This window comes from Erythrobacter litoralis, assembly GCF_029760855.1.
In the GTDB taxonomy this organism is placed as follows: Bacteria; Pseudomonadota; Alphaproteobacteria; order Sphingomonadales; family Sphingomonadaceae; genus Qipengyuania; species Qipengyuania litoralis_A.
Window position 1 is genome coordinate 172,004 of sequence record NZ_SOSI01000004.1, and the last position, 114,334, is coordinate 286,337.

The window sequence follows — 114,334 nt, forward strand, 5'->3', positions numbered from 1 at the left end:
ACATGACACCCGACAGCGCGTTCGGGTTCGACGGCAACTGGAAGGACTTCGCGAAGATCGCGTTGCCCAACCTGCTGCTGACGATCGTCACATTGGGCATTTACCGCTTTTGGGCCACGGCTCGCGAGAGGCGCTATCTGTGGGCGCACAGCCGTTTCGTGGACGAGCGGCTTGAATGGTCGGGCACCGGGCTGGAACTGTTCATCGGCTTCGTCCTGGTCGCGGTGACGATCCTGCTGCCCTTGTTGGGCCTGAACTTCCTCATCCAGAGCCTTACGCTACGCGGCGAGACGGTAGCCGCCGGCATTCTCACCTTGGTCCTGTTCGTCGGCCTGTATTACCTGACCGGCCTCGCCCGGTTTCGCGGACTGCGTTACCGCCTGTCGCGCACCCATTGGCGCGGCATTCGCGGCGGCAGCGACAATCAGGGCTTCGGCTACGGCTTGTCTTACGTCTGGAAGAATTTCGTCGGCTTCGTTCCGATCGGCTTACTGATTCCATGGTCGATGACGAGCCTATGGAACGAGCGCATGAACAAGATGAGCTTCGGACCCAACCGGTTCGAAGCCCATGCCGAAAGCGGCAACATCTTCGCCCGTTTCCTGCTGTTCTATCTTGCGCCCTTCGTGTTCTTCATCGGAGCTATGGCACTCGCATTCACAGGAGCGCTCGCCGGATACGGACTGGGCGATGAAACCGGGGCGGCGGCGGGCGGCATCGCCGCCATTGTCGGCGCGGTGCTGTTTTTCTATCTTGGTCTCGGGCTCATCGCAGTCGCTTTCTACGCGAAATACTATCGCGAAGTCGTCGGCGCAACCTCGTGGGGCAACATCAATTTCGCGTTCGAGGCATCGACGATGCAGTGGTTCAAGCTGCTACTCGGCGATGTCGCCTTGGTCATAGTCACTCTCGGCATCGGTTTCGTCTTCCTGAAGTACCGTCACTGGAAATTCTTCATGACGCATATGGAAGCCGGCGGCGAAATCCTGCTCGACGACCTTAGCCAATCGACCACCCGCGTCGCCGGACACGGCGAAGGGCTGCTCGACGCGTTCGATATCGGCGCGGTCTGATCCGGTGCGCGAACCCGTTCTGATCGAGGCCAGCTGGTATGACGGGCTAAGCGCTGTGCGCCACGAAGGCGAGGCGCTGTGGCAGGGCGGCGATAGGCTTACCCTGCGCACCGAATACACGGCGTTCGACGTGCCCTTGTCCGATCTCGCCTATGGTGAGCGGCGCGGCACGGCCGATGTTTACCGCCGAACGAGCAATGCGGGCTTCCGCCTGTCGCTTCCCCACACTCTGCCGCCCGATCTTGCCGCGCACATGCCGGCGAAGAGCGATTACGGTGCGTGGGTCGACAAGCTCGGCCTCGGCAAGGCGGCGGCGATCTTCGCAGTCGTCAGCGCCTCGCTGGCGGCGATCTTCCTCACCGCGCCGACCTGGCTCGGCCCGCGCATCCCGATGAGCTGGGAGCGCAATTTGGGCGAGGCGATGGTCGGCGATTTCGGCGGGCGGCTGTGCCATACGCCCGAAGGCGATGCCGCGCTCGCCAAGTTGCTCGGCAAGGTCGATCCTGCGGGCGAGAAGGTGCGCGCCGGTGTCGCCAATATCGGCATGGTCAACGCGGTTGCACTGCCCGGCGGCCAGGTGCTTCTGTTCGACGGCCTGATCCAGCAGGCGGAAAGCCCGGAGGAACTGGCCGGCGTTCTCGGCCACGAGGTCGGCCATGTGCGCGAGCGGCACGTGATGAGCGCGCTGCTCCGCCAGTTCGGCCTTTCGATCCTGCTTTCGGGCGCCAATTCCGGCGTCGGCGATACGGTCTTCGGCCTCGCCTCGATGAACTATTCGCGCGATGCCGAGCGTGAGGCAGACGAATATGCCCGCGCCCGCATGGCGGAAAGCGATGTGTCGCCCATCGGCGCGGCAAGCTTCTTCGAGCGGATTGGCGGCGGCAGCAAAGAGGATTCCGAAGAAGCGGCGGAAAACGAAGGTTCGGTGTTCGATTGGGTCGCCAGCCACCCCGCACCCGGCGAACGCGCCCGCGCCTACCGCAATGCCGTGGATGAGGATGTCCAATACCGCCCGGCGCTCAGCAAGGCGGAGTTCGATGCGCTCAAATCAATGTGCGAAAACGATCCGGACGTCGAGGAGTTCGAATTCTTCTGACCGCTTGCAATGACCGCCAAGCGCTTCCAGCTTGGGTGGCATGAGCGATATCCAGTACCATGCGATGCCGGACGGTCGCCGGATCGCCTTCCGGCTCACCGAAGGCAGCGGCCCCGCGCTGGTGTTCCTGCCCGGCTACATGTCCGACATGGCGGGCAGCAAGGCGACCGCCCTGTTCGACCGGGCAAAGGCACAGGGGCGGTCCTGCCTCCTGCTCGATTATTCGGGGTGCGGCAAAAGCGATGGCGATTTCGTCGACGGCACCCTCTCGCGCTGGCGCAACGAGGTTCTGGCGCTGATCGAGGCGCAGCTGCGCGGGCCGGTTGTGCTGGTCGGCTCGTCCATGGGTGGCTGGCTGATGCTGCTCGTCGCCGAGGAGCTGGGCGATCGGCTCGCAGGAATGGTCGGCATCGCCGCCGCGCCGGACTTCGCCGATTGGGGTACGTCCGAGGCGCATAAGGCGGCGCTGAAAGCGGGCGAAACGGTGTTCGAGGACAACCCCTACGGTCCCGATCCCACGCCGACGCATCCGGGCTTCTACGCCGATGCAATGACGCTGGAACGGCTCGGGTCCGAAATTGCCATCGATGCCCCGGTGCGCCTCCTTCAAGGCCAGCGCGATGCCGACGTGCCGTGGGATGTCTCGATGCGCCTCGCCCGGAGGCTGCGTTCGGACGATGTTCAAGTCGCGCTGGTCAAGGATGGCGATCACCGCCTCTCGCGCCCGCAGGATATCGCCCTGCTGATGCGCATGGTGGACGCGCTTCTCGAACCCGGACACGACCCATGATCGCCACCTTCGCTCAGATTGCCGTGCTCGCCCTAGCGCAGGTCGGCCCCAATCCCACGGTCGGCGGGATGCCCGGCGTGCCGGATGAACTCGCCAACCGACCGCCCCGCGAACAAGCGGCTCGGCAACCGCAGGATGCGCCGCTCGGGCAATGCCTGCGGATGGCGAGCGACAATCCGGATGCTGCGCTCGATTATGCGCAGTCGTGGCGAGAGAGATCGGACGGCGCGCTCGATCTCGCGCAATCCGCGCATTGCTTGGGGCTCGCAATGGTCCAGCTCGGCCGGCTGGAAGAAGCGCAGCAGGTGTTCGACCTTGCGGCCGGCGAAGTGCCAGAGAACAATCTGACTTATGCCGCTCGGCTTTCGGCGATGGCCGGCAACGCTGCGATGGCCCGTCAGCGACCCGACGAGGCGCTCCCCCTGATCGACCGCGCCGGCGGCATGGCCCTGGCGGCGCAGGACCAACCGCTCGCCGCGCAGCTTCGCGTCGACCTTGCGCGCACGCTCGTCGCCCTTGGCAACGATGCCGATGCGGAAAGGGCGCTGGCCGAGGCGCGCGATGCCGATGCGACCAATGGCGAAGCTTGGCTGCTCTCGGCCACCCTTTCGCGCCGCATGAAACGCTATGGCGAGGCGCAGCAGCAGATCGAACGCGCGGGCGATCTTGCGCCGCGCGATCCGGCGGTCGGCCTCGAAGCCGGCGTTATCGCAGCTTTGTCTGGCCGCGAGCAGGACGCCATCCGCAGCTTCCAGTCCGTCGTCGAAGTCGCGCCCGATAGCTACGAGGCGAACCGTGCCAAGGGCTATCTCGAACAGCTCGGCGGCGATGATCCGCAAACAGAAAGCCCCCCTTCCCGATGACCGATTTCTCCATCCTCGATCTTGTCCCGGTTCGCGAAGGCGAAAGCCTGACGAGCGCGTTCGATGCGGCACGCGATCTTGCCATCGCCGCCGAACGGGCCGGCTGCAAGCGGTTCTGGGTCGCCGAGCATCATGCGATGGAAGGCATTGCCGGAGGGGCTACCTCCGTCGTCCTTGCGCATATCGGCAATGCCACCAGCCGCATCCGCATCGGTTCGGGTGGCATCATGCTACCCAACCATTCGCCATTCCAGATCGCCGAGCAATTCGGAACGCTCGATGCGCTGTTTCCCGGCCGGATCGATCTCGGTCTCGGGCGGGCGCCGGGCGCGGGCCCCGAATTGCAGCGCGCCTTGCGCAAGGACCTGCACCGCGCCGCCGAGATGTTCCCGCAGGATGTCGTCGAACTCCGCGCGTTGTTCGCGGGCGAGGCCGAAGTGCGCGCAACGCCGGGTGCGGGCGCGAACCTTCAAATGTGGATCCTCGGCTCCAGCCTGTTCGGTGCGCAGCTCGCGGCGCGGCTCGGCCTTCCCTATGCTTTTGCCAGCCACTTCGCGCCCGATCATCTCGACAATGCCCTGATGATCTATCGCCGCGATTTCCAGCCGTCCGAAGCCTGCGAAAAACCGCACGTCATGGCAGCGATGAACCTCTTCGCTGCCGACACGGAAGAAGCCGCACACACCCTAGCCAGTTCGCAATTGCAGGCGTTCGTCGCCTTGCGCACCGGTCGTCCGCGCAAGCTGCAGCCGCCGATCAAGGGCTACCGTGAAAGCTTGCCCGCGCAAGCGCAGGCCATGCTGGCGCATATCGGGCAAGCGAGTGCGATCGGAACACCGCGCCAGGTCGCGGAAGACATCCGCGCATTCAAAGCGCGCACGCAGGCCGACGAGATCGTGCTGGCCGGGCCCACTTTCGACCCGGCAGCGCGGATACGCTCGCTCGAACTGACGATGGACGCTCTCGCCGATGCCGTAGCGGCCTGACGGGTTTTCCCTGCGGCGCGGCGGCTTGCCGCATACGATTTCAAGGCCTAGGCGAAGGGCAACAGCGTCGCGTCCAGTGCGACTCGTTAATTGCCCGGCGCGGTAATTTTCATGCGCCGCCAGACATGAGAGATCGATGGCCACCGAAGCTCCCGCCGTTTCCAAAGCACTCGCCGATGCCCTAGCCACTCGGATGAAGGATTCGCTCCTTCCCACCGATACGCCGCTGGACGAGACACGGCTCGATCAGGCCGCGCGGTTCGTTCTGGAAACAGGTCTCACGCGCGAATTCGGGCAGGCGGCCATCGCGGTGGAATCGGTTAGCGAGGAACGCCGGATGACGCGCCTCGCCGTCATCAACGACGACATGCCGTTCCTCGTGGATTCGATCGCGGCCGCGATCGCCGCGCAAGGTATCTCGATCGACCGGCTGGTCCATCCCGTCGTCCCGGTGGAGCGGGACGCGAAGTGCCGCCTCACGGCCATCCGCAAGGGCGAAAAGGGCAAGACCTATTACGAATCGATGATCTACATCGAGACCGAACGCGTGGAAGCGCGGCAGCGACGGGCGATCGAACAAGCCGTAGTCGAAGCCGTCGACGACGTGCGCGCTGCCGTGGCAGATTGGCCCAAACTGCAGGACCGCATGAAGACGGATGCCTCCGCAGTGCAGGACGAGGAAGGCCGCGAGTTGCTCGGATGGCTTAACGACGGAATGCTCACGCAGCTCGGCCATGTGACACGCCGCCGCGACGGCAAGCAATCGGGCGCGCTCGGCATCTGCCGTACCAGCGCCAGAGACTTGATGGCGGACGCCTCGTGGGAACGGGCCTTCGCCTGGTTCGACGATGCGGACCACACCCGCGAACCGCTGATTGTCAAGGCCAACCTCGTCAGCCGGGTGCATCGCCGCGTTCCGCTCGACCTGTTCATTGTCCCGCAGCGCGAAAACGGGAAACTCGCCGCCCTGTCGGCCCATGCCGGGGTGTGGACCAGTGCGGCGCTCGCCTCTCCGCCGCGCAGTGTGCCGATCCTGCGCCAGCGGCTCGACATCATTCGCGACCGGCTGGATTTCGACGAGGGCGGGCATGCCGGCAAGGCGCTGGTCCATGCGCTTACCACCCTGCCGCACGATCTGATGATCGGGTTCGCTCTGCAGGATGTGGAACGGGTCGCATCGACCATGATGAGCCTGGTCGACCGGCCGCGCCCACGCCTCGCGCTGGTAGAAGCCGCGCTCGCCCGGCACTTGTTCGCCTTCGTATGGATGCCGCGGGACATGCTGGCAACGCAAGTCCGCCTGCGCATTCAGGATATGCTCGAAGAGGGATCGGGCGGTCGCCTGCTCGACTGGAGCCTCGAGGTGGAAGGTGGCAATCTCGCCATGCTGCGTTTCGTGCTCGACATTCGCGAAGGCCGGACCGAGTTCGACGAAAGCGCGCTCGAAAACGAATTGCAGACCATGCTGCGCGGCTGGTCCGAAGCGGTCGAGACGGAGCTTGCCGAATACGAGGAACCGGGCCGGGCCGCCGCCGTCGCCCTGCGCTTCGCCGAAGCCTTTCCGGCAGACTATCGCGCGAAGTTCGGCGCCAAACAGGCGGCGATGGACATTGCGCGGCTGCGCCGGTTGCGCGCCCATGCAGACGACGGGGAGCGTGCGCTGCGCCGCCGCGATGCGCGCCTGTTCCGCACCGATCGCGACGGTCCTTCCGCGCTGCATCTGAAGCTCTACCAGGAAGAGGGCTCGCTGCCTCTGTCCGATGCCGTGCCGGTGCTGGAGAATTTCGGCTTCCACGTGCAATCGGAAATTCCTACCGTGCTCGACGACGGACAGCTCGGCACGATCCATGATTTCGTGCTGCAACTTGCGCCCGGCATCGATGCGGAAGACCTCGTCGCGCGTGCCGATGCGATCGAGGAGGCAGTTGCCCGGGTCATCAACGGCGCCTCGGAGAACGACACCTTCAACCGGCTGGTCTCCGAAGCGCAATTGAGCGAACGCGAGGCGAACTGGTTGCGCGCGTTCTATCGCTATCTGCGCCAGACCGGCATGGGCTTCACGATCTACACGGTGGTGGATGCGCTGGCGAAGGCCCCCGAAATCACCCGCGCCCTGTGCGCCTTGTTCACCGCCCGCCACGATCCCGATTTCGGATCGCAGAGCGTGCGCGAAGCCGCGATGGACGAGGCGCGCGAGACGATCCGCCGCGGCCTCGCCAATGTGAAGGCGATCAACGATGACCGCCTGCTGCGGCTCTACAATTCGCTGATCGATGCGATTTTGCGCACGAACGCCTTCGCCCCGGCGGCGAACGAAGCGGTCGCATTCAAGATCGACAGCAAGCTGGTGCCGAACCTGCCCAAGCCGATCCCGTGGCGCGAGATCTTCGTCTACTCCCGCCAGGTGGAAGGCATACACCTGCGCGCCGGGCCCGTGGCGCGCGGCGGCCTTCGCTGGTCTGACCGGAGGGACGACTTCCGTACCGAAATACTCGGCCTGATGAAGGCGCAGAGGGTGAAGAACGCCGTGATCGTGCCGACCGGCGCGAAAGGCGGCTTCTATCCCAAGCAGCTTCCCGACCCCGCCCTCGATCGCGAAGGATGGGCCGCAGAAGGGCAGGCAAGCTATGAAGCCTTCATCCGCACGCTGCTGTCGGTCACGGATAATATCGCCGACGACGAGGTGGTGCATCCCGAAGGGGTCGTGATCACCGACGGCGAAGATCCCTATTTCGTAGTCGCCGCGGACAAGGGCACGGCGCGCTTCTCCGATGTCGCCAACGCCATCGCCGAAAACCAGGACTTCTGGCTCGACGATGCCTTCGCGTCCGGCGGCTCCAAGGGATACGACCACAAGGCGATGGGCATCACCGCGAAAGGTGCCTGGGTAAGCGTGCAGCGCCATTTCCGCGAAATGGGTGTCGACGTGCAGACCGACCCGATCCGTGTGGTCGGCTGCGGCGACATGTCGGGCGATGTGTTCGGCAACGGCATGCTCCTGTCGAAAACGATCAAACTGGTCGCCGCCTTCGATCACCGGCACATCTTCATCGATCCCGATCCCGATCCGGCGAAAAGCTGGAAAGAGCGCAAGCGCATGTTCGACCTGCCGCGTTCGAGCTGGGAGGATTACGACGCCAGCCTGATCTCGCGCGGCGGCGGCGTGTTCCCGCGCGATGCGAAGAGCATCAAGATCTCCAAGACCGCGCAGAAGGCCTTGGGTGTCGAGAAAGGCGAGTTCGAGCCCGAGGAACTGATCTCTGCCATCCTGAAGGCGCCGGTGGACCTGATCTGGTTCGGCGGTATCGGCACCTACATCAAGGCGAGTGCTGAGAATAACGTGCAGGTCGGCGATCCCACCAACGATCCCCTGCGTGTCGATGCGAACGAGCTGCGGGCGAAAGCGATCGGAGAAGGTGCCAATCTCGGCGTGACGCAGGCCGGGCGCATCGAGTTCGCGCTCGACGGCGGGCGCATCAACACCGACTTCATCGACAACTCCGCCGGCGTCGATTGTTCGGACAACGAGGTCAACATCAAGATTGCGCTCGCCGCGGCGAAACGCGCGGGCAAGCTTTCCGAACCCAAGCGGGTCGAACTGCTCGAGGCGATGACCGACGAGGTGGCAGCGCTGGTTTTGGAGGACAACCGCTTGCAGGCGCTCGCTCTGTCCATCGCCGAGATCGGCGGCGCATCCGCGATGGCCTCGCAATTGCAGCTGATCGACACGCTGGAGGCGGGCGGTAATCTGGACCGCCGGACCGAAGGGCTCGCCGAAAGCCAGGCGTTGCAACGCCGTGCGACGGACGGTGCAGGCCTCACGCGGCCGGAACTCGCCGTCCTGCTTTCCTCAACCAAACTCGTTTTGCAGGATGCCATCGAGCGTAGCACCTTGCCTGACGATGCGCTGCTCGAAGCGACGCTTATGCGCAGCTTCCCCGAACCGATGCGGGAAAAGTTCAAGCAGCAGATCGAAAACCACCGCCTACGCCGCGAAATTATCGCGACAAAGCTGGCGAACCTGATGGTCAACCGACTCGGCATGGTGCACCCGTTCGAACTGGCGGAGGAAGAAGGTGTCGAACTGGCGGAAGTCGCCTCGGCTTTCGTCGCCGTGGCGCACTTGTTCGATCTTGGCGCACTATGGCACGATCTCGATACCGCGAAGATCGATGAGAAGGCCCGGCTCCTCATGTTCGACCGATTGGCGGCAGCGATCGGCAATTTGATGTCCGACGTGCTACGCAGCGCCGGCGGACGTGTCGATCCGAGTGCGCTGGTCGGCGATCTTGGAAAGAACGTTGCCCTGCTGGGCCAGTCGACCGGCGAACTGCTCAGCAGCGAGATCAAGGCGCAATCCGGCCGTCTGCGCGAAAGCTTCGTCGATGCAGGCGCGACAGACGCGCTGGCCGGCAAGGTCGCGCATCTGTTCGATCTCGATGGTTCGGTCGGCCTCGCCCGGCTGGCCAGCGATACTGGAATCGATGCGGAAGCGCTGACTTGCGCCTTCTCCCTTATCGGCGGCGAACTCGGCATCGACTGGGCGCAGAGCACGGCGGCGCTGATGAACCCGTCCGACGTGTGGGAGCGCTTGCTCGTGTCGGGTCTTGCGCGCGATTTCCAGCAGATGCGCCTCGAATTGCTGCGCCGCTTGGCACGCCGGAAGAACGCGAAAAGCGATATAAACGGTGTTATCGTCCACTGGCTCGACGATCACGAACTGGCTGTGAAGCAGTTCCGTCAGATAGTCGGCAGGGCTCAAGCGCAGACGCCGATCGCGCCCGCCATGCTTGCGCAGGTGGCCAGCATGGCGCGCAACCTCCTGATGCGGTGAGACAGTCTGTGCGGCTTGACGCACAAGCCCATAACCGTCAGCCGTGGCGTCCATGAAGCACTATGATGTCGTCATCGTGGGTTCGGGCCATGGCGGTGCGCAGGCGGCCATCGCCTTGCGCCAGGCGGGTCATGCCGAACCCATCCTGATGGTCAGCCGCGATCGCAATCCGCCCTACGAGCGCCCGCCGCTGTCGAAAGAATATCTCGCAGGCGAGAAGCCGTTCGAGCGCATCATGCTACGGCCCGAAGCATTCTGGGCCGAGCGCGACGTCGAATTGCGGCTCGGCTGCAACGCGAACGAGGTCGATGCCGAGGCGCATTCGATCCGGCTGAGCGACGGGGAGAGTATCAGCTATCGCAAACTGATCTGGGCCGCGGGCGGCGATCCGCGCCGCCTGTCATGTAGTGGGGCGGATTATGCCGGCATCCACACCATCCGCAGCCGCCGGGACGTCGACGCTCTACGCACCGAAATCGAAGGAGGCGCGCGCCGCGCGGTAATCGTCGGCGCGGGTTATATCGGGCTCGAAGCTGCCGCATCGCTGCGCACGCTCGGCTGCGAGGTCACGGTCGTGGAGATGCTCGACCGGGTGATGGCGCGCGTGGCGGGAGAGGAACTCTCCGCCTTCTACGCCGCCGAACACAGGGCGCACGGAGTCGATCTCAGGTTCGAAACCGCCGTCGAGAAGATCGAGGGCGAGAACGACCGGATCGCAGGCGCCGTCCTTTCCACCGGAGAGACGCTGCCGTGCGACGTTGCCATCGTCGGCATCGGAATCGTACCCTCGGTCGGCCCGCTGATCGCGGCAGGCGCGGCGGGCAGCAACGGGGTGGACGTCGACGAATACTGCCGCACCTCGCTCGACGATATTTACGCCATCGGTGACTGCGCCGCGCACGCCAACCCCTATGCCGAGAAGTCGGTGATCCGCCTGGAATCGGTGCAGAACGCCAACGACATGGCGAATAACGCCGCCCGCGCGATCATGGGCGACAAGCGGGAATACGACGCGGTGCCGTGGTTCTGGTCGAACCAGTACGACCTGCGCCTGCAGACGGTCGGCATATCCACCGGGCACGACGACGCCGTGCTGCGCGGCAATCCCGCAGCACGAAAATTCAGCGTGATGTATTTACGCGAAGGGCGGGTCATCGCGCTCGATTGCGTGAACAACACCCGCGATTATGCGCAAGGGCGCAAATTGGTCGAGGCGCGCGCGGTAATCGGTCGCGAGCGATTGGCCGATCTGGGTACGCCGCTCAAAGAGATGGTCTGAGCCGGCCGGCAGCCCAATCCGCCGCCTCCGCCACCACTGCATCGGGATCCCCTCGCAGACGCTCGACCGCGCCGACCAACTCCGTCGAACGGCTGTTCCCCGCCGCATACAGGCAATTGCGTACGAACCGGTCGCGCCCGATCCGCTTGATCGGCGAACCGGAGAAGAATTGCCGGAACCCCGCATCGTCGAAAGCGAGGAACTGCGCGAGACGCGGTGCGGTCAATTCTTTGCGCGGAGCCAGCTTCATGTTCCGGTGCGCCGTATCGGCGAACTTGTTCCACGGACATACCGCGAGGCAATCGTCGCAACCATAAATGCGATTGCCGAGCGCAGCGCGAAATTCCTCCGGCACCGGGCCCTTGTGCTCGATGGTCAGGTACGAAATGCAGCGCCGCGCATCGAGCTTATAGGGCGTGGGAAAGGCATCGGTGGGGCACGCATCCTGGCACTTGTGGCACGATCCGCACCGGTCGGCATGCGGCGCGTCGGGCGCGAATTCTAGCGTGGTGTAGATCGCGCCGAGGAACAGCCAGCTGCCATGCACCGTGCTGACGAGATTGGTATGCTTGCCCTGCCAGCCGATCCCTGCCGCCTCACCCAAAGGCTTCTCCATCACCGGCGCGGTGTCGACGAATACCTTGAGCTCGCTCTCCGGTTCGCGCGCGATCAGCCAGCGGGCGAGCGCCTTCAGCGCCTTTTTCACGACATCGTGATAATCGCGGCCCTGCGCATAGACCGAAATGCGTGCAGCCTCCGGATCGCCTTCCAGCGCCAGCGGATCGACATCCGGTGCATAGCTCATGCCGAGCGCGATCACACTGCGGGCCTCCGGCCACAGGCCTTGCGGCGAGACGCGCTGGCTTTTGCGCGCTTCCATCCATTCCATCGACCCGTGCGCGCCTTCGCCGAGCCATTGCTCCAGCCGCTCCGCGCGCACGGGATCGCCGCGAGCATCGGTGAAGCCGCACGCCGCGAAGCGCAGCGCCGCCGCCTCTTCGCGCAGCGCCTCCTGCAAATCCGGTGAAGCCGGCTTAACCAATTCTGCTGTTGCTCCTCTTCATCCTCACGGCGTATCGCGCGCACCATGCTTACCGAGGCCCACGCCATCCCGCCAGCATCGCGCACCAGCCAAGGGCCGCTGGCGATCGAAGCGCGCGGCCTCGTGAAACGGTTCGACGAGACACTGGCCGTGGACGGGGTGGATATTTCCGTCCCCGAAGGTGCGATCTACGGCATTCTCGGCCCAAATGGCGCGGGCAAGACGACGACGCTGCGCATGCTGCTCGGCATTATCGACCCGGACGAAGGGTTGCGCCGAGTGTTCGGCCACGACCGGCCGCAGGAGATTGCCCGTCTGATCGGCTATCTGCCCGAAGAGCGCGGCCTCTATCCCTCGATGCGATGCGACGAGGCGATCGCTTTCATGGGTGCACTGCGCGGCGTGCCAATCGGGGAAGGTAAGCGCAGAGGGCGCGAACTGCTCGAAGAACACGGCCTTGGCCATGCGGTGGAGAAGAAGATCCGCGCATTGTCCAAGGGCATGGCGCAGACGGTGCAGTTGCTCGGCACGCTGGTCCATCGCCCCAAGTTGGTCGTGTTCGACGAGCCGTTCAGCGGTCTCGACGCGCTCAACCAGGGCAAGCTCGAACGCATGATCCGGCGGTTGGCGGAGGACGGGACCACGGTGATCTTCTCGACCCACGTGATCCACCATGCCGAACGCCTGTGCAACGACGTCGCCATCATCGCGAGCGGAAAGGTGCCTTATGCCGGATCGGTCGATGCGGCGCGCGACCGGATACCGGCGCAGGTCCGGCTGGAAACGCGGCGCGGCGACGGCGAATGGCTGCGCGCCCTGCCGCCCAGCACCGAGCGCGAGAGCAAAGCCGGGGGCGGGCATTTCTGGTATTTCCCTCTCCCCGAGACCGGGATCGAAGCGTTGATGCGCGACCTGATCGAAGGCGAGGCGGGCGTGCTGTCCTTCTCGGTCGAGCGGGCGGGGCTGCACGATGCCTTCGTCGAAATCGCCGGCGAGGCGGCGGCGCGCGCACTTGAGGCGGATGCGCAGGGAGCGGCAGCATGATGCATGAAACCGCCCGCCTCGGTCTGTGGCATGCCGCCTATGTCATGGCGCGGCGCGATTTTCGCGCGATCCTGTTTTCCAAGGCCTTCGTACTGTTCCTCTTGGGCCCGCTTTTCTTCATCGGGATCAGCCTCGTCGCCGGAACGCTCGGCGCCCGGGCAGCGGAGAGTGCCGCCCCCGCCCGCCTCGCCGTTGCCTTGCCGCAAGCCGAAGCTGCTGCATTCGAGCGCGCCTATGCCTATCTCGATCGGGCGGTAAACCTGCCGCCCATGCGCGCCGTGCCCGTCGATAGCGCGCATGACAGCACCCGGCTGCTTGCCGATCCCGCGGCCAATTTTGGCGCCGTGGTGACAGGATCGCTTGCCGCCCCACGGCTGATCGGAACCGAAGAACGGCTCGAAAGCTGGCGCGGCGAGGTCGCATTGATCGTCGCCGAGGCGCAAGGCGGCGGCAGCGGCGCGATCCCCGACATCGCGCTCGAACCGACCAAAACCAGCGTCGCCACCCAGCGCAGCGCGCGCGTCGCCACCGCGACCGGGGCGATCACACTCCTGTTCCTCCTGACCATGCTGCTCGCAGGGATGGTCCTCTCCAACCTGGTCGAGGAAAAGGCGAACAAGATCATCGAGATCCTGGCCGCGGCCATTCCGATGGATGCTGTGTTTTTGGGGAAGCTCCTCGCCATGCTGGCGCTGAGTTTCGTGGGCATCGCGGTATGGGGATCGCTTGTTCTGGTGGGCGTTGCCGTCGGCGGCGCCGCGCTCCCGGCCCTGCCCGTTCCGGCGGTCGGCTGGCCGCTATTCGTGCTGGTATTCGTGCTCTATTTCTCGATGGCCTACCTCTTGATCGGCTCGGTCTTCCTGACGATCGGCTCGATGGCGCCGACGGTGCGGGACGTGCAGACCATCTCCATGCCGGCCACGATCATGCAGCTCGCCGTGTTCTTCCTCGCCACATTCGCGATGAACTCGCCCGGCTCGCCGGTCGAGCTGTTCGCGGCGATCTTTCCGCTGTCCTCGCCTTACGCGATGGTTGCCCGGGCTGCGCAATCTATGGCGATGTGGCCGCATCTTGCCGCGCTCGTATGGCAGGCGATCTGGGTCGCGCTGTTCGTGAGGAGCGGTGCGACGCTGTTCCGCCGCAAGGTCATGAAGTCCGGCCCGTCGAAGCGAGCTACTAAAGCGGCTTGAGCATCCGATCGGTTCGGATTTGCAACCGGACCTTGACTCGCGCGGCGCATCGCGCAGGATGCGTTCCAAAGGCCCGCGAGAGACGGGCTTCTCAAGGAGAGACACGATGGCCACCCTCGCCCAGCGTCCCGAATGCCGGACCGAGCCGACCGCATACGATGCACTGAAACGCCATTTCGCGGAACATCCCGAATCGCATCTGGTGCATCCGAACAAGTGGGACGTCAGCCGGTCCGACATCTATGCGGAAGATAGATGGCAGCCGATCTTCCGCGAAATGCGCGAGGCGGGGCCGCTCCATTATATCGAGGAAAGCCCGTTCGGCCCTTATTGGGCGGTGGTGCAGCACAAGGCGATCCAGCATATCGAGGCGTTGCCCGAACTGTTCTCCTCGAGCTGGGAGCATGGTGGAATTACTATCCTCGACCGGCGGGACGACGTGCCGGAAGAAGAACGGCTCGAACTGCCGATGTTCATCGCCATGGACAGACCCAAACATACCGGCCAGCGCCGCACCGTCGCGCCGAAATTCACGCCCTCGGCGATGACCGACATGGAAAGCGAAATTCGCGCGCGGACCGGCGAGGTACTCGACCGTCTGCCGCGCGGCGAGACCTTCGACTGGGTCGATACCGTTTCGATCGAGTTGACCACGGGCATGCTCGCCATCCTGTTCGGCTTTCCCTGGGAAGACCGCCGCCTGCTTACCTTCTGGTCCGATTGGGCGGGCGATACCGAACTCGCCAGCGTGCGCGATCTCGACGATACGCGGCGCGGAATGCTGCACGAGATGGCTGGCTATTTCATGTCGCTCTGGGGCGAGCGCGCGCAGCAGGACCCGACCGGCGATCTCATTTCGATGATGATCCATTCCGACGCGATGAACCAGCAGAGCCCGCAGGAATTCATGGGCAATCTCGTCCTCCTGATCGTCGGAGGGAACGACACGACCCGCAATACGATGAGCGGCATCGTCCACGCGTTCGACAGATTCCCCGATCAGCGCAAGCTGTTCGAGACGCGGCCCGATCTGATCCCGAACGCGGTGCAGGAATGTATCCGCTACCAGACCCCACTCGCCCATATGCGGCGCACTTGTACCGAGGATACGGAGCAGTTCGGGCAGCAGATCAAGGCAGGCGACAAGGTCGTGCTGTGGTACCTTTCGGCCAATCGCGACGAGCAGGTGTTCGACAATCCCGACAAACTCGATATCGAGCGCGAAAATGCGCGTCGCCACCTCGCCTTCGGTTACGGTATCCATCGCTGCGTCGGGGCACGGCTGGCGGAACTGCAGTTGAAGATCCTGCTGGAGGAAATGCATTCCCGGCGCATGCGCGTACACGTCGCCGGCGATGTCGAACGGGTGCGCGCGAATTTCGTCCACGGGTTCCGCAAGCTCGAAGTCGAGGTGACCGAATTCTAAGCGGCGGTTCAGGCAGAATGCGCTAAGGTTTTATCATGACCGACATCAAACCGTCTCGCCGCTCGCTTCTCACCTGGCTCGGTGCCGGAACCGGCTTCGCCGTTCTGGCGGGCTGCGGTTCGAACAAGGCCGAGGCCAAGAGCTTCCCCGTCTCGATGAGCGAGGCGCAATGGAAGCAGAAACTGACCGCGGCCGAGTTTCGCGTACTGCGCAAGGAGGGCACGGAACGCCCTTACACTTCACCGCTCAACAAGGAGAACCGGGCGGGTACGTTCACCTGTGCCGGCTGCGCCAACCCGGTCTATTCGTCCAAGACGAAGTACGATTCCGGAACCGGCTGGCCGAGCTTCTGGCAAGCCATTTCGGGCGGCGTCGGCACGAGCACGGATTACAAGCTGGCCTACCCACGCACCGAAGTGCACTGCGCCCGCTGCGGCGGCCATCTCGGACATATCTTCGATGATGGCCCGAAGCCGACCGGGAAGCGCCACTGCATCAACGGCATCGCGATGGATTTCAAACCCGCCTAGGTCGAATTGATTGGCCTACTTGCTCAGCATCGCAGGGCATTGAAGGGCCGCGGCGGTGAGGGCAAACTCCCGTAGCGAGTACGTATTCTCGAAAACGAGCCCGTAATTCTCATCGCGGCGCCAGCGGACTTTCGCCCGGACATCCGCGATGCCGGCGCCTTCGATCCGCACCGTCTGATCGATGGAGAAGATCTGGTCACACTCGATGCGTGCACCTTGCTGCGACAGGTTGAGCGTCACGGCCTTAGCCCGCTGCGTAAGCGTCGTGATGACTAGCGGAACCGTAATATTGAGCCGCAATTGCCGCTTCGGATAGTTCCAGGTTTCGTGGATCAACCTGTCGACTTCGATGGGCTTGCGAAACTGATAGCTTGCATCGAACCCCTCGCGCCGAACCTCCTCCAGTTCGAATTGCTCGCCATTCTGCAACTCCAGTGCAAGTTGGGGATCGGTCGGGAGGTTGTGGAATGTCCGAAGACCGATCCCGTTGGCCGAAACGTCGCGAATCACGCAGAGGAATTCGCCTTGGCCGCAAACCAGCTTCGCGGCACGGATCAGCGAGAGGAATCGCGGTGCCGACCGCTGATCGGTGACGGGATCGACAGTTTCGTGCCTAAAGCCCCCGTATTCCATTCTCTTCCAACCCCCAATCCAGTGAACCAATCGACTTTCACTCAATTGGCGTGAACCGCTTACAAAAGGGGGAATGCCGCCATAGGGGTTAATACGGGGATAAGGGGGTTAAGAGGCATGGTGCGGGTGGCGGGACTCGAACCCGCACGATCAGAGATCAGGGGATTTTAAGTCCCCGGCGTCTACCATTCCGCCACACCCGCTAGTGCAATGGCGTCGTAAGCAAGCGGCGGACCAACCGCAATCGACTTAAGCCATCATTCGCCGTTGAGGCGTTCGCGGATTTCCTTGCCTGGCTTGAAATAAGGCACACGCTTGGCGGCCACTTCGACCGCTTCCCCGGTGCGCGGGTTGCGACCGGTGCGGGCCTGTCGCTCGCGGGTCGAAAAGGCACCGAAGCCACGCAGCTCGACCCGGCCGCCCTCCGCGAGCCGCTCGGCGATCTCGTCAAAGAAGATATCGACGACCTGTTCGATCTCTTCGGCCCGCAAACCGGGATTTTCCTCCGCGATCGCGGTCAGCAACTCGGATCGTATCATGGCATCGCTCTCCCTGATGCGTTGGTTGCGGCCCGCGGTTTCCCTGACCGCAAAGCGCAGGAATTACAAGGTTTCATAACAAATCTTGTATCGGCAGGCCAATCGGCATTGCGACTATCCCGAACCGAGACATTCAGACGAGATCTGCGTCGAACAGCGATGTCGGCTCGATACCCAGACGCTCGATCCGCGCCCGGATCTCCGGCCATTCCTCAGCTAAGAAGGTCTGGCGCTCGCTCTGCCGAAGCTTGGCCGCAGCGCCAACCGCGACATACATGCCAACGCCACGCTGCACTTCGACGAGACCATCGAGCTGGAATTGCTGATAGGCCTTGGCGACCGTGAGCGGGTTCGCCCCCTGCTCTGCCGCCAGCGCGCGAACCGACGGCAGCATTTCCCCCTCCGCATAGGTTCCTTCGATGATGGCAGCGGCGATGAGGTCGCGCAGCTTGAGGTAAACGGGTTTGGCCGAGTTCGCCATCAACCGAGAAGCTTGGTCTGCGTCATACTGCTTCAGTGCCATAATACAGCGCGTCGCGCAAGGCTATCAGATGTTCGTATCTTGAATGCCTTATCCGGTCGCAAACGTAACAAACACTTCACATGAACGGCGAAGGCGCTACTGTGCGCGCCGATAGGGAGGGCCTGGGAGGACGGGCCACGTGGATAGGGATATTTACATCCAATGATCGAAGGTCTTTTCTTCACATTCGGCTCGACGTTCGAAATGTGGGCGTTCCGGGTTGCGGTAATTGCGCTGTCCGCCTTTCTGCTTGGCGGAATTATCATCATCACCCGCCCCCAGCCCGAAGTGGTCGGCCACCCCAAGGGGCTGTTTCTGCTGTTCCTGGCGGAAATGTGGGAGCGCTTTTCTTATTACGGGATGCGCGCCCTCCTGATTTTCTATCTGGTGCAGCACTGGCTGTTCACCGATAGCGAAGCCTCGATCATTTACGGTGCCTACACCGCGCTCGTTTACATCACCCCGGTCGTCGGTGGCTATTTGGCCGATCAGTTCATCGGGCAGCGCAAGGCGGTGCTGTTCGGCGCGGTTCTGCTGACATTCGGCCACTTCTTCATGGCGTTCGAAGGCAATGGCGGACAGGGCGATGCGACGATAAATGTCTTCTGGCTCGCCCTGGCGCTCATCATCGTGGGCTCGGGCTTCCTGAAAGCGAACATCTCGGTGATCGTCGGCCAGCTTTACACCCGCACAGACGTGCGCCGCGATCCGGCCTATACGATCTTCTACATGGGCATCAATGTCGGCGCGGCGACCGCATCGATCATTTGCGGCTATCTCGGCCAGACCTATGGTTGGCAGTACGGCTTCGGCCTTGCCGGCATCGGAATGCTGCTCGGCCTTGTCATCTTCATCCTCGGAAAGCCGCTGCTGCTGGGCAAGGGCGAACCCAAGGATCCTTCCAAGATCGCCGGCGGCAAGGAGTGGGGCATTTACGGCGCCGGTCTCGCGATGGTCGCACTGTGCTGGCTCGCCATCCAGTATCAGGAATTGGTCGGCGTCGTACTTGGCGCATTCGGTGGCGCTCTGGTATCGTACGTCCTCGGAATCGTGACATTTAAAATGGCATACGGATCGTGGAACCAAGCGCCAAAAGTGCCTTTGATAGTCTTCTTCGCCAGTGCTTTCGTGATGGTGCTATCGATTATTCTGGCGGCGCTCGGAAACGAGTCGATGATCGTGGTCGCCGGCGTAGCTTTCTTGGTCCTGCTCGCGGTTTTGATACAGCAAGCGATGGTTAAGGCCTTTGACGAGCGCGACCGTATCTTCGCCGCGATGTTCCTCATCCTGACGTCCATCGTCTTCTGGGCATTGTTCGAGCAGGCGGGATCGAGCCTCAACCTTTTCACCGACCGGCATGTGGATACGCAGGGCGTCAACGCCTCGATGTTCCAGTCGATCAACGCGATCTACATCGTGCTGCTCGCTCCGGTTTTTGCGATCATCTGGCAGACGCTTGCACGCAAGGGGCTGGAGCCGTCGGCACCGCTGAAGTTCGGTCTCGGGATTATCCAGGTCGGCCTCGGCTTCCTCGTCCTCGTCTGGGGGGCGGAATCGGTCGGCGTGAATGTCGCCGTGCCGGTGGTCTTCATCTTCCTCATCTACCTGCTGCACACGACCGGCGAACTGTGCCTCAGCCCGGTCGGCCTCTCGGCCATGAACCGCCTCAGCCCGGCGCACATGGCCAGCCTCATCATGGGCACATGGTTCTTCGCGTCCGCCACCGGCAACTTCGCCGCCGGTCTGATCGCTGCGGCGACCGGTGCGGAAGGGGTTGGCGAGGAAGCAGGCAAGCAAGTCGTGCTCGACGTCTATACGACGGTCGGCTGGTATGCGGTCGCCATTGGTGTCGGCGTGATGGTCATCAGCCCGCTCATAAAAAAGCTGATGCATCTCGACACTTTGGCTGACGATACGGTCGGCGACGATCTCGAGGGGCAGGCGCAGGCTGGCGTAGAATCGCAGGAGGCGGGGATGCATCCCGCCACCAGCCCGCAGGCACCCGGTGTCCACGAAGAAAACCGCCGCTGACAGCGATAGGGAAAGGCCGGCGATGGATCTCCGGCCTTTCCGCTTTCACAGGGAAGAGACGATATGAAATTGGGATCCTTGATCGCCGGGCTTTCTGCACTGGCGCTCACCGCATGCGCGTCGACCGGGGATGAGCCCCGTCCGCGCACCAACGCCGCGATGACCGCGGATGGCCACGCGCCTTATGCCTCGACCTACGAACGCTATCCCGGCAGACCCACCGCCCTCGTCGGCGCGACCGTTTACGATGGGCGCGGCGGCCAGATCGAGAACGGCACTGTTCTTTTCCGCGACGGTGAGATCGTCCAGATCGGCGACGCCTCGCTCTCGACCGACGGGTACGACCGGATCGACGGTACCGGCAAGTTCGTCACGCCCGGTGTGATCGATATCCATTCGCATCTGGGCGATTATCCGACGCCCAGCGTCGACGCCCATGCCGACGGAAACGAAGCTACGAGTCCGATGACACCGGAAGTGTGGGCCGAACATTCGGTCTGGCCGCAGGACCCCGGTTTCACTCGGGCACTCGCCAACGGGGGAATCACTGCACTGCAAATCCTCCCCGGATCTGCGAACCTCACGGGTGGGCGCTCGGTTACACTCAAAAACGTATCCGCGCGGACCGTACAGGGCATGAAGTTTCCCGGTGCACCTTACGGCATGAAGATGGCGTGCGGAGAAAACCCGAAGCGCGTTTATGGCGGTCGCGGCCGCATGCCTTCCACTCGGATGGGCAATTTCGCGGTGAACCGGCAGATGTGGCTCGATGCGCAAGCCTATGACGGCGAGAAACGCGATCTGGGCAAGGAAACGCTGAAGGGTGTGCTCGATGGCGAGATTCTAATCCACAACCACTGTTACCGCGCCGATGAAATGGCCCTCGTCATGGATATGGCGAAGGAGATGGGTTACAAGGTCACGGCCTTCCATCACGCGGTCGAAGCCTACAAGATCGGCGATCTGCTGCGCGAAAACGACGTATGCAGCGCGATCTGGGCGGATTGGTACGGCTTCAAGATGGAAGCCTATGACGGTATTCTCGAAAACGCCGCCTTCCTCCGCGAAGCGGGGGCCTGCGTGATCATCCACTCGGACGATGCGAACGGCATCCAGCGCCTTAATCAGGAAGCCGCCAAAGCGCAGGCTGCCGGACGCCGCGTGGGAATCGACGTTCCCGATGCCGAGGTTGTCGGCTGGTTTACCTACAACGCAGCGAAAGCGATGGGCATTGCCGAAATGACTGGCAGCCTTGAGCCCGGCAAGATGGCCGACGTGGTGTTGTGGAACGGCGATCCGCTGAGCGTCTATACCCGCCCCGAAAAGGTCTGGATCGATGGCGCGCTGATGTACGACGCGCTCGACCGCAAGCGCCGCCCGGTGAGCGATTTCGAGCTCGGTCAGCCCGGCGAAGGAGACGTGAAATGAGCCGCCCCGCGAACAATAAGCGCCTCACGCCGCTGGGCGCCCTGGGCGTGTTCTGCGGTCTCGCTGGAGCCGCCATCGGCTACCAGGCGAATGCGCAGGACTTCACGATCGAGAATGCGACTGTCGCGATGGGCGATGGCAGCGAACCGATGGAAGGCGCGACCGTGATCGTACGCGGCGGCAAGATCGTCTCGGTCGGCACCGGCGCAGCATCCACCGGCGGCGAACGGATCGACGGCACCGGAATGTGGGTCACGCCCGGCCTCGTTGCCAGCGTTACGTCGCTCGGTCTGTGGGATGTCGGTGCGGTCAGCGAATCGAACGACACGGCGGCGCGGGAATCGCCGTTCAGCGCTGCGCTAGATGCCGCGCCGATCGTCAATCCGAACTCACAGCATATCCTCGTCCACCGGGCCGCCGGTATCACCCGCGCAGCCACCGTAACGATGCCCTCGGCCTCGATCTTCGGGGGGCAGGGCGCGATCATTGATCTGGGGGCGGATGCCAATCCCGTCACCCGTTCGCGTGCGTTCCAGATCGTCACACTGGGCGAAATCGGCGCGCGGCTTTCGGGCGGGAGCCGAGCGTCGGCGCACGTGCTGTTCCGCAACGCGCTGCGTGAAGCGACGAAGCTCGGCGAAGATTCGCGCATTCCCGGCATGTCTTCCCGCCCACCCGAGCAGGGTCTTGGCGACGACGTGCCGATCGATCCGCGTCTTGCGGGCGAGGACAACGAGCGCGCCGGCGATGTGCTGCTTTCGCGTTTTGACGCCGCCGCCCTCGTGCCGGTCGTGCGTGGGGAGCAGCCGCTCTATGTAATGGTCGAACGCGCCTCCGACATCCGCAGCGTGCTCGCCCTGAAGCGCGAATTCGCCGATCTCGATCTTGTCCTCGTCGGTGCGAGCGAAGGCTGGCTGGTCGCGCAGGACATTGCCGCTGCCGGTGTGCCGGTGATCGCCGACGGGCTCGACGACCTGCCGCAGAATTTCGAGGAACTTGCTGCTACGCAAAGCAACATCGGCCGCATGGTGAAGGCGGGCGTAAAGGTTGCCATCAATGCTTCGGCAATGGAGAATCCGCGCAATCTCAACCAATATGCCGGCAATCTCGTAGCATTGAGCCGCATTCCCGGGGCGGATGGGCTGACCTGGGGTCAGGCTTTCGCAACGATCACTTCAGTTCCCGCCGAGATCAGCGGCCTGACGGGCCGCGCAGGAACCCTCGGCACAGGCGCGAGCGGCGATGTGGTGATGTGGGACGGCGATCCGCTCGAAGTCGGCTCAATGCCAGTACGCGTCTTCATCGACGGGATAGAGCAACCGCTCGACAATCACCAGAGCCGCCTCAAGGAACGCTATCGGGATCTCGACGAAAGCGACCTGCCGAAGGGCTATGACTGGTGAGCATCCCGAAGGAAATGCGCGGCACCGTACTGGCCGTGGTGGCGGCCTTCGGCGCGGTGGGGCTCTTCGCCGCCACCGCGCAGGATGCCCCGCCAGATCGTTCGCAGGACATCGCATGGATGAGCGCGCAGCAATCCTATCTTGCTGGACTGAAGGCGGAAGACGGCTGGCAGGCCCTGCCCGATGGATTGTACTGGCGGCGCCTCGAAGGCGATGGTTCGGGCGAGCATCCTAGCGTGGAAGACACTGTCACCGTCCATTACGCCGGCACCTTCATCGATGGAGAAACGTTCGACAGTTCGTTCAACCGCGGGGAGCCGGCGACCTTTCCGCTCGGACGGCTGGTCGAAGCATGGCAGCGTGCAATTCCGCGGATGGGCGTTGGCGACACCATCGAAATCGCCTCGCCTGCCGCTCTCGCTTACGGCCCGCGCGGCAAGGGGCCGATCCCCGGCGGTGCGACTCTTCTGTTCAAGGTGCAACTGATCGATATCGGCGCATAGGCAGGGTTTTCGGCGCACCCTAAAAACCCTGAAGCATCGCAGGCTCGGAACCTATGCTTGAAACCGGCGAGGCGTTCCTAAGGCGAAAATGCTAAACACGTCGAAATGCCCTATGCATTTGGCAGATCGTAAAAAGCCCTACAGGTAGGGCTCTTGCTAAATAAGGGTCGCCGACGTAGACGTCGAGGCGACGTTGGGGGTCGCAGCTTCCAAATTAATATCTGGACGGCTTGCCGGGAGCGATCGGCAATGGTGCGAAAGCAGGCTGCTTGCGCTAGCCGAGGACGAGGGAATACTGGTTTCTTACGATGAAAGCTGTAATTTTAGCAGGTGGGCTCGGAACTCGTCTGGGTGAAGAGACATCGGTACGCCCGAAACCTATGGTCGAAATCGGCGGAATGCCGATAATTTGGCATATTATGAAAATTTACTCGGCGCACGGAGTAAAAGATTTCGTGATCTGTCTCGGCTATAAAGGCTACATTATCAAAGAATATTTCGCGAACTACTTTCTCCATCTCGCAGACGTCACGATCGATCTTTCGAGCAACACAACAAAGGTTCATCGTAATCGGAACGAGGGCTGGAAAATAACTTTAGTCGATACCGGTCCGAATACGATGACCGGGGGCCGGCTGAAAGCCATTCGGCCTTACATCGATGACGAGGAAGGCCCGTTCTTTTTCACCTATGGTGATGGCGTTGCAGATATCGATCTTGGCGCGCTGCTCGAATTTCACAGACAAGGCGGCGCAAAGGCAACTGTCACTGCCGTAGCGCCTCCGGGCCGGTTCGGTGCTCTCGATTTCGACGGCGATCGCGTTGCGGGCTTTATGGAAAAGCCTGCTGGCGACGGCGGTTTGATCAATGGCGGGTTTTTCGTAGCCGAGCCTAGCGTCCTTGATGACTATGTCGACGGGCCCGACACCATTTGGGAGCAGGAGCCGATGCAGCGACTTGCGGCAGACGGCGAACTTCGCGGCTTTCGGCACCGGGGTTTCTGGCAACCGATGGACACGCTGCGCGACAAATTGCATCTCGAAGAGCTCTGGGAAAAAGGCGCTCCTTGGAAATGCTGGTAGATCCCTCCCACTGGAGCGGCCGCAGGGTTCTGGTCACGGGCGACACTGGCTTCAAAGGCGCTTGGCTATCGCTTTGGTTGCAGGAGCTAGGTGCCGAGGTAACCGGTTTGGCGCTGCCAGCCGAAGACCATAGCCTCTATACGCAGCTCGGCCTTAAAGAGCTTATCACGCATACAGACGTCGACATACGCGATCAGGATGCGGTCGACCATGCAATCCTCAGTGCCGCCCCGCAAACCGTCTTTCATCTCGCTGCGCAACCGATCGTCCGCCTCTCCTACGACGAGCCAAGAGAAACGTTTGCCACGAATGTGCAGGGTACCGTCAACGTTCTCGATGCCTGCCGAAGAGTGCAGGGGCTGAAAGCAATCGTCGCGATAACAAGCGACAAATGTTATGAAAATCGCGAATGGATTTGGCCCTACCGTGAGAACGACCCAGTAGGCGGTCACGATCCCTACAGCGCGAGCAAGGGCGCCGCGGAACTGGTCGTCGCCTCGTATCAATCGTCGTTTTTTCATACTGAAGAAGCGCCGCTTCTTGCCTCCGTTCGTGCCGGGAACGTCATCGGCGGCGGTGACTGGGCCAGCGACAGATTAGTGCCCGATATTATTCGGGCCCTTGCCGCCGAAGAAACTGTGGTAATTCGCTCGCCGCAGGCCGTGCGCCCCTGGCAACATGTGCTGGAAGCGTTGGGGGGGTACCTCCTAATTGCGCAAGGTCTTGCCGAGGGCGACCGCAAGTTTGCTTCACCTTGGAATTTCGGTCCTTCATCCCAGGATTCGAGCCCGGTTCTGCATATCGTAGAGCGGCTGCTGTCTTTATGGGGCGGAGGAAATTTCGAGATTAAGGGCGATCAAACAAAGCACGAGGCGCATACACTCAAGCTGGACTGTTCTAAAGCACATAGCCAGTTAGGCTGGCGGCCCGCCTTCACGCTCTCCGACACCCTGGAATGGATCGTCGATTGGCATAAGGCATACGCTAAAGGCGACGACATGCGTGCGGTTTCACGTCGTCAGTTGCAGCAATATCGCGCTCTCATGGACAAAGCGCTTACCGAAGGTACCGAATTATGAATTGGCCTCTACCTCAGTCGCAAAAGGAACTCGGGCAGCTCGATGAGCCTGAATTCCGTAATCTAATCGTCGATCTGGTCGGCCAATACGCCCGTGCGCATCATAACCCCAAACCATTCGTCAAAGGCGAAAGCCCGGTACCGGTTTCCGGCAAGGTTTACGGCGCGCACGAAATGCAGATGCTTGCGCAAAGCTGTCTCGATTTCTGGCTGACCACCGGACGGTTCAACGCAGAGTTCGAACAGCGACTGGCGCATTTTATCGGGGTAAAGCACGCTCTCACGGTCAATTCGGGCTCGTCTGCCAATCTGGTCGCTTTTTCAACCCTCTGCAGCCACTATCTGCGCGGAGAAGCCTTGAAGCCGGGCGATGAGATGATCACCGTCGCGACGGGCTTTCCGACTACCGTCAATCCTGCGCTTCAATACGGCATTACGCCGGTTTTCGTCGATGTCGACATACCGACGTACAATATCAAATCCGAGATGATCGAAGCGGCGGTTACGGATAAAACCCGCGCGATCATGATTGCGCATACGTTAGGCAATCCGTTCGATCTTGCGGAAGTCATGCGCGTAGCCGAGAAGTACGATCTGTTCGTGGTTGAAGACAGCTGCGATGCACTCGGCGCAAAGTACAACGGTCAAAACGTCGGCACGTTCGGACATATGGGAACACTGAGTTTCTATCCCGCGCACCACATAACCATGGGCGAAGGCGGCGCTGTATTCACCGACAAACCCCGCCTGAAACGTGTCATGGAATCCATGCGCGACTGGGGTCGCGATTGCTGGTGTGCACCGGGCGAAGACAACACTTGCGGTAAGCGCTTCGGACGTAAGCTGGGCGACCTGCCTTTCGGATACGATCACAAATATACCTATAGCCATTGCGGCTATAATTTGAAGATCACCGATATGCAGGCTGCGGTTGGATTGGCGCAAATCGATCGTATTGGCGAATTTGTCGCCGCACGTCAGCGCAACTTCGATAAGCTGACCGAGCTTCTTAAGCCGCTCGAAAATCTCCTGATCCTGCCGGAGCCGACGCCGAACAGCGAACCGAGCTGGTTCGGATACCCGATCACGCTTCGGGAAGATGCGCCGTTCACACGAGACGATCTTGTCAAGCATCTGAACGAAAAGAATGTCGGCACGCGGCTTCTATTCGGCGGCAATCTTATCCGTCAGCCCTATATGCGGGATCGATCCTATCGTGTCGTAGGCGAGCTTACCAATGCCGACATCGTGACCGAGCGTTGCTTCTGGGTCGGTATCTATCCGGGCCTCGACGAAGATCACCTGGAATACACGGCCGAGTGCATTTCGAAATTCGTTCATAAGAACTAAAGGTCGCAAAACGTGACAGATTTCTCTCGTATTTCGCGGCTCAAAGGTGAATTCGAAGCCGAAGGTTTATCGCGCGATATCCTGGCGTCCGAAGTTGCCTATGCCGCACGGAACAAACTTTCTTACCTGTGCAAGATCGGTGGATGCGAAGCAAAGTCGGATATGCGCTTCCTTCGGCAGATCGGGGTGAGAGATATCGTCGCGCCCATGATCGAGAGTGGGTTTGCGATGTCGAAATATATGGACATGCTACCTTCCGGGGCGTTCGACCATGTCGGCGTCACGATCGAAACCCATGGGGCGGTGGAGAGGATTGAAGAGATCCTCGAAGCTGGAACGCAGCTCACCGAAGTAACGGTGGGTCGCACCGACCTTACCGCAAGCTTTGGCGGCGAAGGCGTGGATAAACCCGAGACCATCAGCATGGTGAAGACCGTAGCAAGGGCTGCCAAAGCGCGTGGCCTCGTGACGACCATGGGCGGATCCGTCGGAACCGGTACGCGTGCCTTGCTAAACGAGGATGATGAACTCAGATCTCTCCTGACCGCAGTCGAAACGCGCAAATGTGTAATTGCCGTCGATACCTTCCTCGAACCGCAAGCGTTGCAGGACGCATTTGCCGTAGAAACCGAATTGCTACGCATGCAGGCGTCCTACTCTGGCGAAATTGCATCCGCTGCGGAAAGCCGGATCGCGCAAATCACCTCACGGCTCTGAAGCGATGGACGTCCTGTTCATTCTCGATTTCGATGGCGTACTCTTCAACAGTGCCTATGAGGCGTTTCAGGTTTCGCGTCGGGCTATTGCCGGGGAAGGCGACGCTTTTCGCCAAGACGTCGATTATCAGGAATTCCTAAGCTATCGTGCTGTCGTTACGGACGCGTGGCAATATAATCGTCTGTTCGGAAGCCATTGCCAGGTTCCTCGCGAAGCCTTGCGGTTAGTGGAACCGAACGCAGAGGATTGGGCTTTCGCGAAAAAGTTTTTCGCAGCCCGGGCGGAAATGATGAAGGAAAGCGACTGGGCAAAATCAATGCCCCCGTACGATTTCTTCCTTCGATTGAAGCCCCTTCTGCTCGAACATCCCGATCGTTTCGCAATCCTTTCGACCCGCAACAAACAGTCTATCGAGCAGACCATGCAGTTCCACGATGCCGATATTCTGCCCATATTCGGGCAGGAAAGCATTCGCGAGCATGGCAGCAAACTGGAAGTTGCCAAAGCGCAAGGATGGCTCGAGAAGGGCAAGTATCTGACTGTTTACCTCGATGATATGAACAGTCATCTCGAACCCTTCGAAGGAGTGGTGCATCTGCCACTTCATGCCGATTGGGGTTACGATAGAAACACGGTCGGGAGTCTTTCCGACCATCAGGTGATGACAATATTTCGATCCTTGCTGGCGCTATCCGCACGCGAGGATTGAGCGGGAATTATCATGAAATACAGCGATCAGATCGGCGCTTGGCTGCAGCAGGCAGGCTATACGCACTATTTCTACGTCGGTGGCGGCAACATCATGCATCTCACCGAAAGTCTCGACCGATATCTGACGGGCGTTCCGGTCGTACATGAAGTCGCAGCAGGTATAGCGGCCGAATATTTCAACGAAATTTCGGATGGAGAAAAGGCCCTCGCTCTGGTCACCGCAGGACCGGGACAGACCAATATCGTTACGGCGATAAGCGGGGCATGGCTGGAAAGCCGCGAGCTTCTTGTTCTGGGCGGTCAGGTCAAAACCGCCGACCTCGCACGAGGTGAGGTCCGATCGAGAGGCATTCAGGAGATCGACGGTGTCGAACTGATGCGTTCGACGACGAAACTCTCGACCCGGTTGGAGAAACCGGTTTCGGCAGCCGAATTCTACGAACTGATCGAGACGAGTTGGACGCCGCGGAAGGGGCCTGTCTTCCTCGAAATTCCGTTGGACGTTCAAGCGGCGCAGCGCGATGAGGAGCCTTTGGTCCAGCGTAAGCATCCCGATCTTCCGATTGTGGATAATGCTCGGCTGAAGGAAGTTATCGAAGCGTGGCACACATCCGAACGACCAATACTGCTCATCGGTGGAGGGGTGAACCGGGAAACGGTGGATGCCGTTCGCGACAGGCTGGAAGCTTTCGCCATGCCTGTCATGACGACATATAACGGGTCCGATCGCATGGATGGCGATGCGGCGAATTATTTCGGACGGCCTAACACGTGGGGTCAACGCAGCGCGAATATCATTATTCAACAATCCGACCTGATCGTCGCGCTCGGCACTCGCCTTGGGCTTCAGCAGACAGGCTTCAACTGGCAAGAGTTCGGTCGACATGCGCGGATCGTCCAGGTGGACGTAGACGGCGCTGAATTGTCGAAAGGTCACCCAAAGGTTGACGATGCGGTTTGCGCGGACGCCAACGATTTTCTTAAGCGCTTCGTATCGGACGGATTCGAGCCGAAGGCAGAATGGGTCGACAAGGCACGAGCCATAAGGAACGCTGTACCGCGCATCGAAGAAGTGAACCAGACCGGGGAAGGCTATCTTTCGCCTTACGAGTTCATCCTGCAATTGGAAGAACTGACGGCTGCCGATGATCTTATCGTACCGTGTTCGAGCGGAAGCGCATTCACATTGACGATGCAGCTCTTCAAACAGAAGCTCGGTCAGCGGCTCGTCACGAACAAGTCGCTCGCTTCGATGGGTTATGGCCTGTCAGGCGCCATCGGAGCCGCGATCGCAGGCGGGGGTAAGCGCACCTTTCTCATCGAAGGCGATGGCGGTTTCGCCCAAAACATGCAGGAATTGGGCACCGCACAGATCAACGGCCTCAATCTGAAAATGTTCATTTTCGATGATCAGGGACACGCGTCTATTCGGATGACGCAACAGAATTATTTCGATGGCAAATATCTCGGATGCGATCCCAAATCCGGGCTAGGACTTCCGCAGTGGGAAAAGCTGTTTCCGGCCTGGGACATTCCAGTCATGCGGCTTCCCGTCCATTTTCGCGACGACGACGAAGTTCGGCGGAGGTTGGAGCAGCCCGGAGTTTCGGCATTTATCGTGCCGATCGATCCCAAACAGACTTATTTCCCGAAAATCAGCAGCCGCGTCACCGAAAGTGGATCGATGGAATCCAATCCGATCGACCGAATGACACCCGAGATCGACTATATCGGCAGCTTGGCGAACTCCTAACTCCAGTGAGCACGGCGGAGAAACTTGCTCGAGCTACGACATTGGAACCGGCAGTCGCCGAACAGTTGCGCGCCGATGATCGAAGGATCGTTATTGTCGGCGCCGGTGGCTGGATCGGACGCGTGCTTCTCTCCGGTCTCTATTATGCGTTGGGTAAAGAGCAATTTTCGCAGCGGGTAAGATGCTTCGGAAGCGTCGCGCGTCCAATCTCTTTCGGAACTGGATTAGCGGTTTCGCAAGCACCGCTGTCCGACGCTCGATCTCTAGCTCCTGAAGCGACGATATTATTTCATCTTGCCTTTCTTACGAAGGATAAGGTCGCGCGGATGGATGAGGACGCTTATGTGTCCGCCAACCGAAAACTGTCCGAAGATGTGCTCGATGTTATGTCGACCATCGGGGTAGATCGTTTGTTCTACGCCTCTTCTGGAGCGGCGGCGTTTGCCGAAGACGAGGGCGCTGCGAGCGATCTGTGCCTGTACGGAAAACTGAAACGCGCCGACGAGGTGCGATTTGCGAACTGGGCGGAAGAGGATGCGCGAAGCCGACGAGCCGTAATAACTCGGATCTACAGCGTATCGGGTCCTTTCATCAACAAGCATGATACCTACGCGCTCGCCGACTTTATCCGATCATCGCTCTCGGGAGAGGAAATTTCGGTTACGGCACCGATGCCGGTTTACCGCAGCTTCGTTGCCATCCGCGAACTCCTTTCGTTGATTTTGGCCCAACTCCTGCGCGACGATGGACCTTCGACATGGGCGTACGACAGCGGCGGAGACCCGGTCGAGCTAGCCGGTGTCGCCAAGGAGGTCGTTTGGGTTTTGGGTGGTAGCGTCAGGAAGCGGCATATCACCCGACAGGACAGCAACCTTTACTACGGAGATGATGGGGAGTATCAAAAATTGCTATCAAAATTCGCCATAACATCTGTTCCCCTGCGGCAACAGGTCGCTGAAACGGCAATAGGCTTTGGCGAGGAATGGTCTTAATGGTTCACAAAGAGTTGTGATCGCGATATGCGGCGCTGGATCGTCGGGTGGGCTATGTCGATCTCTTTTGTCGAGCGTTCGACGAACTTAGCTGTTTTTGGATCGTACTAGGTCGCGTCTCATGAAATATCCGCTTTTTCCGGCCTGCCTCGCAGTCGCGATAGGCCTTGCACCGGTTTCGACCTCGGCGCAGTTTCGACAACAGGGCTCGAGCGATCAGTCCGACGATTCCGATCGGGACAGCGGATCGTCGCGTACTGAATCGCGCGCAGCGGAAAACGATACCTATGAGCCGACCTTGATCGGGCCGACGATTATTCGGGATGATCAGCGGGGACGCTCGAACCGGTTTATTTCCGCTGAGGATGCGCTGGATGCTCGAGAGAGTTTGCTAGAAAGGTCGCGTCGTGCATTGGAGCCGGCTAAACCCAATGAATTCGAGCGTTATGTCGAGCGGATGACCGGTAAAACGCTGACCCGTTTCGGATCGGATCTCATCCTGCCGGAAGGTCGGGATTTTTCGGTACCCGCAGATGCAACGATACCCCCCGATTATCGGATCAACATCGGTGATACGATCTCGATCTCGCTCACCGGGTCGGCCGAAGGTAGTGTTGAGCGAACCGTTGATACGGACGGCAACATTTTCCTCCAATCGGTCGGCTCCATCCGCGTCGCCGGCGTGCGCTATGGCGATTTGAAAGAGTATCTTGCGGGAGCGATCGGCACCCAATTCCGCAATTTCCGGGTCGGCGTTCGTGCAGTCGAATTGCGCGGCTTAAGGGTCTTCGTAACAGGTTACGCGCAGAACCCCGGCTCCTTCACGATCAATAGCCTTTCGACCTCGCTTAACGCGATACTGCAAGCCGGAGGCCCATCGTCGGGCGGAAGCTTCCGGAATGTCCGCCTGATCCGCGGGGGCGGGGAAATAGCCAATATCGATCTCTACGACATTTTGCTCGAAGGCGATCGCTCGAACGACCGAACGCTGGAAAGCGAAGATGTCCTGCTGATCGAACCGGCCGATACGCAGATCGCAGTATTCGGCAGCGTAAACAACGAAGCCATTTTCGAGTTGCGTCCGGGTGAAACGATCCTCGATGCTCTTCAGTTCGCAGGCGGATCGAACGAACTTGCCGAGATTGATCGCGTCGTTCTTTACCGCGCCGACCCCGAGTCGCAGCCGGGCCCGATCGTAATCGAAGCCGCCGCATTTGCGTCGACGCCGCTTCGGCCCGCAGACCTTATCCAGGTATTGCCATCGAAAAGCCTGGTGCAGCCTGTCTCGCGCCAATCGGTCATCGTTCGGATCGAAGGGGAAGTTGTTCGTCCCGGCAACTATTACGTTGCTCCGAATACGCCGTTGGATTCGATCGTAGCCCTCGCCGGCGGCTTGACCGAACGCGCCTATCCGTTCGGAACCGAATTCAATCGTCAGTCCATCGTGGCTCAACAGCGTAAGAACTTCGACGAGGCACTCGATCAGTTCGAACTGACGTTGGCCACCGCCCCCTTGGTCGCGGACTCCAGTATCGATGCAGGTCGGCAGCAACTTCAGCTTACGGCTGCAAGAGATACGCTCGACGAATTGCGAGAAGCCGAGCCTGATGGCCGATTAGTGCTCGATATCGCGTCCAACGCTGTAAGTTTGCCGGGCGACCTTTTGCTCGAGAATGGGGATCGCATTTATGTACCCCCGCAGCCTACGAGTATTGGGGTGTTCGGGGCGGTGTACCGGCCTGCGTCCTTTCAACTTTCGCGTGAAGGTCACCGCATAAAGGACTATATCGAGCAAGCCGGCGGACCGGTGCGTGCGGCGGACAAGGGCGACATATTCGTCGTTCGGGCAAATGGCAGCGTCCTTACACGCGACAATGGCGCTTTACGCGCTACCGCCCTTCCTGGCGACGTCGTCTTCGTCCCCATCAAGACCCAATCCCGCGATCTGCTGGCAAAGATCGCGCAGGTTAGCTCCATTTTGTTCCAGTTCGGCCTTTCCGCCGCGACCGTGGCGGCAATCGATTGATGACGCCTCGCCTATCCCTTACCGGAAAAGCAGCACGTTTTCCTGTGTTCGACAAGGGCTGGAAACGCGCGGCTATCTTTTTGCCGCTCATCATCCTCCTGTTGGTGTTTTCGGCCTTCCCCGAACGCTTTCGCGCGGAAGCGACGCTGACCCCCGCCGACCCTTCCACCCTCGGCCTATCCGATACTCTAGGTCAGCTGGGTGCGTTGAATTCGGTTTTCGGCAAACAGGCGGAAGTCGAGGTCGCGCTGCGGATCGGAACGAGCAAATACACCCGTGAAACGGTGATGCAGGATCTCGATCTCGAAAATCGCCTCGAAGATTACGACATCGTCGATCTGCACCGCTGGTTGGACCGCGAGGTCGAGGTGCGGTCGCTCCGCGGCGGCATTATTTTGATCCAGATGGATTCGCAAGACTATGATCTAGCGTCCGACATCGTGGGGGCTTACACAAAAGCCATCCGCACCAGATTGGCTGACATAACGGAACGGCAAACCGAATATAAACGAGAGGTGCTCGAGCGCCTCGTATCGGATGCAGGAGATCGGCTAAGCCAGGCTCAGGCGACGTTTGACGAATTCCGTTTGCGAAACGGCTACGCTGATCCTTTCACTTACGTCGATAATTTGGGGAGCAAGGTTCCGGCGCTACGTGCGCAGCTTGATACGCTCGACAGAGAACTCGCGACGGCGCGCAGTCTGTATACGGACTCGAATATTATCGTAACCGAATTGGCAAGCCGGCGTAATGAACTTGCGGAGCAGATTGAACAGACGCTGTCGACCCGCCCGACCGCACAGGGTGATACGGTTGGCGAAGCCGTAACGGTTTCTACGCGCCTCTTCGAGCTGGAACGTGAACTTAATCTCGCCAAGACTTTGTACACCAATTATCTTCGATATCTCGAAGGTACGACTGTCGAAGATTTGACATCGACGGCCAATATCAGGATCCTTGAAGAACCGTATGTCGCCACGGAGCGGCAATTTCGGTGGACGCTAGTTGCCGCAGCGGCTGCGCTGTTTTTGATCTGGATGGCTCTCGAATTCTATCGGTTGCGCCCCCCTGTCGGAGCCGCTGTAACGAAAGATCGAGAACTAAGCCCGCATCGTGATGATGGACATCGAAACGAACCGCTTTGGGCCGATGGGGACAACGAGCAAGTTGAACCATTCGAGACGAATGATGGTAAATTTGGCCGGTCCCATGAAGCAAATATCTGAGACTTTCATTTCTCAACCGGAGATAAGCGTTTGCATCGCATGCCGGAACGAGGAGGCTAACGCCCCCGCCATCGCTGCGGCCGTTATTGCCGAAATGGAGAGGGTCGATGCGGTTTTCGATATCATCTTTATCGACAACGATTCCAGCGACCGAACCGTAGCGACCATAAAAGACATGTGTTCGCGCGACCCGCGAATAAAATTGATCGTCAATACCCGCAACTTTGGTCAGATGCGTTCGCCGACACACGCAATTTACGAGGCGGGTGGCAGCGCCGTAATTTCTATGTGCGCGGACTTCCAGGACTCCCCGGCTCTCTTGCCAGAGTTTGTCCGCAGATGGAGGTCCGGGGTTCCTCTAGTTCTCGGGGTCCGTAAGAACGAAAAGAACGGCCCCATTCTGCGGTTCTTCCGCAATCTGTCCTACAGCCTTCACAGACGGTTCGGCGAGTATCCGGTCATTCCGAACGCGACGGGTTTTGGTATCTATGATCGCAAAGTTGTCGAAGCGTTGCGGCGGCTTAACGAGCCGGAACCGTTTGTCCGCGGAATGCTCGTGGAAACCGGGTACAAACTCGAAACAATCCCTTTCGACCGTCCTGTCCGTAAAAAAGGGAAGTCTAACAATAACTTCTTCACCCTTCTCGACTTCGCCCTGAATGGTCTAGCCGGCTCATCGAAAGGGCTGCTTCGCGCGCCCCTCTATGTGGCGTTCTTCCTTGGATTGCTGACGTTTTTCTCCCTGATCGGTGCGGCGCTGTCTCCCCTCTGGGACGGGTCGTGGCAATTTTGGCTCTTCGCGGCGGTTCTCGAGGGTCAGTTCACCCTCATGTTTCTATTTTTCGGCCTGCTGGGTGTTCAAGTCGCTCTGGTTTCCGAAAGAACGAGAAACCAACCACTTGTGATCGAGAGGGAGCGCGTTAATTTTCCAAAAGACTATCGCTCCCATCTGGCCCAGCAGTAAGTAATGTTTGATTGGCGCGACCGCCACGAATGGCTTCTGCTATGGCGGTATTACCAAGCGGGTATAGTCAACACCCTTTTCGGCTACGGATTTTTTGCCGTTCTCGTCTGGACAGGACTCAATATATATGTCGCTCAAGTCATTGCCCACGTGGGCGGGACGGTCTTCAATTATGTCACCTATAGTCGCTATACTTTTCGCAGCCGCAATACGCCAGTAGGTCGGTTTGTTGTCAGCTATGCGTTGAACTATCTTTTGAGCGTCGTTTTCCTTTTCGGTTTCGAACAGGTGTTCCGGTCACCCTATCTTTCCGGGCTTGGCGCGGTGTTAGTAGTATCCGCCCTAAACTTTTTGGTGCTAAAACGTTTCGTATTCAATGAGAAGGAAGCCGGTTGATGACTGGCTTTCTCATTCGCAACCTGCGCAATGGGCTTCTCATCGAATGGGCTCTTGCATCCCTGATAACTGTCTCGGCCTTATACTCGCTATGGCATCTTTGGTACTATAGCTACCTACCTCAGCCGTTCTTCTATGAGCCGAGTGACCTATTCGCTGATTGGTTCAACACCTCATACTGGGCACGGGACGAAGGATCATACGATGTCTGGGCGACGCTCTACCCGCCCCTTTCATTTGTTTTTCTCGATATTTTCGGCATCGATGCCTGTTATCCTCGCGTAAGAGCCTACGATCCAAGCGCAGGTTTAGCAGCCAGGGGATGCGACTGGCTTGGAACGGTGACCCTATTCGGCTCGTTTTTCCTGAGCGGATACGTCGCGTGGCGTATCATCCGCAAACTGAATACCAATATCTATCGCGCCATTCCACGAACTATCTGCGTGGCGATAGGGTGGCCGATGCTCGACGCGCTAGAGCGCGGCAATCTGATGCTCGTTGCTTTCGTGTGCTTTGCATTGGCCTTCGGACCTATTCTGAAGTCCGCGAGGCTCCGTTGGCTTTTCGCCGGCCTTGCGGTCAATTTCAAAGTCTACCTCATCGCTTCAATCATGCCATTGCTATTCAAGCGGAAATGGTTGTGGGTCGAGGGTGCGTTAATAGCGACAATTCTCGTCTATCTCGTGAGCTTCGCCATATTGGGCCGAGGCACGCCGATAGAAATCGTCACCAATCTTACGTCCTGGTCGCAATTGGGGACGGCCTCTCCGCTCGATATGTGGTTCTCTACCACCTACAAGGCGTTCCTGGCGTTGTTGGACGGTGAGGTGTTCCCGGCGACCCTCATACTGGGGTCCCAAACTGTCGATCGGCTGCAATGGATATTGCCAACCCTTCTTTACAGCGTTCAGGCAACCATTCTCATCGCTTTTGCATTCGCTTGGTATCGACCCGAAGTCATATCGCATTATCGGCTGGTCAATCTTGGAACGATGCTTGCCTTGATTACGTCGGAAGCCGGTGGCTACACACCTGCCTTTTTCACGCTGCTCATAATGCTCGAAAAATGGAAAGGGTTCGGTCGAATTTATTGTATCGTGATGTGCTACCTCCTTGCTGTGTCCTTCGACATTCCTATCGATCAGGCACAGCCCGTCGTGCGCGACACAGCGATCCGAAATTCGACTGTCATAGTTACATTTTACGTCACGATCGGCCCGTTCATCCGACCGGCACTGATCCTATCGATCCCCTTTGCGTTGGCCCTAACCACTATTCGCGCAGTTTGGCTGGATATCCGACAACAAGGTTGGTCTGAGCGCTGGCGGTTTCGCAATGATGCGGCGCTATTGCCCTGGATCCGCCGGCCCGAGCCGCCAAAAAGCGCTTAGGCTATGCAAATCCGAACGCCCGAATCGTTTCGGCGCCTACTGCCTCGCTTGGCCTTGATTTGTGTGCTGCTGACGGCGTTCGCTTTGCGCTTGTACGGCATTCGCTTCGGCCTTCCCGCCATGCTCGATCCGGATGAGCTCATATTCGAATTGGGCGCTATCCGAATGCTGGAAAGTGGCAACGGCAACCCCGGCTGGTTCGGCCACCCGGCAACCATCACGATGTATGTCCTGGCACTCATTAACGTTGGCGCATTCGTATCGGGTTATCTCAGGGGGACTTACCAATCACCCGATGGGTTCGCGCAATCGGTGTTCTTGGATCCGGCGATCGTCATGCTTCCGGGCCGTATTGCAATGGTCTGCTTTGCAGTCCTCGGTGTCTGGTTACTCTATCGCCTCGGATTGAGGATATCGGGCAAAGTTTGCGGGCTCGTCGCAGCAGCGGTGCTTGCGATAAGTCCGCTTCATGTCGTTTGGTCTCAAGTGGTGAGATCTGATATCTTGGCGACAACCTTTCTCGTCGCGACGATGCTTTTCTCTTGGCGCTACTATGAGAACAACCGTCGTAGCGATTTTGTTTGGGCCTGCCTCTGTATCGCATTGGCCATAACATCCAAATGGCCTTTTGCCGTCGCAATCTTCAGCATTTTAAGCGCAATCCTACTCGCAGACCGACGAACCGAATCTCGGCTCAGGACTGTTAGCGCGATGGTTCTGGCGTTGGCGCTTTGTGTCCTCTTTACGCTGGTCTTGTCTCCGTTTCTGATTCTCGATTACGGTACGGTCCTTTCAAACCTTCAGGGTGAAGCGCAAACCCGACATGTTGGGAGCACCGGTGGCTTGCCACCGGAAAACCTCGTTTTCTATGCACGTACTCTCTCAGCATCAGGCATCGGATTGCTGGGCAGCGTGCTTGCCGTAACCGGCTTGGTCACGGTCAGAAAAAACAGGCCCTTTCTACTGATCATCGCTGCCCCAACGATATTAATGGTCGCCATCCTTGCGAGTCAGAACCTTGTGTGGGAGCGGTGGATTATTGCGGCTCTGCCTTTATGCGCCCTGCTCATCGGTATTGCTGTCGCTGCACTCGCTCGAACCGGCTTTGGCATCCCACGAACCGCACGATTGGCCGCCATTTTCTTGTCGGCGTTCGGGATTGCCCTGCCTTTGCTAATGCAAATTCATGCAAATGCGCAGGAACGGCTTCACGATAATCGCCGGATCGCAACCAACTGGGCTAGCGCCAATCTCCCCGCAGGTTCTCGTATTATGGTTGAACATTTCGCATTCGACCTGTTGAACAGTTCTCTCGATTCGATTTTTCCTGTCGGTACGGCTGGTTGTCTGAATGCCCGTGCCACCCTCCAGAACGGTTTCGATTACGGACAGATCGATGCCGTTCGCGGGGGGAATTCCAACCTCGATTATGGCGCCATACCGCCCTCGGCACGAAAGACGTGCGCGGCTGATTTCGCCATTCTAACCGAGCATGGCAGATATCGCGCCGAGAAAGAGACCTTTCCTCGACAAAACCGCGCTTATGAAAAACTCGTCGCAAAAGGACAGGTAATTGCGCGCTTCAAAATGGCGGAAGGGAAAGTTGGCGGTCGCCCCGAAGTGGTAGTTGTGGATTTTCGGTCACAATCCAGACAGTTCGCAGGGGAACGAAAGGTCCTGTCGGGTTTTTGACGGATGCATCGGAGCCAAGATTTAGGTCTCGGCACGCGCTGCGAGGCACCGGCAAACCGATCCGGGTTTTAAAATACGAGGGTATTATATGAAAAATGCGAAACTGCTTGTTGGGGTGTCGGCACTCGCCGCCCTTGCAGCAAGCCCTGTCAATGCTCGAGACGGGCAACCGTATGTCGGTATCCAGGGTGGCTATGTGCATCCGAACGACATTCAGTTCGATGTAAACGATGGCGACGGCGGCGAAACGCTGGTCAACAACGAAGACAGCTGGGAAGTCGGCGCGGTAATCGGTTACGATTTCGGCGCGTTCCGCTTGGAAGGTGAAGGCTCCTACACCGAATTCGATGTCGACACCGTCGTATCGAATACGACCCCAATACCTTTGGGAACCGCCCTCGGCAACACCGGCACTTATGGCGATATCAGCGGCGGCATCGACGTGGCGACGTTCATGCTGAATGCGCTCATCGATCTCGGTTCAGATGACGGTTTGAGCTTCAGCGCCGGTGGCGGTGCGGGTTATGCCATTTTCGATGCCGATATTTCCGCCGATACGAGCGGCCCCGGCGTAGTTGTCGATAAGGATGGGGCATTTGCCTATCAGGGTATCGCGCAGTTGCGTTATCCGCTTACATCCTCGCTGGATGCGGGTCTGAAGTACAAGTACATGTCGATCCCGAACCTGGAACTGACCAGCACGCAGGGCTTGCAGTACGACGATGACTATGAATCGCATTCGGTGCTGGCGACGTTGAGCTACAATTTCGGTGGTCGTGCTGCTGCGCCGCCGCCGCCGCCGCCGCCGCCGCCGCCGCCCCCTCCGCCGCCGCCCCCACCGCCGCCGCCGCCTCCTCCGGCGCAAAGCTGCAACACCGGGCCGTACATCGTCTTCTTCGAATTCGACCGTTCGGACATTACGCCAGAAGCATCGTCGATCCTCGACAATGCAGTGAGCGCGTATAGCAACTGTGGTAGCGCTTCGGTTATGCTCGCAGGGCACACCGACACTGCGGGTTCCGCGCAGTACAATCTCGGCCTTGCAAGTCGGCGTAACGCATCGGTGCGGGATTACTTGACCGCCCGGGGTGTTCCGAGTGGCCAGATCGCCGCTGAAAGTTTCGGCGAAACGCGGCTTCGCGTCCCGACGGCAGATGGCGTTCGCGAACTCCAAAACCGTCGTGTCGAAGTCACCTATGGTCCGGGATCCGGAATGTAATTCCGGCTACCTTGCCTAGCGAATATTGTAGTAAGAACGGCCCGCCATGTGCGGGCCGTTTTTTGTAAGTCACCTTCCAAAGACACGACAGATGCAATCTTCGGAAAGCTAGCTCCTTTTTTAGAAAAGGGTTTTCGCATATAACACGCGTTCAACTCACCGATCGATGCTGAAAGGTACGGTTCATGAGTTTAGCGCTAATATCGCTTACTGCTGGTTCGATCGCTTTCGTCGGCACGCATTTCGCGATGTCCCATCCACTTCGGCAACCGCTCGTGCGCATGTTCGGCGAGGGCGGCTTTATGGGCTTCTACAGCCTCGTGGCCGTTGCCTGCATGGTGTGGATGTATTTCGCTTTCATGTCATCGCCCGCTTTCGATCTACCTGGTTCCGGTGAGATCGGTTGGATTGCCGCGACCTTAATCACATTGCCGGCCTTGGTTCTCTTCTTTGGCTCGTTGCGCGGAAACCCTGCTCTCCCTGCACCCGGCGTCGGCAAACTGGCACGACGCGAGCCGGAAGGAGTCTTCCGCGTAACTCGCCACCCCATGATGTGGGGCTTCGCCCTATGGGCACTGTCGCATCTGATACTGCTGTGGAGCTGGCGAACCACAATCGTCGCGTCAGCGGTCCTTATTCTCGCGCTGGTCGGCGCGCGCTTGCAGGACCGCAAGAAGGAATTGCATAGGGGTGCGGACTGGGCAGCTTGGGAAGCGAAGACATGCTACTGGCCGCGCTGGGGCAGGATGCTGTCGGCAGGGTGGCTGCTGTGGTCTATCGGCCTTGTGGGATGGCTGGCGATTACCTGGTGGCACATTCAAGCCGATGGCATCCCCGCCGGGATCTGGCGTTGGATTAGATAAAAGGGCACCCCGGGTTCGGTCGGGATGCCCTGTCAAGCTTCGCCTTATGCCGCGAAACGAACCGAGACTTCGCGGTTGCGGTTACGCATTGCCAACCCGGTCAGACCGAAGCCAAGGATCATGAGCGCCCATGCAGCAGGTTCGGGCACGGCACCGCCCATCGGTGCTTGCGAAATCGTGAGCACGCCGCCGCCCGTACCGGGGCCGGTATTGACCTGGCTCAGATTGAACGTTCCAAGATTGAACATGGGATTGGTGGCCGAACCGTTGAACAAGTCAGGTCCGCCGAAGTTGCTAAAACCGAAGCCTTGCGCAGTAAAACTGATCGGCGCGAAAGGACCCGTCCCGAAACTGATCGTCGATGCCAAGTCCGACGATCCGTTCACGCCGACAAAACTGCCGGAAACGTTGTTATAGAAAATCCGCGTTCCAAGGAATGTATCCGTGCGGTCAGGTGCCTGGGTATCGTCGAGCGTGAAGCTGAAGCTGCGATCGCCCCCTTCGAAGTCGAACAGCAGGGTAGCGGCGCTTGCTGCGCCGGGAAGGCTTGCCGCGGCAAGAGCGGCGAGACCGACGGTAATATGACGTATCTTCATTATAAGGTCCTTTCGGCGGGACCCTCGAAGCGTCGAATGGATCTCTTGTCGTGTTAGTCAGACGACGCTGCCGTTCCCGCAGTGAACAACCGGGCACCCGTATAGTTACCCGCAACTTAACTACCCCGTATTTCGCCTAGCAGATGCAGTTCCGGGAAGATTTTCCGATCTTTGGGACTGGATCAGGCCCGTGCTTCCTCCACGCCTGCGCTATTATGGCGCAGCGCATTCAGCACCGCGTCTACGATCTGCGGCGCATTGAGGCCGGCTTCGTCGTACTGCTTCGCGGGATCGTCCTGATCTTGGAACACGTCGGGCAGGCGCATGGTGCGCACCTTCAATCCGTTGTCGGTTAGGCCTTCATCGCTGGCGAAGGTGAGGACGTGAGCGCCGAGCCCGCCGACCGCGCCTTCTTCTAACGTGACTACCACTTCGTGCGTGCGCATCAGCCGTTCGATCAGCGCGGTGTCGAGTGGCTTGGCGAAGCGCATGTCGGCCACCGTGGTCGATAGACCCTTTGCCTCCAGCTGGTCCGCCGCCTTCTTCGCTTCCTCGAGCCGCGCGCCGAGTGACAGGATTGCGACCTTGCTGCCTTCGCGTACGATACGGCCCTTTCCGATCTCCAGCTTCTCGGGCGTGTCGGGTAGGGCGACTCCGGTGCCGTTGCCGCGCGGATAGCGGAAGGCGATCGGGCCGCTGTCGTGCTCGGCGGCGGTATAAGTCATGTGGACCAGTTCGGCCTCGTCCGCCGCGGCCATCACCACCATATTCGGCAGCGTCGCGAGATAGGTGATGTCGAAGCTGCCCGCATGGGTCGCCCCGTCTGCACCGACCAGCCCGGCCCGGTCGATCGCGAAGCGAACCGGCAGGTTCTGGATCGCGACGTCGTGCACCACTTGGTCGTAGGCGCGCTGAAGGAAGGTGGAATAGATCGCCGCAAACGGTCGCATGCCCTGCGCGGCGAGGCCGGCGGCAAAAGTAACACCGTGCTGCTCGGCAATGCCGACATCGAAAGCGCGCTTGGGATGCGCCTTGGCAAACCGGTCGACGCCCGTTCCGCTCGGCATGGCGGCGGTGATGGCACAAATGCGATTGTCGGTTTCGGCAAGCTTGGCCAAGGTATCACCGAACACGTTCTGGTAAGCGGGCGGTCCGCCCTTCGATTTCTTCTGCTCGCCGGTGACGACATCGAACTTGGCGACGCCGTGATACTTGTCGGCGCTCGCTTCGGCGGGGGCATAGCCCTTGCCCTTCTTGGTCACGACATGGACCAGCACCGGCCCCTGACCGCTATCGCGCACGTTCTCCAGCACCGGAACGAGGTGATCGAGATTGTGGCCGTCGATCGGGCCGACATAGTAAAAGCCGAGTTCCTCGAACATGGTCCCGCCGGTGACCATGCCGCGGGCGTATTCTTCCGCCTTTTCGAGCCCGCCCCAGACACGGCGACCCATCTTGCGGGCAAGTTTCGAAGCCATGGAGCGCAGGCCGAGATATTCGCTGCTCGAAACCATGCGGGCGAGATAGGCCGAAAGGCCACCCACAGGCGGAGCAATCGACATGTCGTTGTCGTTGAGGATGACGACGAGGCGGTTGCCCGCCTGCTCGGCATTATTCATCGCCTCATAGGCCATGCCGGCGCTCATCGCGCCATCGCCGATTACGGCGATACCGCGGCCGGGCTTCTTCTGCAGCTTGTTCGCCATTGCGAAGCCCAGTGCCGCACTGATCGAGGTGGAACTGTGCGCCGCGCCGAACGGATCGTATTCGCTTTCGCTGCGCTTGGTGAAGCCGCTGAGACCACCGCCCTGACGCAGGGTACGGATGCGATCGCGACGGCCGGTCACGATCTTGTGCGGATAGCATTGGTGGCCGACATCCCACACCAGCTTGTCGTTCGGCGTATCGAAGACGTAGTGGATGGCGGTGGTCAGTTCGACCACGCCGAGCCCGGATCCGAGATGCCCGCCGGTGGTACCAACGGCATCGATCACTTCGGCGCGGAGCTCGTCGGAAAACTGGCGCAGCTGGCTCTTGTCGAGCTTACGAAGGTCGGCGGGATATTCCACGGTATCGAGAAGCGGTGTGTCGGGTCGCGAAGTCATAGCGGTCATCCCTACACCCCTTGGTGGCAACTGTCGATTAACGGTTTGTCTATGCTGGTGGGCAGTTGAGCGGCGAGATCAGGCCGCGCTGTCATTATCCCGTGCCGACCTCAGGCCGCACAATCGTCACACAGCCCGCGCATTTCCACGACTGGCCGCACATCGGTGAATCCCGCATCCTTGCCTGCCTCGCGCAAGGCGCCGGTCACCCGCTCATCGTCGAGATGGGTGGCCTTGCCGCAATCGTCGCAGATCAGGAAAATGCAGTCGTGACGGCAGCCCGGATGGGTATTGACCAGATAGGCGTTCGCGCTTTCGATGCGATTGGCAAGGTTGGTACGCACGAACAGATCGAGAATGCGATAGACACTGTTCGGCGCGACACGCTTGCCGCGTGATTGCGAAAGATTATCGGCAATGTCGTAGGCCGATGCCGGCTTGTCGTGGCGCGCGAGTTCCTCGAACACGGATTGGCGCATATTCGTCCACTGCTCGCCGGAATCGGTCAAAGTGTGACGTGCAGCGTCGATCAGGTCGTCGCCGGAATGCTCGTAATGGGAATGCGCATGTGTTGCCATAGGCGCCAAGATAAGCCCCCCCTGGGGTCGGCGCAAGCCGATGTCAGTTGCGCTGGAAACTGGCGCTGTAAACCCCCGGATACATCCGCTTCAGGGCCGCGACCTTCGGGGCGTCCCAGCGCACGATGTAGCCATGGTTGGGATTCTTCTGCGCAAAGTCCTGGTGATAGGTCTCGGCCGGGTAGAACGCCTGCGCGCGTTCGATCCTCGTGACGATCGGCTTGTCCCAAACCTTCGCTGCCTTCAGCTGCGCGATGTAGGCTTTTGCAACCTCGTTCTGCTCTGCCGACATCGGAACGAGGGCGGAGCGGTAGTGCGCGCCGCGATCGGGACCCTGACGATTGAGCTGCGTCGGGTCCGTGATTACCGAGAAATAGATGCGCAGGAGCTGGTCGTAACGGATCACCGACGGATCGTAGGTAACCTTCACCGCTTCGGCATGGTCGGTCACACCAGACGAGACGATATCGTACTTCGCGGACCGTTCGGTGTCGCCATGATAGCCCGAAACCGCGCTGGTGACGCCCTTGGTATGGCTGAACACGGCTTCGACGCCCCAGAAGCAGCCACCTGCGAAGATCGCGGTCTTCAGGCCGTTGCCTTCGTCTGCCGTACGCTGTGCCATCGGCGCCTGGACCACGCTTTCCGCAGCCAGCGCCGGTTGCATGCACGCCGCGGCGCCGAGCGCGAGCGATCCTGCCATGACAAGCGCGGACTTACGCATCAAAACAGCGTCGCGAGGAATTGCGGAACGGCGTCGAAGACAACCTTGCCGCTGGTGAAGGCGACAAGGAGAGTGCCGGCAGCGAAGCCGACGCCAAAATTGCGGGCGAGGTCGGAAGTGAATAGCGTCATCGTGCGGTCTTTCTTTCGATTGACCAGATGGGTAGCCGATTCGGAATTGCAACGGGCTGAATAGCGCGGTTGCCTTGCGTTCAGCCCGATAGTTCGGATCAGTGCCGGAAGTGGCGCATCCCGGTGAAGACCATTGCCAGATTGTGCTCGTTCGCTGCTGCGATCACTTCTTCGTCGCGGATCGAGCCGCCCGGCTGGATGATCGCCGTCGCGCCGGCTTCCGCCGCTGCCAGCAATCCATCGGCGAAGGGGAAGAAGGCATCGGAGGCGACGGCGCTGCCGACCGTATGGGGCGCGCTCCAGCCGTACTTCTCGGCGGCTTCGGCCGCCTTCATCGCGGCGATGCGCGAACTGTCGCGGCGATTCATCTGGCCCGCACCGATCCCCGCGGTCGCCCCGTCCTTGGCGTAGACGATAGCGTTGGACTTTACGTGGCGGGCGATCGTCCATGCGAACAGGCAGTCCTTCAGTTCCTGCTCGCTCGGCTGGCGCTCGGTCACGATCTTCAAGTCGTCCGCCAAGATCGCGCCATTGTCGCGCGTCTGCACCAGGAGACCGCCCGCGATGACGACCTGCGTCACGCCCGGCCGGCGCGGATCGGGCAAGCCGTCGGTAATCAGCAGGCGCAGGTTTTTCTTTTTGGCGAAGGAAGCGCGGGCCGCATCGTCCGCACCCGGCGCGACGACGACTTCGGTGAAGATCTCGCAGATCGCGTCCGCCGTCGGGCCGTCGAGCGGGACGTTGGTGGCGACGATGCCGCCGAACGCGGAGACGCTATCGCATTCGAGCGCCGCATTCCATGCCTCCAGCAAAGTGCCGCGCTGCGCCACGCCGCACGGATTGGCGTGCTTGACGATCACCACCGCCGGCGCGCCTCCCGCGAATTCACCCGCCAGTTCGAGCGCTGCATTGGCATCGTTGTAATTGTTGTAGCTCAGCTCTTTGCCTTGCACCTGCTCGGCTTGCGGCAGGCCAGGGGCCATGACTCGCTGCGGTACGTACAGCGCCGCCTGCTGGTGCGGGTTCTCGCCATAACGCAGGGTCGAATGCAGGCGCGAGGCCACCGCGCGGCGTTCAGGAAAGGTCTCCCCTTGGTCGGCATAGGCGAACCACTGGCTGATCGCCGCGTCGTAGGCAGCCGTCGCAGCAAAGGCTTTCGCAGCCATCCGCTTCCGAAAATCTTCACTCGTTGCCCCGTCTCCGGCGTCGAGTTCGGCCAGCAGCGTATCGTAATCCGCCGGATCGGTGAGGATGGTGACGTAGCGGTGGTTCTTCGCCGCGCTGCGGACCATGCTGGGCCCGCCGATGTCGATATTCTCGATCACCTCGTCGCGTTCGGCACCCTGGGCCACCGTCTGCTCGAACGGGTACAGATTGACGACGACCAAATCGATCGCGCCGATCCCGTGCTCTTCCATCGCTGCGGCATGGTCCGCATCGTCGCGCACTGCGAGAAGTCCGCCATGTACCATCGGATGCAGCGTCTTTACCCGGCCGTCCATCATTTCGGGAAAGCCGGTGAGGTCCGACACGTCGCGCACGTCGAGGCCCGCTTCGCGCAAAGCCTTCGCCGTGCCGCCGGTCGATACCAGTTCCACCCCGCGCGCCGCCAGTGCCTTGCCCAATTCGGCCAGCCCGCTCTTGTCGGAGACGGACAGCAGCGCCCGCCGGATTGCAGTGTCGGTCACGTGAAAATCATCCCATTCGTTTGAGCAGCCATGGGAAGCTTCCCCCGCCGCGCGCCGCCAGTCCTTCGGCGACGAGTTGCTTGGTGCCATGTGGCCTGCCGCTGCCATCGACCCACAGGCTGTCTTCCACCGACAGCGTGGCGGCATCTTCTTCGCCGCCGAGCCGGAATTGCCAGCGCGTGCCGTCCGGCAAAGTCAGCGCTGCACCGCGCCTGTCGTCCGACAGAACAGCCTCCACGCCGCGGCCCAGATGGAAGCGCATCGCAAAGCCGATCTTGCCCCTTTTGCCGCTGCGCCCCGTGGGCTCGAGCACATCTTCGCCCAGCAGTTCGAGGCCGTCTTCTGCCAGTACTAGCCGCCGCCGATGCGACAGACCGAAGCGCGAGACATAGCCATTATGCGCCGCGTCCAACCGGATCGCCTTGCGCCCCCGGCCCTCGATCCGGCTGCGTGCGATATCGACCTCTTCCACACCCTTGCCGATCTGGCCCTTGATCAGGACGGCGGTAGAGTTCGTGTCGTCCAGAACCAGCGTCGAATGCGCTGCCGTTCCGCGCAGGCCCTGTTCGATTCGCGCGGGAACGAGCGCTCCTGCATATTCCGCGCCCCCGCAATTGACGATAATGCGCTGGCCCTCATGGCTGAATTCGAACGCGAGAGTGGAAGCGCAACCATGGCGCGCGTGTTTGTTGCGCGGCGGAGGTGCGGCATCCAGCACGACGATGCCTTTCTGCGCCCGCGCCCTCTGATAGCCCCATTGCTCGCCGGCGTTGAGCGCGCGCGCGCGCACGCCGGTCGCGGCGACCAGATCGTCCATCCGCTCGGCGGAAATGGCACCGGAACCTTGCCAGCACCCCAGGCCCCGATCGCCCATCCTGAGGGCCAGCAATGCCGGGATCATCAGGCCGAGCAAGGTCTCGATCGCGGAAAGCGGCTCGCGCCCGACCGCCTCGTAACACGCGCGCAGGTCGATCAGCACCTCGATCGCGGCGATCTGCGCCGAAGGACTGCGCGACAGTACGCCGCCATCGTCGCACACCAGTTCGCCGAGCGCGCGCAGCAGCCCGGCCTCGGCATAGAGACGCCGCGGCTTGCCGTCCGGCAGCAAGAGGCCGGCGGCGACCAGCGCGGCCCAGCTGGTCACCTTGGCAAGCCGGTCATCCTCGCTTGAAACCTTGCGATCCAGCCAGCGCGCATTGGTTTCCAGCGCCGCGAGATAGGTCGGTTTGATCCGCCCGCCCTCACCCGACAGCACGAGAGGCGCATGGACCAGCCATGCCATGACCCGCAATCCCGCATGCTCGACAGTCCATGCCGGCCCTTTCCCGGTTTCACGGTTCTGCGCATTCCACGCCGCGAAGATCCGGCCCGCCGTGGCAGCACATTGGGTGCGCGGGGCACAAGCGGCGAGATCGCGCATCCAAGTAAAGCCATGAACAGCGTGGAGGAAAGGCGGGGTCAGCGCCGCGACCGCCCGATAGTCGAGCTTCTTGATCGGCACCTTCATGCCGGCGACCAGCAATTGTCCTGCGCGCAAAGCCATGCCCGCCGCGCGGTCGCCCACCAGTGGACTGTCCACCGTGCCCAGCAGCTTCGGCTTCGCAGGCTTGCGCAGGGGCGCGCACAGGACCGCGCCTGGCACACCCATCCGGTACGCCCAGCGGATCGCCGCATCGATCGGCCCGGTATCGCGCGGCTTGAGGTCCGACAGGACGAGCGAGTGCGAAGGGTCCAACGGCGCGCCTTCGGAGAGGATCGGCTTGGCCGCGCGCTCGACCACCAGCGGCTCAGCGTTTTCTCCCAGCGGCAGCGCCCGCTTTTCGGCCGCCGCTCTACCGGAGCCGCGCTGCGACAGGAGGTCGCCCACCGCCTTGTTCATGCCGCACCCTTCAGCGCGGCGATATTCGCCGCGTAGCGATCCGGCCCACCCTTGAACGATGCGGAACCCGCGACCAGCACATCCGCACCCGCCTCGACACACAAGGGCGCCGTCGCCGAATCGACACCGCCATCGACCTCGAGCCGGATATCCTTGCCGGCCTTCTCGATCATCTTGCGGATCGCTTCGATCTTACGGAGCTGCGAATGGATGAAGCTCTGCCCGCCGAAACCGGGATTGACGCTCATCACCAGAACGAGATCGATCTCTTCGATCAGGTAATCGAGCATTTTGGCCGGCGTGCCCGGATTGAGCACGACGCCCGCCTTCTTACCGAGCGCCTTGATTGCCTGAACCGTGCGGTGGATATGTGGCCCGGCTTCGGGATGGACGGTAATGATATCCGCGCCCGCTTCGGCGAACGCTTCCAGATACGGATCGACCGGGGCGATCATCAGGTGGACGTCGAACGGCTTGTCGCTATGCGGACGCAGCGCCTTTATCACGGCTGGACCAATGGTGATATTGGGCGCGAAATGCCCGTCCATCACGTCGATATGAATCCAGTCCGCACCCGCCTCGTCGATCGCGCGCACTTCTTCGCCGAGCCGTGCGAAATCGGCCGAAAGGATAGAGGGAGAGATGAGCGGTGCGGACATCGGCAATACCGGAGACGGGAAGGTCCGCCTGCCCTACTCGCGCAGCAGTGCGGAGAACAATGCAAAAGGAAGCCTTTTCCACCGCCTCCTCGCATATACGTCTCGACGCATCGATTGTGCAGCCGTTCGAGTAGTTCTACATACAGTCTCATGGGTCCTCGCGTAATTCAGGGCCAATTAAGCGCGAAAAGGCCAAACCCCTAGGCAACCGGGCGGCGTAGTCCGCCGACAAGCTTTTGGGGCCATTCATGAATTACGTAACACTCGCAGCAACCACTGCTGCTCTAGCGCTGACGGGGCTCGCGGCTCCGGCAAACGCGCAGTACCGCCAAGAGATCCGCAATAACCCGGCGAAGTGTGCTGGCGACAAGTCCGCCGTCTGGGTCACGCTGACCGGCATAAAGGAAAGCAAAGGCACCATTCGCGTCCAGTCCTATCGCGGCACCAAGGAAGACTGGCTTGAAAGCGGGCGCTGGATCTATCGCATGGAAGCGCCGGCAAAGGCGGGGACGATGCGGTTCTGCATGCCGCTACCGGGCGCCGGAACCTATGGCATTGCGGTACGCCACGACGTCAACGGCAACGGCGATACCGACATCTTCACCGATGGCGGCGCAATGTCGAACAATCCCAGCCTGAACATCTTCAATCTCGGCAAGCCGAGCTACAAGAAGACGCGCTTCGATGTCGGCAACCGTGCGGAAAGCATTACCCTGCAGATGCGTTATCGCTGATTGCTGCGGCGCTTGCGGTGCCATAGCTCCAGGCCTGCGCCGGGCATCGCCAGCAAGGGATGCTCGCGCCTGAAACGCGTCACTTCCAGCGCGAAGCCGGTATGGCGCTCGAGCTTCCACGCCGCATAATCGGCCGCGCCGTCGAAGGTAAGCGCGGCTTTGGCGAGACGCATGATGTTGAGCGGCTTTCCCAGCCGGCGCCGGGCGCTCCAGTACGAAGCAATTTGAGCTTTCTCGCCCGATGTCAGAATCGGCGTCATGAGGCGGTCCGCACGTCGGAATGGCAGCGATTGCGCGTCCCAAGCGGCTGCCAACAGTCCGTCAAAGTGGTCCGCATTCAGTTCGAGTATTGCATTTTCACGACCGGGTTTCTCGATGCGAAATTCCGACCGATAGGTTTCGCGAAACAGCGCCCGCCAGAATGCCTGTTCCGTGCCCGTATGTGGCCCCAGCGCTGCCGCCATCCGGCTAGCTGTCATCGCCGCTGCCGCAATGGCATGCGCAGTCGCCAATTCAGCCTTCATATCCTTCCGATAGACGAGTGTCGCCGGCTGCACGAACCGTGTCCAGATCGTCGTATCGCGCGTTTCCCCGGCGGCTGCGGCGTGAAACTTTTCGAGTGACATGACGGCGATCTTCGCACGCAAGACCGCGCCGCCAATCGCGTATTCGCGATAGCCGATCCGAGGCCAGATCCTTTCGATCTGCGCGCCCGGCAGGAGAATGTAGAAATCCAGTACGCCGTCGAGCGATCCGGTGCGAAGGTTCGAGCCGTAGAACAAAACGCTTTGTGCCGAATGTTCGATGCCCAGCTTTTCTGCGAACTGTTCCACCTCCGGTGCCACCTCGCGATCGAGCGACTGCCACACGCGGTCTGCAAGATCGTCGGTCACGGGGCTACGAAACTTAGATGCGGCCCCTGCATGACCACATACGAGCCCGCCTCGAACGTTTCGCCGTCGAGAACGAACTTGTCGCCGATCTCCATCTCAAATCCTTCGACGGAAAGGTGGTGCAGCCCCCCTCTGTCAAGCCATCGCGGATGCCATCCGGCGAGCATGGCCGGCACGAAGCCCATGATGCGGCGCCGCGGCGCATCGAGAACCGCGAGCCTGATACCCTTTTGCCCTTTTCCGAACAGCTTTATGCCGAGCGGCATCCGGTTTAGCGTGGACGCAAGGAGGATGCTCCGCCGCCCCTGCTCTCCGTATCGCGAATGCGGGAGTTCCACACCGGTTTGCGCATCGGTCAAACGCATAACCGTGCCGCGGCGCCAGCTGCTTTTGCTGGAGCCAAAGATGGTTTGTCCGATGCCCCAGAGTGACGTGAGGCCGACCGCGAGAGAATCGAAAAAGCCCATGCGGTGCGCATCCTGACCGCTATTGACTCCGAGCGTGAAAATGCCTGCGCCGAGGATAAATCCGAACATCGTTCGGCTTTCACTCTCCATTCGAGAGCGAATTTCCAGCGGACGGCGCTTGAGCCGCCGACCGTTCACGAATGCTTCGACTGCCTCGTTCAAAGACCAGTCCGCCGGCGCACCCAGATCGGCATTGAGTGCGTTCGTCTTTCCACGCGGCAGAACCGCGATTGCAGGCCAGCCGTCGGTAAAGATATCCCTGCCCAGAGACAGCACATCGCGTACGGTCCCATCACCGCCGCTGATAACCAGGCAATCGATGCCGTTCGCAGCGAACCTGCGCAACGCTTCGGGAATATCGGCCTTGGTTCGCGGTTCGGCCAAATCGATCGCGGCGCTCGGCGTTTTACCTGGTGTGCGTCCCTTATTGCGGTGACTACGGGCGTTGTAGATAACGCCGACAGACGGCTGCGGCGACATCGCCCCAGAGCTTACTTGCCTATCTGCATTCCACGGATCGGGTATCCTCGCCATCGCGGCGCGTCTGTAGCCGCCGCTTGTGCGCGGCGGCTAGACTATTTTGCATGCGATACCTGCCAGCTTACGTGCGAACATGAGGGCATCTTCGATCTGCTGATTACGATGCGCGCGTCGAAAGCTCTAAATCGTACCCACTTAGGATCACACTTTCGCGAGATAACAGGCCCAAATCTCGGTCTGCCCGCAAGAGCGTATCGGCCGGTACTAGCCCGGTTATCGGGTCGGCGAGCAGGATCGATAGCCCGATCAATTGTATCGAAGCAGTACCCAGAAATAAGCCGATAGCGGCAAACGTCCGTCGTTCGCCCAACCGCTCAGGTCTTCGAAAATATGGCGCACCCGACAGGATTCGAACCTGTGGCCTCTGCCTTCGGAGGGCAGCGCTCTATCCAGCTGAGCTACGGGTGCGTTGCCGGGGTCGCTTAGCAAGGGCGGCGGGGCTCTGCCAGCGCAAAGTGTTTGCGGGGCGTTAGCGGTTTCGCAACCTGCCGTCCGGTATCGTGGTCCCTTATGAACGCACTGAGCCATTCTTTCGACCGGGATACCGCGGCAACGTTGCCGAGCTACGGTCCCGTCGCCATCGAAGACCTTGATGCCCTGCGCAAGCAATGGTCCGCCCTGCACGAGGCGGCGGCTGCGGTGTGCGACATCGCCAGGATCGCGCGGTTTGAACCAGTCGAATCCGTACTGAGCTTGCCGGAACGAGCGGAGGCCGTGGGCGGCGAACGCTACCGGATGGTGCGGGAAGGTGTGGGCGATCTCGTCGCCATCATGCAGCCGGGCATGCGCGCGCTTCTTGCCGTTTCTGCTGAGGATAAAGAGACGAGAGCGCCTGCGGTCGTCTTAATCGAGGAATTTCACGCGGCGCGTGATGCGATCCTTTCGCTGGTCGACGTCGACGACGAATGACCGCCGATTTTCGCCTCTAGCAGGCTTGACCGTGTTCTCGTCATGTTCCAACGTTCGGACATGACAGACGCAGCCCGGATCGAATCGCAGCCCATCGAAGACATGGCACTCGGTGCTACTGAAGTGGCCCGGGGTATTCGCCGCCTGTTCGCTCGAAACGACGTGTGGTGCCTCGCCGAAATGCCGCTGCGCAACGGGCGGCGGGCCGATCTCATGGGGGTCGATAGCAAGGGTCGGATCATCATCGTCGAGATCAAGGTGCAGCGGGGCGATCTGCTCGGCGACGGGAAGTGGCCCGACTATCTCGATTTCTGCGACCGGTTCTATTGGGGCGTTCCCCCCGGGCTCGATCGCTCGCCACTGGAGGGGGACGGCTATCGCCCCGATTGTTGCGGGATCATCGTCGCTGATGGTTACGATGGGGAAATCGTGCGTCCTGCCCCGCTCCATCCGCTTGCTGCGGCCCGGCGCAAGACCGAGGTCGAGCGGCTGTCGCGCGCAGCACTGCGCCGATTGACGGTCGCCGCCGACGCGCATTGCGCGCCGTGGGGCACGGCGGAATGATTTTGTACCGCCACCCCATGCGCTGACCCTATCGACTCCTTCCGAAATCGGGCAAGAGGCGGTCTGCAATGGACCTTGCCATCATCCTTTCGGCTGCAAGCATGACTCTCGTCGTCGCCCTGCGCTATCTCGCTGCCAGCGGGGCGTTCGCCTGGCTGACTGGACGGCGCAAACCGGGCTATCATGGTGCGCTCGGCCCGCAGATCCGGCGCGAGATCGGGTGGTCGCTGCTGTCTGCCGCGATTTACGGCATCCCGGCGGGGCTGGTCTACTGGGCGTGGCAGGAGAGGGGCGCGACCCTGCTCTATACGAATTGGCGCGCCTATCCTCTTTGGTATCTGCCGCTGGCGCCCATCCTGTACTTGCTGATTCACGATACGTGGTTCTACTGGACCCATCGCCTGATGCATCGGCCGAGCTGGTTCCGAAGAATGCATGCGGTCCACCATGCGAGCCGACCGCCGACGGCATGGGCGGCGATGAGTTTTCATCCGTGGGAAGCGATTACCGGCGCGATCGTCATTCCCCTGCTGGTGTTCGTCGTTCCGATTCATGTCGCAATACTCGGCCTCGTTCTCCTGCTTATGACGATCATGGGGGTCACCAATCACATGGGCTGGGAGATGTTTCCGCGCCGGCTGGTTCACTCCGCGTTAGGAGGATGGGTGATAACGGCAAGCCATCACCAGCGGCACCATGAAAAGTATCGCTGCAATTACGGTCTGTATTTCCGCCATTGGGACAGGCTGTGCGGAACCGACGAGGGGCTGAGCGAAGCGATATGACGATTGGACGATTGGGACTGGTCCTGCTTCCGGTAATCGCGGCGAGCGCAGGCGGCGCCGCGCCGCAAAGTCCGGGCTTCTCCGGTCATACCGTTTCGGTAACGATTACCGATCTTCGTAATTCGGACGGCGTCGTGCGCGCTTGCATGACCAGCCGCGAGGATAAGTTTCCGAAATGCCGCGGCGTGGCAACGGCCTATTCCGCTGTAATCCGGCCGCGAACGAACCAAGTCGTCGTCACCTTCGATGACGTGGCACCCGGGCGTTATGCGATCGCGCTGCTTCATGACGAGAACGGCAATGGCAAAGCCGATCGCGCGTTGGGCATGATGCCGAAGGAAGGTTTCGGCTTTTCCCGCGACGCACCGGTGCGGATGGGACCGCCGAAATTCGGCGACGCGGCGTTCGATCTCGACCGCACCGATAAGGCGATGCAGATCCGCATGCGCTACATGATGTAGCTTCCGCCCCATCCCCTTCAGCTCCGCACGTTAACCTTAACCCTATTTTTACTACGCGGCGGGCATACGCCAACTTCGATAGTTTCTCGAAGGGGCAGACATTCAGATGGACAGGCTAGGCGGCGCATTCGGATCGCTCGAACCGGTAGGCGACGGTCACGAATTCGAAGACGGCTACACCGATGACGACCCGCCCTCGCCCGTTGGGCAGGACGAGCGACGTATGCAGGTGCGTGCCTATAATCACTGGGCCAGCCTGCTGGGCGACGGTACCCTTCCCGATATCGAGGATCTGGAGCCCGAGCGGCTCGACGATTTCGGCCCCTATTCCGTCCTGCTCGATTTCTCGACGGGGATCGAAAACCCCGCTGTCCGCTTCATCGGCAGCGAACTGCGCAAGGAATGCGATGCGACCGGGATCATAGACCGATTGTCGGATGTCCCGGCACGCTCGCTCCTCAGCCGGATTACCGATCATTACATGCAGATCCTTGCCAATCAGGCGCCGATCGGCTTCGAGGCGGAATACGAGAACCAGCGCGGATGCAGCGTGATGTATCGCGGCATACTGCTGCCCTATTCCAGCGACGACGAAACGATCGACTTTATATTCGGTGTCATAAACTGGAGAGAGGCCGCGGACGCGAAAACGGCGGACGAACTCCTGCTCGAGATCGACCAATCGCTCGGCGAAGAGACCGATACAAGTTTCGACGGTCCGAACGATGTGTCGATGATTACGCTCGATCCGTCCGATATTTTGCCCGCCGATCCGGCGAGCGAGCCGCTGCCGGAAACCGGCGGCTCCTATGACGAGGTCCTAGACCTGTCGGCCGGGAACGTCGTCTCGATGCACGGTCCGGGCGCGTTACCGACGCCGCAATTCGGCGGCGCCTCGGCGGAATTCCGGTATGCGGACGCCGCGGAGCATGAAACGCCCCTCGCGCGCCGCGCACGCGGGTTCGATGCGCTTGGCAATCCTATCGGTGAAGCGCTGAGTGACGAACCCGGCGCCAACGACCACTTTGCCGTCGAAGATCACTCTGCCGACGGGGATGGCTACGATAGCGGCATGAAAACCGCCGCCGATTACGGCCTGCCCGAATGGGACGACGAAGGGGAGGATGAAGACGTCGACGGCCTGATCGATCCGCTGGCCGACGAGGAGCAACAAAGCAGCCTCATGTCGCTGGTCAGCCGCGGCGAGAAGATGAAGAAGGCGGTCGATCTCGGCGCGTTTGAAATGTTGTCTTCGGATACGTCCGACGACGAAGAATCTTCCATTCCGCAGAACACCGAAGAGCACGATCCGTGGGCGGAAGCCCGGGCGAATTTCGATGCATTCGAAGAGGACCATTCCGAATCCGCCGAAGCGGACGACGACATCGCGGCAGACACGTCCGCCCAGTCGGACGCCGATCACGAAAGCAGAGCGTCGGCCGGACTTCACGATTGTCTCGCGCAGGCTCGCGAACTCGCGCAGGCTGCGCAGACGACCGAGGATCGCAGCCGCAAGACGCTGTATGCCGCCGTGGGCCGGGCCTACGATTTCAGCCTCGAAGCTGTAGAGGATGCTGAGGGCTTCCAGGAAATCATGGCCGATAACGGTCTGACGATGCAGGACCGCGCGCCGATGACGCCGGTGGTCAAGCTCGTCTTCGGATCGGACTACGACAAGACGCGGCTTACCGAATATGCCGCCGTGCTTAGCCATGCCCACCGCGTCGGCGTGGCACGCGGCGCGCTCGGTTCCTTCCTGCGCGATGCCGAGGGGGGTCTCAAGGGCATCGTTCAGGCTGAACGGCGGGCTCGCAAGGAAGAGCAGGGCAAACCGATTGAGGAAACGGGCGAGACGATCCGCGAGAAGCTGGCGCGCAAATTGCGCAAGCTAGGCGGATTCGACTTCTCGGCGCTTGGAACGACCGGGCCGGAATTCGCACTGGTGATGGTGCGCCGAACCGACGATGGCCGCCTGATCGTGATCGGCGAGCTTCCGGAGGACCGGGCCGCTCTCGAAAAGGCGGGGCGCGCGCTTCTGGCGAAATAGGAAAAGCCGGGCTTGCCGCCACCCGTCTTCGCTCGCTAGCGCGGGGGACATGCCGTTCTTCCCGACCGCCCCCGTCCGCGTGCAGCCCTATTTCGGCTATCGCAATCGCGACCGCCTCTATCTGACCGCGCGTGCCTTAAGGTCGCGTTCCTCGGCCTTCGCCAAGCAAGGCCGGTGGCGCGCGGTCCGCACGATGATGGCGCAGTTCGCTAGCCACGAAGTGCCTCATCTGTCGGTCGATCTCGAAATCGTTTCACCCGGAAGCACCTCCTATCGACACAACGGGAGGACCGATGACGAGGGGTATGTGCATTTCGACATCCCGCTCGAAGGCGAGTGGCCTTACGAGGCGGAGCCTGCTTGGGAAACCGTAACGCTGTCGTGGCGCAATTCGGAGGGCGCTCGATCGGTCGATGCCCATGTTCTAACGCCCGGCACGGATACCGCGCTCGGCGTTATTTCCGACATCGACGATACGATCATCGAGACGGGGATCACCGGTAATTTGCGGGCGGTAATGCGCAATTGGCGGCGGGTCGTGATGCAGATGCCCGAAGAGCGCATCCTCGTGCCCGGTGCCGACGTATTCTATTCCGCACTCGGCGGCGGGGAGCCGCAGGCCGCGGGCGAAGGCCATGCGGGGGCACACCAGCGCGCGTCGCACCGGCCGTTCTTCTACGTTTCGTCCAGCCCCTGGAACCTGTTCTCCTATCTGGTCACCTACATGAAGGGTCGCGGCATACCGCTCGGCCCGATCATGCTGCGCGACTGGGGGCTCAACCGGGATACGTTCGGATCCGGCAGTCATGGTGCGCATAAGCGCGCGGCGATCGATCGCATCCTCGCAACCTATCCCGAGATGAAGTTCGCCTTGATCGGAGACGATTCGCAAGGCGACCTGACGGCATTCGGCGAGGTCGCCCTCGCCCATCCCGGGCGGGTACGCGCAATTTTCATCCGCAAGGTGGGCGAGGCGATGTCGGCGGGCGAACGAGCCGCCGAGGCCGCCATCGAAAGCGCGGACATCCCGCTCTGGATCGGGGAGGGCTATGCTGAAACGCGCGACTTCCTCGGATCGATCGGACTGCTCGGCGACGGGGAAGCGGAAAAGATACTCGACAGCGCAGATGCGAAGGACTCGACGGTCGACGAGGTTTCAGTTCCGGTTCAGGGCCAGAACGGCTAGAGCTACGCCCCGCCATGCGCATCTTTGCCCATCTGCTCGCCTTTATTGCCGCCCTGTCGCTCGGCATCACGCCGGCGATGGCGCAATCGGTGTTGCGCGATGCGGAAACCGAGGCATTCCTCAACGATATTTCGGCCCCGCTCGCCGAGGCGGCAGGGCTGGAAGCCGGCAATCTCGATGTCATCCTGATCAACGATCCGTCGATCAATGCCTTCGTCGCCGGCGGCCAGGCGGTCTACATCCATAGCGGCCTGATCGATGCAGCGGACAGCGCGAACGAGGTTCAGGGCGTCATCGCGCACGAAATCGGACACATCACCGGCGGGCACGTGATCCGCTCGGGCGAAGGGTATGCGCAGGCGAGCAAGATTTCGCTGCTGTCCCTGCTTGCGGGTGTCGGAGCCGCCTTGGCTGGCGCAGGCGAAGCGGCGATGGGCGTGATCATGGCCGGGCAAAGCACGGCGATGAGCCGACTGCTCGCCTTCAGCCGTACGCAGGAAGCCTCTGCCGATGCGGCCGGGGCCAAATACCTTTCGGATGCCGGAATTTCAGGACGCGGATCGCTCGCGTTCTTCGGCAAGCTGCTGAACCAGGAATTCCGCCTCGGCATTTCGCAGGACGATGAAGCCGGGTTCTGGCGCACTCACCCCCTTTCGGGTGACCGTATCTCCACGCTTCGCGAGACATACGAGGCCGATCCTGCATGGGATACGCCCAGCGATCCCGCGATCGAAGCACGTTTCCTGCGCGTGAAAGCAAAGCTGCAGGGCTATGTCGCCAAGCCCGCCCACACGCTGCGCGATTATCCCGAAACGGTGAAGACCGTGCCGGCCCTCTATGCGCGCGCCTATGCTTATCACAAGAATGCGGAGATGGACCGCGCGCTCGCGGCAGCCGACGCGTTGCTCGCGAAGGATCCGGACGATCCCTATTTCCTCGAGCTCAAAGGTCAGGTCCTCTTGGAATCGGGACGTGCGACCGAAGCGCTTGAGCCATTGCGCGAAGCGACACGCCTTTCACGCGCCGAGCCCCTAATCGCGGCCCTATTTGGCCATGCCCTGATCGCAACGGAAGACAAGGCACATTATGAAGAGGCCGAGCAGGTCCTGCGTGCCGCTGTCGGACGGGACCGGTACAATCCCTTCGCATGGTATCAGCTCGGCGTCGTATATGCGGCGCGCGGTGATACGCCGCGGGCGCGGTTGGCGAGTGCAGAGCAGCAGGTCATGAGCGGGGATTATTTCACGGCCATGCGCAGTGCGCAGGCGGCGGAAGCCGGTCTGCCGACCGGTTCGGTCGACTGGCTGCGCGCGCAAGACGTCTCGCTTCAGGCTCGTGCCTTGCTGGCGCGCAAATGCCAGGCGGAGCGCAACGAACGCGAATGCCGCGGCATCTGACGAAGGATTGGACGATAGTTAGGTATCTTCTGACAGCGATCGTCGCGCTCGTTGCCGGCTTTGGCGGCGCGGCACTCTGGTCGATGACCGGGATGGCCAACGCCGGAACCCGCGAATATCTCGTCGCCAATCCCGACATACTCCCGGAAATGGCGGAGGCCTATCAACGCGGTCAGGCTCAGGAGCGGCTCGCCGCGATCGGTCCTGAGGCCGAGGCGGCCTTCCCGGGTGCGGTTCTGGGGAATCCCAACGGTTCGAAAACCTTGGTCAAATTTTCCGATTATGCCTGCTCCTATTGCCGACTGAGCGTGGCCGAGGTGGAAAAACTGATCGCGGAAAATCCCGACCTCAAAGTCGTGCTACGCGAATGGCCGATTTTTCAGGGCAGCGAAGAAGCCGCCCGCATGGGCCTCGCCGCGGCGCAACAGGGCAAGTATGACGCGTTCTATCACGCGATGTTCGAACTCGGTCCGCCAAATGCTCAGTCGATCGCCGCCGCGGCGCAGCGCGCTGGACTGGACATGGAAGCCGCAACGGCATTCGCAGCGTCCGAACAGGTGACCGCCGAACTGGCGAAGAACCAGGCGCTTGCTGGCCAACTCGGCTTCAGCGGTACGCCGAGCTGGATCGTCGAAGGCGAGGTCGTGGAAGGCTATGTCGATCACGACCGGCTCGCACGATTGCTCGAAGGCGAGGCAACTTGAAGAAGCTGGCCCCGGCTTTCCTTCTACTAAGCATTGCACTTCCCGAAGCTGCCGCAGCGCAGGACGCGGCGCATGAATTCCAGGCTCTCGAACAAACGCTTTTCACCGCGGGTACAAGGCTGGCGACCGCAAACGCCCCCTTCTGCGACGATGTACAGCAGACGGCGGGCTTCATGCTTCACGACGCCGCAGCTTACGGCGAGCCGGCCGCCATCCGCGCATCGCTCGGCCTCACCGGCGATATCGCAATTCAGGCGGTAGCGCCCGGCTCTCTCGCCGATGCGGCCGGAATTGCGCAGAACGACACCGTAGTTACCTTGGACGGTCGCAAGGTCGCCGAAACCTGGCCAGCTACCGATCCCGGATGGCAGCGTGCGGAAGCGCTCCGGTCCTATGTCGCCGCTGCGCTCGCGGCGGGATCACTTGCGGTCGAGGTAACCAAGCCCGACGGAACGCCCCTCGAAACGATGCTCGAAGGCATGCCGGCCTGTGCTTCCCGGTACGAAGTGCTCGACGGATCGGACGACGCGTGGGCCGATGGCGAGCGGGTGGCATTCGGCCGCAAGTGGGCCGCCTTCGGGTATGACGAACATGCGTTCGCCGCCTCGGTCGCACACGAACTGGCGCATAATATCCTATCCCATGTCCCGCGGCTCGAGACGGTGGACCGTAAGCGCAAGCTCGTCCGTATTTCGGAGCGGGATGCGGATCGCATGATGCCGTGGCTGCTATGGAATGCGGGGTACGATCCCGCCGGAGCCGTCCGCTGGATGTCGCAATGGGGGCCGCGCTTCGGCTTTTTGACGCGCAAGCGCACCCACGATGCCTGGGACGAACGCGTCGCTGCTATCGAAGCAGAAATAGCCACCATGAACGCGCTGATTGCGCAGGAGGGTTGGCAGCCAGGCGAAGCCGATTGGAAATCCAACTTCGCCTTCGAACTGGATGCCGCGCTCGAAGCGGAGCACGGCGGCTAAGCTACGCCGCTTCGTCCTCGGTCGCTTTCGCATACATGGACGCAAGCGGCTTCGCCATCACCCGGCGCACCATCGGCTCGAAGAACTCCAGGCTCTCGCTTTCGTAATCCGGATCGAACGCCGCCTGATCGTATTTCTCGCAAAACTCGCGGCAGGCTTCGAAATGCGGGTGACCTTCGAACTTGTCGCGAACGTGCCGGTCCATTCCAAGGTGGTGAAAATAATAATAGCCCTGGAAGGCGCCGTGGTTCTGGCAGATCCAGTGAATCTCTTCGGTGACGAACGGCTTGATGATCGATGCGGCCACTTCGGGATGGTTGTAGCTGCCCAGCGTATCGCCGATATCGTGCAGCAGCGCCATGACGACATATTGTTCGTCCCGCCCGTCGCGATGGGCGCGGGTCGCGGTCTGGAGCGAGTGTTCCAGCCGGCAGACAGGGAAGCCGCCGAAATCGCCATCAAGCAGCTTGAGGTGATCGAGAACGCGGTCCGGCAGGCCTTTTGCAAAAGCCCGGTATTCGCCGCCGATGATGGCCCAGTCTTCGGCTGTGCCTTCCTTCATTTCGCGAAATTTGGCGCGTTCCAGTGCGGAATGTTCGATGTTTTCCTGAATGCCCATGGGACTCTCTCCTTGCCGCGCATTCTAGCCGCTGGCGCGCGGCCACGCAAATGCGCTAGGGGCGACTTGTCATGGCGATGCTGAACCTGCGCCCCACGCCGTTCTTCGCGAACAAGAACCAGGCGTTCTGGAACCTGCAACTCGCCGGATGGGGCGGCACGGCGATCCTGCGCGCGATGTCGGCCTTTGCCAACGGCCAGTCGCTAGAGGCGCTGATCATCATCGTGATCGCCACCATTACCGGGCTGTCCCTCAGTCTCATTCTTTCGGTCATATATGCCTATCTGATCCGCCAGCGGCCGATCGTTACGTGGAGTAGCACGCTCGTCGTCCTTGCGCTGGCGGTCGGTGCTTTCGCCTTCATCGATAGCTGGGTGCTGCAACTGATCCGTCCGGCGGGGGATGGCGAGTTCATCCGCCTGTTTCTCGGCCTCTACAGCTACGATCTAACCCTGCTCGGCGCATGGTCCGCACTGTATTACGCGATAAATTACTTCCTGAAGGTCGAGCAGCAGGCCGACCGGCTTGAGCGGCTGGAAGCGCAGGCGACCAGCGCACAGCTCGCCATGCTGCGTTACCAGCTCAATCCGCACTTCCTTTTCAATACGCTAAACTCGATCAGCACGCTCGTGCTGCTCAAGCAAACCGAGGCGGCGAACGCGATGTTGACCCGGCTTTCGAGCTTTCTGCGCCATACGCTGGTCACGCAGCCGGGCGGCAAGGTCACGGTCGCGCAGGAAATCGAGACGCTGAAGCTCTATCTCGGGATAGAGAAGATGCGGTTCGAGGAACGGTTGCAGAGCGAATTTCGGGTCGATCCCGATGCCGCCGGGTCGTGCGTGCCATCGATGCTTCTCCAGCCTCTTATCGAGAACGCGATCAAATACGGGGTCAGCCCCCAAGAAGACGGAGCGACGATCAGCCTGGTCGCACAATTGGTCGGCCCGAGACTCCGCATCACGGTGACGGATACCGGGCCGGGCGTGAGCGTGGGCGGTTCGGAAGGCGACCTACCTGCCGTGATGGCCACGCACAAGCGGCGCGATTCGACCGGTGTCGGCCTCGCCAATATTCGCGACAGGTTGGCGCAAGCCTATGGCGACGATCACCGGTTCGAAATTCGCTCGCCCGAAAGCGGCGGGTTCAGCGTGTTGATCGAACTCCCGCATGAGGCCGCCGACAATCCGGACCCGCTCGTCGCAGCAGAGGCGACGCAGCGCGTGAAACAGTCCAGCCCGCCGAGCGTTTCAAGCCAGAACTCCCCTCGGAAGGTAAATCAGACGTCATGACAATCCGCACGATCCTCGTCGACGACGAGAAGCTCGCGATCCAGGGCTTGCAACTTCGCCTCGAACCCTATGACGATGTCGAGATCATCGAAACTTGCCAGAACGGCCGCGAAGCGATCCGCGCGATCAAGACGCAGAAGCCCGATCTCGTCTTCCTCGACATTCAGATGCCTGGTTTCGACGGCTTTTCGGTGGTGCAAGGCGTCATGGAAATCGATCCGCCACTCTTCGTGTTCGTTACTGCGTTCCAAGAACATGCGATCCGCGCCTTCGAGGCCAATGCGGTGAACTATCTCATGAAGCCGGTAGATGAGGACAAGCTCGCCGACACGATCGAACGGGTGCGCCAGCGCCTGTCCGAGAAGAAATCGAGCGACGAGGCCGAGCGCCTGAAGAACGTATTGTCGGAAGTCGCACCGCAGGCGGTCGAAGATTTCGAGGCCGACGAAAGCGATGCCGCGGGCCGCTATGAAAAGCTTATCAATGTAAAGGATCGCGGACAGATCTTCCGCGTCGAAGTCGGCACGATCGAACATATCGAGGCGGCTGGCGATTACATGTGCATCTATACCGGCGACAATTCTCTGATCCTTCGCGAAACCATGAAGGATCTCGAGCGTCGGCTCGATCCGCGCAAGTTCCAACGGGTGCATCGTTCCACCATCGTCAATCTCGACCAGGTGCGGCAGGTCAAACCCCATACCAATGGCGAATGCTTTCTCGTGCTCGACAGCGGCGCGGAGGTGAAGGTTTCGCGCAGCTATCGCGATGTAGTCGCGCGCTTCGTACATTGACACGAAACTTCCAAGATTTCACCGACTCGTAATAATCGAACAGACGTGCTATATGCTTCGTCACTCGCGGTGGTTTGCTCCTGCGAGACGTACGTGTTGAAAGGGCAGGCCTACTCACACACGCTTTGATCGGAAGACCGCGCGTCGGCGGACGCTACCGGATTCCGCGATTACGGGGCCGGGCCACCCGGACGAAAGGATTTATTGCATGGCAACCCAGCCAGACGCCTTCGATGTCGGCGACTACGTTGTTTACCCCAAGCACGGCGTCGGCCGTGTTATCGAACTGCAGAGCGAGGAAATCGCCGGAATGCAGCTCGATCTTTATGTCCTCCGGTTCGAAAAGGAGCGCATGACGCTGCGCGTTCCGGTGAACAAGGTGGAATCCATCGGCATGCGCAAACTTTCCAGCGACAAGACGCTGAAGGAAGCAATGGAGACCCTCAAGGGCAAGCCCAAGGTCAAGCGCACCATGTGGAGCCGCCGCGCGCAGGAATACGAAGCCAAGATCAATTCGGGCGAAATCGTCCTGATCGCGGAAGTCACGCGCGACCTGTTCCGCCCGGACGATCAGCCGGAACAGAGCTATTCGGAACGGCAGATTTTCGAGGCCGCCTCCAGCCGTCTCGCACGCGAACTGGCCGCGATGGAAAAGACCGACGAGCCGACCGCGCTGGAGAAGATTCTCGATGTGCTGCGCGAACACGCGCCCCAGTATTACGAGAACACCGAAGAGGCGTAATTCGCAGCGCATCTTCGATCGTCTTTCAAGAAAGGCCGCTCCGACTAACGGGGCGGCCTTTTTTGTCGGCTTGCGGGGATCGACCGGCTGTATTATGACGCTACGACACATTCGGGGAGTTGGACGATGGTCGGTGTACGCGGTTTGCGCTTTTCGGTTCTCGCAGGGGCGGCGCTGCTCTGCGCATGCGGAGTCAATTCCCATAATTACGGCGGGTCCAGCGGTGTCCCCTTGGCGGAACTCGATCTTGGCGGTCCGGCACCAAGCACGATCAAGCTCGGCGGATCGGACCGGGTCATCGTCACCACGGGCGAGCCTTTCGATATCGAGGTTTCCGGCGACGACGAAGCAGTCGAGGCGCTTCGGTTCGATCTCGACGATGGCTCGCTCGGTATCGGGCGCCGGCCAGGCACATCCGTCGGGACCGCTATCGTTCGCATTAAGACACCTGTAATCGAGCGGCTTGCGCTGGGTGGCTCGGGTCTGCTCGAAGCCGATCGGATGGCAGGCGATACGGCGGTCGACATCGCCGGATCGGGCACGGTTCGCATCGCGCGTATTGAGGGCGAGAAATTTGCGGTGTCCATCGCCGGCAGCGGAGATCTCGACACTGCCGGACAAGTGCGCGAGCTTTCTTTGAAGATCGCCGGATCGGGCGATGCCGCGATGGTGGGTCTCCATGCGGATCGGGCCAACATCTCCATTTCTGGCTCGGGCGATGCGGTATTTGCTTCCGACGGCGAAGTGTCCGCCAGCATTGCAGGTTCGGGAGATGTGCGCGTCGTCGGCAATGCGCGCTGTTCGGTAAGCCGTGCGGGCTCCGGTGATCTGGTGTGTGAACCCGCAGGTAATTAATCGACCGCTCACGATCCTGCGCTACAAGCGCAGATCGGGGAGAGTCGCCATGCGCCGCCGTTCCATCCTGTTAATACCCATCGCCAGCCTGATGCTTTCAGGCTGCCTTGCCAGAACCGTGGTCGATGTCGCCACCCTGCCCGTCCGCGCGGCGAGCAAGGGGGTCGACATGATGACCACCAGTCAATCGGAACGCGACGAGAAGCGTGGGCGCGAATTGCGCGAGCAGGAAGAGCGGCTCGGCAAGCTGGAACGCCAATACGACAACGCGATGGACGATTGCGAGGACGGCAGCCGCCGTGCCTGCAACCGGGCCCAGAACCTCTATGCCGAGATGCAGCAGATCATTCCGACGCTGCCGCGAACGCCGCACACCTACTGATCGGGTGGTGTCGCGGCCCGGCGCAGACGATCGTTGATCGCAATTCCTATCCCTTCGTTCGGGACCGGCGCGACGGCGATGCGTGGTTTCTCTGATGCCGCACCTTCGTGAAGGCAGGCGTAGAGCCGGGCGGCCGCTTCGCTCAGATCTCCGCGGCCGGACAGGGTGCAATCACCGGAGACATCGCCGAAGCCGATCATGAAGTCGTCTGACGCGACTTCGGTGGCGTTCAGGCGGACGGGTTTGCCCGGAGCGTAGTGGCTCGCGAGTTGGCCGGGCGCTTCGATCCGGCCGGAAGGCGGCGCGTTGTCTATCGGACCGTCCCAATAATGACGGTGAAGCGCATCGAGATCGACCGGACCCGGCCGCAGTTGCTCCCAGCTATTGTCACGCCTGACAGCAAGGATCGTCGACTCCAGACCGTTCCTGCATGGTCGCCCATCATCCAGGATAAGCTCAATTCGGCCGGATAGGGTCATCGCGACATGCGCTGCGCTGGTCGGGCTGACAAAACCGCTCCGGTTCGCGGAAGGCGCCGCGAGCGGGAATTCACAGGCCGCCAGCAACGCCTGCATCACCGGATGATCGGGGCAGCGCAGTGCCACAGTGTCCAATCCTGCTGTAACTGCCGCAGTCAAACCTGCTTGCGCCTTGCGCGGCACGACGAGTGTCAAAGGTGCTGGCCAAAAAAGATCCGCCAGCACGTCTGCCGTATGGGGAAGATCGGCAAGCTCCCGAGCCTGTTCCACATCGCGCACATGCACGATCAAAGGATTGAAGCTCGGTCGGTCCTTCGCCTCGTAAATCCGCGCGACCGCCTCATCGCTGTCGGCGCGGGCGGCGAGGCCGTAGACGGTCTCGGTCGGCACTGCGACCAAGCCGCCGTCGCGCAGGATCCGCGCGGCGCGCGCGATGCCATCCGTATCGGCTAAGACAGTTTCCGTAGCGTAGTTGCCGCTCATGCCTTCGCGCTATATCTGCAAGGACGTAAAGCCAAGAGGATTGCCCCGTGACCTACACCCCCGCCACGCAAGACCAACTGCTCGCCATCCGCGTGAATGCCGGCATCGCCGAACTTGCGCAGTCCGAGAAATTCGCTGCCGCAGAGCCCGATATGGTCGAGGCGATCGTGGAAGGGGTCGGCCAGTTTGCCGCAGGGGAGTTCGCCCCGCTCAATCGCGTCGGTGATCTAGAAGGCGCGAAACTGGAAAATGGTGTCGTGCGCCTGCCAGACGGGTTCGAGGAAGCCTATGCCCATTATGTCGAACAGGGCTGGAACGCGATCGCCTCGCCGGGCGAGTTCGGCGGCCAGGACCTGCCCTTCACCCTCGCGTGCAATGTGCTCGAAAACCTCGGCACGGCAAACATGGCGTTCAATCTCCTCCCGATGCTCAGCGTCGGCGCGATCGAGGCGCTCGAACATCATGGCAGCGACGCGCAGCAGCAGACCTATCTGCCCAAGCTGGTAAGCGGCGAATGGTCGGGCACGATGAACCTCACCGAACCGCAAGCGGGGTCCGACGTCGGCGCGCTGCGCACCACCGCCACGCCGATCGAGGACGGCGAGCATGCTGGCAAGTACCGGATCAACGGTCAGAAGATATACATTACCTGGGGCGATCACGAACTGGCGAAGAACATAATCCATCTCGTGCTTGCCCGCCTGCCGGATGCGCCGGAAGGGAGCCGTGGCATCTCGCTCTTCATCGTGCCGAAGTTTCACGTGAAACCGGATGGCGAAGTAGGTGCGCGCAACGATGTGCGTTGCGTCAGCCTTGAGCATAAGCTTGGTATCAATGCCTCGCCCACCTGCGTCATGAGCTATGGCGACAACGACGATTGCATTGGCGAGATTGTCGGCGACCCGCATCGCGGGTTGATGGCGATGTTCACGATGATGAACAACGCGCGAATCAATGTCGGCAATCAGGGCGTGCAGATCGGCGAACGGGCGACCCAGCAGGCAACCGATTACGCGAAGGAGCGCATTCAGTCTGCTCGCGCCGGGTCGAACGACAAGAACCCGGTCGCCATCCTCGAGCATCCCGACGTGCGGCGGATGTTGCTGCGCATGAAGGCGCTTACGCAGGGTGCGCGGGCGCTGCTTTACTACACCGCCGGCCAGACCGATCGCGGTGTACTGGGCGATGCTGCGGCAAAGGCGCGGGGCGAGGTGCTGACGCCGCTGATCAAAGCGTGGGGTACGGATATCGGCATCGAGGTCGCCAGCCTCGGTATTCAGATTCACGGTGGCATGGGCTTCGTCGAGGAAACCGGCGCGGCGCAGCACTGGCGTGATTCGCGCATCGCGCCGATCTATGAAGGCACCAACGGCATCCAGGCGGCCGATCTCGTCACCCGCAAGCTCGGCATGGACAACGGCCAGGCGATCATCGCTTTGATCGAAGACACTGCCCGTGCGGCCGGTGAGGAAGAACCCGAACTGTTCCGCCTCGCTGGCGATTGTGCCGCCGTAGCGCACTGGATGCGCGAACAGGCGAGCCTCGACGACCGGCTGGCGGGATCGGTGCCGTTCTGCACGATGCTGGCCGTCGCAGTGGCGGGCTGGCAATTGCTCGAACAGAAGCGGGCGGTCGAAAGCGGAGATTACCCCGCCGCCGCGAAGAGCAAGCCTGCTATCGTGCGCTTCTTCCTCGACCGCATCGTTCCCGAAGCCTCGGGCCTGAAACATTCGGCAGTCGCCGGCGCGGACGATCTGTACGCGCTGGAAGCGGAGCAACTCATCGCCTGAGCGTTACGGCGCCGTCACCTCGCGCGCATAATCGTCCTCTCCGAATGCCGCTTCCTGGCCGCGCAGTTCACGGCGCGGCGGGAGCCGGTTGCCGGAATTGCGAACGATTGCAGCCGTAGGTTGCGCGCCCGGGGCGATCGCCCGCCAGATGATGCCCGCCGTATCGTCGCTCACCAGCAAGGCACCGTCCCGAGCCCAATCGACCCAGGTCGGACGGCCACGGGTCGTACCATCCCCTGTCAGGAAGCCGGATAGCACAGGAACGGGCCGCCCCGTCGGATTGCCACGCTCGTCGAATGCGACGTATACGACGTCATAGCCCGATGGCGGCTTGCGGTTCCATGAGCCGTGCCGCGCGACGAAAGCGCCGTTGCCGAACCGCTCTCCCATGCGCGCACCCTCGCGGGTGAAGACAAAGCCGAGCGCGGCGACATGAGGGCCGAGCGCATATTCGGGCGTACGGACATAACTGATGTAATCGGGGATAGGATACTCGACGCGGCGGTCGTAATTGTCGCCCCAGTAGACCCACGGCCAGCCATACTGCGCGCCGAGCGGTACATTGGTGAGATAATCGGGTACGAGATCGGAACCGAGCATGTCGCGCTCGTTCACCGTCGTCCACAGCTCGCCCGACCACGGGCTGAAATCGAGGCCGTTGGGATTGCGTAAGCCACCGGCGAACTGACGACGTGTGCCCGTTTCCAAATCGATTTCCCAGATCAGCGCGCGGCCTGCCTCCGCATCCAGGCCGTTATCGCCGATATTGGTATCGGAACCGACCGCCACAAACAGGGAGGCGCCATCGGGCGAAAGTTCTAGATTGCGCATCCAATGGCCGCCCCCGCCGGCAAGGTCGGTGATCTTGCGCGCCGGCCCGCCGACCCGGTTCGCCCCGAGCGCATAGGGAAACGCCAGTACCGCATCGTGGTTCGCAACATAGAGCGTACCGTCCTGCCAGGCGAGGCCGGAAGGAGATGCCAGTCCATGCGCAATAACCTGCCGAATGTCGGCGACCCCGTCTCCGTCGGTGTCGCGCAGCAAGACGACCTGATCAAGCGACGTGCCGGTTGCCCCTGCTTTCCCCATTAGCAGGCCCGCGATCCAGCCGCGAATGCCGCCATCCTCATCGCTTGCCGGAGCGCGAGTCAGCGAGACAAGCACATCGCCATTGGGCAGGGTGTAGATGGTGCGCGGATGCTCCAGCCCCTCGGCAAAGCGGGACACCGTGATGCCCGTGGCGGCCTCGGGGACTTCGCCCGCCGCCCATCCGACCGGCTCCGCGATCTTGACCGTGGGGAAGAGTTCCGCGTCCGGTTCATCGAGCTGGGGGTCGGTGCCCGTCACCTCGTCGATCGGGATCGATGCCGTGTCCCCGCGGGTAAAGAAATATCCGCCTATAGCGACGATCAGGAGGATGACGAGAAGCCAGATGCCAAGCTTTTTCATGGTGCTCATGCCAGACTGGTAAGCGAGGGCGCGTTCGCCCGCAACGTCTCTTGCAACACTGGCGCGGCGCGCTACATCGCCGCCGATGTACGATTTTCGCCCCGCCGATGATACGCCCAAGCCCGAAGCCTACCGCCAGCTCGTCGACGCCGCTTCGGCACTGACGGCGGGCGAACATGACAGCATAGCGAATATGGCGAATGTCGCGGCGTTGCTCTGGGAGTTTTTGCCCGATCTCAACTGGGCGGGCTTCTATCGCATGGTGGACGGCGAACTGGTCCTCGGCCCGTTCCACGGTCGCCCGGCCTGTATCCGCATCCCGCTCGGGCAAGGAGTATGCGGCGCCGCTGCACAGAGCGGCGAGAGCCAGCTGGTTAAAGACGTCCACGCCTTTCCCGGGCATATCGCCTGCGATTCCGCGAGCGCTTCCGAACTCGTCGTCCCGGTGCTTCGCGGTAGCGCGGTCGTCGCGGTCATCGATCTCGACAGCCCGTCGAAGGCGCGCTTCGATAGCGAGGACCGGGCGGGGATCGAGGCATTGGCGAAGGCGATCGCCGACAGGATCTAATCCGACGCAGATTGGCGCTTAGCACCGCTTAGCGCGATCTTAACCGTGCCAGCCCTAGGGCTTCGGGCAATGTCGGCTCAGGCGCCTTTGAAAGTCGAATCGTATACCCCGCCAGCGGGTGGCATCGGCGTGCACAGCCGACTGCTGCTGGCCGAAGATAACGCAATTGCAAGCGAGCTGATCACGATGATGGTCCGCCGGCTCGGGCACATGGTCGATAGAGCCTCGAACGGGCTCGATGCGGTCGAGGCGGTGGAACGCGCGGCGGCTATGGGCGCACCATACGGCCTCGTTCTCATGGATGCGATGATGCCGATCCTGACCGGCGTCGAGGCGGCACGGCGCATTCGTCGCGCGGGCATTTCGGCGGACAATCTTCCGATCATAGCCGTCAGCGCCGCGACCGACCCGGTGGAAGTGCGGGAATACCTGAAGGCGGGGATGCAGGGATATCTTGCGAAGCCCGTGTCGCTCGTGGACCTTTCCGCCTGCATCGATGCTTGGGCACCAGGTATCGCACGCAGCCGGTCGCGCGGGCGCGACAATCCCGGGCAGTCGCTTCGTCGTCGCTACGAACTGCGCAAAACCGAAGTGCTGGAGCGGTTCGCTGCCGCCTGTGCCGATGCAGACTTCTCCACCTCGCTGGCCGAGGAGTTGCGCGATCATCTGCACAAACTTGCCGGAACCGCCGGCTCGTTCGGCGAGAAGCGCCTGAGCGAAGCCGCCTCGCAAGGTGAAACCCTTTTGATCGGAGCGCCACCCCAGGGTCTGCGCTTGGCCATCGAACGGAGCTACGAGCTTCTGCGAGCCGTCGCATGAATCAGGTTGGTCGTTTTCTTGCAGCGATTTTCGCGATCGGCGCCCTATCGGCGACGCCCGCTCTCGCCGCCGACGAAACCGACGTTTGGCTCGAAGCCGAAGCCCGCGCGGCTTATAGCGACCGGGCGGTGGTCGATGGCGACAGCATCGAAGCGAGCGGTGGCGGGGTAGGTATCGATGCCGGGTTCGAATGGAAGAACGGCCGGACCGCCGTGCAGTTCGATCTCGGCGCTGCGGTGTTCGAATTTACCGATGAGGATCGCGATATGCGAACCAGCACGCGTGCGGTCGCTTCCCTCGCTCACCAAGTAGCAGACGATATCGCTATATCGGTAAGCGCAGGTCATTGGGACGATATCACGACGCTGGAAGCGCGCCGCACCGATCAGGATGCAATCGCGGTCGAGGTCGGTTATGAGAAACGTCCACACCGCGTCCGCGCGTCCGCTCAATATCGCGAGCGGGAATACGAAAGCGTCACGCCGTCCAGAGGGAACGGAATGCGCTATGATGCCGATTACACGTACCGCTTCGGTTCGTGGTATTGGGCGAGAGTGGACCTGCGCGCCGAAGACATCGACAGCGACCACACACGACGCGGGTATGAGCGACATACCATTCGTGCGAGTTTCAGCGCGCCGGTGGACGAGGCCAGGCTATGGCGGGTTCGCCCGCAAATCGAGTGGCGGCAATGGGAGTACGACGACCGCCGCGTGCTGGAGAATGAAAGCGGCGCGCTGCGCAAAGATGCCTATTTGGCGCCCGAAATTGGCTTCTCCTACGGAAAGCTGAGCGGCCTGAAAGCCCGGTTACGTGCCGCGTACCAGTTCCGGACCTCCAACGATCCGCGGTATCGCGCGGATGCGCCCTATCTCGATTTCCGCATCGGCTATCGCTTCTGACTATCGCTTACGCGGAAGAACGCGCGCGATTTGGTCGCCGATAGCATTAGCCAGCCAGCCGCCCTTCTGGCGCGACGTCAGCTTCTTCAGTTCGAGTACAGCGCGCGGATTGCTGATTTGTTCGGCAATCAAGGCTTCGTAGATCCTGTCCGCCTTGCGACGGCGCCGCACGGCATCGCCGCCGTCCAGCACGCCTTCCAGCAAAGCAAGTGCGTAAATCCTCGCCCGTGCACCAAACCCCTTCGCTCCATCGTCGGCGTCCGCTGCGCCGAGTGACAGATCGGAAATAGCCGCGATCTGCTCATCGACCCGCGCGGGGATAGCCTCGACCTGCGCGGGCGCGATACCGGGCGGAAGATTGCCGCGCGCAAGCAACTCCGCCACCGTCGTCTTGACCCGCGCCTCGCTCAACCGCCCATATTCCTGGAAGCCCGATAGCAGTGCGATGCCCTTTGCGGCCGTCGCCTCATCCGCATCGAGCGCCTGGTCGCACGCCTTGCTCACTGCTTCCCATGCCTGCCAGCGATAGACGAAATCAAGGCCAGTGCCCTTGATGTTCTGCATCCCCATGATGCGGTTGACGAGGCCAGGCGGGGTCGCCTTGGCCACCAGCCGCACGATCTGCTCGCCCTTGATGTAATAATCGCGCACCGGGACGAGTTTCGCCATGAACACCCGACGCAGGAAGGCGCGGACCTCGCCGTCATGGGATGCGGGGTTGGCGGAGAAAGAAATTGCGCCGCGCAACTTTTCGTATTCGGCATGGTATCCGACTAGGTCGCGGTAATGCGCCAGTATCTCATCGGCGCGATCGGGTGCAAGGCGTTTGCACAAAACGTCCTCTTGGCCCTGTTCGATCGCGCGCGCGACCTCGGCCTCATCCACTTGACCCGTTACGCCTTCGATCATCGCGACGAGCAACCCGCGCAGCTCAGTTTTCTGTAACGGTACGCGCTGGCGCTTGGCCCACGCGGCCAGCAGATCGAGCGGCTCCTTACCCTCTTCGCCCAAGGTCAGCGCGCGTTCGTACTCGGCCCATTCCTCGTCGATGAAACCCATCAGTCCTTCGATGTTCGATCCGATGAGGAAGTGCTTGTCCGCCGCGATATCGGTCACGAGAATGCGCGCGAATACACGGCTGCGCGGCACCCGGTCGGCCCGGTTGTTGACCACGGTGGATACGTAAATGTCGGGATCGCGTGAGAAATCGTGCTCCTCGAACCCCATGCGCACCCAATTACCCATTGCCCCGAAGCGTTCGTTGGCGGAATTGCCCATGACGTATTCGACCGTCCGATCTTCGATCCGCGAGCGGGGGTAGGTTTTCAGCACGCCGAGATCGGCTACCACCCGATCGGACATCTCCTTGACGCAGAAATCGGGTTCGAGACCGAGCTCGTCGCCCATCGCTGTGACGAGTGCGATATTGTAAGGATGCTCTTCATAAGGAAACCGCGCGAGCAGGTCCTTGTGGATCAGCCCCGCCTGCCGCCAATTGACCGCCCGCATCCGCGTATTCACCTTGCGTGCGCCCTGCTGGAGGATCGGCAGCATTTCCTCTTCGGTCGTCAGGCAAATCGAATTCTCGGGAATGAATTCGGTCATCACGATGGGGATGTCGCGCCCTGCCGGGCCCTGCACGTCCTCGTGATCGGGATAGGTATTGGTAAGCGTTCCGATATCGTCGCGCATCCAGTCGCGCTGCAGCACGCGGACATAGGACGGATTGAGCCCCATGCATTCCCATAAGAAAACCCGCCCGCCTAGCCGCCGGGTAATCTTGATGAGGTTGTACTGCTCCCAGATCGTCGCTTTGTCGTAGGGGCGGAAGAGGAACATCTCGGTCAGTTCGCCGAACGCCTCGCCATTCAGGAACATTGCCTCGCAGCCGGTCGTCTTGGAGACGAGCGGCGGCCCGAGCGCATTGATCAGTCCCGCTTTTAGCCGCTCGGTCCCCGATTTACCGCGCGTTCCCCATCCGCCGAGGCTAAGCGCGATCCCGTTACGCACCCGCCGCGCATGCTGGCCGAGGACGACATGGCGCCCGAAGAACCACAGGCAGACCAGCACGAGGAACAGCGCGAGCTGTGTCAACGTGTTCGCGAAAACGGTGGCGGCGTAGCCGACGATCTCGTTCCACATGATCGGCAGCATGGCGAGCGGTGCGCCGATGGAGAAGAAGCGCGTCACGCTCGGATCGGGCGGAACTCCGCCGCTTTCGGTATCGTCGGCGGTCCTTGCATGCGGCGCGAACGACAATTCTACGCCGTATTTTCGCAAGGCATTCACATAGTCGTGGCCGACACGATTGCGCAGTTCCGCGATTGAGGCGAAATCGCGCGAGAGGCGCCAGTAGCTGCGTCCTCGTGCAACCAGACCGTCCGGCGGCGTAATGTGCGTCACGCCTTCGCTTGTGAACAGGCGGACCGTTTTCCCAAGATCGATCGCGGAGAGAACATGGTCGACCAACGGCAGCCAGTTGCGCCAGTTGCCATCTTCGGCTTGGAAGAGCGGTTCGCCGGGCACCTTGGTCGGCGCAAGTTCGGCCATCCTTGCCGAGGGAGCGGAGATGGTGCCGCGATACGTACGGCCGATCGTATGCAAGAAAGCCTGGCGCTTGTCGGTCGCCGCGTGCCGACCCTCGAACAGCAGGCGCCAAAGTCGCCGTGCAAACCGGTCTCCGCGCTGCAGGACCGGGCGCCTGACTTCTGTGAGATCGAGCCCGAAGTCGCCTTGCGCCAATACCGCCATAACCCGCCCGACGCGCGCTGGATCGGCGATAATCGTGTCGTTCAGGATAGCGACCGAACGGGACTGTCCCTCGCGCAAGCCGTCGCTCGCTTCGCGTATCTCCTGCGCCAAGGCCAGCGCCTCGTCGTCGGCGGCCAACCAGATGCGCTCATGCGCTTCGGAAGCCCAGCGACGCCACTTCGGTTTCTCAACCCGTTCACGAAATTTTATCAGGGCCTGGCGAAACTGAAGCGCCGTTTCAGGCAGCAGGGGATCACTCGTAATCCGAAGATGGTCGCACAGCCGCGCTGCAGCATCCATCGCCATGCGCAGCACGAACTCGTCCGAGTCACGCGAAAGCACGCGAAGGATATGCGCTCGATAGGCTAAGATGCCGCATGCCGTCGCCATTTCCGCGGGCTGAGCGAACAGGGTGGCCCTTACTTGCGGATCGGCATCGACACGAGCGCGTACGGCGAAGGCCCCTGCAAGGTCGGCGGGAAGCGATGGGATGGCCTCTGCTACTGCTTGCCTCACGCACCCTTCAGGATCGAGCGACAGACGCTCGAGCAGGTCGGAGAGTTGCCGATCCTCCCTCAGTTTGGCGGCGGTCAACCGTGCAAGATGCCGACGGACGAACAGTCCCGCGTCGCGCCGCTGCGGCGCCCCGCTGCGATCGTCGTTCAGCCTTCGCGCAACGGTCGCGCGGAAGCTCTCTTCGGAAAGTTCGGCCAGGATATCGAATGCGCAGCATTGGGACCATACGGTTTCACGCCAATCGAGAGCGGTGCGACGTAGGTCTCGCAAGGCCGCCTCGATCCAGAATACCTGACCGGTGATAGCGTCTGCTCGTGCGACATGGCGCAAGCTGGCGTAAGCAGCTTCCCGAACGCGCGGTTCTCCACGATAGCGCCGTATGTCGGCGAGCAGACCTGCATATTCATTCGCGATACGAGGATCGGCTGCTGACAAATCGCGACCAGACAATGCATGTGCCGCCATTAATCCTGCGCGCTCAACCGCATGCGCTACCGCACGTTCGCGTTGGCCGATCCTGCGTCGGTACCTCTCGATGACCGCATCGCTATCGAACCATTTACCGAATGCCTTCCGGTCCTTCGCCAATCGGCGCCTGTCAGCCCCTAATTTTCCGGCTAGATCGAGGACGGCGGCGCGCCGCTCCTCACTTTCGTCGACATGGGAATATCGAGCCTGAAAGATCGCGGCCGCTTGATTCATTCGCTCGATTTCGGCCAGTTGAACGCGAGTGAAAGCGCAAAGCGATCGGCAGTAGGCGATCCAGGATTGCCCCCTCGGTTCGAAATCTGCGACCTCTTCCGCAAGATCGGCATAAACCGGAATGAGCAGATCCGGCATCTCTCTGGTAAGCGCATCTCGAAAAGGAGGGGGGTCGTAATCTGTCACGAGAGGCCAGCCGTCAGGCATCTTGCAAATCGGGCTCGGATAGCCCGATCGTTCGCAAGAGACTGGCGAACGGAACGAGCCATTTCGATATGCGCGAAGCCGCTAAAACCTACAGCATGAAGTGCCTGTCCCTGCCGGTTGGACAAGGCACCTAATTCCGCAACGTCTCCAGGATATACGGCGACGCGCAATGGATGGAGTTCACGGGACAGGCAATCGGCGAGATCCAGCAATCCCGCGTTTGGCGCAATAGTACCGTCGCTCACTATTATATCGGCAAGTTGCGCAGCACGACTTGCCCGCTTGTCCCGGTCGAAACCATGCAGTTGAACGATGCGCCCCGCCGGGTATCTTTCGGCAAATGCGAGTGAGAAAGCGGTCAGATAATGCGTTTCATGCCGCGTGGGATCGCCGCCCACGCAATTCGCGCCGCCATGCCGAGGTGCGCTGTTCCAAGCTGCGGCAGTAGCTGCCTGTTCGTCGAACAGGCGAGCGGTAATCGTACCGGTAAAAAGGTCCGAACCACGATGAGGCGCGAGTATTGCAATTTGGTTCGAAGCGTCACGGCGTAAAGCGTAACTCCCGCGTCCGAGGCAATCGTTATCGGGTTCCGAAAGCAAGGTTACACCATTGTCGTCTTCGTAAATCAGACCCGACGGAGGAGAGGTTGCGTCTCCCTGCAAGACCGCTGCGAACCTCCCTTGCGCCTCAAACGCTTCCGCAGCGGACGGTATGTGAAAGCCTTCCGCATTTCGTAGCGGCGACAGGTAGCGGATGGCGAGAATTGCAGCGACGACCATGAGCACAACGAAGGGAAGCCACCATTTGGTTGGCGAAGCTCTCTTCATTCCCCCTCGGCTTCCTCGAAAGGTCGCTCATAGACTACGCTGACCAAGTAGTCTCGACCAGAGATGCCTGCAGGCCCAACCACGCGCCAACGGTTGCCTATAAGCGACGAGCGCTCCGCGTCGCTGAGCAGTTCGGGCGGGAATGCGTCGGCTCGCGCCATAGCAGCCTGCTCTTTCACGCTACGACGCTGAAAAGTGGACAAGGCGGTGGTCCCGATGAACGGGAGGCGCTCGTAGACCCGGGCGTCGATGCTTGCCACACCGATAGCAAGGTCGAGCGCGGTTAATTCGACCTTCGAAACAGGCTCCGAAGTTTCGATAACCGCTTCGTCCTGTAGAGCGATCTGCAAGTTCGAGTTGCGATGATACCGCATCGGACGTTTGAAAGGGCGTAGCCGATCGGGGTGCAAGGCACGGGAAAAAATATCATGTCTTGCTACGACCTGGTCGTTTCCATCGCGAAGGATCGCTCGATATCCATAGATCCACGTCCTATCGATATGCCAATCGTTGGGCTCGATATTGGGCTGTGACATGATCCGAACCAAGGAGGTCGGTCGGGATAGAACGAACGCTATAGAACCACCAGATGGAACGCGATAAACCAGACTGCGTACAGGAGCCACTATACTGCGCGATGTACTTGTTGCACTTATAGAAGGGGCGTCGATAACCGCTACGGCACCGCCACCTATTAGAAAGAGCCCACATATCGCCAGAACGCCCTTCGCAATACTCGTCAGTCGCATCTCAGTTTGACCCGGTTCCGGGCACGAACAATACCGCATACCGTTTGTTCGCCGAATGGTTGAGGTAGACGAGTGTCGTCTGAGCAAACGCTTCGAAACCGGCCGACTGGCGATCACGCATCGCGGGTATAGGCGAAAGACCCGCCTTACGAGCGACAGCGATCGCCTCATCCGCCCACGACTCGGTATCGCCGACCCGATCGAGCGTCACCACGGTCCGATCTTGCATCCATGCAAGGCCGAAGGGTCGTGAACGAAGCTGAAAAATTCCGGCGGGTCGGTCTTCCAAACTGTCCAACGCCGTCTGTACCACCGTTCCGAAAACGGTGCGCTGGGACCCATCGTAATTTAATTCATTTGGCGCGATGGCATACAGTTTGGCGTTGGCGGCACCTGCAATCGAGAAGCCTGCGGCTGCCAGGGTTGTCGTAGAGTGGTCCTTTTTACGTTCTATTGGCGTATTGTTCGTGTCCGCCGACAGCACGATGCGATCCGATCGTCCGGTATCGGCAAAATAGTAGCGACCCGTACCTTCCGGTCCAACAAGCGCTGTAAGACGGCGCCCCCGATGGAAACACCGCAACAATTTGTATCCGGCAAGTTCTGCGGATTCGCGAGCAAGCGCGAATGCTGTCGCTCCATCTGGTTCATCCTGTAACAATGGCTGAAGGACATACTGGCGTAAGAAAAGCCGAGCTAAAAGAGTATCTACTGCAGGGTTCGACGGAGGCTGCGTAAGCGTATCGCACGGGACTGGTTTTTCGCGCTCAGTATCCGCAATTGCGAATTGAGCTGCGGCGCTCGGTGAAAGTTCGAGGCGGCCTGGCGTACCTGCGACGGGATCTCGTGCCTGTCGGCTCGACGCGAAACCGACAGACAGATCGGGAAGAATACGGCGTATGGAAGAAATATCGATCGCTGGAGCGTTCCGATCGGCTAGAAGAAGTCTCGGCTGTGCCCCCTTGGGCGCGCCTTTCAGCATAAGTTCGGGACCGGTTCTAACACTACGGAATATTGAAAGTACGGTCCGGTTCTTGCTTGCTTGTGGGGGCTGAGGAGAAGTGAGAATTAGCCAGCGCGCCCCAAGCCGTTTGCGTAATTCGATGGCAGAAGTACCTATTCCGACATCGTTTGAGCCGTCGACGATCAGAGCCAGATCATTCGGCGCCTTGCTATCGAAAAGGATGAGATCCGCGCCGTCTCCGTCATCCCTTGTCATAGCAATCAGATCGTCGTCGAGCGGACTCAGCCTCCAGCCCTCGGCTGCTACCCCCGTTCCGGATTTTAAGGGCGGAAGACCATTCTCCATCAGAAGGAGTCCACGTGTGAGTGCTTCGGCACTTTCTTCCCTGAGGGCTCCGTCTGCGAAGGTCGCTTTTCGCCAGATACTGTCGCCGAGAGCTGCAACGAGTAGGTCTTGGCCCCGATTTGCACCGCTGCGCCCTGTCGCCGTTGCAGCATTCGCTGCTGTCGACGGGAGGATTGCAGCTAGAACCACACCTGCGAGATTTCCTAAAACGGCGCCGACAAACGAAACCTGCAGGGTCGAACGCATCAGACGGGGAAAGATGTCTTTATCATGTGCCTTCATGGCGAGAAGTGTGGAGAGCAAATATCCGAACCCGTAGAAGTCGGTCGTCTTCACATTCCAAGCCAAGATCACCAACAAGTGCCCTACTAATAGCTTCAACGCGAAACTGATGTTGAAAAAAAGCAGGATTTTGTTGGCGCCCTCCATCGTCACGCTGGAAAGAAGTCGAGTTTTTAATAGCTGCCGCGCAATGAAATAAATTGCTGCAGCTTCGACAAATGACGTAATAATCTTTGTGGGTTGATACCACTGCAAGGCAATGAGGGCGGGAATGAGAATCCCTGAAAAGTCCCAGCCATACTTCACGTTCATATACGATGCGTAGAGCGCCGTCAGGACGAGTATCATGTAGGCTTTGGGGCTTGCGAGGATGGAGCTCGCAATCCCCTCGTAAAGGTAAGATACCCCGCTCATACGGAAATTCGTGAATTCCATCAGGCCGAACCGGACAATCAGGAATGTAAGACCGACGGTGACGCCAGCGGTAAATAGCCCGCGAGACAATCCCGGTTTCCAGAATTGGTTTGCCAACAACGAGATAATGACCAAGCCGAAACTCTGGAGATCGCTGCGCCAGTCGAGGGCAAGATCATATTGCGCCGAGAGCTTTGCCGCCAGGGCTGGTAATACCCAACCATCCATGGCGATGCGAACGACGATGCTGGATAGAATGAGCCCCATGAAGCGATCTCGCCCGAAGAGGCTCGGAAACCGACCATTCGAAAGCTTTTCCGAGAACAGCCAAACAATCGCGTAGGCCATGATCGCTTCGACCACGATAACGGCGGCAGCAATCGGTTTTACGATCAGGAGGGGCACAAGATAGCCAGGGACGACGAGCCCCGACAGAACCCAGCCATATCGCAAATTAAAGAAGCACAGGACGAAAACACCCACCCAGACAGTGGTTATTACCGAACTGGCGAGCCCACCTTCCGGAAAGAGTGCAAGCGTTGGCATCGACGATTTGATCAGACCATGGCGGCTGAGATGGCCGCTAGCAAAATGTCTGTTTCAATGGGTTTTCGCACCATGGTCGCAACACCATAATCGCGGCCTTCCTCAAGAATGGTCGCCGTTACCGACGCTGACATTACTATGATCGGCGCATGCTGTGGAACGTGCCGTCCGATGGTTCGCATAAATTGCAAGCCATCCATCCGCGGCATAACCAGATCGAGCAGGATGCAATCGAAGATCCGATTTCGGCAATACTCGAGCCCTGTGGCGCCGTCATGTGCGACCACCACGCTCAAACCTTCCAACTCCAGCAGCGACGCAAGCATATCGCAAAGTAGTTCGTCATCGTCGATGACTAGTATCGTCCCCCCACCCTTCATTACACACGCCTCAAACGGATTCCGAACCGGAAGCCTTTGCCCGGCGCACTCCAATAGCTGACACTTCCTCTCCAAGCGATTGCTTCCGCGATCCCCGCGGAAGCGATCTGGTATTCCGAAGGCGCCTCGCCGGGTTTGGCATCGAGCGCGTCGACGAACCGATCGAAAGGGAGGCCAAATCCGCCCGAGACCGTAATATCTGTGGTTTCCTCATGCTCGCTGAGTGAGATGTGCGCAGCTTCTCCATGTGCCGTATCGGCTATGATAAGGCGTAGCATGGCTTCGATCATGTCGCACAGCATCAATGGTTCGGCGATGCTGAACCCTCCAATGTCGGGTAACGTCGCATCGACGGTAACGCCCAGTTCTTCCGCATACGGTGCAACCCTTTCAACGGCTTGCAAGGTAACCTTGCGGGCCTCAACCGGGTAGGCTACACCCAAGTCGTCATATGGTTGCTCTTCCAGAAGCTCCCGAACATTTTCCAGCCGCTTATTTGCACGACGGGTTACATCCGAAATCCTGTTCAAAACACGCCCCCGTGCTTCGCCTTGGAGGCGGTTATCTTTTGCTAAAGACGCACCAAGTGCGATGGCTTCGAGATCATTACGTAGTTGGCGATCGATAAATGTCCCCACGGCGAGCCGCAATTCTGCCAAGCGATCCAGTTCACTGACATCGACCGCTTCGAGGACCAGAACGGTTTGCGAACGATGCCGCACTTCCGAAGCTATCCCAAGCCGGAGTATTCGTTGTCGTCCGCCAAAGTCGCGCATCGGTACTCGCATATCACCGCCTTGAAGCAGGATACCGCGAACCATGCTTTCCGCCTGCGCCAAATCGAGTTCCGAGAGTTGCAAGAGGGTGTCGACAAGGGCCGTTTTTTCTGGGTCGATTTTTGCGAGATTTAGCAGCGCTCGCATCTGCGCGTTCGCATGGACGGGAATACCCAAGGGCCGGAAAATAAATACGCCCGTATCCAGAGTGTCGAGCCCGTGAGCAAGTTCGTCGCCGTGAACGGTGATAAGATTAGCCGCACTTCTGAGCCGGTCGTCGATTGATCCGCGGTGTCTGCCTTCAAGAAGCCGCTCCCGCCAGTCGTGGCTTAAACGATAGCGCTGGATCGCATCATCGAGAAGGCGTGCCGTAGCATATTTCGCTGTATCGTCGGGTACGTCGTATTCAAACCGCAGCACTTCATCCGCATTGGTCAGGTGGTATCGGTAAGGACGGTCACTTGGCTGACCGACCGCCATAAGCTCGTCCCATTCCGAAGTTTTTTCCTTTTTCTGCCGTATATTCACATAAGGAAGACGCAACAGACGCGCGGCATTGGCAAGGTGGCGAGGCATTGCGGCGCGATCTACAAAAACGCTTCGCGAGAACGACAGTTCGATGGCGTTCTCTATGGTTCGTTCAAGGCGCCGGGTTTGTAGCCTCCCCACTGTGTGCAATTTAGTAACTGCAGCGAAGCATATCACGAAGATCACGGCCGAAAGCGGAGTAAATAGATCCAAGTATGTTATACATACCACCCAGGCAAAGATTGCTAACACACTTGCAGCGAAGCAGGTCAGAAAAAGGAAGGCGCTTGGCAACCTAAAGCCGATCAACCTTCGCATACCGAACGCAAACAGAAGAATGAGCAAGACTTGCCAAAAAGGCCCTGCTCGAGTGACCGCGCGATTATCTATAAGGGTCTGTGTTGCCGAAGCTCGCAAAAGGTCTTTCGTTGTAACCTGCCCGGAGGGGTCCAAGGATGTCGCAATTGGCGAGTTCCGGTCGGCGGGCGAAGCCAGAATAGCGACGGTTCCAATAAGTTGCTTGTTAGCGAAAAGACCATCGACAAGTTGAGCGACTGCAATGCGCGGGATATTTTGCGCGATTGGCATCCTGACGAGGTACGAGTGGGGGGCGCCGGCTCGATCGGCGAGCACCGCTTCGAAAGACAGGGTGGCTCTGGCCCGTGGTGGCGACGAGGACGTTCGGAAAATCCCTCTATCAGCTTTCGTGAATGCATCGATGGTAGGAATGCAGGAATAACCGCCATCAGTATCAAGGAGCACGACGACCAACTTTCGCGTGCTGCCGGAACAAAGGAGTGAGGCAGAATTTGCATCTGTAATACCGACCCGTCGCAAGCCGGATGCGCGCAATGCCGCAACGAATTGCTCGGCACCTTCTTGCTCTAAAGCCCCTTCGAGTATGACTACTCGCGGAGTCCTAGGGCTGCCGCTACGCGTTACTGTGTCGTAAAAGAGGTTGTCGACGACGTCGAAGGTTTGGATTGAACCTATAGCGAAAGCCACGACAGTCAGAAACATCGCTGCAAGCAGGTCGCGCCCAATCGCAAACCCAAGCCATTTTCGAGGACGAAAGGACCGTAGCGAAAAGTATGTTTTTGCGTTCAAGGCCCGATCCGTCGCCCGCTCCCACTAGCTCAACACTTAGCGGGCTACAAGATTCGCCGGCACAGCGGGACCGCTGCGCGTTAGATCTCTCCGCCAGTAAGCCGCTGGCATATCAAATCAAGTTGATCGAGTGTTCGAAATCCAATTGTCACATTACCTGTGTTGGGAGACTTCGTAATGGAAATCTTTACCGGCATTCCCAGAAATTCTTCTAAGTGACCTTGGACAGCTGCAATGTCCGCCTCATTGCCCGCATGACCATCCCGATTGGTAACATCCGTTTTTCGACCTTTTGTTGGCTGCTTAATCCTAGAAAGATGCTCGACTTCTCGGACCGATAAGTTTTTATCGACAGCTTCCTTTGCAATCCTATCCGCATCTGATTTTCCTATTAGGGCCCGAGCGTGGCCCATCGAAAGCTTAGCATCTGCAACGAGGGAAAGCACCGACTCCGGAAGTGAAAGAAGACGCTGGAAATTCGCGACATGACTGCGAGACTTGTCGACAAGCTTTGCGATCTCCGCCTGCGTCATTCCTTGATCGTCGGACAGGCGCTGATAGGCCCGCGCCTCCTCGATCGGATTTAAGTCTTCTCGCTGCAGATTTTCGATCAGCGCTAATGCGGTTACATCGCGCTCGTTTAAATTGCGGACTATTGCAGGAATAGCATGAAGCCGCGCGCGTTGGGCTGCACGCCAGCGTCGTTCACCTGCGACGAGTTCGTAGCGGCCATCCTCTTTTGGACGGACGATAATCGGTTGAATAACGCCCCGCGCGGATATCGACGCAGCCAACTCGTCGAGCGCTGCATCGTCGAAATAGGTACGCGGCTGATTTGGCAGTGGGGAGATATCAGCCGTTGGAATATTCTGAAGAGTGTCTCGCGCCGTCCCAGCCAAGCCGTCTTGTTCGCGCCGTTGAGTAGACGGACTGGCCAACGGTTCTTCGCGCTTAACATCCCCCAGCAGAGCTCCAAGACCCTTACCCAACTTCCGCTTACGATCTATCGTAGTCATGCAGCTTTCCTGGTTTCTTGAAGTCGACCGATAAGTTCTTTGGCCAAATTGATGTAAGCTCTGCTGCCAGAACAATTATGATCGTAAATCAACGCTGGTAGCCCATGGCTCGGCGCTTCGGATAGGCGGACATTGCGGGGGATCACCGCCTCGAAAACTAGGTTGCCGAGGCAATCCCTGACATCGTCTGCAACTTGATCGGTTAAGCGATTTCGCCTGTCGAACATTGTCAAGGCGATCCCTACTATACCGAGATTGGCATTGAAGCGTTCGGTTACATGCTCGACAGTTTGCAGAAGTTGGCTCAAGCCCTCGAGAGCGAAGAACTCGCACTGCAACGGAACGAGAAGAGTGTCCGCTGCGGCAAGAGCGTTCAGGGTTAATAACCCCAAAGATGGCGGGCAATCGATAAAACAAATGTCGTATGCGTTCGATTGCGCCAATGCATTCCGTAGCCTGAATACTCGATCTTCGGCCGACACGAGTTCGATCTCGGCACCGGACAGATCTTGAGTAGCTGGCACCACATCCAAACCGGGAATGTCACTGCCCTTCAAACATGCTGCAATGTCGGCGTTGTCGACTAAGACGTCATAGCTCGAGGTTTCACGGGCATCGGCTGGAATTCCCAATCCGGTGGAAGCATTCCCCTGAGGATCCAGATCGATAAGCAAGGTCTTCCACCCAATGGCAGCCATAGCAGTAGCTACATTAATAGCCGTCGTGGTCTTTCCGACGCCGCCTTTCTGGTTGGCTATGGCAACACAAATCATGATGATGCCCCCCGACCTTTTCCGACTAATATGTAAGCGCCCGTGTCCGTCACTGATTGTTCCACGTGAAACATGTTTTGTATGGGTTTCGAAGCTTCTGATAGCTCTTGCCGCGCTCGACTGCCCTTTGGCAATATCCAATAGGTATCGTTTGTGGAGAAAGGCCGCGCCGAGGTAACCAAATCCGTCAAGGACATCACGGCTCTGGCCGATATGATCCCCGCTTTCTCTTTTTGTAAACGCTCGATCTTAGCTTCGACTATTCGGCATCTGGAGAGGTCCAAGTCCTCAGATACGGCGTGAAGCCAAGCCCCCCGTTTTTTGCGAGGCTCGATCAATAAGGTCTCTCGGTTCGGGTCAAGAATGCCTATTACGATACCCGGCAGTCCAGCACCACTTCCAATGTCAAACCAAGAACCTTTTGTTTCACTTGGAACAAACGAAAGAAGTTGAGCTGAATCGACAATATGTCGCGTCCAGATTTTGGCAATCGTCGATTTTGCTATCAAATTCTGCCGGGTGTTTTCTTCGACAAGTAACTCAACAAATTTTGACAATTTATCGATACAAGCTTCTGAAAACCGTTCGCGTAACCAAATTTTCGCTTCTTCCTCAGTCATGCCCGCTCAGCATGTTCGAGCCGGCGCGCCTGAACGATGATCGCTGATATTGCAGCAGGTGTCACACCTGGCACTCGACCAGCGCTTGCAATTGTCTCGGGCCGTGCCATGCTAAGCCTTTCGACCATCTCGTTCGAAAGCCCAGCCACCGTCTTGAAAGAAAAATCTGAGGGAAGTTTTAAATTGTCACTTGCCCGCATGGATGCAATTTCCGCTTCCTGTCGAACTAGATAAGGCTCATAAGCGGCATCCTCTTCTACCTCAGTGAGGAGAGCGTGATCCGAACCATCTGGGATTTCAAGAAAGTCCGACAAGTCCGTCAGCTTCAGTGCCCCGCCCTGAAGCCATTCACGTGCCGATCGTAGAGAATGTGCGCTTCCTATCGGCAAAGATCGCGCCCTGAGAGTTTCAGAGGAGAGAGAAATTTCGAGTTGCGACTTTATCGCCGTCAACTCTGTTTGGCGCTGTTCGAACCATCTTCGTCTATTCGATCCTACCAATCCGGCCTCAATACCAAGAGGCGTCATACGGCTGTCAGCATTCGCCGCGCGCAAGCGCAAACGGTATTCCGCGCGCGAAGTCAGCATTCGGTACGGCTCGGTAACCCCTTGTGTGGTTAGATCATCGATCATTACTGCAATATAGCTGTTCGAGCGATCGAGCTTGAGGCGAGGAAGGTCCAATACCAAGCTTGCCGCAGCCGCACCCGCCACCAGACCCTGTGCTGCCGCTTCCTCGTATCCGGTCGTGCCGTTTACTTGGCCCGCGAAAAACAAACCGTTTAGATTTTTATATTCGAGGGAGGTCTTTAGAGCACGAGGATCAATATGATCATACTCTACTGCATAGCCCGGAACTGTCATCTCGACCTGTTCGAGACCGACCATGGATCTCAACATTGCGAGTTGCACTTCCGAGGGCAACGATGTGCTTATTCCGTTCGGATACACCAATGGCGTCGATAAACCCTCGGGCTCCAAAAATACCTGATGGCCGTCACGGTCTGCGAAGCGATGGATCTTGTCTTCGATCGAAGGACAGTATCGAGGTCCGTTTGCGTCGATCGCACCACTGAAGAGCGGGGAACGGTCCAAGCCGCTGCGAATGATTTCGTGAGTTTGCGGATTTGTTCGGGTAATACCACAAAAAATCTGAGAATTTTGTCGAGTCCGCGTGAGGGAGGAAAAAGTCCACTCTTCGCCATCAGATGGCTGCATTTCCAATTCTGCCCAATGGACAGTCCGTCCGTCGAGCCTTGGCGGTGTTCCCGTTTTCATTCGAGACATTGGTAAACCAATATCCCTCAATTGGGTTGCGAGCCTGGTTGCTGCTTTCTCTTCGACTCGGCCGCCTGAGGCGGTGTCTAAGCCTCGGAAGAGGCGTCCTCCGAGAAATGTTCCGCTCGCGATTACGACTGCGTCGGCCCTGACTACCGGGCCACCCTCTAGGCGCACGCCTTCCGTAGATGTTCCGCTAATTAAAAGCTCAACGACATTCCCTTCTATGATATCAAGGTTATCGTACGAAAAGACCGTCGTTTGGACATAATCACTGAAAAGTTGTCTATCAGCTTGAACGCGGGGACCCCAAACAGCGCTTCCTTTGCTTCGATTAAGCATTCGGTAGTGGATCGCAGCGGCATCGGCCGCTCGTGCAATCACTCCATCTAGCGCGTCTATTTCCCTAACGAGATGGCCTTTGCCCAGACCACCAATCGCAGGATTGCAACTCATCGCGCCGATATGGTGCTTGTCGAACGTAATCAGAGCGGTCTTCGCGCCAGCGCGCGCTGAAGCGCAAGCTGCCTCAACGCCAGCATGCCCGCCGCCAACTATCAGAACATCAAACCGCATTGTCACACCCTCAATGTTTCACGTGAAACATGCTATTTACCGATACAGAAACCTGAAAACAGCGAATCCAACATGTCTTCCGTTGATGTACGTCCGACAATTTTATCGAAGGCGACCCGAGCAAGCCGCAGACTCTCTGCCACAAGCAAAGGATCCCTCTGGTCAAAAACATCTTGTAACGCCGTATCAGCATACACGAGCATATCACGCTGCCGTTGATTTAGCGATATGTCGGTGGGTTTGGGAAGCAGCTCGCGCGCTTTTCGAACTATAAACTCGCTTAGCATTTCTATCCCAAAACCGCTTACAGATGAAACCATTAATGCATTCTGTTTCGTATGCTTTGGGAGATCTGCTTTCGTTCCCACTTCGATTGCATTCGGAGGCCCCTGCCCCTCTGGTCCAAGCCATAAGACAATATCTGCGCGCGTTAACTCGATACGCGCACGTTCAATACCTATACTCTCAATCTCGTCCGTCGTGTGTTCGTGAATACCGGCCGTATCGACAAGCACGATCGGGACCCCAGCGATCGCGATGGGTCGTTCGATCATATCACGTGTCGTCCCTGCAGCCGGGGAAACGATCGCCGCATTTTCGTCGACCAAACGATTAAATAGGGATGATTTGCCTACGTTCGGCGGACCCGCAAGAACGACCCTTATTCCCGACCGAAGTTTTTCGACGGTGGGGCGATCAATTTCCTTCGCCAATTCACTGTGCAACTCGGAACATAAGGTCCGAATTCCATCCATGTCAGCGTCGACGTCGTCCTCGTCGGCAAAGTCCATTAAAGCTTCAAGTTGAGCTGAAATGCCTAGTAGCCGTGTGCGCCATATTTCGACCTTGGAGGACAGAGCCCCCCCAAATTGCTGCTGCGCCACTGCACGTTGCAATTCGGTTTCAGCTGCAAGTAAATCGGCAAGACCTTCCGCTTCCGCAAGATCCATCCGCCCGTTTTCAAAAGCACGACGCGTAAACTCGCCCGGCTCGGCGGGACGAAGGCCCTCCAGCTTTTCCAGTCTAGCCTGAACGGCATTGAGGATAGCTCGCCCACCGTGGCAATGCAGTTCGGCCAAATCCTCGCCCGTCGCACTCTTCGGTCCCTCGAACCATAAAACGAGTGCCCGATCGAGTACACTACCATCCTCTGCGCGAACGGTCCGAAGGGAAGCAACACGCGAGCGTGGAACCCCGCCGACCACGGTTTCGAGAACTGCTTTAACCGCCGGCCCCGATATTCTGATTATGCCTATCGCAGAAGGCGGCGCGCCGCTCGAAAGCGCAAAAATCGTATCCATAACAAATGAGAAAGCGACTTACTTTTTCGTTTCTGGCGCGCCGCCGGACGGCGACTGCATTGCAGCCGCGCCTTCCATAAAGCTCTGGAACAGTTTGAACCCCGCCTGCCCCATTGGGGCCAGTTGGCGCGCATATTCCTGAAGCTTTTCGGTGTCGGAAACGCCTTTCATCGCGTTCGACATCATGTCCACATATATCGCATTTGCCTTGCCGACGTCGGGGAGGCCCATGAACGAGCGAGCCTCTTCGGGCGTACAATCGATTTCGACGTGGACCTTCATGCCGCTTTCTCCGTTACCAGTGCATCGTCAATGTGGGCGTTTGCGCGCCTCTACACAACCGCCATTGCAGAACACGAAAGCGGAGAAACTCAGGATGAGTGAACAGATCAAGCTCGACAGCCTAGACAACCAAAATTCCTTCAATGCCTATGTCGCCCGACCGGAAGGCAATGCGAAGGCGGCGATCGTCGTCATCCAAGAGATTTTCGGCATCAATGCTGGCATTCGCCGGAAATGTGACAAGCTTGCCGAGCAGGGGTATTTGGCTGTTGCACCCGACCTGTTCCACCAGTTCGAAGATGGCATCGAACTCGATCCGGATATCGAACCGGAGATGGACAAAGCGTTGAAGCTGTTTGAGAAATTCGATCAGGACCAAGGCGTCCGTGATATAGAGGCTGCGATCAAATGGGCGCGATCGCAGGGCTGTGGCAAGGTCGGCGCGGTGGGTTATTGTCTCGGAGGCAGGCTCGCGTACATGACGGCTGCCCGAACGGATAGCGATGCGACGGTGGGGTATTATGCGGTCGGTGTCGATAATCTGCTCGCCGAAAAACATGCCATCGCCAATCCCTTGATACTCCACATTCCGACCGAAGACGGCTTCGTCGACAAGGATACGCAGCGTAAGATGCATGATGGGCTGGACGATCATCCCAAGGTCACCCTTTACGATTACGAAGGTATGGACCACGGTTTCGCAACCGAATTCGGCAATCGGCGCGACGACGAAAATGCGGAACGAGCCGACAAGCGTACGATGGACTTCTTCGCGAAGCATCTTGCATGATCAATACGCAGGCAGATTGGAAGAAGCCGCTCGCGAAATTCGCGCGGTTCGGCATTCCCCTTCTTCTCGTCGGTACATGCGCGCTGTGTTTGGCTGTGTCATGGTTGAACTGGGGGCTGGTACTCGCTCTGCCACTGCTGGCGATCGCGGTCTGGGACTTTTTCCAGACCGCACATAGTCTCAGACGAAACTACCCGCTTATAGCCCGCGTACGCTGGATCATGGAAGATTTGCGGCCGTTCGCGCGCGCTTACGTCGTGGAGGGCGATCTCGAGGGGCGCCCTTTCAATCACGACGAGCGTGCACTCGTCTATGCCCGCGCCAAAGGGGAGCTTGACGTCCATCCTTTCGGCACTGAGCTCGATGTTTATTCCGACGAATACGAATGGCTTGCCCATTCCATCGCACCGAATAACGATGTTCCGGAAGAATGGCGGGTGACGGTCGGAACCGATCAATGTTCGAAACCCTATTCAGCGGCCCTGCTGAATATATCCGCGATGAGCTTCGGCTCGCTGTCCGGCAATGCAATCCGCGCCTTGAACAAGGGCGCGAAAGCGGGGAACTTCTACCACGACACGGGCGAAGGTGGTCTATCACGACATCATCGCCGTGAAGGCGGCGACCTCGTTTGGGAAATCGGCAGTGGTTACTTCGGATGCCGTAACAAAGACGGCAGCTTCAACGCCGATCTCTTCCGCGAAACGGCGGCTCTGGACCAGGTGAAAATGGTCGAAATAAAGCTCAGCCAAGGAGCCAAGCCTGGACATGGCGGCGTTCTGCCCAGTGCGAAAGTTACCGAGGAAATCGCGGAAGCGCGCGGGGTCGAAGTTGGCGAAGAATGCGTCTCGCCTGCTGCCCATTCGACGTTTTCCACCCCGATCGAGATGCTCGAATGGGCCGGTAAGCTGCGTCATCTCTCTGGTGGCAAGCCGATCGGGGCAAAGCTATGCATCGGCAAGCCGCACGAATTGTTCGCCGTGATCAAGGCGATGCTCGAGACCGGTATTCTTCTCGACTATATCGTGGTGGATGGCGCCGAAGGGGGTACCGGCGCAGCACCGGTTGAATTTTCGAACCGGGTCGGAATGCCGCTGCGCGAAGGCTTAATCCTCACCCGCAATGCGTTGGTGGGCGCTGGGCTGAAGGACAAGATCAAGCTCGCGGCATCGGGCAAGGTGCATTCCGGGGCCGGCCTCGCCATGAATATCGGCCTCGGCGCGGATTGGTGCAACGCTGCGCGAGCCTTTATGTTCTCGCTGGGCTGCGTCCAGTCGATGCAGTGCCATACGGATCGCTGCCCCACCGGGGTGGCAACGCAAGACCCGTCGCGGCAGCGCGGTCTCGTGGTCGAAGACAAATGGGAACGCGTCGCCCGGTTCCAGGGCCAGACGTTGAAGACGTTGCGCGAAATGGTGATCGCGATGGGGTACGACAGTCCGTGGGACATCAATCCCGCCAGCATTTCGGAACGGCTGGATTCCGCAAGGTCAAAGCCGATGGATGCAATTTACCCATTTCTGGCCACCGGCGAGCTCCTCGAAGATGCTGAAGGCACGCAATATGCGCGCTACTGGAAAGCCGCACAGGCGCACAGCTTTCAGGCCGCAGCATGAACGCGCGCAAAGGGCTTGAGAATTGGCACCGTATCTTTAGCAAAGGTACGCCTGTCGAGGGCCTGCGCGCTATGGTGCGCGAGGATGCCGTTTTCCATTCTCCGGTCGTCCATACGCCACAAGAGGGGCAGGAGATCGTCGTCGCCTATCTCTTGGCGGCGAGGCAAATCTTGGGAAACGGCAGTTTCCGCTATGTCCGAGAACTCGTCGACGGCGAAAACGCAATGCTTGAATTCGAAACCGAGATGGACGGCGTCCACGTGAACGGGATCGATTTGATCCGGTTCGACGAAGACGGCATGATCGCCGAATTCAAGGTGATGATTCGCCCACTAAAGGCGGTAACCAAGGTTTGGGAGATGATGGCGACGCAGTTGAAAGCGAACGGCGGCTAGTCGCTGTCGATACGCTTGCCGCCGTTGGCTTGCCACTCGTTTTCGGCGGGCGGTTCCCACATGCCTTCCATGAAATCGAACATGTCGCGATCGACCGTCATGGCGTAGGTTTCACCCTTGTCGTCATTGCGCCGTTCTACGCGCCGCCACCGCTCTTCAACGGGAACGTCGACGAAATGGACCACTGCGGAGAGACCCGCCTCGCAGGCCATCTGCCGGAACCGATCGCGATGGTCTTTTTTAGTGAAACCCAAGTCCAGGAGCGCCGTAATGCCGCGGGAGGCAAGCTGCTCCGCCATCGCGAAGATTTGCCTTTCACAGCGCTCTACCCGTTCCATTGTCCAGGCGAACTCGATCGGTTGCGGGCTGTCTTTCCAGAACAGCGCCATCATCCATTCGTCGATCGAGAAGCGAATACCGCCGATTTCATCGGCCAGCCGACGGGCATAGGTCGTTTTGCCCGCCCCCGTGCAGCCGACGATCAGAATGAGGTCGGCTGCCATGGAAAACCTACTGATTCATCGTCGCGAAGAAGTCTTCGTTGGTCTTGGAATCCTTCATCTTGTCGAGCAGGAATTCCATCGAGTCGATCGTGCCCATCTGCATCAGGATACGGCGCAGGACCCACATTTTCGACAGCTGTTCCTTCTCGACCAGCAGTTCTTCCTTACGGGTTCCGGACTTGCCGACATCGAGCGCCGGGAAGATGCGCTTATCGGCGACCTTACGGTCGAGCACGATTTCGCTGTTACCCGTACCCTTGAACTCCTCGAAGATCACTTCGTCCATACGGCTACCGGTATCGATCAGCGCGGTCGCGATAATGGAAAGCGAGCCGCCTTCCTCGATATTCCGCGCCGCACCGAAGAAACGCTTCGGGCGCTGCAAAGCGTTCGCGTCAACACCGCCGGTCAGCACCTTGCCCGAGCTGGGCACGACGGTATTGTAGGCCCGGCCGAGGCGGGTGATGCTGTCCAAAAGGATCACCACGTCTTTCTTGTGTTCGACCAGCCGCTTGGCCTTCTCGATTACCATTTCGGCAACTTGCACATGGCGATTGGCCGGTTCGTCGAAGGTCGAGGAAATGACCTCGCCGTTCACGCTGCGCTGCATGTCGGTGACTTCCTCGGGCCGCTCGTCGACCAGCAGCACCAGCAGGAACACTTCGGGGTGGTTGTCGGTGATCGCCTTGGCAATGTTTTGCAGCAGCACCGTCTTACCCGTGCGCGGCGGGGCAACGATCAGCGCGCGCTGGCCCTTGCCCTGCGGCGAGATTATATCAATCACCCGCGCGCTCTTGTCCTTGACCGTGGGATCGAGCGTGTCGAGCGACAGCTTCTCGTCAGGGTAAAGCGGCGTCAGATTGTCGAAATTGGTGCGATGGCGCACCGCATCGGGATCGTCGTAATTGACCTTGTAGAGCTTGGTCAGCGCGAAATAGCGCTCGCCTTCCTGAGGCGCGCGGATCTCGCCCTCGACCGTATCGCCGGTACGCAGGCCCCATTTCCTCACCTGGTTCGGCGAGACATAGATATCGTCGGGCCCGGCAAGGTAATTCGCCTCGGGTGATCGCAGGAAGCCGAAGCCGTCCTGCAGCACCTCGATGGTGCCGATGCCCATGATCTTCTCTTCGTATTCCTCGTCTTCCGCCAGCTCGCGCAGGATACAGAACATAAGGTCCTGCCGGCGCATGGTGGATGCGCCTTCGACGCCGAGCTCTTCCGCCATCGCGACAAGATCGGCCGGGGCTTTTTCTTTCAAATCTTTGAGATGCATTATGTTTTCACTCGAATGGGAATGTGCTCGGCAGGTGTGTCGCCCTGAAGGGACGAAGCGGCTTTGGGAAAGCGAACCTGGCCCGGTGCGGAATGCGCCGAGGCCCAATGGCCTTGCATGTGGTCTTTGCGATAAATTCGTCGCCGCACATCGTCAATCGCCTTCTGACCGCTTTGCGGCAGGGCGAAGGTCAGAACGGTTTGACGACGACCAGGACGACGATAATCGCCAGCAAGATCCCGGGAAACTCGCCCCATAGTCGCAACTGCTTCTCGCTCATCGGACGCTTGCCGGCGAACATCTTTTTTGCGCGGCCGACCATGATGCCATGATAGGCCGACAGCAGCACGACGAACAGGAGCTTCGCGTGAAGCCAGCCTTGGTCCCACGCCCCGATACTGGTCGCAAGCAGGATACCGAGCACCCAGACAACGATCAGGCTGGGCGTCAGGATGATCTTGCGTAGCAGGCCGATGCGCTTCTCCCATAGCGCCGCCTCGGCAGAGCCGGCTTCGGCGGGATAAAGATACAGCATCTGGCGCGGCAGCATGAACAAGCCCGCCGTCCAGAACACGACAAAAATGATGTGCCCTGCCTTCAGCCACAGATACGTCATTGCCAGCACGCTTTGCATGGGTGCGATCTAGGAACCCGCAGCGCGTTCGTCACCCCTTCCAACCGCGCACCGTGTCGATAAGGCGATGGACATGCGCGATCGGCGTTCGCCGGTCGATCCCATGGCCGAGATTGAAGACATGCGGTCGGTCGGCGAAAGCCTCGAGAATCGCACGAACACGCATTTCCAAAGCCTCGCTGCCGGCAAGCAGCAGCAAGGGATCGAGATTGCCCTGCACCGGCATTCCGGCCGGCAATTGGCGCGCCACCCAATCCGGATCGAGGGTTTCGTCCACCCCGATGGCATCGACGCCGGTTTCGCGAGCATAGGCAGGCAGCTTCTCGCCCGAGCCCTTCGGAAAGCCGATGACCGGCGTTTGGGGGTGGCGCGCCTTCAATGCCGCTACGATGGCGGCATTGGGCGCGACGACCCAGCGCTCGAACTCGTCGGGCGCAAGGCTACCCGCCCAGCTATCGAACAATTGCACCGCTTCGGCCCCCGCCTCGATCTGGCCGGAGAGATATTTGGTCGTCTCGTCGACGATAGCATCGAGGATCGCCTGCAGCGCCCCAGGATCGCGATAGGCGAGTGCGCGGGCGTCATGCTGATCCCGACTGCCCTCGCCCGCGATCATGTACGTAGCCACGGTCCACGGGCTCCCAGCGAAGCCCAGCATCGTGACGCCCTCCGGCATCCGCTCGCGGCAGCGGCGCACCGTGCCGTAGATCGGCTCGTAGCGGGAAGGATCGCGGGTCAGATCGTCCAGCGCCGCATCGAGCAGGCGCGGCGAAAGTTTCGGTCCCTCGCCCGCCAGGAACTCCAGATGCTGGCCAAGCGCATGAGGTACGATCAGAATGTCGGAGAACAGGATCGCCCCGTCGAAGCCGAACCGCTCGATCGGCTGCAAGGTCACTTCGCAAGCCGCCTCGCTATCGTAGGCCATGTCGAGGAACCCGCCCTTCTCGGCTCGCAAGGCGCGATATTCGGGCAGGTACCGTCCGGCCTGGCGCATGAGCCAGAGCGGCACGGACGCGCCCCGCTTGCCGTTCAGCGTGTCGAGGAGAAGGCCGGGCATCGGTGAGTCCAATCCAATAAATAAAGTATATTATAAGAGTTGAAGGAGTCTGTTGGCCCTGTGGATAGTGGGCATAGCGCGCTTTAGCCGCATTTATCCCGCGAGGCCAAGGCGGTTGCCGCAATCGCGACTCGCGCGGCGGTATGAGTCGAGTCATACTTATCCCGGCTGTCCCCAGCCTGTTCGAAACTTGCATTTGCTGTGCGGGAATCGGGGTCGGTCGCGGCGGGTACCGGGGAGCGTTTCGGTCCCCGAACTTGTCGGCAGGCTTGTCCCATGGTTTATGCCATGCTTGTCCACATCCCTTGGAGAACTGTGTCATCGCCGAGCGTGTCCATCTTCATCTGCTTTCCGACTCCACCGGGGAAACGCTAGAAATGCTGGCCAAGGCCGCCCTCGCCCAGTTCGAGGACGTCGACGTGGTGCGGCATTTCTGGCCGATGGTGCGCAGTTCGCAGCATCTGGAGCGTTTGCTGCCGGAATTGAAGGCCAATCCCGGGCTCGTCCTGTTTACGCTGGTCAATCCCGAAACGCGGCGGCGGCTGGAAGATGCGTGTTCCAAGCTCGGCCTGCCCGCTGTGCCGATCCTCGATCGGATTACCGAAGCGCTGGAACAGGCGCTGGGGCAGGAGGCTCGCGGACGGCCAGGTCAGCAGCACCGAATGGACAAGGCCTATTTCGACCGGGTGGAGGCGATCCAGTTCACCATCGCGCATGACGATGGAATCGGGTGGGAGAATTGGGAGGAAGCGGACATTGTCCTTGCCGGGGTGTCGCGAAGCTCGAAGACGCCGACCAGCATCTATCTCGCCAATCGCGGATACAAGGTGGCGAACATTCCACTGGTCGTCGAGAGCCCGCCGCCAAAAAAGCTGTTCGAATTGAGGAACCCGCTGGTCGTCGGCCTCACGACCGCGCCCGAACGGCTGGTGCAGATCCGCCGCAACCGCCTGCTGACCCTCAACGAACAGACCCAGACCGCCTATGTCGACAACGAAAAAGTGAAGGAAGAACTGACCTTTGCTCGCCGAATGTTTGCCGACAATGGCTGGCCGGTGATCGACGTTACCCGCCGCTCCATCGAGGAAACCGCGGCCGCGGTGATCCGCCTGTGCAGCCAGCGCAAGAATGCGTCGGAGGGCGAGTTTGAAGGGGTGAAGGCGATATGAGAATTGCCCTCAGCGGAAGCGGGATCGTTCTCGCGTCGAACAGCGCCTCGCGAAAGGCGATGCTAGAAGCAGTGGACATAGCGTTCGAAGTCTGCCCTGCCCAAGTAGACGAACGAACAATCGAGGCGGAAATGGAAGGCGCAGACGCTGCCGAAATCGCGCAGGCCCTGGCTGCGGCGAAGGCTGCGGCGGTAACGGCAGATGTGCCGGTGCTCGGCAGCGACTCTCTTGTCGAGGTCGATGGGCGGCGGTTCGACAAACCGGGCAGCCGCGAGGATGCGGCGGCGCATTTGCAGTTCTTCTCAGGCAAGACGATGACGCTGCACAGCGCGGCGGCCTTGGCAGTCGATGGCCGAATAGTGTGGGTCGGCCATGATTTTGCCCGTCTGCGGGTGCGTGAATTGTCGGCCGATTTCATCAAGGCCTATCTCGACGCCGAATGGCCAGCGGTATCCTATTGCGTCGGCGTTTTCAGGATAGAGGGGCCGGGGCCGCAATTGTTCAAAAGCATTGCAGGCGACCAATTCACCGTGCTCGGAATGCCATTGTTGCAAGTCCTGTCGGCCCTGCGCGACCACGGCGTGCTGCCGCAATGACATACGCCGAGGTCATCGGCGATCCGATCGCGCAGTCGAAATCGCCGACGATTCACAACTTCTGGATTGAAAAGCTCGGCATCGAAGCGGAGTACCGCGCGACGCGCGTCGAACCCGAAGGCATCGCAACCTATCTCGCCGAGCGTCAAAAGGATCCGAACTGGGTTGGTTGCAATGTCACGATGCCGCTCAAGCAGATGGTCCAACCCCACCTCCATTCGGTCGAGAAACCGGCGGCATCGGTCGGCGCGGTGAATACGATCTATCCGGCCTTCAATCGGCTGTTGGCAGGACGGAATACCGATGTTGCCGGCTTCCTCGAACCATTGCACCGCGAACTCGATCGCTCCCATTATTTTCGCATGGCACGGGTCTTGGGAACGGGCGGTGCCGCGCGTGCCATCGTCAGCGGGCTTGCGGCGGAAGGTTTCACCATCGTCCTTGCCGGGCGCGATGCCAACAAGGCGCGGGCGATCCTAGCTGAACTTGCGCCAAACGGCGAACATCATGCCGCCGACATCGCGCATTTCGCGGAGCCGACCGACTTCGCCTTCGACGACCGCGAAGGGTGTTGCGACCTCATCGTCAATGCGTCCCCGCTTGGAATGCGCGGCCAGCCGCCGCTCGTCTTCGACTGGAGCCATGCCCCGCCAGGTTCGATCGCCTATGACATTGTAACCGATCCGGTTAGCACCGGCTTTTTGCAAAATGCCGAAGCCGCCGGTTTTCGCACCATCGATGGCATTTCAATGCTGATCGGGCAGGCGGCTGCGGCGTTCGAGTTGTTCTTCGGGCACCCCGCCCCCCGCGCGCACGATGACGAGCTGCGCGCCCTGCTGACCAAATGAGCCGCCCTTTGATACTCGGCCTGACGGGCTCGATCGGCATGGGTAAATCGACCGTCGCCGCGATGTTCGCCGCCGAAGGCGTCCCGGTCTTCGATGCCGATGCCGAGGTCCGAAAGATGCAAGGGTCCGGCGGCGAACTGGTCGAGGCCATCGAACAGGCTTTCCCCGGCAGTACTACGCCGGACAAAGGCGTCTTGCGCAAAGAGCTGGGCGCGCAGGTCTTCGGCAATGCCGGAATGCTTGCCACACTCGAAGGCATCGTCCATCCGGCGGTCGCGCACCGCCGCGCCGCATTTCTTACCGAGAACGCCGAAGCGCCGATCATGGTGTTCGACATTCCGCTGCTGTTCGAAAAAGGCGGCGCGGAAACGGTGGACGAGGTCGTCGTCGTGTCCGCCCCGGCCGACGTACAGCGCGAACGGGTTCTAGCCCGGCCCGGCATGACCACCGAAAAGTTTGTGCATATCCTCGGATTGCAGGTGCCCGATGCCGAGAAGCGCGCATTGGCGGACCACGTAATCGACACTGGCCAGCCCCTCGAAGATACCGCCAAAGATGTCGCCACGCTGATCGACAAGATCGCTTCAAATCGCGGCGAGCGGCCCTTGTAATCGCCACGCCACACGCCGATAGTCCCCTCGATGCGTGAGATCGTTTTCGATACCGAAACCACCGGTCTGGATCCGAAGACGGGGGATCGCATGGTCGAGATCGGCTGCGTCGAGATGGTCAACCTCGTGCCGACGGGGAAGGTGTACCACGCCTATTACAACCCGGAACGGGACATGCCCTCTGGCGCGGAGGCGGTGCATGGCCTGTCCGCAGCCTTTCTGGCCGACAAGCCGCTGTTCCGCGATATCTGCGACGAATTGCTGGACTTCATCGAGGATTCGCCGCTCATCGCGCATAATGCGGGATTCGACTTCGGCTTCCTCAATGCCGAACTCGGCCTGTGCGAGCGCGTAGCGGTCTGCACCAGCCGGATGATCGACACGGTCGCGCTGGCGAAGAGGCGCCATCCGGGGGCCAAGCTGTCGCTCGATGCGCTGTGTACCCGGTACGGCATTGATCGCAGCCACCGGGTCAAGCACGGCGCCTTGCTCGACGCCGAATTGCTGGCGCAGGTCTATGTCGAACTGAAGGGTGGGCGGCAGATCGGGCTCGAGCTGGCGGCGGATCGCGCTGCGTCCGTTCCGGATCTCGTCGCGGTGCGCAAGGCCCCTGCCGGCCCGCGCCGCACGCCGCGGCCCCATGCACCCTCGCCTGCCGAAATCGCACGTCATCGCGATTTTATGGCCGGGATAGAAAACCCGCTTTGGGGATAGTGAACCTGTGCCGGCAACTAGACCGGCCTTGGATCGTCGGGTTGCGACGAAGGAGAATACGCACATGGATATCCGCATTTCGGGCCATCAGATGGACACCGGAGCCGCCCTGCAATCCCACGTCGAAGAGCGCATGCAGGCGATCGTCGATAAATATTTCAGCCGCGCCATTTCCTCGCACGTGACATTCGGCAAAGGGGCGGGCGGCGCTTTCACCGCGGACATCGTTACGCATGTGATGCAGGGTCTGATCCTGCGCGGACATGCCGAGGCACACGACGTGCACCAATCCTTCGACCAGGCAGCAACCAAGATCGAGAAACAGCTACGCCGGTACAAACGCCGACTTCAAGATCGTCACGCACAGGCGAACCATGCGATGCGCGAAGAAGAGGCGGCGTACACTATCTTCGCCTCCCCCGAGGCCGACGCAGATCAGGAGATCGAGCAAGATAGCCCGCCGGTCATCGCCGAAACCAAGGCAAACATTCCCGAGTGCAGCGTGGCCGACGCCGTCATGATGCTCGATCTGCGCAATACCGATGCGCTGCTGTTCAAGAACGGCGCGACCGAGCGGCACAACATGGTCTATCGTCGGCGCGATGGCTCGATCGGCTGGGTCGAACCGTCCTGAGTGTATCGATGGCGGGGGAACGGGTTTCGGGAGCGGGGCAGCATCATCGCGCGCTCGAACGGCTATATGCCGCCGCGCCGGTGAACACCCTGTTCGCTTCCCGCCTCGTCATCGAAGAAGAAGGCGCCTCCCGCATCGAATTCGAGGTAACGGAGGCGGTGTTTCACGCAGCCGGGGCGGCGCACGGCACGCTTTATTTCAAGATGCTGGATGATGCGGCTTTCTATGCCGCAAACACGCTGGTCACCGACCGATTCCTTTTGACGACATCGTTCAACCTCCACTTCACCAAGCCGGTGCGCGAGGGCACGGTCGTGGCGGAGGGTCGGTGGGTGAGCGGAAAACGGCGCGTGTTTGTTGCGGAGTCTCGACTCGTTGACGCCGAGGGAGACGAAATCGGGCGCGGTACCGGCACCTTCATGAAAAGCCGCATCTCGCTCTCCAGCCTCGATGGGTACGGCGGCGCATAGTCATGGACGAAGGACGCCTGCCGACGCACCTTGAAGTGAGCGGGTTGATCCGCCGGGTGCAGGCCGCCGGCGGATTTGCCACGGTTCTTCACAAAGGCGAACGCGATGCCGGATCGCTAGCGCTCGTCGTGTCCCACCGCGGCACAACTTCGTCCCTGTGGGAGCGAATGCCACAGCTCGACGGAAGCCGTAAATTCGTTGCCTCTCGCACACAAGACGTTGATAAACCATACGAATTCAGCGAATATCTTGATCGCCGCGCCAGGCAGGATAGCGACCTTTGGATCTTGGAATTGGACGTCGCAGACCCGGAACGCTTCATCGCTTAAAGGCCCGGCTCGGTTGACTCGGTTTCAGATGCGACTATTTGGCGCCGACCTTTCGAATGCGAGGGCGACGCGGTTGGCAATGGGGTCGGCGCGTATGCACGCAGACGGGGAACGATCGGCGAGACTGCAATCGATCCGCTAATATGTACGCACAAAAGTGCACTTCGGATCCAGACTCGCGTCAGAAAGTTCACCGCCGAAAAGCTAATACAGCATGTTCCGTAAAACCGGTTTCTCCGTGGCGGCTGCCGCGGCCATGTTTCTTACTCTTGCCGGATTCGAAGAGTCCGGCGCAAATGCACAGAACGCCGAACATCAGGCGATTACCCTTCCTTCCGACGCAGAGCTGACCGACGAGGTCATGCCGGTGTTCGTATCGCAGGAAGTGGTTCAGGACATTCCCGAAACGCCCGAAGAAGAGCCGCTAGCGGCGCGCGAAGCCGCGAGCCTGCGCGAACTCGTCGCCGAGATGCCGGCCCCGGGCGAGCTTTCCGAAGAAATGCGCTGCCTCGCAGGCGCAGTCTTTTTCGAATCGCGGGGCGAACCGCTCGAAGGCCAGCTTGCCGTTGCGCAGGTCATCGTGAACCGGACCGAATCTGGGCAGTTCCCGTCGAGCTATTGCGGCGTCGTCCATCAGCGGTCGCAGTTCTCTTTCGTTCGCGGGGGCGCCATGCCGCGCATTCGTACCGGCACGGTCGCGTGGAAGCGCGCCACCGCCATCGCTCGCATCGCCCATCAGGGCCTGTGGGATAGCAAAGCGAGCGACGCGCTCTATTTCCATGCGAAATATGTGAAGCCGCGTTGGGCGAGCCGGAAAACGGCCCGCGCCACTATCGACAGTCACATCTTCTATCGGTGACGGTATCGGAGCGCGGGTCTTGTTTCCGCGCTCCGGTCAATCGGCCAGTTCGACCCAGACGGGCGTGTGATCGCTCGATTTTTCGCGTCCGCGGTATTCCTTGTCGACGCCGGCGGCCTGCATCCGGTCCGCGAGTTCGGGCGACAGAAGCAGATGATCGATCCGGAAGCCGTGATCGCGCTGCCAGGCGCCGGCCTGATAATCCCAGAATGTCCACACCCCGCCGCGCGGATTGAAGGTGTCGATCGCGTCGGTCCATCCGTCGCCGAGCATGCGCGCATAGGCATCGCGCGACTGCGGCTGCATCAGCGCATCGTCAGCGAGAGCGCGGGGCGACCAGATGTCCTTGTCTTCCGGCACGACATTGTAATCGCCGACCAGAGCCGTCGGAATCTCGGCATCCCATAGCGTCTTCGCGTAAGTCCTCAGCCGTTCCATCCAGTCGAGCTTGTAATCGAACTTTGGCCCTGGTTGCGGATTGCCGTTCGGCAAATAGATGGATGCGACGCGCACACCGTTCACGTCAGCTTCCAGATAGCGCGACTGTTCGTCCGCATCGTCGCCCGGCAGGCCGCGCTGGGTTTCGATCGGCTCGACCCCGTCAGCAAGAATGGCGACCCCGTTAAAGCTCTTCTGCCCGTGCCAGATGGCTTTGTAGCCGATCTTCTCGAACGCATCGGCGGGGAAGCCTTCGTCCATCGTTTTGATTTCCTGCAAGCAGGCGACGGTGGGCCGGGTCTCTTCCAGCCATTCGATCAGGCGCGGCAGGCGGGCCTTGATCCCGTTGATGTTGAATGTGGCAATGCGCATGGCAGGGCTGATGCCCGAAAGCGCCGGCGGCGTAAAACCTAAATGCCGAAGCTCGATCCGCAGCCGCAGCCGGCGGCCGCATTGGGGTTCTCGACCCGGAACGCCGCCCCGCCGAGCGATTCGACGTAATCGACCTGCGATCCTGCCACGAGATCGAGACTGACCGTATCGACCACTAGCGTCACACCATCGGTTTCACTGGTGCGATCGTCGTCCTCCTGCGCCTCGGCGAGGCCGAACTTGTACTGGAAGCCCGAACACCCGCCCCCTTCTACGGACAGGCGCAGCATGGCGGGCTTGCCTTGTTTGGAGGCGATCGCCGCGACGCGCTGGGCAGCGGCGGGGGTGAGGGTGGGGATAGCGGTCATGCCTTCAATCTAGGAAGCCGGACGCTGCTGCTCAAGCCGTGCGGATATAGTCGCGCAGCGCATTGGCTTCGTGCTCCACCTCGTCGAAGCGCGATTTCACGAGATCACCGATTGAGATGAAGCCGCACATTGCCTCGCCCTCTACCACGGGTAGGTGGCGGATACGGCGCTTGGTCATCAAGGCGAGCGCCTGGTCGACATGCGTTGCGCGCTCCACCGTAATGGCGGGCGACGTCATGACCTTGCCGACTTCGTGGGCCAAGCAGGCATCGCCTTCCTCGGCGAGCCGGTAGATCACGTCGCGTTCGGAAAATATTCCCACGACCTTGCCTTCCTCCATCACCGGCAGCGCGCCGATCCGCTTACCGGCAAGCAATCGGACCGCATCGGCGACGCTCTGGTCGCGGGAGATCGAGACGATGTCCGAACTCGCGCGGTCCTGAATAATCTGTCCGACTTTCATGGCTGGCTGCTCCTCTTCCCCAATATAACAGGCGAATAATGCCGCAAAATCGGCTGAAAAGCGAGTCGGGCAGGCCGTCGCCGTTGAAAGGCGCGGCTCGAAGGTCCAATGAGGTGAGCATGGCAGGCAAGTCCCCCCTCGACGATCCGGAACAGGCGGCCTTTGCATGGGCGCGTTATCGCCGGATCATGAAGATGCTGCTCGCGGTCACGATCGGCGTGGTGGCGGCAGCGATGCTCGCCATTTACATGGGCGAGGACCCCGTCTCGATCCATTTCTACATCGCAACCGCGCTCGGTATCGGGTTTACCATGTTGCTGGCGGGCGCGCTGATGGGACTGGTCTTTCTCTCGTCCGGAACCGGACACGATGATTCAATCTCGAACGATTTCGACGATCGTCGTTAATCGCTTTCCGGCGCGGTGAGGCGATATTCCTCGACCGGAACGCCGCCGATCAGGTGCCGCTGGATGATGGTTTCCAACACTTCTTCACTGCAGGAATGATACCACACGTTTTCTGGCCAGACGACCGCGATCGGCCCTTTCTCGCACACCTGCAGGCAATCGGCCTTGGTCCGTTGCACCGTGCCTCCCTTGCCCGACAGGCCGAGCTGCTTGAAGCGCTTCTTCAGATAGGCCCACGCCTCTTTGCCCTCGTCGCGCGAACAACATTTCTGCTTTTCGCTAATGGCGCAGAGAAATATCTGCCGCTCGACCGTATCGCCGCCGATCTTGGCGTAGGCCTTGCGCGCTTTTTCGAGGCTCTTGTCGGGCTTACTCATTTGCAGCCGCTTCGTCGGGCATCAACCAGCGATCGAGCCAGGCGAACACCGTCTGGTGCCATTGCATCGAATTTGCCAGATCGAGAACCCAATGGTTCTCATCGGGGAATACCAGCAGCTGCGAAGGGATCTCCCGTTCCTGCAGGGCAGTGAACGACGCGATGCCCTGCGTGTAAGGAACGCGAAAATCCTTTTCCCCGGTGACCACCAGCATGGGCGTCTGCCAGTTCTCGACGTAATTTACCGGGTTCCATTTTTCGTAGAGCGCCTTTTGATCGGCATAGCTTCCGCCGAAGTCCCACTTCGGAAACCACAATTCCTCGGTCGTGTAATAAAAGCTGCGCATGTCGAACAGGCCGTCATGCTGGACGAGGCAATCGAACCGGTCGGGCCATTGGCCGGCGATCCAGTTCATCATGTACCCGCCATAACTCGCACCCATTGCGCAGGCGCGGCTGCCGTCGATCTGGCTGTCCTGCCTCAGTGCGGCGGCAAGGCCCAGCTTCAGGTCTTCGAGTGGCTTGCCGCCCCAGTCGCGACGGATGCTGTCGGTAAAGGCCTGCCCGTATCCCGTGCTGCCGTGAAAATCCACCGAGACCACGGCGTAGCCCTGGCTGGCAACTACGCGCGGGTTCCAGCGGGTCGACCAGCCATCGTTGAAGGACCCTTGCGGGCCGCCATGCACGTAAAGGACGACCGGCATCTTGCCAGGCCGATCCGCCAGTTTGGTTATCTGGCCCCACACAGTATCGCCATTCGCGCCCGCGAAGCTGAATCGTTCGACCGTAACGGGGGCGAGTTCTCCCATCCGTTCCGTCGCCAGCATGGTGAGAGGCTTCGCCTGTTCCCATCCCTCGGCCATGTAGAGCTCGGCGGGTGCGCCGATCGAATCCCGTGTGAAAAGCAGGCGCTCGCCGTGCAGGGGCATGACGTTGCCGATATGCGCTTCGTTACCGGCCATAAGATCTAGCCGCTCGACCGTGCCGGTCCGCGGATCGATGCGGAACGCGGGCGTATCGAGCACATCCTGCGCGGTCGCGACGATCCAGCGCGAATCGGGCGTCCACGCAAGGCTGGAGAAGCTGCGGTCGAAATCCTTCGTCAGTGCGGTCGTGACTCCGCTGGTGAGGTCGCGCAGCATCACGACTTGCCGATCGGCTTCGTAGCCGGGCCGCGCCATCGCAACATAAGCGAGATATTGACCGTCGGGCGAAGGTGTAGGCAAGGCATCGAGCGCTTCATTCGCGGCCGTGAGGTTGGTCGGGACGCCGCCCTGACGCGCGTCGGCACGCCAGATGTCGAGATTGACCGAATAGGGCTCCTGCGCCCCCGCTTCGCGCGCCACGAAATAAAGCGCGGTGCCGTCGGGCGACCAGGCGATGTCCTCACCGCCGCCGAAAGGGGCGGTCGGCGTGTCGCCATTGGGTCCGCCGGCCCCCGCCGGGCCGTCTACCGCGATCGGCGATCCGCTCGCTTTGCCGTTCCTAACAGGCATGACGAAGACGCGGCTGACCGTGCCTGGCGTCTCCCAGCTGTCCCAATGGCGAATGAAGCCGCCGTCGCCCTGGTAAAGCCGCCCTGTGCCGGGGCCGGGCGCATAAGCCTTGGCGCTGTCGTCGCAGGCGAAGTCAGTACAGGCTCGCGGAACAGCGGCCCAGATCGCGATGCGGCTGGCATCGGGAGACAGTTTGAACCCGTCGACGCCGCGCCCGAGAGCGGTGACTTGCGAAGGCTTCCCGGCAAGACCGGAGGCGTTCACCGGCACCCGCCAGACCTGGCTCGTCCCGGCATCTCCGTTCGCCAGATAGTACAATGCTCCATCGCCGCCGAATGCGACCGAACTGCCTTCGAGGTCGACCGGCACCGCTTCGGCACCTTCCCTATCGAGCCTGCGCAGGTAGAGCTGCGAATTGCGCGAATAATCGCCGCCCGAAATCGTCGTGACGGCATAGACCGCGAGCGTCCCGTCGTCCTTCACGGTCGGAGCGCCGAGCCGCGGCAGCGTAATAAGGTCGCGCGCGCTCATCGGCGGGGCGGGCTCTTCGGGCTGGGCGAGAAGCGGCGTGGCCATGAGAGCGGCGACGCTAACGAACGGGGCGGCAACCCTTTTTGCGAATATCATGCCGGCGGGTGTAGCCCGCCATGTGCCGCGGGTTAAGTGATAATCGGCGAACCGCTTAACCGCGCTTGCCGGCGATCCGGGCGATTTCGGCTTTCACAAGATTTTCGACCATTTCCGGGAGGTTTTCGTCGAGCCAGCGCGATAGCATCGGTCGCAGCATTTCGCGCACCAGACCTTCCAGCGAAGTCTCGCCCTGCCGCACGATCTGCGGAGCCTTGCCGGGTTGTGAAAGCGTGGCCAAGGCGGCGAAATTCTCGCGCAGAGCGGCTTCGGCATCGCCGCGCATCAACGCATCGATCTCGTCAAGCGCGGCTTCGTTCGCCATACTGGTGTTGAGTTCGTCCTCGCTGAGGATCAGGTCCTCACCGAACGATTCCAGCTCCAACACTTCCTCGGCCTCTTCGGCATCGGAGGGTTCGGGTACGGCAGTCTGCGCGCGGCGGCCGGCAGTCAGACTTTCGCGTTCGCGATTGTCGCGCGCGATGACCTTCTTGATGGAATCGAGGATCTCCTCGACCGACGGTTCGCCCAATCCCGGCATGCCAGTCCTTTCGCAGCGGCTCTTACATCGCCGGACGCGGATCGGTTTCGGGGATCGGCACGTCCGTCGTATCGGGAATGTCGGCGGTTTGCGCGGGCACGTCAACCGTGCGGCTCGCCTCGGCGGTGGGATCAGGATCGCGCGCCCAGTCGAAGAAGTTGCCCTGGACCCGTTCGTAATTGATAAGCGGATCGTACAGCACCCCCTCGTCCGCAAAGCCGAGATCGCGGGCCTCCGCCCGGCCCATCGCTGCCAGCAGCGAGAAGCCCGCCACATAGGCGTTGCGCCGAGCGGTCACGAGATTCACGCGCGCATTGAGCAGTTCCTGCTCCGCGTTGAGAACATCGAGAATGGTGCGGTTTCCAATCGAGTTTTCCGCGCGCACGCCTTCCAGACTGAGCGCGGCGGCATCGACAGCGGTCTGCGAGGATTCGATGATCGCGAGGGACGCGCGGTAGCTCGCCCAGGCGGAGCGGACCTGTGCGATGATGTCGCGCTCGGTGGCGATTACGGTCTCCAGCGACGCCGCTGCCTGTGCTTGCGCCTGGCGCTGCAAGGCGGCCGGACGGCCACCCTGGAATAGCGGAATGTTGAGCTGGACGCCCGCTTGTGCGGCGCGTGCGACTTGCGGGCTGGCTATTACGCCGGCAGTCGGATCGTCTGGATCGAGAATTCGATCGGGCAAGCTTCCCAGAAAATTCTGGTAAGTATAACCGGTGAATACCGATACGCGCGGCAGGCGGCCCGAGCCCGCGACATCGATATCGAACCCTGCCGCCTCGGCCCGCTCGCGTGCGGCAATGAGATCGGGATTGTTCTCGATCGCGACGTCGACCGCGACCTCGACATCTTCCGGCAGGCCCGGAAGCGGGGGCGGCGGTTGCAGGTCCGTTGGCGCTTCGCCGACCAAGGCGACATAGTCCTCGCGGGCGGCGATAAGGTTGGACTCAGCGGTGCGCAGATCGCCCTCCGCCAGCGCAAGCCGCGATTGCGACTGCGCGACGTCGGTACGCGTGAGATCGCCGATCTCGAAGCGATCGCTAGTGGCGCGGACGTTCACCACGAGCACATCGATCTGGTTCCGCGCAAGCGAGACCAGTGCCTGCCCACGAAGCACATCCATATAAGCAGCGACGACCTGGCTGAAGATCGCGCTCTCGGTGCCCCGAAGATCCGCCCGCCCCGCCTCGACGCGGGTTTCCGCGGCGCGCACGGCGTTCCGTACAGCGCCGCCCTGATAGATCGGTACGGCAAGGTCGATCGCGCCGTTGAACGCGCGATCAGGAGCGATGAAGCTCGCCTGATTCGTCTTGAGAAATTCGGTATAGGTTCCGGTCGCCGAGACGTTCGGCTTGCCGTCCGCCTTCTCGACCGCAACGGCCGCATCGCTCCCCCGCAATTGCGCCCGTGCGGCCAGCAACGTCGGGTTGTTACGATAGGCTTCGGACAAGGCTTCCTGAAGCGTGTCGGCGGCCGCCGGGGCGGCCATGAGACCTGCAACGAGCGCGGCGAAACCTGCCGTTCGACGCGCCCTGTTCATCAAAAGCTCCAGCTTGCCGGTTTGTCGAACGCACCTAGGCGGGGAATGCCCATTTCGCTGAGCGGAAGCATGGCAATGGCGGACCCGGAATGCCGTCCGGTAGCAAGGCGCGTCACCCCGCGTTCGACCAAGCCGCCGACGATCCGACCGTCCTGTTCGAGCAACGCCACGAGTTTCGACGGAATGTGCTCCGCCGCGCCGTCGATCAGGATCAGCGAGAAGGAACCTTCGACCTTTCCGCTCGCAGCCGCTTCGGGATCGACTGTTTCGATCGTCTCGACCATAGGCCGTACCAGTTCGGCGAGGTATCCGCTGCCGCCGTCGATCACCAGAACGCGATCGTCCTGCCGCGGGCGCGCTTCGGCAAGCATCGCCCCGTGAAAGACCGGTGCGGGAAGGAAGCGCCCGTCGCCCAGGCGAACCGCACGATCCATATAGGCGACGCCCTTCGCGGTTTCCGGCACGAAATCCTCGCGCGGGACCACGCTCATGCGGGCCAGCACAAAAGCCTCGTTCACGCCGCTGGTGCGCAACTGGCTGTCGATCATCGCCTTGCGTGCGGCGGCATAGTCGATGCGGGTGTCGTCGGTGATGGTCATGATATCCGTCGAGCTGTGTTATACGAATAATACGCTAATGCAAGCGTCAGATGCCTTAAGCGCAAGACCGGTTGTGTCCAAGCGCTTTGACCTTTGCCCGCCTTCGCGCGTATCGCGGAAGGGAAAATCTGCAACATGGGAATGCGCGGCGATGAGCGACATGACAGTCATCAAGGAAGAAGATCTGATCGAAAGCGTAGCCGATGCGCTGCAATATATTTCGTACTACCATCCGATGGATTATATTCGCGCGTTGGGCGATGCCTACGATGCGGAACAGGGTCCAGCGGCGAAGGATGCGATCGCGCAAATCCTGACCAACAGCCGCATGTGCGCAGAGGGGCACCGCCCGATCTGTCAGGATACCGGCATCGTCAACGTCTTCGTGCGCTGGGGCATGAGCTGCCGCCTTGATACGACGCGCGCCTTGCAGGATATCGTCGATGACGGGGTGCGCAAGGCCTATAACGATCCGGACAACAAGCTGCGCGCCTCCATCCTGGCCGACCCGGCTTTCACCCGCCGCAATACGCGCGACAATACGCCAAGCGTCCTCTCGGTCGAAATGGTGCCGGGCAATACCATCGAAATCGACGTCGCCGCGAAGGGCGGGGGCAGTGAGAACAAGTCGAAGTTCAAAATGATGAACCCGTCGGACAATATCGTCGATTGGGTGCTCGAACAGATCCCCTCGATGGGAGCCGGTTGGTGTCCGCCGGGGATGCTGGGGATCGGGATCGGCGGCACGGCGGAGCATTGCATGAAGCTCGCCAAACTGAGCCTGATGGACCCAATCGACATGGCACAGTTGAAGCAGCGCGGGCCGCAAACGGATATCGAAAAGCTCCGGATCGAAATCTTCGATGCGGTCAATGCCACCGGGGTCGGCGCGCAGGGCCTTGGCGGCCTTTCCACCGTACTCGACGTAAAGATCCAGGATGCGCCGTGCCATGCGGCAGGCAAGCCGGTCGGCATGATACCTAACTGCGCCGCCACGCGCCACGCGCACTTCACTCTGGACGGCAGCGGGCCGGCCTATCTCGAACCGCCGAAGCTCGACGATTATCCGCAGGTCACCTGGCAGCCCGACAGCGCCGCCAAACGCGTCGATCTCGATGCGCTTACGCCGGAAGAGGTCGCGAGCTGGAAACATGGCGATCGCCTTCTTCTATCGGGCAAGATGCTGACCGGGCGCGATGCGGCGCACAAGCGTATTCACGACATGCTCGAGGCGGGCGAAGAACTGCCGGTCGATTTCAAGGGCCGGGCGATCTATTATGTCGGCCCGGTCGATCCCGTAATGGGCGAGGTCGTCGGTCCCGCCGGCCCGACCACCGCGACGCGGATGGACAAATTCACCGAAATGATGCTCGATCTCGGCCTACTGGCCATGATCGGCAAAGCCGAACGCGGGCAGGACGCGGTCGAGGTGATCAGCCGGTTCAAGGTCGCCTATCTGATGGCGACGGGCGGGGCGGCCTATCTCGTCAGCAGGGCCATCAAGGGCGCGAAGGTCATCGCCTTCGAGGAACTCGGCATGGAAGCGATCTACGAATTCGAGGTCGAGAACATGCCGGTGACGGTCGCTGTCGATGCGCATGGCAACAACGTCCACACGCTCGCTCCCAAGGAATGGAGCAGGAAGATCGCGGCGGGCGAGGTCGAGCCTGCGGAATAGACCTATCGACCAACACCGCGCCCCGCTCGACCACGGTGCTGGCGAGGGGGCAGGCGGCGGCTCTATTTACGGGGACGTGGCCTCCGACCCCATGATCTCCCCCGAAGCGGAAGATGCGCGCGTGCCGCTGCGCACGGTGCTGCTGTCGATGGCGGGGCTGTGGACCGCTTATTTCCTGTTGGTGACAGTGCGCGGCAGTATCGTCGGCCTGGAATTGCAAGACGAACTGCTTTGGCGGCGGGCGCTGGTTTGCCTCGGGGGCATGGGCATCACTGTCCTCCTGTGGCTCGCCATCCGGTTGTTCGAGCGCTTCGCGATGTGGGTGCAGATCCTTGTCGCATTCGTGGCAGCATTGCCCGCCGCGGCGGCCATCGCCCAGATCAACCAGATGACCTTCGCCTCGATCGAGGCGCGCGTTGCGCAGAAGATCGGCGAGCGGGAAGGGGTGAACATCAGGCGCGACGAATCGGGCAATCTGCTGGTGGACGTGCCGGGCATCCCCACGCCTACGCAAACGGACGGCCCGGCAGCCACGACCATCGTTCTCGCCCGGGCGCCCGAGGGCATCGAGCGGTGGCGACAATTCACCGATGTCGCCTTGGGCCGATACTTCCTGTTGCTCGCCTGGGCAGCCCTCTATCTGGCATTGGTCGCGGCGCGCGAAGCGCAATTGGCGGAGCGGCGGGGCGAACGGTTCCGGACCGCCGCGAAGGCCGCGGAACTGCGCAGCCTGCGCTATCAAGTAAACCCTCACTTCCTCTTCAATACGCTCAATTCGCTGTCCGCACTTGTGATGACGGGCAAGGAGGAGCGCGCCGAACAGATGATCCAATCGATTTCGCGCTTCTATCGACATTCGCTCGCGGAAGACCCGACCGGCGATGTAAGCCTCGAGGACGAGTTCGACCTTCAGGCTCTGTATCTCGAAATCGAGGCAGTTCGCTTCCCGAAGCGGTTGCGGATCGAAATCGACCTGCCGCCCGAGCTGCGCGATTGCCGGGTGCCGGGCATGATCCTCCAGCCGCTGGTCGAGAACTCTGTAAAATACGGCGTTTCTGCTTCGACCCGCCCGGTGACGATCGCAGTGTCCGCCCGCGAAACCAACGAGCGGCTCGTTTTGCGCGTGACGGACGATGGGCCGGGGGCGTGCCAGGCGAACGGGCAGGGCTTCGGCATCGGGCTCGCCAATGTGCGCGACCGGCTAGCGGCGCGCTTCGGCAATACCGCCGGGGTCGAGTTCGGACCCACCGCCGATGGCTACGAAACGACACTCGAACTGCCGATGGTGCGCCATGGATAACCCGACCCCGCTGCGGACCTTGATCGTGGACGACGAGCCGCTCGCTATCGAGCGGATGGAAGTGATCTGCGGGAGGATCGCGGAACTCGATGTGGTCGGCACGGCGAGCGACGGTGCGGAAGCGCTTGCCCTGACCGAGAAACTGCGGCCGGATCTGCTCCTGCTGGATATGACCATGCCCGAACTGGACGGTCTCGGCGTGGCCCGGCGGCTGAGCGAAAAGGCGCTGCGCCCGGCAGTCATTTTCGTGACGGCCCACGACAACTACGCCGTCGACGCCTTCGATCTGGATGCAGTCGATTATGTCCTCAAACCGGTGAAGGCGGATCGCCTCGCGCGCGCCGTCGAGCGCGCTCGGGCACGGCGCGGGACCGCCGAACATACGGACAGCGAATGGCTGCAGGAATTGTGGATTCCGCATCGTAGCGAGCTGGTCAGGATCGACACCTCAGAAGTCGGGCGGATCGATGCCGAGCGCGACTATGTCCGTCTCCATGTCGATAGCGAGGACGGCTGGCGCTCCTATCTCCTGCTCCAGACGATTGCGGGGCTGGAGGAGCGGCTTGATCCCGCAAAGTTCATCCGCATCCACCGTTCCACCATCCTTCGCCGCGACCGCATCGAGCGGCTGCGGCATGACGGGCTCGGGGTCTGGTCGGTGGAGCTGGACGATGGCGAAACATTGAGGATCGGCCGGACCTATCTGCCTAAGGTGAAGGCAATGGCGGGGCGCTAAGGCGAGGCGTTCCGTTACGGTTCCTGCAACGATTGCGAGGGAACCGCGACGCGCCCCGCTCGCTATGGCGGCATGGGCCAGAAATCGCAGATATGGCTGCTGACCAATGCACGCAGCGGCAGCAACAACGAAGCTGCGCTGGAAAAGCTGCTCGCACATTGCGACGAGTGCGACATTGCGGTGATGCGAACGCTTCGCTTTCCAGACGACGATCTACCAACCGCTGCCGAACTCGACGCTGAAGGTATTAAGCGGCTCGGCATTTTCACCGGCGATGGCACGCTGAATGCCGCGATCACCGGCCTCTACGGCTGGGGCGGCGAGATCATGGTGCTGCCGGGCGGCACGATGAATCTGCTCTCGAAAAGACTGCACGGCGACAACGAGATGGAAGACATCGTACGACGCATCGATAGCGGTGCGGCGAGGCGGGTCAGGCCGACCGTCGCGCGATGCGCCAAGGGTGACGCACTCGCCGGCCTGCTTGCAGGGCCGGGAACTGCCTGGGCGAATGTGCGCGAGGCGATGCGCGATTTCGATATTGCCGAGATCGCGCAGGGTGCGAGCGAGGCAATGTCCAAATCGACCGATGGCGCCATGGTACATTTGCGCGTGCCCGAACGCGGTAGGGGGGAAGGCTATCCGCTTGTTGAAATGACGCCGAGTCATCGCGGAATCCAGATCGACGGCTTTTACGCCGAGGACGCCGGCCAGTTTCTGCAACAGGGCTTCGCTTTACTCCGGCGGCGCTTTCGCGAGGGTCCACATGAACGGCTCGGCCTGCTCGACGAGATTATCCTCGAGAGCGAGGACGAGACATCCATCGGCGTCCTGATCGACGGCGAGCCAGCCGAAGTGCCTTGCCGCGCCAAGTTCGAAGTGGCGACCTGCGAGGTCGATCTGCTAGCGACGCATCATGGCTTCTGACGACCGACTGATCTTCCACCTCTCCGACATTCACTTCGGGCTCGAAAACAATCGTGCGCTTGATTGGGTCAAGCAGGAGATCGCCGAAACGCGGCCCGATGCCGTGGCGATTACCGGCGATCTCACCATGCGTGCCCGGCACCGAGAATTCGAGGCGGCGACCCATTGGATCAATTCGCTCGACGCACCGGTGACGGTCGAAGTCGGCAATCATGACATGCCCTATTTCAATCCCATCGAGCGGTTCTTCACGCCCTATAAGCGGTTTCGCGGGATGGAGGGCAAGGTCGAGCGCGAACTCGATCTCGGCAACCTGCACATCGTTCCGTTGAAGACCGCCGTTCGCGCACAACCGCGATTCAATTGGTCGAAAGGCTGGGTGACCGAGGCGGCGCTGCGCAAATGCCTCGACGCGATCGACACTTTGCCGGAGGGCGCGCAAGCGCTCGTGACCGTGCATCACCCATTGCGCGAAGTGGGAACGCAAGGAACCGCGCTGACGCGGCATGGCGATAAGGCCTTACGCGGACTCGCCAAGCGGCCGGTGGCGGCCGTGCTGTCGGGCCACGTCCACGATGCGTTCGATATTCTGGAGAATACGGTAGGCGGCCCCGTGCGTATGATCGGGGCAGGCACGCTGTCCAAGCGAACACGCTCGACACCGCCCAGCTTCAACGAGATCCGCTGGCAGGGCGGCGAGCTGAACGTTCGCGTGCGCAATCTCGAAGACGTGCGCACACGCGACATGCAGATCGACGATGTGCCGGAAGACGCAAAGCCGCCGCGCCAACCGGGCGAACCCGTCGCACCGGTGCGGCAAGTGCCTCGGGTCGATCCGCCGGTTCACTGAGCACGGAACGAGAAAAGGGCGACCTGCTTTCGCGAGCCGCCCTCCTTGGTGATTCGTAAGAACCGGTGAGCCGGTATCAGCGCTTCGAGAACTGGAAGCTGCGACGGGCCTTGGCGCGGCCGTACTTCTTACGCTCCACGACGCGGCTGTCGCGCGTGAGGAAGCCGGCGGCTTTCACGGTGCTGCGCAGCGTCGGTTCGTACTTCGCAAGCGCCTGGCTGATGCCGTGCTTCACCGCACCGGCTTGACCCGACAGGCCGCCGCCGGTGACCGTGGCGACGACGTCGTACTGGCCTTGACGTTCGGTGATC

At 60.6% G+C, this 114,334-nt stretch carries 109 protein-coding genes and 2 tRNA genes (2 of these 111 cut by a window edge); 67 read left to right on the forward strand and 44 right to left on the reverse strand.

All coding sequences use genetic code 11. The annotated features are described in order from the left end of the window. The 7 genes from E3U23_RS09155 to E3U23_RS09185 form a co-directional block, all read left to right on the forward strand. A protein-coding gene (locus tag E3U23_RS09155; RefSeq protein ID WP_347710018.1) for a YjgN family protein crosses the window boundary here: on the forward strand, positions 1-1,073 show its 3' portion. 25 nt of this gene lie to the left of the window's left edge; 1,073 of the gene's 1,098 nt are visible here — the last part of the coding sequence; its start codon lies beyond the left edge, outside the window; it ends in the stop codon at positions 1,071-1,073. A gap of 4 nt (positions 1,074-1,077) precedes the next feature. Beyond that, positions 1,078-2,169, forward strand: coding sequence for a M48 family metallopeptidase (locus tag E3U23_RS09160; RefSeq protein WP_279350942.1), 1,092 nt, complete (start codon positions 1,078-1,080; stop codon positions 2,167-2,169). A 40-nt stretch (positions 2,170-2,209) separates the two neighbouring features. Further along, the gene (locus E3U23_RS09165) at positions 2,210-2,959 is read left to right on the forward strand and encodes an alpha/beta hydrolase (RefSeq protein ID WP_279350943.1); all 750 of its coding nucleotides are present in this window, start codon (positions 2,210-2,212) and stop codon (positions 2,957-2,959) included. Continuing rightward, positions 2,956-3,822 (forward strand): tetratricopeptide repeat protein, encoded by an 867-nt coding sequence (locus E3U23_RS09170; RefSeq protein ID WP_279350944.1) that lies wholly within the window; start codon positions 2,956-2,958, stop codon positions 3,820-3,822. The genes E3U23_RS09165 and E3U23_RS09170 overlap by 4 nt, the downstream gene beginning before the upstream one ends. Further along, complete coding sequence (locus E3U23_RS09175) at positions 3,819-4,808, forward strand: LLM class flavin-dependent oxidoreductase (protein WP_279350945.1); 990 nt, start codon at positions 3,819-3,821, stop codon at positions 4,806-4,808. The genes E3U23_RS09170 and E3U23_RS09175 overlap by 4 nt, the downstream gene beginning before the upstream one ends. 136 nt (positions 4,809-4,944) lie before the next feature. Next, positions 4,945-9,642, forward strand: a complete 4,698-nt coding sequence (locus tag E3U23_RS09180) for an NAD-glutamate dehydrogenase (protein ID WP_279350946.1) — start codon at positions 4,945-4,947, stop codon at positions 9,640-9,642. A gap of 52 nt (positions 9,643-9,694) precedes the next feature. Continuing rightward, positions 9,695-10,921, forward strand: coding sequence for an NAD(P)/FAD-dependent oxidoreductase (locus tag E3U23_RS09185; protein WP_279350947.1), 1,227 nt, complete (start codon positions 9,695-9,697; stop codon positions 10,919-10,921). Here E3U23_RS09185 and queG read toward each other — a convergent pair. Next, entirely contained in the window at positions 10,905-11,963 is a 1,059-nt protein-coding gene (queG, locus tag E3U23_RS09190; protein ID WP_279350948.1) for a tRNA epoxyqueuosine(34) reductase QueG, read from the reverse strand. The two genes, E3U23_RS09185 and queG, sit on opposite strands and share 17 nt — an antisense overlap. A 45-nt stretch (positions 11,964-12,008) precedes the next feature. Between queG and E3U23_RS09195 the strand changes: the two genes are divergently transcribed. The 4 genes from E3U23_RS09195 (at position 12,009) to msrB (ending at position 16,153) form a co-directional block, all read left to right on the forward strand. Continuing rightward, a complete protein-coding gene (locus E3U23_RS09195; protein ID WP_279350949.1) occupies positions 12,009-13,007 on the forward strand; it encodes an ABC transporter ATP-binding protein in 999 nt (332 codons plus the stop codon). Next, positions 13,004-14,197: an ABC transporter permease gene (locus E3U23_RS09200; RefSeq protein ID WP_279350950.1), complete on the forward strand. Its 1,194-nt coding sequence runs from the start codon at positions 13,004-13,006 to the stop codon at positions 14,195-14,197. Before E3U23_RS09195 ends, E3U23_RS09200 begins: the two co-directional genes overlap by 4 nt. Before the next feature lie 106 nt (positions 14,198-14,303). Beyond that, positions 14,304-15,623: a cytochrome P450 gene (locus tag E3U23_RS09205; protein WP_279350951.1), complete on the forward strand. Its 1,320-nt coding sequence runs from the start codon at positions 14,304-14,306 to the stop codon at positions 15,621-15,623. 35 nt (positions 15,624-15,658) lie between these two features. Then, on the forward strand, positions 15,659-16,153 hold the full coding sequence (gene msrB, locus E3U23_RS09210) for a peptide-methionine (R)-S-oxide reductase MsrB (RefSeq protein ID WP_279350952.1): 495 nt from the start codon (positions 15,659-15,661) through the stop codon (positions 16,151-16,153). 15 nt (positions 16,154-16,168) lie between these two features. Here msrB and E3U23_RS09215 read toward each other — a convergent pair whose 3' ends face one another. The 4 genes from E3U23_RS09215 to E3U23_RS09230 all read right to left on the reverse strand — a co-directional run bounded on the left by E3U23_RS09215 (position 16,169) and on the right by E3U23_RS09230 (position 17,806). Beyond that, positions 16,169-16,786, reverse strand: a complete 618-nt coding sequence (locus E3U23_RS09215; RefSeq protein WP_279350953.1) for a PilZ domain-containing protein — start codon at positions 16,784-16,786, stop codon at positions 16,169-16,171. 118 nt (positions 16,787-16,904) lie between these two features. Further along, positions 16,905-16,989 (reverse strand) — tRNA-Leu (locus tag E3U23_RS09220). A 54-nt stretch (positions 16,990-17,043) separates the two neighbouring features. Continuing rightward, positions 17,044-17,343, reverse strand: a complete 300-nt coding sequence (locus E3U23_RS09225; protein WP_279351127.1) for an integration host factor subunit beta — start codon at positions 17,341-17,343, stop codon at positions 17,044-17,046. Between the two features lie 115 nt (positions 17,344-17,458). Continuing rightward, positions 17,459-17,806: a GntR family transcriptional regulator gene (locus tag E3U23_RS09230; protein ID WP_279351128.1), complete on the reverse strand. Its 348-nt coding sequence runs from the start codon at positions 17,804-17,806 to the stop codon at positions 17,459-17,461. 204 nt (positions 17,807-18,010) lie between these two features. Between E3U23_RS09230 and E3U23_RS09235 the strand changes: the two genes are divergently transcribed. The 19 genes from E3U23_RS09235 (at position 18,011) to E3U23_RS09325 (ending at position 40,673) form a co-directional block, all read left to right on the forward strand. Next, complete coding sequence (locus E3U23_RS09235) at positions 18,011-19,879, forward strand: peptide MFS transporter (protein ID WP_279350954.1); 1,869 nt, start codon at positions 18,011-18,013, stop codon at positions 19,877-19,879. 63 nt (positions 19,880-19,942) lie between these two features. Then, positions 19,943-21,307, forward strand: a complete 1,365-nt coding sequence (locus E3U23_RS09240) for an amidohydrolase (protein ID WP_279350955.1) — start codon at positions 19,943-19,945, stop codon at positions 21,305-21,307. Then, positions 21,304-22,710 carry an amidohydrolase family protein gene (locus E3U23_RS09245; RefSeq protein WP_279350956.1) on the forward strand — a complete coding sequence of 469 codons (1,407 nt, stop codon included), beginning with the start codon at positions 21,304-21,306 and terminating at the stop codon, positions 22,708-22,710. Before E3U23_RS09240 ends, E3U23_RS09245 begins: the two co-directional genes overlap by 4 nt. Continuing rightward, positions 22,707-23,213, forward strand: coding sequence for an FKBP-type peptidyl-prolyl cis-trans isomerase (locus tag E3U23_RS09250; protein ID WP_279350957.1), 507 nt, complete (start codon positions 22,707-22,709; stop codon positions 23,211-23,213). Before E3U23_RS09245 ends, E3U23_RS09250 begins: the two co-directional genes overlap by 4 nt. A 308-nt stretch (positions 23,214-23,521) precedes the next feature. Then, positions 23,522-24,295, forward strand: coding sequence for a glucose-1-phosphate cytidylyltransferase (rfbF, locus tag E3U23_RS09255; RefSeq protein ID WP_279350958.1), 774 nt, complete (start codon positions 23,522-23,524; stop codon positions 24,293-24,295). Further along, positions 24,286-25,374, forward strand: a complete 1,089-nt coding sequence (rfbG, locus tag E3U23_RS09260) for a CDP-glucose 4,6-dehydratase (RefSeq protein ID WP_279350959.1) — start codon at positions 24,286-24,288, stop codon at positions 25,372-25,374. Before rfbF ends, rfbG begins: the two co-directional genes overlap by 10 nt. Further along, entirely contained in the window at positions 25,371-26,723 is a 1,353-nt protein-coding gene (gene rfbH / locus E3U23_RS09265) for a lipopolysaccharide biosynthesis protein RfbH (protein WP_279350960.1), read from the forward strand. The genes rfbG and rfbH overlap by 4 nt, the downstream gene beginning before the upstream one ends. A 12-nt stretch (positions 26,724-26,735) precedes the next feature. Then, positions 26,736-27,440, forward strand: a complete 705-nt coding sequence (locus E3U23_RS09270; protein WP_279350961.1) for an aldolase/citrate lyase family protein — start codon at positions 26,736-26,738, stop codon at positions 27,438-27,440. A 4-nt stretch (positions 27,441-27,444) separates the two neighbouring features. Continuing rightward, entirely contained in the window at positions 27,445-28,149 is a 705-nt protein-coding gene (locus tag E3U23_RS09275; protein ID WP_279350962.1) for a hypothetical protein, read from the forward strand. 12 nt (positions 28,150-28,161) lie between these two features. Next, a complete protein-coding gene (locus E3U23_RS09280) occupies positions 28,162-29,904 on the forward strand; it encodes a thiamine pyrophosphate-binding protein (protein WP_279350963.1) in 1,743 nt (580 codons plus the stop codon). 41 nt (positions 29,905-29,945) lie between these two features. Then, a complete protein-coding gene (locus tag E3U23_RS09285; protein ID WP_279350964.1) occupies positions 29,946-30,896 on the forward strand; it encodes an NAD-dependent epimerase/dehydratase family protein in 951 nt (316 codons plus the stop codon). A gap of 121 nt (positions 30,897-31,017) precedes the next feature. Beyond that, positions 31,018-32,922, forward strand: coding sequence for an SLBB domain-containing protein (locus E3U23_RS09290; RefSeq protein WP_279350965.1), 1,905 nt, complete (start codon positions 31,018-31,020; stop codon positions 32,920-32,922). A gap of 44 nt (positions 32,923-32,966) precedes the next feature. Then, positions 32,967-34,148, forward strand: coding sequence for a hypothetical protein (locus E3U23_RS09295; RefSeq protein ID WP_279350966.1), 1,182 nt, complete (start codon positions 32,967-32,969; stop codon positions 34,146-34,148). Beyond that, positions 34,132-35,112, forward strand: a complete 981-nt coding sequence (locus E3U23_RS09300; RefSeq protein ID WP_279350967.1) for a glycosyltransferase family 2 protein — start codon at positions 34,132-34,134, stop codon at positions 35,110-35,112. Before E3U23_RS09295 ends, E3U23_RS09300 begins: the two co-directional genes overlap by 17 nt. A 3-nt stretch (positions 35,113-35,115) precedes the next feature. Next, positions 35,116-35,508, forward strand: a complete 393-nt coding sequence (locus E3U23_RS09305; protein WP_279350968.1) for a GtrA family protein — start codon at positions 35,116-35,118, stop codon at positions 35,506-35,508. Further along, complete coding sequence (locus tag E3U23_RS09310; protein WP_279350969.1) at positions 35,508-36,899, forward strand: hypothetical protein; 1,392 nt, start codon at positions 35,508-35,510, stop codon at positions 36,897-36,899. The genes E3U23_RS09305 and E3U23_RS09310 overlap by 1 nt, the downstream gene beginning before the upstream one ends. A gap of 63 nt (positions 36,900-36,962) precedes the next feature. Continuing rightward, positions 36,963-38,591: an ArnT family glycosyltransferase gene (locus E3U23_RS09315; RefSeq protein ID WP_279350970.1), complete on the forward strand. Its 1,629-nt coding sequence runs from the start codon at positions 36,963-36,965 to the stop codon at positions 38,589-38,591. A gap of 88 nt (positions 38,592-38,679) precedes the next feature. Continuing rightward, the gene (locus tag E3U23_RS09320) at positions 38,680-39,810 is read left to right on the forward strand and encodes an OmpA family protein (RefSeq protein ID WP_279350971.1); all 1,131 of its coding nucleotides are present in this window, start codon (positions 38,680-38,682) and stop codon (positions 39,808-39,810) included. A 185-nt stretch (positions 39,811-39,995) separates the two neighbouring features. Then, the gene (locus tag E3U23_RS09325) at positions 39,996-40,673 is read left to right on the forward strand and encodes an NnrU family protein (protein WP_279350972.1); all 678 of its coding nucleotides are present in this window, start codon (positions 39,996-39,998) and stop codon (positions 40,671-40,673) included. 44 nt (positions 40,674-40,717) lie between these two features. Here the strand turns inward: E3U23_RS09325 and E3U23_RS09330 are convergent, their stop codons facing one another. From E3U23_RS09330 to rpe, 8 genes are all read right to left on the reverse strand, one after another. Next, the gene (locus tag E3U23_RS09330; protein WP_279350973.1) at positions 40,718-41,269 is read right to left on the reverse strand and encodes a PEPxxWA-CTERM sorting domain-containing protein; all 552 of its coding nucleotides are present in this window, start codon (positions 41,267-41,269) and stop codon (positions 40,718-40,720) included. 182 nt (positions 41,270-41,451) lie between these two features. Then, positions 41,452-43,374, reverse strand: a complete 1,923-nt coding sequence (dxs, locus tag E3U23_RS09335) for a 1-deoxy-D-xylulose-5-phosphate synthase (RefSeq protein ID WP_279351129.1) — start codon at positions 43,372-43,374, stop codon at positions 41,452-41,454. A 110-nt stretch (positions 43,375-43,484) separates the two neighbouring features. Continuing rightward, positions 43,485-43,952: a Fur family transcriptional regulator gene (locus tag E3U23_RS09340; protein WP_279350974.1), complete on the reverse strand. Its 468-nt coding sequence runs from the start codon at positions 43,950-43,952 to the stop codon at positions 43,485-43,487. Positions 43,953-43,995: 43 nt separating this feature from the next. Then, entirely contained in the window at positions 43,996-44,655 is a 660-nt protein-coding gene (gene msrA / locus E3U23_RS09345) for a peptide-methionine (S)-S-oxide reductase MsrA (RefSeq protein WP_279350975.1), read from the reverse strand. 20 nt (positions 44,656-44,675) lie between these two features. After that, entirely contained in the window at positions 44,676-44,807 is a 132-nt protein-coding gene (locus E3U23_RS09350) for a hypothetical protein (RefSeq protein ID WP_279350976.1), read from the reverse strand. Positions 44,808-44,905: 98 nt separating this feature from the next. After that, positions 44,906-46,495 (reverse strand): bifunctional phosphoribosylaminoimidazolecarboxamide formyltransferase/IMP cyclohydrolase, encoded by a 1,590-nt coding sequence (gene purH, locus E3U23_RS09355; RefSeq protein WP_279350978.1) that lies wholly within the window; start codon positions 46,493-46,495, stop codon positions 44,906-44,908. 7 nt (positions 46,496-46,502) lie between these two features. Then, positions 46,503-48,374: a heparinase II/III family protein gene (locus E3U23_RS09360; protein ID WP_279350979.1), complete on the reverse strand. Its 1,872-nt coding sequence runs from the start codon at positions 48,372-48,374 to the stop codon at positions 46,503-46,505. Then, entirely contained in the window at positions 48,371-49,033 is a 663-nt protein-coding gene (gene rpe, locus E3U23_RS09365) for a ribulose-phosphate 3-epimerase (protein WP_279350980.1), read from the reverse strand. Before rpe ends, E3U23_RS09360 begins: the two co-directional genes overlap by 4 nt. 248 nt (positions 49,034-49,281) lie before the next feature. Between rpe and E3U23_RS09370 the strand changes: the two genes are divergently transcribed. After that, complete coding sequence (locus E3U23_RS09370) at positions 49,282-49,767, forward strand: DUF2141 domain-containing protein (protein WP_279350981.1); 486 nt, start codon at positions 49,282-49,284, stop codon at positions 49,765-49,767. Here E3U23_RS09370 and E3U23_RS09375 read toward each other — a convergent pair. From E3U23_RS09375 to E3U23_RS09385, 3 genes are all read right to left on the reverse strand, one after another. Continuing rightward, a complete protein-coding gene (locus E3U23_RS09375) occupies positions 49,758-50,660 on the reverse strand; it encodes a hypothetical protein (RefSeq protein ID WP_279350982.1) in 903 nt (300 codons plus the stop codon). The two genes, E3U23_RS09370 and E3U23_RS09375, sit on opposite strands and share 10 nt — an antisense overlap. Then, positions 50,657-51,607, reverse strand: coding sequence for a diacylglycerol/lipid kinase family protein (locus E3U23_RS09380; RefSeq protein WP_279350983.1), 951 nt, complete (start codon positions 51,605-51,607; stop codon positions 50,657-50,659). The genes E3U23_RS09375 and E3U23_RS09380 overlap by 4 nt, the downstream gene beginning before the upstream one ends. A 391-nt stretch (positions 51,608-51,998) precedes the next feature. After that, positions 51,999-52,075 (reverse strand) — tRNA-Arg (locus E3U23_RS09385). A 102-nt stretch (positions 52,076-52,177) separates the two neighbouring features. On the opposite strand from E3U23_RS09385, the gene E3U23_RS09390 reads away from it, so the two are divergent. The 9 genes from E3U23_RS09390 to E3U23_RS09430 all read left to right on the forward strand — a co-directional run bounded on the left by E3U23_RS09390 (position 52,178) and on the right by E3U23_RS09430 (position 60,697). After that, positions 52,178-52,576 carry a hypothetical protein gene (locus E3U23_RS09390; RefSeq protein ID WP_279350984.1) on the forward strand — a complete coding sequence of 133 codons (399 nt, stop codon included), beginning with the start codon at positions 52,178-52,180 and terminating at the stop codon, positions 52,574-52,576. Positions 52,577-52,636: 60 nt separating this feature from the next. Then, positions 52,637-53,140 carry an MmcB family DNA repair protein gene (locus E3U23_RS09395; RefSeq protein WP_279350985.1) on the forward strand — a complete coding sequence of 168 codons (504 nt, stop codon included), beginning with the start codon at positions 52,637-52,639 and terminating at the stop codon, positions 53,138-53,140. Between the two features lie 68 nt (positions 53,141-53,208). Continuing rightward, positions 53,209-53,925, forward strand: a complete 717-nt coding sequence (locus E3U23_RS09400) for a sterol desaturase family protein (RefSeq protein ID WP_279350986.1) — start codon at positions 53,209-53,211, stop codon at positions 53,923-53,925. After that, on the forward strand, positions 53,922-54,386 hold the full coding sequence (locus E3U23_RS09405) for a DUF2141 domain-containing protein (protein ID WP_279350987.1): 465 nt from the start codon (positions 53,922-53,924) through the stop codon (positions 54,384-54,386). Before E3U23_RS09400 ends, E3U23_RS09405 begins: the two co-directional genes overlap by 4 nt. Positions 54,387-54,492: 106 nt before the next feature. Continuing rightward, entirely contained in the window at positions 54,493-56,433 is a 1,941-nt protein-coding gene (locus E3U23_RS14350; RefSeq protein ID WP_431732675.1) for a PAS domain-containing protein, read from the forward strand. 49 nt (positions 56,434-56,482) lie between these two features. Then, positions 56,483-57,619: an App1 family protein gene (locus E3U23_RS09415; protein ID WP_279350988.1), complete on the forward strand. Its 1,137-nt coding sequence runs from the start codon at positions 56,483-56,485 to the stop codon at positions 57,617-57,619. A 14-nt stretch (positions 57,620-57,633) separates the two neighbouring features. Further along, positions 57,634-59,016, forward strand: coding sequence for a M48 family metalloprotease (locus E3U23_RS09420; protein ID WP_279350989.1), 1,383 nt, complete (start codon positions 57,634-57,636; stop codon positions 59,014-59,016). Then, positions 59,001-59,720: a DsbA family protein gene (locus E3U23_RS09425; RefSeq protein WP_279350990.1), complete on the forward strand. Its 720-nt coding sequence runs from the start codon at positions 59,001-59,003 to the stop codon at positions 59,718-59,720. The genes E3U23_RS09420 and E3U23_RS09425 overlap by 16 nt, the downstream gene beginning before the upstream one ends. After that, entirely contained in the window at positions 59,717-60,697 is a 981-nt protein-coding gene (locus tag E3U23_RS09430) for a hypothetical protein (RefSeq protein ID WP_279350991.1), read from the forward strand. Before E3U23_RS09425 ends, E3U23_RS09430 begins: the two co-directional genes overlap by 4 nt. A 1-nt stretch (position 60,698) precedes the next feature. Here E3U23_RS09430 and E3U23_RS09435 read toward each other — a convergent pair whose 3' ends face one another. Beyond that, on the reverse strand, positions 60,699-61,316 hold the full coding sequence (locus tag E3U23_RS09435; protein WP_279350992.1) for an HD domain-containing protein: 618 nt from the start codon (positions 61,314-61,316) through the stop codon (positions 60,699-60,701). A 71-nt stretch (positions 61,317-61,387) separates the two neighbouring features. Between E3U23_RS09435 and E3U23_RS09440 the strand changes: the two genes are divergently transcribed. The 5 genes from E3U23_RS09440 (at position 61,388) to E3U23_RS09460 (ending at position 65,378) form a co-directional block, all read left to right on the forward strand. Beyond that, positions 61,388-62,605: a sensor histidine kinase gene (locus tag E3U23_RS09440; RefSeq protein WP_279350993.1), complete on the forward strand. Its 1,218-nt coding sequence runs from the start codon at positions 61,388-61,390 to the stop codon at positions 62,603-62,605. Further along, positions 62,602-63,399, forward strand: a complete 798-nt coding sequence (locus E3U23_RS09445; protein WP_279350994.1) for a LytR/AlgR family response regulator transcription factor — start codon at positions 62,602-62,604, stop codon at positions 63,397-63,399. Before E3U23_RS09440 ends, E3U23_RS09445 begins: the two co-directional genes overlap by 4 nt. Before the next feature lie 208 nt (positions 63,400-63,607). After that, positions 63,608-64,141 (forward strand): CarD family transcriptional regulator, encoded by a 534-nt coding sequence (locus tag E3U23_RS09450; RefSeq protein ID WP_279350995.1) that lies wholly within the window; start codon positions 63,608-63,610, stop codon positions 64,139-64,141. Positions 64,142-64,267: 126 nt separating this feature from the next. Beyond that, positions 64,268-64,996 carry a head GIN domain-containing protein gene (locus E3U23_RS09455; protein ID WP_279350996.1) on the forward strand — a complete coding sequence of 243 codons (729 nt, stop codon included), beginning with the start codon at positions 64,268-64,270 and terminating at the stop codon, positions 64,994-64,996. A gap of 49 nt (positions 64,997-65,045) precedes the next feature. After that, positions 65,046-65,378: a hypothetical protein gene (locus E3U23_RS09460; protein ID WP_279350997.1), complete on the forward strand. Its 333-nt coding sequence runs from the start codon at positions 65,046-65,048 to the stop codon at positions 65,376-65,378. Here the strand turns inward: E3U23_RS09460 and E3U23_RS09465 are convergent. Then, a complete protein-coding gene (locus E3U23_RS09465) occupies positions 65,372-66,340 on the reverse strand; it encodes an L-threonylcarbamoyladenylate synthase (RefSeq protein ID WP_279350998.1) in 969 nt (322 codons plus the stop codon). The two genes, E3U23_RS09460 and E3U23_RS09465, sit on opposite strands and share 7 nt — an antisense overlap. 47 nt (positions 66,341-66,387) lie before the next feature. On the opposite strand from E3U23_RS09465, the gene E3U23_RS09470 reads away from it, so the two are divergent. Beyond that, positions 66,388-68,130: an acyl-CoA dehydrogenase gene (locus tag E3U23_RS09470; protein ID WP_279350999.1), complete on the forward strand. Its 1,743-nt coding sequence runs from the start codon at positions 66,388-66,390 to the stop codon at positions 68,128-68,130. A gap of 3 nt (positions 68,131-68,133) precedes the next feature. Here E3U23_RS09470 and E3U23_RS09475 read toward each other — a convergent pair whose 3' ends face one another. Then, entirely contained in the window at positions 68,134-69,588 is a 1,455-nt protein-coding gene (locus E3U23_RS09475) for a PQQ-dependent sugar dehydrogenase (RefSeq protein ID WP_279351000.1), read from the reverse strand. A gap of 76 nt (positions 69,589-69,664) precedes the next feature. On the opposite strand from E3U23_RS09475, the gene E3U23_RS09480 reads away from it, so the two are divergent. From E3U23_RS09480 to E3U23_RS09490, 3 genes are all read left to right on the forward strand, one after another. Then, positions 69,665-70,147: a GAF domain-containing protein gene (locus E3U23_RS09480; protein ID WP_279351001.1), complete on the forward strand. Its 483-nt coding sequence runs from the start codon at positions 69,665-69,667 to the stop codon at positions 70,145-70,147. A 69-nt stretch (positions 70,148-70,216) separates the two neighbouring features. Continuing rightward, positions 70,217-70,966, forward strand: a complete 750-nt coding sequence (locus E3U23_RS09485; protein ID WP_279351002.1) for a response regulator — start codon at positions 70,217-70,219, stop codon at positions 70,964-70,966. Continuing rightward, positions 70,963-71,868 carry a hypothetical protein gene (locus E3U23_RS09490; RefSeq protein ID WP_279351003.1) on the forward strand — a complete coding sequence of 302 codons (906 nt, stop codon included), beginning with the start codon at positions 70,963-70,965 and terminating at the stop codon, positions 71,866-71,868. Before E3U23_RS09485 ends, E3U23_RS09490 begins: the two co-directional genes overlap by 4 nt. Here the strand turns inward: E3U23_RS09490 and E3U23_RS09495 are convergent, their stop codons facing one another. From E3U23_RS09495 to E3U23_RS09550, 12 genes are all read right to left on the reverse strand, one after another. Next, positions 71,869-75,837, reverse strand: coding sequence for a hypothetical protein (locus E3U23_RS09495; protein ID WP_279351004.1), 3,969 nt, complete (start codon positions 75,835-75,837; stop codon positions 71,869-71,871). 182 nt (positions 75,838-76,019) lie between these two features. Beyond that, positions 76,020-76,871, reverse strand: a complete 852-nt coding sequence (locus E3U23_RS09500) for a hypothetical protein (RefSeq protein ID WP_279351005.1) — start codon at positions 76,869-76,871, stop codon at positions 76,020-76,022. After that, entirely contained in the window at positions 76,868-77,245 is a 378-nt protein-coding gene (locus E3U23_RS09505; RefSeq protein WP_279351006.1) for a hypothetical protein, read from the reverse strand. The genes E3U23_RS09500 and E3U23_RS09505 overlap by 4 nt, the downstream gene beginning before the upstream one ends. Before the next feature lie 376 nt (positions 77,246-77,621). Then, positions 77,622-80,171, reverse strand: a complete 2,550-nt coding sequence (locus tag E3U23_RS09510) for a poly-gamma-glutamate biosynthesis protein PgsC/CapC (protein WP_279351007.1) — start codon at positions 80,169-80,171, stop codon at positions 77,622-77,624. Between the two features lie 11 nt (positions 80,172-80,182). Further along, positions 80,183-80,551 carry a response regulator gene (locus tag E3U23_RS09515; protein ID WP_279351008.1) on the reverse strand — a complete coding sequence of 123 codons (369 nt, stop codon included), beginning with the start codon at positions 80,549-80,551 and terminating at the stop codon, positions 80,183-80,185. Further along, entirely contained in the window at positions 80,551-82,875 is a 2,325-nt protein-coding gene (locus E3U23_RS09520; protein ID WP_279351009.1) for a hypothetical protein, read from the reverse strand. Before E3U23_RS09520 ends, E3U23_RS09515 begins: the two co-directional genes overlap by 1 nt. Positions 82,876-83,042: 167 nt before the next feature. Further along, the gene (locus E3U23_RS09525) at positions 83,043-83,978 is read right to left on the reverse strand and encodes a ParB/RepB/Spo0J family partition protein (RefSeq protein ID WP_279351010.1); all 936 of its coding nucleotides are present in this window, start codon (positions 83,976-83,978) and stop codon (positions 83,043-83,045) included. After that, a complete protein-coding gene (locus E3U23_RS09530; RefSeq protein WP_279351011.1) occupies positions 83,975-84,751 on the reverse strand; it encodes a ParA family protein in 777 nt (258 codons plus the stop codon). Before E3U23_RS09530 ends, E3U23_RS09525 begins: the two co-directional genes overlap by 4 nt. Continuing rightward, positions 84,748-85,371 carry a 16S rRNA (guanine(527)-N(7))-methyltransferase RsmG gene (gene rsmG / locus E3U23_RS09535; protein WP_279351012.1) on the reverse strand — a complete coding sequence of 208 codons (624 nt, stop codon included), beginning with the start codon at positions 85,369-85,371 and terminating at the stop codon, positions 84,748-84,750. The genes E3U23_RS09530 and rsmG overlap by 4 nt, the downstream gene beginning before the upstream one ends. Continuing rightward, complete coding sequence (mnmG, locus tag E3U23_RS09540) at positions 85,368-87,224, reverse strand: tRNA uridine-5-carboxymethylaminomethyl(34) synthesis enzyme MnmG (protein WP_279351013.1); 1,857 nt, start codon at positions 87,222-87,224, stop codon at positions 85,368-85,370. Before mnmG ends, rsmG begins: the two co-directional genes overlap by 4 nt. A gap of 32 nt (positions 87,225-87,256) precedes the next feature. Then, entirely contained in the window at positions 87,257-88,525 is a 1,269-nt protein-coding gene (mnmE, locus tag E3U23_RS09545) for a tRNA uridine-5-carboxymethylaminomethyl(34) synthesis GTPase MnmE (RefSeq protein ID WP_279351014.1), read from the reverse strand. 18 nt (positions 88,526-88,543) lie between these two features. Further along, a complete protein-coding gene (locus E3U23_RS09550; RefSeq protein WP_279351015.1) occupies positions 88,544-88,807 on the reverse strand; it encodes a DUF6489 family protein in 264 nt (87 codons plus the stop codon). A gap of 94 nt (positions 88,808-88,901) precedes the next feature. On the opposite strand from E3U23_RS09550, the gene E3U23_RS09555 reads away from it, so the two are divergent. From E3U23_RS09555 to E3U23_RS09565, 3 genes are read left to right on the forward strand one after another with little or no spacing between them, the layout of a single operon-like run. Then, a complete protein-coding gene (locus E3U23_RS09555) occupies positions 88,902-89,597 on the forward strand; it encodes a dienelactone hydrolase family protein (protein WP_279351016.1) in 696 nt (231 codons plus the stop codon). After that, positions 89,594-91,213: an FMN-binding glutamate synthase family protein gene (locus E3U23_RS09560; RefSeq protein ID WP_279351017.1), complete on the forward strand. Its 1,620-nt coding sequence runs from the start codon at positions 89,594-89,596 to the stop codon at positions 91,211-91,213. The genes E3U23_RS09555 and E3U23_RS09560 overlap by 4 nt, the downstream gene beginning before the upstream one ends. After that, on the forward strand, positions 91,210-91,608 hold the full coding sequence (locus tag E3U23_RS09565; RefSeq protein WP_279351018.1) for a nuclear transport factor 2 family protein: 399 nt from the start codon (positions 91,210-91,212) through the stop codon (positions 91,606-91,608). The genes E3U23_RS09560 and E3U23_RS09565 overlap by 4 nt, the downstream gene beginning before the upstream one ends. On the opposite strand, the gene E3U23_RS09570 is transcribed toward E3U23_RS09565, so the two are convergent. The 4 genes from E3U23_RS09570 to hemE all read right to left on the reverse strand — a co-directional run bounded on the left by E3U23_RS09570 (position 91,605) and on the right by hemE (position 95,075). Continuing rightward, positions 91,605-92,111, reverse strand: a complete 507-nt coding sequence (locus tag E3U23_RS09570; protein WP_279351019.1) for an AAA family ATPase — start codon at positions 92,109-92,111, stop codon at positions 91,605-91,607. The two genes, E3U23_RS09565 and E3U23_RS09570, sit on opposite strands and share 4 nt — an antisense overlap. A 7-nt stretch (positions 92,112-92,118) precedes the next feature. Next, on the reverse strand, positions 92,119-93,384 hold the full coding sequence (gene rho, locus E3U23_RS09575; RefSeq protein ID WP_279351020.1) for a transcription termination factor Rho: 1,266 nt from the start codon (positions 93,382-93,384) through the stop codon (positions 92,119-92,121). Positions 93,385-93,574: 190 nt separating this feature from the next. Further along, entirely contained in the window at positions 93,575-94,018 is a 444-nt protein-coding gene (locus E3U23_RS09580; RefSeq protein WP_279351021.1) for a CopD family protein, read from the reverse strand. 31 nt (positions 94,019-94,049) lie between these two features. Beyond that, positions 94,050-95,075 (reverse strand): uroporphyrinogen decarboxylase, encoded by a 1,026-nt coding sequence (hemE, locus tag E3U23_RS09585; protein WP_279351022.1) that lies wholly within the window; start codon positions 95,073-95,075, stop codon positions 94,050-94,052. Positions 95,076-95,452: 377 nt separating this feature from the next. Between hemE and E3U23_RS09590 the strand changes: the two genes are divergently transcribed. The 9 genes from E3U23_RS09590 (at position 95,453) to E3U23_RS09630 (ending at position 101,305) form a co-directional block, all read left to right on the forward strand. After that, positions 95,453-96,244: a pyruvate, water dikinase regulatory protein gene (locus tag E3U23_RS09590; protein WP_431732679.1), complete on the forward strand. Its 792-nt coding sequence runs from the start codon at positions 95,453-95,455 to the stop codon at positions 96,242-96,244. Continuing rightward, positions 96,241-96,840: a Maf family protein gene (locus tag E3U23_RS09595; protein ID WP_279351024.1), complete on the forward strand. Its 600-nt coding sequence runs from the start codon at positions 96,241-96,243 to the stop codon at positions 96,838-96,840. Before E3U23_RS09590 ends, E3U23_RS09595 begins: the two co-directional genes overlap by 4 nt. Further along, complete coding sequence (locus E3U23_RS09600) at positions 96,837-97,688, forward strand: shikimate dehydrogenase family protein (RefSeq protein WP_279351025.1); 852 nt, start codon at positions 96,837-96,839, stop codon at positions 97,686-97,688. Before E3U23_RS09595 ends, E3U23_RS09600 begins: the two co-directional genes overlap by 4 nt. After that, positions 97,685-98,299, forward strand: a complete 615-nt coding sequence (coaE, locus tag E3U23_RS09605) for a dephospho-CoA kinase (RefSeq protein WP_279351026.1) — start codon at positions 97,685-97,687, stop codon at positions 98,297-98,299. Before E3U23_RS09600 ends, coaE begins: the two co-directional genes overlap by 4 nt. A 30-nt stretch (positions 98,300-98,329) precedes the next feature. Then, on the forward strand, positions 98,330-99,013 hold the full coding sequence (gene dnaQ, locus E3U23_RS09610) for a DNA polymerase III subunit epsilon (protein ID WP_279351027.1): 684 nt from the start codon (positions 98,330-98,332) through the stop codon (positions 99,011-99,013). A gap of 64 nt (positions 99,014-99,077) precedes the next feature. Beyond that, complete coding sequence (gene hpf, locus E3U23_RS09615; RefSeq protein ID WP_279351028.1) at positions 99,078-99,647, forward strand: ribosome hibernation-promoting factor, HPF/YfiA family; 570 nt, start codon at positions 99,078-99,080, stop codon at positions 99,645-99,647. 8 nt (positions 99,648-99,655) lie between these two features. Then, positions 99,656-100,117, forward strand: a complete 462-nt coding sequence (locus E3U23_RS09620; protein WP_279351029.1) for a PaaI family thioesterase — start codon at positions 99,656-99,658, stop codon at positions 100,115-100,117. Positions 100,118-100,119: 2 nt separating this feature from the next. Further along, positions 100,120-100,446, forward strand: a complete 327-nt coding sequence (locus tag E3U23_RS09625; protein WP_279351030.1) for a DUF1491 family protein — start codon at positions 100,120-100,122, stop codon at positions 100,444-100,446. A 214-nt stretch (positions 100,447-100,660) separates the two neighbouring features. Next, on the forward strand, positions 100,661-101,305 hold the full coding sequence (locus tag E3U23_RS09630; RefSeq protein ID WP_279351031.1) for a cell wall hydrolase: 645 nt from the start codon (positions 100,661-100,663) through the stop codon (positions 101,303-101,305). Positions 101,306-101,341: 36 nt separating this feature from the next. Here the strand turns inward: E3U23_RS09630 and xth are convergent, their stop codons facing one another. The 3 genes from xth to E3U23_RS09645 are packed head-to-tail and all read right to left on the reverse strand — an operon-like array spanning position 101,342 to position 102,946. Next, a complete protein-coding gene (gene xth / locus E3U23_RS09635) occupies positions 101,342-102,115 on the reverse strand; it encodes an exodeoxyribonuclease III (RefSeq protein WP_279351032.1) in 774 nt (257 codons plus the stop codon). A gap of 38 nt (positions 102,116-102,153) precedes the next feature. Then, positions 102,154-102,483: an iron-sulfur cluster insertion protein ErpA gene (gene erpA / locus E3U23_RS09640; RefSeq protein WP_279351033.1), complete on the reverse strand. Its 330-nt coding sequence runs from the start codon at positions 102,481-102,483 to the stop codon at positions 102,154-102,156. Positions 102,484-102,514: 31 nt separating this feature from the next. Further along, positions 102,515-102,946: a CBS domain-containing protein gene (locus E3U23_RS09645; RefSeq protein ID WP_279351034.1), complete on the reverse strand. Its 432-nt coding sequence runs from the start codon at positions 102,944-102,946 to the stop codon at positions 102,515-102,517. 119 nt (positions 102,947-103,065) lie between these two features. Here E3U23_RS09645 and E3U23_RS09650 point away from each other — a divergent pair, with 119 nt between their 5' ends. Next, a complete protein-coding gene (locus tag E3U23_RS09650) occupies positions 103,066-103,353 on the forward strand; it encodes a hypothetical protein (RefSeq protein WP_279351035.1) in 288 nt (95 codons plus the stop codon). Here the strand turns inward: E3U23_RS09650 and E3U23_RS09655 are convergent. From E3U23_RS09655 to E3U23_RS09675, 5 genes are all read right to left on the reverse strand, one after another. Continuing rightward, on the reverse strand, positions 103,350-103,730 hold the full coding sequence (locus E3U23_RS09655; protein ID WP_279351036.1) for a (2Fe-2S) ferredoxin domain-containing protein: 381 nt from the start codon (positions 103,728-103,730) through the stop codon (positions 103,350-103,352). The two genes, E3U23_RS09650 and E3U23_RS09655, sit on opposite strands and share 4 nt — an antisense overlap. After that, positions 103,723-105,801, reverse strand: a complete 2,079-nt coding sequence (locus tag E3U23_RS09660; RefSeq protein ID WP_279351037.1) for a S9 family peptidase — start codon at positions 105,799-105,801, stop codon at positions 103,723-103,725. Before E3U23_RS09660 ends, E3U23_RS09655 begins: the two co-directional genes overlap by 8 nt. A gap of 106 nt (positions 105,802-105,907) precedes the next feature. Next, positions 105,908-106,393, reverse strand: a complete 486-nt coding sequence (locus tag E3U23_RS09665; protein WP_279351038.1) for a DUF2497 domain-containing protein — start codon at positions 106,391-106,393, stop codon at positions 105,908-105,910. 22 nt (positions 106,394-106,415) lie between these two features. Continuing rightward, positions 106,416-107,933 (reverse strand): TolC family outer membrane protein, encoded by a 1,518-nt coding sequence (locus tag E3U23_RS09670; RefSeq protein ID WP_279351039.1) that lies wholly within the window; start codon positions 107,931-107,933, stop codon positions 106,416-106,418. Next, entirely contained in the window at positions 107,933-108,532 is a 600-nt protein-coding gene (locus E3U23_RS09675; RefSeq protein WP_279351040.1) for a protein-L-isoaspartate O-methyltransferase family protein, read from the reverse strand. The genes E3U23_RS09670 and E3U23_RS09675 overlap by 1 nt, the downstream gene beginning before the upstream one ends. Positions 108,533-108,692: 160 nt before the next feature. On the opposite strand from E3U23_RS09675, the gene E3U23_RS09680 reads away from it, so the two are divergent. The 5 genes from E3U23_RS09680 to E3U23_RS09700 all read left to right on the forward strand — a co-directional run bounded on the left by E3U23_RS09680 (position 108,693) and on the right by E3U23_RS09700 (position 114,023). Then, entirely contained in the window at positions 108,693-110,210 is a 1,518-nt protein-coding gene (locus E3U23_RS09680; protein WP_431732680.1) for a fumarate hydratase, read from the forward strand. A 91-nt stretch (positions 110,211-110,301) separates the two neighbouring features. Further along, on the forward strand, positions 110,302-111,510 hold the full coding sequence (locus E3U23_RS09685) for a sensor histidine kinase (RefSeq protein WP_279351130.1): 1,209 nt from the start codon (positions 110,302-110,304) through the stop codon (positions 111,508-111,510). Then, entirely contained in the window at positions 111,503-112,246 is a 744-nt protein-coding gene (locus E3U23_RS09690; protein ID WP_279351042.1) for a LytR/AlgR family response regulator transcription factor, read from the forward strand. Before E3U23_RS09685 ends, E3U23_RS09690 begins: the two co-directional genes overlap by 8 nt. Positions 112,247-112,318: 72 nt before the next feature. Continuing rightward, positions 112,319-113,173, forward strand: coding sequence for a diacylglycerol/lipid kinase family protein (locus E3U23_RS09695; protein ID WP_279351043.1), 855 nt, complete (start codon positions 112,319-112,321; stop codon positions 113,171-113,173). Further along, positions 113,163-114,023, forward strand: a complete 861-nt coding sequence (locus E3U23_RS09700) for a metallophosphoesterase family protein (RefSeq protein WP_279351044.1) — start codon at positions 113,163-113,165, stop codon at positions 114,021-114,023. The genes E3U23_RS09695 and E3U23_RS09700 overlap by 11 nt, the downstream gene beginning before the upstream one ends. Before the next feature lie 76 nt (positions 114,024-114,099). On the opposite strand, the gene rpsI is transcribed toward E3U23_RS09700, so the two are convergent. Then, positions 114,100-114,334 carry the final stretch of a 30S ribosomal protein S9 gene (gene rpsI / locus E3U23_RS09705; RefSeq protein ID WP_279351045.1) on the reverse strand. 368 nt of this gene lie beyond the right edge of the window, so only the last 235 of its 603 coding nucleotides appear in the window; its start codon lies beyond the right edge, outside the window; it ends in the stop codon at positions 114,100-114,102.

Coding starts and splice junctions, on each gene's coding strand:
- E3U23_RS09230 (WP_279351128.1), bottom strand. CDS start 17,806: ATGGCGAACTCGGCCAAACCCGTTTACCTCAAGCTGCGCGACCTCATC.
- E3U23_RS09170 (WP_279350944.1), top strand. CDS start 2,956: ATGATCGCCACCTTCGCTCAGATTGCCGTGCTCGCCCTAGCGCAGGTC.
- E3U23_RS09300 (WP_279350967.1), top strand. CDS start 34,132: ATGAAGCAAATATCTGAGACTTTCATTTCTCAACCGGAGATAAGCGTT.
- E3U23_RS09340 (WP_279350974.1), bottom strand. CDS start 43,952: ATGGCAACACATGCGCATTCCCATTACGAGCATTCCGGCGACGACCTG.
- E3U23_RS09655 (WP_279351036.1), bottom strand. CDS start 103,730: ATGAGTAAGCCCGACAAGAGCCTCGAAAAAGCGCGCAAGGCCTACGCC.
- E3U23_RS09165 (WP_279350943.1), top strand. CDS start 2,210: ATGAGCGATATCCAGTACCATGCGATGCCGGACGGTCGCCGGATCGCC.
- msrA (WP_279350975.1), bottom strand. CDS start 44,655: ATGGCAGGATCGCTCGCGCTCGGCGCCGCGGCGTGCATGCAACCGGCG.
- E3U23_RS09650 (WP_279351035.1), top strand. CDS start 103,066: ATGGCAGGCAAGTCCCCCCTCGACGATCCGGAACAGGCGGCCTTTGCA.
- E3U23_RS09550 (WP_279351015.1), bottom strand. CDS start 88,807: ATGAAGGTCCACGTCGAAATCGATTGTACGCCCGAAGAGGCTCGCTCG.
- E3U23_RS09620 (WP_279351029.1), top strand. CDS start 99,656: ATGGCGGGGGAACGGGTTTCGGGAGCGGGGCAGCATCATCGCGCGCTC.
- E3U23_RS09405 (WP_279350987.1), top strand. CDS start 53,922: ATGACGATTGGACGATTGGGACTGGTCCTGCTTCCGGTAATCGCGGCG.
- erpA (WP_279351033.1), bottom strand. CDS start 102,483: ATGACCGCTATCCCCACCCTCACCCCCGCCGCTGCCCAGCGCGTCGCG.
- E3U23_RS09530 (WP_279351011.1), bottom strand. CDS start 84,751: ATGATTTGTGTTGCCATAGCCAACCAGAAAGGCGGCGTCGGAAAGACC.
- E3U23_RS09485 (WP_279351002.1), top strand. CDS start 70,217: ATGTCGGCTCAGGCGCCTTTGAAAGTCGAATCGTATACCCCGCCAGCG.
- E3U23_RS09690 (WP_279351042.1), top strand. CDS start 111,503: ATGGATAACCCGACCCCGCTGCGGACCTTGATCGTGGACGACGAGCCG.
- E3U23_RS14350 (WP_431732675.1), top strand. CDS start 54,493: ATGGACAGGCTAGGCGGCGCATTCGGATCGCTCGAACCGGTAGGCGAC.
- E3U23_RS09625 (WP_279351030.1), top strand. CDS start 100,120: ATGGACGAAGGACGCCTGCCGACGCACCTTGAAGTGAGCGGGTTGATC.
- E3U23_RS09275 (WP_279350962.1), top strand. CDS start 27,445: ATGGACGTCCTGTTCATTCTCGATTTCGATGGCGTACTCTTCAACAGT.
- rfbH (WP_279350960.1), top strand. CDS start 25,371: ATGAATTGGCCTCTACCTCAGTCGCAAAAGGAACTCGGGCAGCTCGAT.
- coaE (WP_279351026.1), top strand. CDS start 97,685: ATGAGCCGCCCTTTGATACTCGGCCTGACGGGCTCGATCGGCATGGGT.
- E3U23_RS09555 (WP_279351016.1), top strand. CDS start 88,902: ATGAGTGAACAGATCAAGCTCGACAGCCTAGACAACCAAAATTCCTTC.
- E3U23_RS09680 (WP_431732680.1), top strand. CDS start 108,693: ATGACAGTCATCAAGGAAGAAGATCTGATCGAAAGCGTAGCCGATGCG.
- E3U23_RS09660 (WP_279351037.1), bottom strand. CDS start 105,801: ATGGCCACGCCGCTTCTCGCCCAGCCCGAAGAGCCCGCCCCGCCGATG.
- E3U23_RS09305 (WP_279350968.1), top strand. CDS start 35,116: ATGTTTGATTGGCGCGACCGCCACGAATGGCTTCTGCTATGGCGGTAT.
- rpe (WP_279350980.1), bottom strand. CDS start 49,033: ATGTCCGCACCGCTCATCTCTCCCTCTATCCTTTCGGCCGATTTCGCA.
- E3U23_RS09245 (WP_279350956.1), top strand. CDS start 21,304: ATGAGCCGCCCCGCGAACAATAAGCGCCTCACGCCGCTGGGCGCCCTG.
- E3U23_RS09520 (WP_279351009.1), bottom strand. CDS start 82,875: ATGTTTCTGACTGTCGTGGCTTTCGCTATAGGTTCAATCCAAACCTTC.
- E3U23_RS09600 (WP_279351025.1), top strand. CDS start 96,837: ATGACATACGCCGAGGTCATCGGCGATCCGATCGCGCAGTCGAAATCG.
- E3U23_RS09525 (WP_279351010.1), bottom strand. CDS start 83,978: ATGACTACGATAGATCGTAAGCGGAAGTTGGGTAAGGGTCTTGGAGCT.
- E3U23_RS09215 (WP_279350953.1), bottom strand. CDS start 16,786: ATGGAATACGGGGGCTTTAGGCACGAAACTGTCGATCCCGTCACCGAT.
- E3U23_RS09630 (WP_279351031.1), top strand. CDS start 100,661: ATGTTCCGTAAAACCGGTTTCTCCGTGGCGGCTGCCGCGGCCATGTTT.
- E3U23_RS09380 (WP_279350983.1), bottom strand. CDS start 51,607: ATGTCGCCGCAGCCGTCTGTCGGCGTTATCTACAACGCCCGTAGTCAC.
- hpf (WP_279351028.1), top strand. CDS start 99,078: ATGGATATCCGCATTTCGGGCCATCAGATGGACACCGGAGCCGCCCTG.
- rfbG (WP_279350959.1), top strand. CDS start 24,286: ATGCTGGTAGATCCCTCCCACTGGAGCGGCCGCAGGGTTCTGGTCACG.
- E3U23_RS09700 (WP_279351044.1), top strand. CDS start 113,163: ATGGCTTCTGACGACCGACTGATCTTCCACCTCTCCGACATTCACTTC.
- rho (WP_279351020.1), bottom strand. CDS start 93,384: ATGCATCTCAAAGATTTGAAAGAAAAAGCCCCGGCCGATCTTGTCGCG.
- E3U23_RS09450 (WP_279350995.1), top strand. CDS start 63,608: ATGGCAACCCAGCCAGACGCCTTCGATGTCGGCGACTACGTTGTTTAC.
- E3U23_RS09195 (WP_279350949.1), top strand. CDS start 12,009: ATGCTTACCGAGGCCCACGCCATCCCGCCAGCATCGCGCACCAGCCAA.
- E3U23_RS09515 (WP_279351008.1), bottom strand. CDS start 80,551: ATGAAGGGTGGGGGGACGATACTAGTCATCGACGATGACGAACTACTT.
- E3U23_RS09645 (WP_279351034.1), bottom strand. CDS start 102,946: ATGAAAGTCGGACAGATTATTCAGGACCGCGCGAGTTCGGACATCGTC.
- E3U23_RS09465 (WP_279350998.1), bottom strand. CDS start 66,340: ATGAGCGGCAACTACGCTACGGAAACTGTCTTAGCCGATACGGATGGC.
- E3U23_RS09490 (WP_279351003.1), top strand. CDS start 70,963: ATGAATCAGGTTGGTCGTTTTCTTGCAGCGATTTTCGCGATCGGCGCC.
- dnaQ (WP_279351027.1), top strand. CDS start 98,330: ATGCGTGAGATCGTTTTCGATACCGAAACCACCGGTCTGGATCCGAAG.
- E3U23_RS09590 (WP_431732679.1), top strand. CDS start 95,453: ATGCTGGCCAAGGCCGCCCTCGCCCAGTTCGAGGACGTCGACGTGGTG.
- E3U23_RS09670 (WP_279351039.1), bottom strand. CDS start 107,933: ATGAACAGGGCGCGTCGAACGGCAGGTTTCGCCGCGCTCGTTGCAGGT.
- E3U23_RS09580 (WP_279351021.1), bottom strand. CDS start 94,018: ATGCAAAGCGTGCTGGCAATGACGTATCTGTGGCTGAAGGCAGGGCAC.
- E3U23_RS09505 (WP_279351006.1), bottom strand. CDS start 77,245: ATGCGGTATCATCGCAACTCGAACTTGCAGATCGCTCTACAGGACGAA.
- xth (WP_279351032.1), bottom strand. CDS start 102,115: ATGCGCATTGCCACATTCAACATCAACGGGATCAAGGCCCGCCTGCCG.
- E3U23_RS09390 (WP_279350984.1), top strand. CDS start 52,178: ATGAACGCACTGAGCCATTCTTTCGACCGGGATACCGCGGCAACGTTG.
- E3U23_RS09200 (WP_279350950.1), top strand. CDS start 13,004: ATGATGCATGAAACCGCCCGCCTCGGTCTGTGGCATGCCGCCTATGTC.
- E3U23_RS09460 (WP_279350997.1), top strand. CDS start 65,046: ATGCGCCGCCGTTCCATCCTGTTAATACCCATCGCCAGCCTGATGCTT.
- mnmE (WP_279351014.1), bottom strand. CDS start 88,525: ATGGATACGATTTTTGCGCTTTCGAGCGGCGCGCCGCCTTCTGCGATA.
- E3U23_RS09185 (WP_279350947.1), top strand. CDS start 9,695: ATGAAGCACTATGATGTCGTCATCGTGGGTTCGGGCCATGGCGGTGCG.
- E3U23_RS09320 (WP_279350971.1), top strand. CDS start 38,680: ATGAAAAATGCGAAACTGCTTGTTGGGGTGTCGGCACTCGCCGCCCTT.
- E3U23_RS09415 (WP_279350988.1), top strand. CDS start 56,483: ATGCCGTTCTTCCCGACCGCCCCCGTCCGCGTGCAGCCCTATTTCGGC.
- E3U23_RS09440 (WP_279350993.1), top strand. CDS start 61,388: ATGGCGATGCTGAACCTGCGCCCCACGCCGTTCTTCGCGAACAAGAAC.
- E3U23_RS09475 (WP_279351000.1), bottom strand. CDS start 69,588: ATGAGCACCATGAAAAAGCTTGGCATCTGGCTTCTCGTCATCCTCCTG.
- mnmG (WP_279351013.1), bottom strand. CDS start 87,224: ATGCGGTTTGATGTTCTGATAGTTGGCGGCGGGCATGCTGGCGTTGAG.
- E3U23_RS09330 (WP_279350973.1), bottom strand. CDS start 41,269: ATGAAGATACGTCATATTACCGTCGGTCTCGCCGCTCTTGCCGCGGCA.
- E3U23_RS09665 (WP_279351038.1), bottom strand. CDS start 106,393: ATGCCGGGATTGGGCGAACCGTCGGTCGAGGAGATCCTCGATTCCATC.
- E3U23_RS09395 (WP_279350985.1), top strand. CDS start 52,637: ATGACAGACGCAGCCCGGATCGAATCGCAGCCCATCGAAGACATGGCA.
- E3U23_RS09570 (WP_279351019.1), bottom strand. CDS start 92,111: ATGGCAGCCGACCTCATTCTGATCGTCGGCTGCACGGGGGCGGGCAAA.
- E3U23_RS09175 (WP_279350945.1), top strand. CDS start 3,819: ATGACCGATTTCTCCATCCTCGATCTTGTCCCGGTTCGCGAAGGCGAA.
- E3U23_RS09310 (WP_279350969.1), top strand. CDS start 35,508: ATGACTGGCTTTCTCATTCGCAACCTGCGCAATGGGCTTCTCATCGAA.
- E3U23_RS09325 (WP_279350972.1), top strand. CDS start 39,996: ATGAGTTTAGCGCTAATATCGCTTACTGCTGGTTCGATCGCTTTCGTC.
- E3U23_RS09445 (WP_279350994.1), top strand. CDS start 62,602: ATGACAATCCGCACGATCCTCGTCGACGACGAGAAGCTCGCGATCCAG.
- E3U23_RS09695 (WP_279351043.1), top strand. CDS start 112,319: ATGGGCCAGAAATCGCAGATATGGCTGCTGACCAATGCACGCAGCGGC.
- E3U23_RS09360 (WP_279350979.1), bottom strand. CDS start 48,374: ATGAACAAGGCGGTGGGCGACCTCCTGTCGCAGCGCGGCTCCGGTAGA.
- E3U23_RS09425 (WP_279350990.1), top strand. CDS start 59,001: ATGCCGCGGCATCTGACGAAGGATTGGACGATAGTTAGGTATCTTCTG.
- E3U23_RS09685 (WP_279351130.1), top strand. CDS start 110,302: ATGATCTCCCCCGAAGCGGAAGATGCGCGCGTGCCGCTGCGCACGGTG.
- E3U23_RS09370 (WP_279350981.1), top strand. CDS start 49,282: ATGAATTACGTAACACTCGCAGCAACCACTGCTGCTCTAGCGCTGACG.
- E3U23_RS09495 (WP_279351004.1), bottom strand. CDS start 75,837: ATGAATCAAGCGGCCGCGATCTTTCAGGCTCGATATTCCCATGTCGAC.
- E3U23_RS09400 (WP_279350986.1), top strand. CDS start 53,209: ATGGACCTTGCCATCATCCTTTCGGCTGCAAGCATGACTCTCGTCGTC.
- E3U23_RS09455 (WP_279350996.1), top strand. CDS start 64,268: ATGGTCGGTGTACGCGGTTTGCGCTTTTCGGTTCTCGCAGGGGCGGCG.
- E3U23_RS09595 (WP_279351024.1), top strand. CDS start 96,241: ATGAGAATTGCCCTCAGCGGAAGCGGGATCGTTCTCGCGTCGAACAGC.
- E3U23_RS09240 (WP_279350955.1), top strand. CDS start 19,943: ATGAAATTGGGATCCTTGATCGCCGGGCTTTCTGCACTGGCGCTCACC.
- E3U23_RS09235 (WP_279350954.1), top strand. CDS start 18,011: ATGATCGAAGGTCTTTTCTTCACATTCGGCTCGACGTTCGAAATGTGG.
- E3U23_RS09180 (WP_279350946.1), top strand. CDS start 4,945: ATGGCCACCGAAGCTCCCGCCGTTTCCAAAGCACTCGCCGATGCCCTA.
- E3U23_RS09280 (WP_279350963.1), top strand. CDS start 28,162: ATGAAATACAGCGATCAGATCGGCGCTTGGCTGCAGCAGGCAGGCTAT.
- dxs (WP_279351129.1), bottom strand. CDS start 43,374: ATGACTTCGCGACCCGACACACCGCTTCTCGATACCGTGGAATATCCC.
- E3U23_RS09350 (WP_279350976.1), bottom strand. CDS start 44,807: ATGACGCTATTCACTTCCGACCTCGCCCGCAATTTTGGCGTCGGCTTC.
- E3U23_RS09675 (WP_279351040.1), bottom strand. CDS start 108,532: ATGACCATCACCGACGACACCCGCATCGACTATGCCGCCGCACGCAAG.
- E3U23_RS09510 (WP_279351007.1), bottom strand. CDS start 80,171: ATGCCAACGCTTGCACTCTTTCCGGAAGGTGGGCTCGCCAGTTCGGTA.
- rfbF (WP_279350958.1), top strand. CDS start 23,522: ATGAAAGCTGTAATTTTAGCAGGTGGGCTCGGAACTCGTCTGGGTGAA.
- E3U23_RS09290 (WP_279350965.1), top strand. CDS start 31,018: ATGAAATATCCGCTTTTTCCGGCCTGCCTCGCAGTCGCGATAGGCCTT.
- msrB (WP_279350952.1), top strand. CDS start 15,659: ATGACCGACATCAAACCGTCTCGCCGCTCGCTTCTCACCTGGCTCGGT.
- rsmG (WP_279351012.1), bottom strand. CDS start 85,371: ATGACTGAGGAAGAAGCGAAAATTTGGTTACGCGAACGGTTTTCAGAA.
- E3U23_RS09420 (WP_279350989.1), top strand. CDS start 57,634: ATGCGCATCTTTGCCCATCTGCTCGCCTTTATTGCCGCCCTGTCGCTC.
- hemE (WP_279351022.1), bottom strand. CDS start 95,075: ATGCCCGGCCTTCTCCTCGACACGCTGAACGGCAAGCGGGGCGCGTCC.
- E3U23_RS09500 (WP_279351005.1), bottom strand. CDS start 76,871: ATGAAGAGAGCTTCGCCAACCAAATGGTGGCTTCCCTTCGTTGTGCTC.
- E3U23_RS09205 (WP_279350951.1), top strand. CDS start 14,304: ATGGCCACCCTCGCCCAGCGTCCCGAATGCCGGACCGAGCCGACCGCA.
- E3U23_RS09480 (WP_279351001.1), top strand. CDS start 69,665: ATGTACGATTTTCGCCCCGCCGATGATACGCCCAAGCCCGAAGCCTAC.
- E3U23_RS09560 (WP_279351017.1), top strand. CDS start 89,594: ATGATCAATACGCAGGCAGATTGGAAGAAGCCGCTCGCGAAATTCGCG.
- E3U23_RS09435 (WP_279350992.1), bottom strand. CDS start 61,316: ATGGGCATTCAGGAAAACATCGAACATTCCGCACTGGAACGCGCCAAA.
- E3U23_RS09565 (WP_279351018.1), top strand. CDS start 91,210: ATGAACGCGCGCAAAGGGCTTGAGAATTGGCACCGTATCTTTAGCAAA.